The following is a 112,876-nucleotide window of genomic DNA, read 5'->3' as shown; positions in this document are numbered from 1 at the left end:
GACCGAAGAAACGGATATGTACTCAGCCAGACTGAACATATCTCCTCCCCCAACCCACCACGCAACCATTGGTTACAAGTTGGTGATAACCTCGCCTTTCCCCCACCCAGACCTGTCTCCCCGATGCCCAGTGAACCCGCGCTGCTACTACGTCACCACCGCCCTTTCATCGCGTTCTGGCTGGCGCGGATCTTCACCGCCAGCGGCTTCCAGATGCTCACCGTGGCCATAGGCTGGAACCTCTACCAACTGACCGGCAACGTGCTGGACCTGGGTTTGGTCGGCCTGGTGGAGTTCGTGCCGCGTGTACTGTTCATGCTGCACACCGGCCATGTGGCCGACCGCTATGAACGGCGCAAGGTCGCGGCCATCTGCCAGACCGTGCAGGCGTTGATCGCGCTGTCCCTGGCGATTGGCGGGCTGACCGGCAACGTCACCCGCGAGATGATTTTTATCCTGGCGTTCCTGCTGGGTGCGGCGCGTTCGTTTGAAATGCCCACCACCCAGGCCCTGCTGCCGAGCATCGTGCCCACCGCACTGTTTCCCCGCGCCGTGGCGTCGTCGCAGTCGGCACAGCAATTGGCCACCATCGTGGCGCCGGCGTTGGGCGGTTTGTTGTACGCCTTCGGCAGTGTCTGGGTATATGGCCCCACGGTGGTGCTGTACCTGATTGCCTGCGTGCTGACCCTGAACCTGCCTGCGCGCCAGACGCCGCTGAACAAGGCCAAGGCGACCATGGATTCGTTGCTGGCCGGGATTCGCTTTATCCGCAGCCGGCCGGACATCCTCGGGGCGATTTCCCTGGACTTGTTTGCCGTACTGCTGGGCGGCGCCACCGCGTTGCTGCCGGTGTTTGCCAAGGACATCCTGCTGACCGGGCCGTGGGGGCTCGGGCTGCTGCGTTCGGCGCCAGCAGTCGGGGCGTTGCTGATGTCGCTGTGGCTGGCAAGGTTTGCCGTGGACCGGCACGTCGGGCGGATCATGTTTACGGCGGTTGGGGTGTTTGGCGTAGCCACCATCGCATTCGGCCTGTCGACCTCATTCTGGTTCTCCCTGGCCGTGCTGGTGGTATTGGGCGCAGCGGACATGATCAGCATGGTGATCCGCGCCTCGTTCGTGCAACTGGAAACCCCGGATGAAATGCGCGGCCGGGTGAGCGCGGTCAACGGGCTGTTTATCGGCGCATCAAATCAGTTGGGCGAGTTTGAGTCCGGGATTACCGCTCACTGGTTCGGCACCGTACCCGCCGTGGTCATGGGCGGCATCGGCACGCTGGTGGTGACCGGGGTCTGGATCAAACTGTTCCCGACCCTGGCCAACCGCGACCGCATGCATGTGCCAGTGGAAGAACCCGCCAAGGTTTAGAACACCTTGTCGAGGGTGACGGGAAAGTCCCGCACCCGCTTGCCGGTGGCGTGATACACCGCGTTGGCCACCGCCGCCGCCACCCCGACAATCCCGATCTCGCCGACGCCCTTGGAACCCAGGGCGTTGACGATCTCGTCATGTTCTTCGACAAACAGCACGTCAATCTCGCCGATATCCGCGCTTACCGGAATGTGGTACTCGGCCAGGCTGTGGTTCATGTAGCGGCCCAATGCGTGATCGACCTGGGTCTCCTCATGCAACGCCATGCCGATGCCCCAAACCACACCACCGAGAATCTGGCTACGGGCCATCTTCGGATTAACCACCCGCCCGGCCGCAATCGCACTGACCACCCGGCTGACCTTGATCGTGCCCAGGTCCTCATCCACCCGCACTTCGACGAACACCGCCGAATGAGTGGCTGAGGCATAGCCTTCGCGCTGTTTGCCCGGCTCGCAATCTACCTGAACCTCCAGCGTCTGCTCGCCGCTGTCCTGCACCAGTTGCGCCAGGGAGATGCGCTGGTCACCGACATGCAACTGGCCGCTTTCAAACCGCGCTGATTCGGCATCTTTAAAGGCGGGGTAAGTCTTGCGCGCAATCTCCAGCAGCGTGGCATTTAACGCCTCACACGCCTGCTGCACCGCGCTGCCCACCGACGACACGGTAAACGAGCCACCCTGCAGCGGTGCGGTCGGCAGTGATGAATCCCCCAGCAGGAACGTCACGTCACCCACCGGAACACCACTGGCCTGGGCCGCAATCTGGGTCATGACCGTGTAAGTGCCGGTGCCGATATCAGTGGTGGCGCTGCTGACCGTGAGCTTGCCCAAGTGATCGATCCGCGCCTTGGCGCTGGCCTTCATTTGCAGCGCTTCCCACACGCCGCCGGCCATGCCCCAGCCGATCAGTTGGCGGCCATCACGCATGCTTCGCGGTTCCGGGTTGCGCTGGCTCCAGCCGAAACGCTCGGCCCCTTCGCTGTAACACTCACGCAAGGCTTTGCTGGACCAGGGCTTGTCTTCGTTCTGATTGCGCTCGGCATAGTTGATCAGCCGCAGTTGCACCGGGTCGATGCCCAGGGCGCAGGCCAGTTCGTCCATCGCGCACTCCAGGCCGATCACCCCGAGCGCCGCGCCGGGCGCGCGCATGTCCAACGGCGTGAACACATCCAGCGGCACCAGTTTGTAGGTCAGCAGCACGTTATCGCAGTGATAGAGCATGCCGCTCCACTCCACCACGTGCTCGCTGAAGTCCTCGAAGCGCGAGGTCTGGCCGATGGCGGTGTGGCCCAGTGCGAGCAAGCGACCATTGGCGGCCGCGCCCAGTTGCAGGCGCTGCAAAGTGCGCGGGCGATAGCCGAAGGTGAACATCTGCTGACGCGTGAGGGTGACGCGCACCGAACGCTTCAAGGCCAGCGATGCCATCACCGCCAGCGGCAACTGGTACTGCGGCCGCAAGCCTGAACCAAAGGCACCACCAACAAACGCAGCGAAGATTCGCACCTGGCTTTTATCCAGGCCGAAGACTTTCTGCACGTAAGCCTGGCAGTTCTGCGGGCCCTGGGTCTTGTCGTGGATATGCAGGGTGCCGTCGGGCTGATACAGCACGGTGCTGGCGTGGGGCTCCATCGGGTTGTGGTGTTCGATGGGCGTGCTGTAGTGCAGGTCCAGGCTCGTGGCGGCGCCGGTCCATTCGGCCTGGAAGTTGCCGCGTGGCTTGGGCGGAGTTTGCGGCGAAGGGTGCGCCTGGTCCTGCAAGGCCAGCAGGTCGGTCTCGGAAGGTTCGGCTGCGTATTCGATCTCAACCAAAGAGCCGGCGTGACGCGCCAGCTCCAGGTTATCGGCAATCACCAATGCCAACGGCTGGCCGCTATACAGCACGCGGTCGTTGTACAGCGGGCGAAATGGCGAGCCGTCGGCGGCATCGGCATCGGCGTAGCTGTCGTCGTAGCTGGCGAGTTTCGGGCGGTTGAGGTGATCAAGCACCATCACCACGCCCGGCAACGCCAGGGCTTTGGAAGCGTCAATGCGGATGACCCGGCCCTTGGCGATGTTGCTCGACACCACACTGCCGTGCAGCAGGCCGTCTTCGGGAAATTCCCCGGCATATCGCGCTTGCCCGGTTACCTTGAGCAGACCGTCGACCCGGTCCAACGGTTTGCCGATCGCGCTCATGATGTGGCTCCCGCAACAGCGGCATCGCTCAGGGCGCGAATGATTGCGCGGCGTGCCAGTTTGATCTTGAAGCCGTTGTGTTCCAAAGGCTCGGCGTCCTGCAGCAAGGCTTCGGCGGCGCTGCTAAAGGTTTCGCGGCTGACGGACTGGCCGATCAGCGCGGCTTCCACCGCGCGATCACGCCAGGGTTTGTGGGCGACGCCGCCCAGGGCCAGGCGTGCATCGACGATCACATCGCCTTCCAACGCCAACGCCGCCGCAACCGATACCAAGGCAAACGCATAGGAAGCCCGGTCACGGATTTTCAGGTAGTGGCTGTGAGCAGCCAGGTGGTCGGCAGGCAACTCGATAGCGGTGATCAACTCGTCATCGGCCAACTGGTTATCCCGCTGGGGCGCATCCCCCGGCAACCGATGAAAGTCGGCAAACTCGATCACCCGCGCACCGCCCCGGCCCTGCACATGCACCCGGGCATCCAGCGCGGCCAGGGCCACGCACATGTCCGAAGGATGGGTGGCCACGCACTGATCGCTGGCGCCGAGAATCGCGTGGATGCGATTCAAGCCGACCCGCGCTGGGCAACCGCTGCCGGGCTCGCGTTTGTTGCAGGGCACGGCGGCGTCATAGAAGTAATAGCAACGGGTGCGTTGCAACAGGTTGCCGCCGGTGCTGGCCATGTTGCGCAATTGCGGCGAGGCGCCGGCGAGAATGGCTTGGGACAGCAACGGGTAGCGTTGTTCGATCAGTGGGTGCCACGCGAGGTCGGCGTTGCTCACCAGGGCACCAATCATCAGGCCGCCTTCGTTGGTTTCTTCCACATCGCGAAGCGGCAGGCCGGTGATATCGATCAGGTGTTCGGGGCGGCTGATGTTTTCTTTCATCAGGTCCAGCAGGTTGGTGCCACCGGCGATAAACCGTGACGCCGGGCTGACCAGGTGCACCGCCTCCTGCACATCCACTGGTTTGCTGTAATGGAAGGGATTCATTGCTCACCTCCCTGCGCACGGCACGCCGGCAAGGCTTCTTCGATGGCATCGCGGATGTTGTTGTAGGCGCCGCAGCGGCACAGGTTGCCGCTCATCAGTTCCTGGATTTGCGCGGTATCGTGGGCGCGGCCTTCACGGGCCAGGCCCACCGCCGAGCAAATCTGCCCCGGCGTGCAGTAGCCGCACTGAAAGGCGTCGTGCTTGATAAAGGCCTTTTGCATCGGGTGCAGGTCTTCGCCCGAGGCCAGGCCTTCGATGGTGGTCAATTCGGCACCGTCGCACATCACCGCCAGGGTCAGGCAGGCGTTCACCCGCTTACCGTTGAGCAAAACGGTGCAGGCGCCGCACTGGCCGTGGTCGCAGCCCTTCTTGGTGCCGGTCAGGTCCAGTTGCTCGCGCAGCAGGTCCAGCAGGGTGGTCCAGGGCAATACATCCATTTGGATGTCCCGGCGATTGAGGGTCATGCGTATCGGATGGCTGACGAACGGCTTGGCCGCCGCGCCGGTGTGGGTCGCGCTCATAAACACCTCACGGATTGGTGTGCAATCGCGGCGTTCAGGAAAGTCGCCGTCTTAGCGGTCCGACTTCCGTGGGTTATGAGCGTTCAAGAGAATTGATGGGTGGCGATCAGCGAATGCTGAGGGTGGTGACCAACTGGTTGCGCGGCGGGTTGATCGAGGTGTTGCTGTACTGGAACGTGCCGCCGGCTTCGACATCCAGCTGGAACGTATAGATGTAGCCCATCAACGTGCCGGCGCCGCTGCATGCCTGGCTGATGGAACCCACCTGGCAGATGGCAGTGCTGGTGCCGGACACCGGCGCACCATCGAAGAACGCCTGGGAGCTGTTGCCCAGGCCGACTTCCATCACGTACACCAGCGTCTGCCCACGGTGCGTGCACATCTGGGTGCTGGCCGCCCGCTCAGGGATGGTTTCCGTGCAATTGGCCGACTGCACCTTGAACACCCGCACCTCGCTCAACGCCGGTGCAGGCGCGCCCCACGCCGGTGCTGCACCGAGCCACAGGCCGATACAACCGAACAGAGCTAGACTCCAGGCGCTGGCTTTTTTCATGCTGTCGATGACCCTGTAATAAACGTCGGCGCAGTATGCCTCAAGGCCATGATCAAGCCTATGCGCCACTGGCCCTCGGCTGCTGGTATGATGCGCCGCTTTTTCCGATCCTCTCTGGAACCACAGCCGCTTGGCGCAGTTTGTGCTTTGACTTAGAGGTCAACAAATAACGACGCAAAATAGCGTCACAGGGAGCAGGCATGCTGGAAAAGCTGTTTCAACTCAAGGCACACAACACGAATGTGCGCACCGAGATTCTCGCGGGCGTCACCACCTTCCTGGCCATGGCCTACATCCTGTTCGTAAACCCGAGCATCCTCGGCGAGACCGGCATGGACAAGGGCGCGGTCTTTGTCGCGACCTGCCTGGCAGCGGCCATCGGTTCCACCGTGATGGGCCTGATCGCCAACTACCCGATTGCCCTGGCACCGGGCATGGGCCTCAACGCGTTCTTCACCTACACCGTCGTCCTGCACATGGGCCATACCTGGCAAGTGGCGCTGGGTGCGGTGTTCATCTCGGCGGTGCTGTTCTTCCTGCTGTCGATCTTCCGCATCCGTGAATGGATCATCAACAGCATCCCGCTGCCCCTGCGTTCGGCGATCGCGGCGGGTATCGGCCTGTTCCTGGCGTTGATCGCCCTGCACAACGCCGGCATCGTGGTCAGCAACCCGGCCACCATGGTGGGCCTGGGCGACCTGAAACAACCGGCACCGATCCTCGCCACCCTCGGCTTCGCGCTGATCGTAGCGCTGGAAGCCCTGAAAGTACGCGGCGCGGTGTTGATCGGCATCCTGGTGGTGACCATCGCTTCCATCGTGCTGGGCTTTACGCCGTTCGGCGGCGTGATGTCGATGCCACCTTCGCTGGCCCCGACCTTCCTGCAACTGGACATCAAGGGCGCCCTGGACATCGGCCTGGTGAGCGTGATCTTCGCGTTCCTGTTCGTCGACCTGTTCGACAACTCCGGCACCCTGATCGGCGTGGCCAAGCGCGCGGGTCTCATGGGCAAGGACGGCCACATGCCGAAAATGGGCCGTGCGCTGATCGCTGACAGTACGGCGGCCATGGCCGGCTCGCTGCTGGGCACCTCGACCACCACCAGCTACATCGAATCGGCTGCGGGCGTGAGCGCCGGTGGCCGTACCGGTTTGACCGCCGTGGTGGTCGCGATCCTGTTCCTGCTGGCGTTGTTCTTCTCGCCACTGGCGGCCAGCGTTCCGGCCTTCGCCACCGCGCCGGCGCTGCTGTTCGTTGCCGTACTGATGACCTCGGGCCTGGCCGAAATCGACTGGGACGACATCACCGTCGCCGCGCCGGTGGTGATCACCGCCCTGGCGATGCCATTCACTTATTCCATCGCCAACGGCATCGCCTTCGGTTTCATCGCCTGGACCGCCATCAAGCTGCTTTCGGGCCGCTACCGTGAGCTGAACCCGGCGCTGGTGATCCTGTCGATTCTGTTTGTGATCAAGCTGGGCTGGTTCAACGCATGACTTTTGACGCCGCAAGCTACACCGTTCAACTGGAAGAAAAGGTCACGCGCTTGCGTGACCTGCTGGCGCCGTTCGATGCGCCAGAGCCTCAGGTTTTCGACTCGCCGTTGCAGAACTTTCGCCTGCGGGCGGAGTTCCGCCTGTGGCGCGAAGGGGGTCAGCGCCACTACGCGATGTTCTCCCAGGACGACAAGCGCACGCCGATCCTCATCGAAGCGTTCCCGATTGCCAGCCTGCGCATCAACCAGTTGATGCCGCAGCTCAAGGCCGCCTGGCAAGCCAGCGCCGCCCTGAGCCACAAGCTGTTCCAGGTGGAGTTCCTCACCACCCTGGCCGGCGACGCGATGATCACCCTGTGTTATCACCGCCCGCTGGACGAGCATTGGCATACGGCGGCGAACAAGCTGGCGGCGGAGCTGAACGTCAGCATCATCGGCCGCTCCAAGGGCAAACGCGATGTGATCGGCCGCGATTACGTGGTCGAGAAGCTCGACGTCGGCGGTCGCACCTTCAGCTATCGCCAGCCCGAAGGCGCATTCACCCAGCCCAACGGCACCGTGAACCAGAAGATGCTCAACTGGGCGTACGAAGCCCTGGGCGATCGCAGTGATGACTTGCTGGAACTGTATTGCGGCAACGGCAACTTCACCCTGCCCCTGGCCACCCGCGTGCGCAAAGTGCTGGCCACCGAAATCAGCAAGACCTCGGTGAATGCGGCCTTGAGCAACCTCGATGAAAACGCGGTGGATAACGTCACCCTGGTGCGCTTGTCTGCCGAAGAACTGACCGAAGCCTTGAACGAAGTGCGGCCGTTCCGACGCCTGCACGGCATCGACCTCAAGAGCTACGAATTTGGCAGCGTGTTCGTCGACCCGCCACGTGCCGGGATGGACCCGGACACCTGCGAATTGACCCGGCGCTTCGAGAACATCCTCTACATTTCCTGCAACCCGGAAACCTTGGCGGCAAACATTGCGCAACTGCATGACACGCACCGGATTACCCAGTGTGCGTTGTTTGACCAGTTCCCCTGGACGCACCACATGGAATCGGGTGTTCTGCTGACCCGGCGGTAAGTCCCCAGGACATCGACAATAGCCGATGTGGGCGCTGACCCGCTCTCACATCGGCTCCTCATGTATCAGTTGCATCACCGTCTTCCAGAACCTCCTTGCGTGGCCGGCCGCCCTTCTTGCCATTGGCTCGGGCAGCCGCGGACTTGGCTGCGCTGCTCTTGCGACCGTTGCTGGAGGCTACGAGGCTTGTAGCCAGGGCCATTAACGGCTGGCTTGTGGCGATAAGGCCCGTGACGGAAACATCCAGGTCCCGGGCCTCACAGCAAAGCGCCTTTCCGCCAAAACCGACCTCCAACTGCTGGAAGTCCTGCACGCTGAACCCTTCGAATTCCGGCAACCCCGCCACAGGCAACATGACGCGACTGCCGTCGCTGAAACCAATGGAGATGCAGTCATTTTCATAACGCACGTCGCTGGCGTTGGCGTACAGACGCTTTGACCTGCGTCCTCGGTCTATTGCCTTGTCGATATCGGCCTCGGTGATCGGTACATACGGTAAAACCTTGGCCTTTACGATTTTTTTCATAAATCGATCTCCACAAAACCCGGTGCCCTGACCAGATTCAAAATTGTTTTCTGCCCCACGACATCGTGCCGGGCACGTGCAATCACATAAACACCCCGCCGGATGATCAACCCAGGCAGCACTTCACCGGCTTCCCAATCCCAGGAATGGTTTTCCAGGCAGACCGTTTGCAATTTTTCCCACCAGATCCTTCGCGCCCGCGCCAGGTAATGCGGTTGCATCAGGGTGTGGCGAATCCCTTCAAGAACCGACATCGATGGCCGCCGCCGCTCGGGGTCTACATCCCACAACGCCACATGCCCATCCAGAAAACTGAAACGAAACCGCGCATCCCATTCCTTGCCAGCCACATGCACATGAGGCGGGCAATGCTCATCCCTGAGAAACACCGCAATTACATGTCCTTTGTAAGTGCCTACCTTCATCGTAACCCATCCGTTAGGTTATTTTCCGCCAGGTAACACTTTTCCTCATGCACCTGACAACCGGCTCCGCTACCTGGAGTTACCGCCACAGGCTAGTCGCAGGGCCCAGTTCGTCGAATACCGGGTTGTAACCGCTCATGGAAAGAGTGACCACCGCCCAGCAGGCAAGCCCCCCAGTTACACGCGCTTTCAATTGGCGTTCGATAATCGCCCGCTTCCCACCCCGACGATTGACCAAATTAACCATTCAGTACATTTTATAGGCATACATAAAAACAACAGTGGAGAACCCTGTATGCCGCCCATCGTGCTGGTGCTCAACGGCCCCAATCTCAACCTGCTCGGCACCCGCGAGCCGGCCACTTATGGCCATGAAACCCTGGCCGACGTCGCCGCCCTGTGTGGCCGCAGCGCCGAACAGCTGGGACTGAAAGTCGAATTCCGCCAGACCAACCACGAAGGCGAATTGCTGGACTGGATCCACGGCGCCCGCGCCCGTTGCGCCGGCATCGTGATCAACCCGGCGGCCTGGACCCACACCTCGGTGGCGATCCGCGACGCGCTGGTGGCCAGTGAAGTGCCGGTGATCGAAGTGCATTTGTCCAACGTGCATGCCCGGGAAGCCTTCCGTCATCACTCCTTTGTGTCACCGATTGCCAAGGCGGTGCTGGCCGGTTTTGGCAGCCATGGTTATCACCTGGCCCTCGAACATTTCAGCAAGACCTTGAAGGGATGAGCCCGGTGTCCAAACGTCGAATTCTCGCCGGCCTGATAGGCGCCGGCATCCAGGCTTCCCGTACGCCGGCCTTGCACGAGCGCGAAGGCGATGCACAGGGCCTGCGTTACCTGTATCGCCTGATCGACCTCGACCAGTTGCAGACAGATACCCGCGCCCTGCCCGACCTGTTGATGGCCGCCGAGCAGATGAACTTCACCGGCCTGAACATCACCTACCCGTGCAAGCAGGCGATCCTGCCGCTGCTGGACGAACTGTCGCCCGAAGCGCGGGGCATCGGCGCGGTGAATACCGTGGTGCTTTGCGACGGTAAACGCATCGGCCACAACACCGACTGCCTGGGCTTTGCCGAAGGCTTTCGCCGGGGCTTGAGTGATGTGGCTCGCAAGTTCGTGGTGCAAATGGGCGCGGGCGGTGCCGGCGCGGCAGTGGCCCATGCGCTGCTGGGCGAAGGCGTGGAACGCTTGAGCATTTTTGACGTGGACGCCGAGCGCGCCCGCAGCCTGGCGGATAACCTCAACCAGCATTTCGGTGCCGGTCGGGCCCAGGCCGGCAATGACCTGGAAAGCGCCATGGCCGAAGCCGACGGCCTGGTGAACACCACACCGATGGGCATGGCCAAGCTGCCGGGTATGCCCGTACCGCTGGACACCTTGCGCGCCGACTTGTGGGTAGCGGAGATCGTGTACTTCCCACTGGAAACCGAACTGCTGCGCAACGCCCGCGCCTTGGGTTGCCGCACCCTGGATGGCGGCAACATGGCCGTGTTTCAGGCGGTGAAGGCGTTTGAGTTGTTCAGTGGCGAAGTGGCGGATGCAGACCGCATGCTCGCGCACTTCCAGAGCATGACCACCCCACTGTAGAAACCGGATCAAAATGTGGGAGCTGGCTTGCCTGCGATGCAAGCACCGCGGTCCTTCAGACAAACCGAGTTGATCCTATCGCGGGCAAGCCCGGCTCCCACATTTGCTCGGTGTTGAACTCAGGCCTGCAGGTAGCGCAAAACCGACTCGCAGATCATCGCCCGATGCCGCTGCTTGACCGCCTCATCCGACAACTCGATCTGAAAGATCTCGCTGAAGGTGTGGCGGTTGGACACCCGGTAAAAGCTGAACGAGTTGATCAGCAAGTGCACGTCCAGCGGCTCCAGCCCTTCGCGGAACAGCCCCATCTCCGCCCCCCGGCGCAACGTAGTGCCGAGGGCTTGGAGGATGTTGCTGTTCATCGCCTTGATCGACGTCGACTGCTTTACGTACTCGGCGTTGTGAATGTTCTCGATGCTCACGATCCGCACAAAATCCACGTTCTGATCGTGGTGATCAAAGGTGAATTCCACCAGCCGGCGAATCGCTTCCCGGGGCTCCAGGGCCGTCAGGTTCATCCGGGTCTCGGTGTTGCGAATGTCGCCGTAGAGCTTCTCCAGCACCTCGACGTAGAGCTGCTCCTTGCTGCCGAAGTAGTAATAGATCATGCGCTTGGAGGTCTGGATACGCTCCGCGATCGCGTCCACCCGGGCGCCGGACAGGCCCTGCTGAACAAATTCGACGATGGCTTCCTGGAGAATGTTCTCGCGGGTCTTTTCCGGGTTGTTCTTGCGGCTCTTGCGCGGCGCAGTGGCCGCGGCGGGAAGCTCGGAAGTCAGGGTCATGGTGCGCTCACGGCCTTAGGTGCAGGCGGTGATTATGGGCCGCGCCGCACGCTGAAGGAAGCGCCGGCACCTTACAACCTGGCCTGGCGCACCGCACCGCTGCGGGACTTGGCCATGGCCGCCAGGCGCACCGCCACGTTGGCCGCACCGTAGCCGGTGTAACCGTTCTTGCGCTGGATGATCTCGAAGAAAAACCGCCCTTCGAACGGCTCGGTGTAGACGTGAAACAGCTCACCGCCCTGGGCATCGCGGTCGTACAGCACGTTGTAGTACGCCAACTGGCTAAGGAACTCGTCGTCGAAATCAAACCGCGCCGCCAGATCGTCGTAGTAGTTCAGCGGAATATCCAGCAGCGGCACACCGGCGTCCTTGGCCCGGCTGACCTCGGCGAAAATGTCCGCGCAGTCGAAGGCAATGTGGTGCACGCCCGAGCCACGATAGCTCGACAGGGCGTGGGAAATCGCGGTGTTGCGGTTCTCGGAAATATTCAGCGGCAGGCGAATCGAGCTGCAACGGCTGCGCAGTGCCCGGCTTTTCACCAGGCCATACGGGTCCGGCAGCACCACTTCGTCGTCGGCTTCGAAATCCAGCAGGCTTTTGTAGAACAGCACCCAGCTGTCGAGGCTGTCGGCGGGCAAGGCCATGGCCATGTGATCGATGCGCAACAGGCCGCCACTGGCAGCGTGCGCCGGTTGCAGGTTGAAATCGGTGTCGTAGAGGCCACCTTCGTTCTGATCGACAAGGTAGATCAGGCTGCCATCCGGTGCACGAACGGCCGCCAGCTCCAGCTCGTTGGGGCCGACCAGCCCGCGATACGGCTGGCCCTTGTAGGCCACTGCACGCTCCAGGGCTTTGGCGCTGTCCTTCACGCGGATCGCCGTGGCGCACAACGACGGGCCGTGGGCCTCGAAGAAGTTGTGGGCGAAGGAATAGGGTTCGCAGTTGAGGATCAGGTTGATATCGCCCTGGCGCAGCAGGCTGACACTCTTGGAGCGATGCTGCCCGGCCTTGACGAACCCCAGGCGCTCCAGCCATGAAGTGAGCTTGGCACCGAGGTTTTCATCCACGGCGAATTCCAGGAACTCAATGCCGTCGTATTCGCTGGCGGGCGGGGTTTCAAACAGAATCTCGGGGACAGGTTTGGCTTCCTCCGCCAACCGCTGGCGGGTCTTCTCTTCGAGGTACAGCAGCGAGCGCAGGCCGTCGGCGGCGTTGGCCCGGGTCGGCGCGGCGCGGAAGCCGTCGTTGAAGATTTCCAACGACAACGGCCCGGTGTAGCCGCTCTTGATGATGGGGGCGAGAAAGCCCGCCAGGTCGAACTCGCCCTGGCCCGGGAAGCAGCGGAAATGCCGGCTCCATTCCAGTACATCCATGGCCAGGATCGGCGCGTCAGCCATCTGCACAAAGAAAATCTTGTCGCCGGGAATCTCGGCAATGGCGCTCGGGTCGCCCTTGAGGGACAGGGTGTGGAAGCTGTCGAGCAACACGCCCAGGCTCGGGTGATCGATCTTGCGCACCAGGTTCCACACCTGTTGCCAGGTGTTGACGTGCCGGCCCCAGGCCAACGCTTCATAGCCAATGCGCAGGCCACGGCGGCCAGCGTGTTCGGCCAGCAGGCTCAGGTCATCCAGTAGAATGCTTTCATCGCCAACGGAATCGGCTGACGCGTTACTGCACACCAGCACCAGGTCGGTGCCCAACTCCTGCATCAAGTCGAACTTGCGCTCGGCTCGTTCGAGGTTGCGAGCCAGGCGATCGCGGCGGCAGCCTTCAAAATCCCGGAACGGCTGGAACAAGGTGATGGCAATGCCGAGGTCGGCGCACATTTGCCTGACTTCACGCGGGCTGCCGTCGTAATACAGCAGATCGTTTTCGAAGATTTCCACGCCATCAAACCCGGCAGCCGCGATGGCTTCGAGTTTTTCCGGCAAGGTTCCGCTCAAGGAAACGGTGGCGATGGAGCGTTGCATGGGGCGACTCCCGGCAGATGAAGCAGGTCTTATTTACGGCAAATTATTGGCCGCCAGGTTCATCACAGCAATTGAAATGTACGAACCAGTTAGTTTTATGGGCGATTATCGAACAGAATGGCAATCAGCGAATTGACGATTTTTTAGCCTCTGCGCACCATCGACAGCACATTGAGTCCCGCTCGGGTTGAGTGGCCTCGGTTAACCAAGACCCTGAACACACCATAAAAATTTCAAAAAAACGGGTACTTCCTCATGCCTTCGCAAAATCCCGCCGTGGCCGTGCGCCACAGCAATCCCCATAGCGGCATCGGCGACAAAATCCGTGGCGCCATGGCTGTCGGTAAAACCCGCTGGGGCATGCTGGCCCTGGTGTTTTTCGCCACCACCCTGAACTACATCGACCGCGCCGCCCTCGGCGTGATGCAACCGATCCTGGCCAAGGAAATGAGCTGGACGGCGATGGACTACGCCAACATCAACTTCTGGTTCCAGGTGGGTTACGCCATCGGCTTTGTGCTGCAAGGCCGGCTGATCGACCGGGTCGGCGTCAAGCGCGTGTTCTTCTGCGCGGTGCTGCTGTGGAGCCTGGCCACCGGCGCCCACGGCCTGGCCACCTCGGCGGTGGGCTTTATGGTCTGCCGGTTCATTCTCGGGCTGACCGAAGCTGCCAACTACCCGGCCTGCGTCAAGACCACCCGCCTGTGGTTCCCCGCTGGCGAGCGGGCAGTGGCCACCGGGATCTTCAATGCCGGCACCAACGTCGGCGCGATGATGACGCCGATGCTGCTGCCGCTGATCCTCCACGTATGGGGCTGGCAGGCCGCGTTCCTGTGCATGTCGGCACTGGGCGCGATCTGGCTGCTGTTCTGGGGCCTGAAGTACTACAACCCGGAAGACCATCCGAGCGTGAAGCAATCGGAACTGGACTACGTGCAGCAGGAAGTCGAGCCGGAACAACCCCGCGTGCCGTTCAGCCGAATCCTGCGGATGCGCGGCACCTGGGCCTTCGCCCTCGCCTACTCGATGACCGCACCGGTGTTCTGGTTCTACCTCTACTGGCTGCCGCCGTTCCTGAATCAGCAATACAACCTGGGCATCAACGTGACCCAGATGGGCATCCCGCTGATCATCATTTACCTGACGGCGGACTTCGGCAGCATTGGCGGCGGGATTCTATCTTCGTTCCTGATCGGCCGTGGGATGAATCCGATCAAGGCGCGGCTGTTGTCGATGCTGCTGTTCGCCTGCTGCATCGTCGGGGTGATCATGGCCGCCGGCTCCAGCCAATTGTGGGTCGCGGTGTTTGCCATCTCCCTGGCCATCGGCGCGCACCAGGCCTGGACGGCCAACATCTGGAGCCTGGTGATGGACTACACGCCCAAGCACATGATGAGTACGGTGTTTGGTTTTGGCGGCATGTGCGCGGCCATCGGCGGGATGTTCATGACCCAGATCGTCGGCCATATCCTGACCGTGACCAACAACAACTACACCGTGCTGTTCACCCTGATTCCGGCGGTGTACTTCATCGCGCTGATCTGGATGTACTTCATGGCGCCGCGCAAGATTCCGACCGTCGAGGTCTGAATTTCCTACCTGCGCCGCTGCTGCCAGGCAGCGGCCAACCCGCTCAGGCAAATCACCCCGATCCCGACCACGGTGGTCAGGTCCGGGGTGTGATTGAACACCAGCCAGCCCAACAACCCCGCAAACACGATCTGGCAATAGCCGAACGGCGCCAGCAAGGCCGGCGCCGCGAAGCGGAAGGCCTGGGTCAGCATCAAGTGTGCGGTCATCCCGCAACTGCCCAGCGCCAGCATCAACACCCCGTGCCACAGGCTCGGCACCTGCCAGAAGAACGGCACCAGCGCACTCATCACCAAGGTGTTGCACAGCCCGGCGAAGAAGTTGCTGGTGGTGGGCGTGTCGTACTTGCTGAGGATGCGGGTGAGCAGTTGGTAGAAACAGAAGAACAGCGCGGACGTCAGCGGCAACAACACCGCCGGGGTGAACAGCTCACCGCCGGGGTGCACAATGATCAACACCCCGATGAACCCGCAAATCACCGCCAGCCATTGGCCACGGGTCACGTGCTCACCCAGCAGCGGCACCGACAAGGCGGTGACCAGGATCGGCGCAAGAAAGTTGACCGCCGTGGCCTCGGCCAACGGGATAAAGTGCAGCGCCGCGGTGAAAAACAGGCTGGTGCCCAGCAGGCACAAGGCCCGTGCCACCTGCAGCAACGGTCGTTTACTGCGCAGCACCCGCAGCCCTGATTGCGGCAGGAAAATCCCGGCCATCAACAGCGTATGCACCAGGTAACGGGCCCACACCACCATCACGATCGGGTAGAACCCGGCCAGGTATTTGGACAGCGCGTCGTGGCTGGAAAACAGAAAAGTGGCCACCACAATCAGCAAAATGCCTTTGAGCGGGTGGTTGACGCCGGAAAGTGGGGTGCTGAGGGTCATTGCATTCTCTTGAGTGGCAGGCTGAAATGACCGCCGCATACCGCGGCATAATCTAGAACGGGTAAAGCGCCGCGCTCAAGAGCATAACCAAACACTGTTCGAACAGCGCACTAAATTGCGGTTTTCCAGTCCAACGCTTCACGCCGCCCCGCCCACTGCGCGTTTTTTAACCAAGGCCTTCGTACCATGAAAAAAACCCTGTTGATTCTTTCGACCCTGGCGCTGCTCAGCGCCTGCGACAAGCAAGCCGAGACCGCCAAGGCGCCGGCTCCGCCCTCCGTCCAAGCGACGCTGGTACCGGAAGTGCTGCCCACCGACAAATGGGTCGGCAAGTGGATTGGCGTCGAAGGCCTGAACCTGACCATCGCCAAGGATGACAGCATTGGTCGTGGCCACTATGTACTGACCATGAAATACGGCCTGGATGACGATGATTCCGGCACTTTCAAGGGCCAGGCATCCGAAGACGGCATCACCTTTGAACGCCCGGACGGCCCGCAGATCCTGAGCGCAGGCGACGGCGAAGCCACCGGCCTGAAATGGCTGGCCGACAAGAAGGACTGCCTGATCGTCGACACCGGCGAAGGGTATTGCCGCGACTGACACAAGCTTCATACAGGCCGGCCGACACAGCGTTTAGCATCGTCAGACAGCCGGACTGGCGCCAACCCTACACACCAACAACACTGAGCTGCAGAACCATCAAGAGGATTGCCACATGCTATGGAAAAAAGGCCGACGCAGCGACAACGTAGTGGACGCCCGCGATGACAGTGGCGGTGGTGGTGGCGGTGGCATGCGTTTTGGCGGCGGCAAGGGCCTGAGCCTGACGGCCATCGTGCTGATCGTCGGCATCGGCTGGCTGACCGGCCAGGACCCGATGCAGATCCTCGGGCAACTCAGCGGCCAGCTCACCGAGCAAGCGCCCTCCGTCAGCCCGCAAACCCGCCAGGCGCCACCGGCCAATGATGAACAGGCCGACTTCGTACGTGCCATCCTCGGCGACACCGAAGACACCTGGGCCCAGGTGTTCCAGGAAAACGGCCTGAGCTACAAGAACCCCAAATTGATCCTGTTCCGCGGTCGGGTGAACTCCGCCTGCGGTGGCGCCACGTCCGCCAGCGGGCCGTTCTATTGCCCGGCAGACCAACAGGTATACCTGGACCTGGATTTCTTCCGGGAAATGTCCCAACGCTTCAAGGCCGCCGGGGATTTCGCCCAGGCCTACGTGATCGCCCATGAAGTCGGACACCACGTTCAGACGCTGCTGGGCATCTCGGCGAAGATTCAGGCAGCCCGCCAGCAAGGCCGGCAGATGCAAGGCGACGGCGGCCTGTTGGTGCGCCAGGAACTGCAAGCCGACTGCTTCGCCGGGGTGTGGGCCAACCGCGCGCAAAAGCGCCTGAACTGGCTGGAGCCCGGCGACATTGAAGAAGCATTGAATGCGGCCAACGCCATCGGCGATGACCGCTTGCAGCAACAGGGCCAGGGCCGCGTAGTCCCTGACTCGTTTACCCACGGCACCTCGGCACAGCGGGTTCGCTGGTTCAAGACCGGCTTCGCCCAGGGCCAGATCACTCAATGCGACACCTTTACCGCCAAGAGCCTTTAAATGAATAAACGACTGGGTCTGCTGTTAGGTTTGTTGATCACCTGTTCCTCCCCCACCTGGGCCGCCGAGCATGGCGTCAAGGTGGTCAGCCCCGATCGTTTTCACCTGGATGCCGGCGACCTGAGCGTCGGCTTGAGCCAGGACTGGCGCCAGCCGCTGCCTCAAGTCAACCGCGCGCTGATCATCGTGCATGGCCGCCTGCGCAACGCCATGACCTACCTGGACAGCGGCGAAAAGGCCGCCAAAGACGCAGGACAAAACGCCAACACCCTGGTGATTGCGCCGCAGTTTCTCAACCAGACCGACATCAAGCGCAACCAGGTCGACAACCAGACCCTACGCTGGAACAGCAACGACTGGATGGCCGGCGAGCCGTCCACCGGCCCGGGCCAGATCAGCTCCTACGGCGCGCTGGACCAGATCATCAAGCACCTGGGCAACCGCAAGTTGTTTCCGAACCTGAAGGAAATCGTGGTGGCCGGCCATTCCGGCGGCGGTCAGGTGGTGCAGCGTTTTGCCCTGACCGGGCATGATCACCCGCTGCTGCAAACCGAAGGCATCAGCTTGCGCTACGTGGTGGCGAACCCGTCGTCCTACGCCTACTTCAGCCCGCAGCGTCCGGTGAAGTTCGATGTTTCCAGTTGCCCTGATTTCAATGACTGGAAATACGGCATGCAAAACCTGCCGGCCTACGCCAAGGGGCAAAGTGCCGAGCAGCTTGAGCAGGCGTATGTGTCGCGTAATGTCACTTACCTGCTGGGCCAGCAAGACACCGACCCGAATCACCCGGCCCTGGACAAGAGCTGCGGGGCTGAAACCCAGGGCGCGTATCGCTTGATTCGCGGGCACAACTACTTTGACTACCTCAAGCAGCGGCACCCGCAGTTGGGCCACAAGCTGGTGGAAGTGCCGGGGGTTGGGCATGACGGGGACAAGATGTTTACGTCGCCTGAAGGGCAGAAAGTACTGTTCCAATAACCACTGAAGAAACCGGATCAACAATGTGGGAGCTGGCTTGCCTGCGATGGCATCACCTGGGTGTTACTGATACACCGCGGTGTCTGCATCGCAGGCAAGCCAGCTCCCACATTTGATCTTCATTGCCTGGAGTCAGATCATCCGGCGCAATACCGCGCAATCTGCTGCATGCCAATCGGCCAGTTCCGGCCACGGGTTATCCGGCAAGTTAACCAACACCGTCCTGGTCCCCGCCGCCCGCCCACAATCCAGATCAAAGCGGTAATCACCGACCATCACCATCTCTTGCGGCGCCACTTCCCACGCTCGCGCCAGCTTCAGCAAACCACCCGGGTCAGGCTTGGGCGGCGCATCATCACGCCCCAACACGTCCTCGACCGCAAAGCAGTCCGACAGGCCGATCGCCTGCAACGTCACATGGGCCAGCTCCCGCGCATTGCGCGTCAGGATGCCCAGCCGATAACCGCGCCCGGCCAATTCCCGCACCAACTCCACCGCGCCCTTGGCCGCCACCGAACCCAGCGCCAACTCACGCTCATGCTCCAGCAACCATGCATGTTTGGCCGCGGCCTCATCGGCGGGCAATGCCGCCAGGTGCGTAAGAATGTCGTCAGTCGGCGGAATATCCAACGCCACCCGGATCGCCGCAAAGTCATGCACGGCCACCGTCAGGGTGCCATCCATGTCGAACACCCAATGCTTCACATCACTCAGGCTCATGCCCAATCCTTGCGATGACGAATCAAGCCTTCCTGGGTGACCGACGCCACCAACTGCCCCGCGCGGTTGTACACGCTGCCCCGGGAGAACCCACGGGAATTGCCGGCCCACGGGCTGTCCATGGCGTAGAGCAACCAGTCATCGGCACGCAGGTCGGCGTGGAACCACAGCGCGTGGTCGAGGCTGGCGACTTGCATGTCTTTCTGCCACACGGTCTTGCCATGGGGCAGCAGCGATGTGGTCAACAGGCCGAAATCCGAGGCGTACGCCAGCAGGTATTTGTGCAGCGCCGGCGAGTCGGCCAAGGCGCCATCCGCACGAAACCACACGTACTTGACCGGGTCGGACGGCTGCGGGTTATACGGATCTTTCTCGGTCACCGGCCGCACTTCGATCGGCTTGGGGCACAGCAGCTTTTCGCGCATGTGCTCAGGAATCAGGTGCGCGCGCTGTTGGGTCAGTTCCAGCTCCGAGGGCAGGTTTTCCGGGCCGACCACCACGGGCATGGTGGTCTGGTGCTCGAAGCCTGCTTCGTCGTACTGGAACGAAGCGCTGCAGGTGAAGATCGGGTTGCCCTTCTGGATCGCCGTCACCCGGCGCGTGCTGAAACTGCCGCCATCGCGTACCCGGTCGACCGAATACACCACCGGCAACGCCGCATCGCCCGGGCGCAGGAAGTAACCGTGCAACGAATGCACATGCCGCGCCTCTTCAACGGTCTGGCTGGCCGCCGACAGTGACTGGCCGAGCACTTGGCCGCCGAACAGCTGGCGAAAGCCCAGGTCCTGGCTGCGGCCGCGAAAGAGGTTTTCCTCGATCGGTTCCAGGGTCAGCAGGTCCACCAGATCTTCCAACACTTGGCTCATAGAGCATCTCCTACAACAATCTATTGGGCATTCCGGGCTGCTTATCCGTGCAGCGTGTCCAACCATTGGGCGCGGGTGATGCGATACAACACATGATGCCGCACCGGGTCATCCGCTGCGACCTTGGGGTGTTCAAAATCTGCCAGGGGATCGTAATGCATACCGATGGCCTGCATGACTTTTTGTGATGGCAGATTGGCTTCAGTGGTAAACGAAACGATCTCGTCCAGCTTCAGCCGGTCGAAACCACAGCGCAGGGCGGTCCAGGCGGCTTCGCTGGCGTAGCCCAGGCCCCAGTGTTCCTTGGCCAGGCGCCAGCCGATTTCCACCGCCGGGGTGAACGGCGCCTCGAAGCTGACATTCAACAGCCCGGTGAGGCCGATGAACTCGCCGCTGTCCTTGCGCTGCAATGCCCACAGGCCAAAACCGTACTCGGCGAAATGGCCGCGAATGCGCCCGATCAACGCGGCGCTTTCCAGACGGCTCAAGGTGGCCGGGAAATAGCGCATCACCTGCGGGTCGGCGCACATACGCGCAAACTCCGGCAAGTCGGCATCGCTCCATTGGCGCAGTACCAGACGTGCGCTTTCCAATTGCAGTATTGGCTCCATTGATCCCCCTCCCTTGCCATGTGCGTGAGTGTAACGCGCTGTTAAGATCCGTCGCTGGTTCCCGTCAGAAATCGCCATGCCTTTGCCACTGATCTACCACGACGACTACAGCCCCGAGTTCCCCGCGGACCACCGCTTCCCCATGGATAAATTCCGCCTGTTGCGTGACCATCTGGTGGAGAGCGGCCTGACCCGGGACAGCCAATTGCTGCGCCCGGAACTCTGCCCAGCCGAGATTCTGGCCCTGGCCCATGAACCTGGGTATATCGAACGCTACATGAGCGGCGAGTTGTCCCGCGAAGACCAGCGGCGCCTCGGCCTGCCCTGGAGCGAAGCCCTGGCCCGGCGCACCGTGCGCGCGGTGGGCGGCTCGTTGCTGGCGGCCGAGCAGGCCCTGGAGCACGGCCTGGCCTGCCACCTGGCCGGTGGCACTCACCACGCCCACTACGATTACCCGGCAGGGTTCTGCATCTTCAATGACCTGGCGGTTATCAGCCATTACCTGCTGGCCAGCGGCCGGGTCAACCGGGTGCTGATCTTCGACTGCGACGTGCACCAGGGCGACGGCACCGCGCGCATCCTCCACGACACCCCGGACGCGATCACCGTGTCCCTGCACTGCGAAAAGAACTTCCCCGCCCGCAAGGCTGAAAGCGACTGGGACATCCCGCTGCCGATGGGCATGGGCGACGCGGACTACCTTAAGGTGGTCGACGATGCCCTCAACTACCTGCTACCGCTGTATCAGCCCGACCTGGTGCTGTATGACGCCGGCGTAGATGTGCACAAGGACGACGCCCTCGGCTACCTCAAGCTGACAGACCAAGGCGTCGCCGCCCGCGATGAAAGCGTGATGCGCCACTGCCTGGGCCGCGATATCCCGGTGGTCGGCGTGATCGGCGGCGGCTACAGCAAAGACCGCCCTGCCCTGGCCCGTCGTCACGGGATCCTGCACCACAGTGCGCAGCGGGTCTGGACGTCATCAGGTTGTCATTGAGTTATGCGCGTTACCCACAATCGCTGTGGAACTGCCTGTGGATAACCTGAGTGAAAGCCTCTGTAGGCCATAAGTCGCCTGGCCTGCAGGACGCTGTACGTTTTTTGATCAGGCAGCACGGGCATCCTCGGGTAGAATGCTCGGCCTACTTTGCCGAACCGCAGTTATCCCCATGCCCCAGACTCAAACCCCACCTCAACACGTCATCATCATCGGCGGTGGCCCTGCCGGGCTGATGGCTGCCGAAGTGTTGAGCCAGGCCGGGGTCAGGGTCGACGTGTACGACGGTATGCCGTCGGTTGGCCGCAAGTTCCTGCTGGCGGGCGTGGGCGGCATGAACATCACCCATTCCGAAGCTTACCCGGCGTTTCTGTCGCGCTACGCCGAGCGGGCGCCGTTCATGGCGCCGTTGCTGCGTCAGTTCGGTGCCGAGGCGTTGTGCGAATGGATACATGGGCTGGGGATTGAAACCTTTGTCGGCAGTTCGGGCCGGGTGTTCCCTACCGACATGAAAGCCGCCCCGCTGCTGCGCGCCTGGCTCAAGCGCCTGCGGGACCAGGGCGTCGTTATCCACACCCGTCATCGCTGGCTGGGCTGGAATGCCGACGGCAGCCTGCTTATCCACAGCCCCGAGGGCGACAAACATGTGCGCGGTGATGCGGTGCTGCTGGCGTTGGGCGGCGGCAGCTGGTCGCGGCTGGGCTCGGATGGGGCATGGTTGAAACTGCTGGAAGACAAAGGCGTGCCTTACGCGGCGTTGCAACCGAGTAACTGTGGCTTCGAGGTGTCGGCCTGGAGCGAATTGATGGTCAGCAAATTCGCCGGGGCACCGTTGAAAAACGTCGCCATCGGGTTAGCGGACGATAAACCTCGGCTGGGTGAAGGTGTGGTCACCGCCACGGGCATCGAAGGCAGCCTGATCTATGCGTTGTCGGCGCCGATTCGTGAGGCGATCAACCGGGATGGATCGGCCACCGTGCATATCGACCTGTTGCCGGGCAAGCCACTGGACAAGGTGATTGCGGCGTTGAGCAAGCCACGTGGCTCACGCTCGATGAGCAAGCATTTGCACAGTCAGTTGGGATTGGATGGAGTGAAAGCGGCGCTGTTGCGCGAACTGTCACCGGCCGAGCACTTCAATGATCCGGCGCAGTTGGCAGCGGATATCAAGGCGCTGCCGCTGACGCTGGTGAAAACCCGGCCGATGGACGAAGCCATCAGTACCGCGGGCGGTGTGCCGTTTGAGGCGCTGGATGAACACTTGATGATCAAGCAATTGCCGGGTGTGTTTTGCGCAGGCGAGATGCTGGACTGGGAGGCGCCTACCGGCGGGTATTTGCTGACAGGCTGTTTCGCCAGCGGGCGAGTGGCGGGGCAAGGCATCTTGGCGACGCTGAAGGTTGCAGAGGGGCAGCCCCTTCACCAAGGGATGCACCCTCTCTGAGAGTTACAGCAGTTGTTTTCTCAGGCCACCGTGAACATACCGCTGATTGGCCTTCGGGCGCCCTTGCAGGTCAATCACCATCGTTCGCACACATTGCTGAAACGCCTGCAAAGCGTCGAGCACCTGGTCATCCACCGGAAGCCGCTGTACGCCACCCGGTGCGCAATGCTCGCCGGATGAATGACTGGTCTCCAGGGTCTCCAGCGCGAACTCATCAAACTCGTCACTTCCCGTCAAAGCACGTCCCTCCGGTTCTTCTGAAGTCTCCACACCCAACCCGTCAATTTTTCTTTAGACCCCACTTATGAACCCGGTAATTAACACCAAAAGAATCCTCCACCTCCTTGAGGCGTGGAGCCCCGGCCCCCAGTAACTTTTCCAAATCAACCAGGTATTTCTCCTGGGCGTTAAACAGTGCAAGACCACCGTCGTCATACCCGGCCTCGTCGGCATTTTTTTGGTACTCTTCTTTCAAGTTACGGTATTGCCGCTGAGCCGTCTCCAAGAGTTTATTAAGCGACTCGTCCAGGCCCTGTCTGGTTTCCGGAGACAAGTCGAAGTTGTTCTTCATATGCTCCACATACTCCTTGCCAGCCCGATAGGCCGGAAAAAGAGCACCCTCATTTACCAGCTCGCGCGCCTTGGCCAGCAAGTTGTTCGCGGTTTCTTTTATTTTGGCGTCGGCCTCCGCCTTGCTCTTCCTGGATTCGTTGACGCCAATGCCGGCCCCCGTAACGGCCAACCCACCTATTATCGCCACCGCGAACGGCACCAAAAAAGCAGCCATATGCACTCTCCACTTAAAGTCACTATTCATAAGTCAGTACGCTGACTTATGAATAGTGGCCCGTGGCGGCCTTCAGTTCCGGGCGCACACAACTTTCAGCCAGACAAAGTATGTCCGGGGGAGAACAAGGTATAACTCAGGAAGATACTCTACTATTAACCGCACACTATTCGATACATTCAAAATGAGCGGGAATGTCTCGCCCATCTTATTCGCCGGCCGTCTATTTTATAGACCCGAACACCTATTTTTTCTTGCGCGGCCCGGTGTTAAACGCAGGCACCTTGCGCACCGGTTTGATCGAAGGCTCCGCCACCGACACCTCACCACTTTCCACCCACTTGCCCAGGTTGCGCTTGCCGCCACCGGATGCCTTGGGTTTCTTCGGTTTTTTCGGCTTCTTCACCACCTGACCAGTGGCATCGGTATCCGGCACGCGATGTTCCGGTTCGAAGTCCTGCTCCATCTTGCGGGTCAATGTCTGACGGGTCAGCATCTCGATGGCCGACAGCATGTTCACTTCATCGGCACACACCAGGGAAATAGCCTCCCCGGTGTTGCCCGCACGGCCGGTACGGCCGATGCGGTGGATGTAATCCTCGGCCACGATCGGCAGGTCAAAGTTGACCACCAGCGGCAAGTCTTCGATGTCCAGGCCACGGGCCGCCACGTCGGTGGCCACCAGGATCTGCACGTCACTGCTTTTGAAGCGATCCAGCGCGCGCTGGCGAGTCGCTTGTGGCTTGTCGCCGTGAATCCCGTCGGCATTGATACCCAGGCCCTGGAGTTTTTCCACCAACGCATCCACGCCGTTGCGGGTCTTGGCGAACACCAGCACTTGCTTCCAGCGGCCCTTGCGCATCAAGTGCACAAACAGCTCCGCCTTGCGCTTCTTGTCCACTGGCACCACCCATTGCTTGACGGTGTTGGCAGCAACGTTGCGCGGGCTGACTTCGACGGTCAGCGGATCAATCAGCATCTGCCCGGCCAACTGGCGGATCTCGTCGGAGAAGGTCGCGGAGAACAGCAAGGTCTGGCGCTTTTTCGGCAGCATGCGGTAGATGTTCGCCAGTTCTTCAGAGAAGCCCAGGTCGAGCATGCGGTCGGCTTCATCCAGCACCAGGGTTTGCAACTGGTTGAGTTTCAGCGCGTTCTGGCGGAACAGGTCGATCAGGCGGCCAGGGGTGGCGACCAGCACATCCACGCCTTTGCGCAGCTTCATCATCTGCGGGTTGATGCTCACGCCGCCGTATACGGCGTACGTGGTCAGCGGCAGGTGTTGAGCGTACTCGGCGACGCTGGCGTGAACCTGTTCGGCCAATTCACGGGTCGGGCACAGGATCAGCGCGCGCACCGAGTTGGCGCTGACTTTCGGCCCTTCCATGGTCAGCAGTTGCAGCAGCGGCACGGCGAAACCGGCGGTCTTGCCGGTGCCGGTCTGGGCCGCAGCCATCAGGTCACGGCCGGCCAGCACCGCCGGAATGGCTTGCGCCTGCACCGGCGTCGGGGTCTGGTAGCCAAGCGTCTCAAGGGCGCGCAGCAAGGGTTCGATCAGGCCAAGTGTGGCGAAAGTCATGGAAATACCGTAGGAAAAAGTCAGCGCAAGGTCGCAATGCGCGGCAGTTTACCTTATTTCCGGTTTCGGCTTTCGCCACTGTGGCAGGCTGATCAGCAACACCGCGCTGATGATCACCAACATCGCCAGGGCTTCTTCCATGCCGATGGTCTCGCCGACAAACACTATCCCGAGCAACACCGCCACCGCCGGGTTGACGTAGGCATAGCTGGTGGCCGCCGCCGGGCGCACGTGCTTGAGCAGGTACATATAGGCATTGAAGGCGATGATCGAACCGAACACGGTCAAGTACGCCAGGGCCAGCCAGCCTTCCAGCGGCGGCATGGCTTGCAGGTGCTCACCGCTGACGGCACTCAGCACCAGCAGCACTACACCGGCAATCAGCATCTCCGCCGCACTGGCCATCGCGCCTTGCGGCAGCGGCAAATGCTTGCTCCACACCGACCCAAAGGCCCAGGCCGCCGCGGCAAAAATCAGCAAGGCCGCACCGGTGGGGCTCGATTGCAGGTTGGAGCCCATATTCAGCATGGCGATGCCGATAATCCCCAGCACCACCCCGGCCCATTCCAGACGGGTATTACGCGCGCCCCAGAAATAACCACAGAGCAAGGTAAACAACGGCACCGTCGCCACCGCCAACGCGGCAACCCCGGACGCCACGCCCGTATGCTCGGCCACACTGACCGCGCCGTTGCCGAAGGTCAGCAGCAAAATGCCGATCTTCGCGGCGGCCTTCCACTGCATCCAGGTCGGCGCCGGTGCCCCGCGCCAGCGCAGGAAGGCATACATCAGCGCACCCGCTGTCATAAAGCGAATCCCCGCCAGCAACAACGGCGGCCAGTACTCCACACCAATACGAATCACCAGGTAGGTAGACCCCCAGATCACATACAGCGCAAAAAAGGCGGCGATCAACGGTAAGGGAAAGCGACGTGGGCCAGGCATTGGGCAGCTCTGCGGCAGGACAAGGGAGCGTTATTTTAGAAATCCCCGGCCGTAAACATAAGTTACAAAACCTGTTTAAAGCGCCAGTACACTTTTCAAAACATGGTTATCAAGGCTATAAACCATGCTTTCGAAAGCCACCAGTTCCCGGAGCCTTATCATGGACAAATACGACCGCATGCTTCTCAGCGCCCTGCTGGAAGACGGCCGCGCGTCCTACGCGCAATTGGCGCGCACCGTAAACCTGTCAGCGCCCGCCGTGGCCGAGCGGGTGGCGAAACTGGAAGCCAGTGGTGTGATTACCGGGTATCAGGCCAAGGTCGACCTGTCGAAGGTAGGGTTACCGATCCAGTGTGTGATTGAGTTGCGGTTGACCAATCATGGGAGTCAGAAGGTGTACGACGCGCTGTCGGAAATTCCCGAGTTGACTGAGTGCCATCGGGTGACCGGGGATCCGTGCGTGATCATGCAGGCGGCGGTGGGCTCAATGCCGGAGCTGGAGAGCTTGATCAATCGGGTGGCGAAGTTTGGGTTCAGCAAGACCTCGATCATCTTGTCGAGCGCGATAGAGCGGCGGGTGCCGTTGGGGCAGTTGGAGGGGAATGGGAAGAGTGGCAACTGAACACGCCGCTCGACAGCTCGTTCCCATGCTCTGCGTGGGAACGCATCCGGTGACGCTCTGCGTCACGACTTGAAGAGCGGACGCAGAGCGTCCAGGGCGGCATTCCCACGCGGAGCGTGGGAACGATCGCCACGGGCACACTTTTTAGGGCCAGCAAGACGGATCCCTTTCATTTGCAGGACCTTTCCTAGAAAATCCAACCGCCTTGTTTCGGCCGGATCAGATAGCTAGTCTCGCTCGGTCATCGAACAATCGACGACCGGACGTGCAAGTCCGACTGGCAAGGATATACAGACGCCCTACTCCTCAACGTCCGACGTTATCTGTTATGGCGGCTGTGCGCGGGAGGTCCTCGGATCTGCCGGGTTTTCCTTTGCCCCGGTCTTGCACACCTGCGTACAGCTGCCACCTTCATTCGCGTGCAAGCGAACGGTGATAGCTTCTTACCTCAAAGGAGTTCCACCATGGTCAAAGTCACCCCCGATCCACCAGAGTTTTGCAGCGACAGCCCACTCACCCGCCGCGCCATCGATTACTACCTCAAAGCCTCCGCACCGGACGGCGCACCTTTCGTGCTCAACGACAACATGAGTTTCGAAGACGCCCTGGCACGGGCGGCCGATTTGCTGCATTGCGCCGTGGCAACCGCACAGATACCCGGCGAGCCCATGAACGGGCAGCAGCGGGCGGTGATGCATTTGGTGGAGATGGCGAAGGTGGTGGTGGATCGGTCGCTGGACTGCTTACAGCCTCGATAAATTGCGACTTCAGTGGCGAGGGAGCTTGCTCCCGCTGGAGTGCGAAGCGCTCCCAAAGCATGCGCAGCGTTGTATCTGATGTAACGCCGATGCAGGTTTTGGGGCTGCTGCGCAGCCCAACGGGAGCAAGCTCCCTCGCCACAGAAGCGCGTCATCAATTAGGAGCAGTGCCGGAATCAGAACCCGCGATGTTTCTTCAGGTGATCATTGATCTTCGCCGCCGGAACCTTCTGCAAGCTGCACAGCAATTCGTGGGACAGCTCCCGCAACCCGTGGGTGCGGCGCAGTTCCTGGGCCAGATGCGCGGTAAGGTTCGCCGCCATCTCCGCATCCGCCATCGCCCGGTGAGCCTTGCCGGTGTGGGGCAGTTGGGCAAATGAGGTCAGGGTGCCCAGCTTGTGGTTCGGTGCCGCCGGCATCAAGCGCCGCGCCAGCAACAATGAACAGGCAAACTTCTGCAAACGCGTACGCCGGATCAACCCCAGCTCGAAATCCCAGAACTTCTGGTCAAACGCGGCGTTGTGGGCCAGCAGCGGCGTGGTGCCGACAAACTCGTTCACCTCGTTCATCACCCGCTCCGCCGACGGCGCGGTGCGCAGCATGGCGTTGCTGATGCCGGTCAGTTGCTCGATAAACCCCGGCACGCGTACGCCGGCGTTCATCAGGCTCTGGTAGCGGTCCACGATCTGGCCCTGCTCCAGGATGACCACGGCGATTTCCGTGGCCCGGCAGCTGCTGCTCGGCTGGATGCCGGTGGTTTCAAAGTCGATGACCGCTATACGTTCCAAACCTGTTCCAACTCCGTCGAAAATCTATTTAAGCAGCAACGCGCCTTCGATCGGCACGTAGCGGCTGGCGGCGCGTATCAGTGAGTTGGCCGTCAGCCCCGGCACGCCGTAGGCCACAGCCTCGACGCCGTGCTTGTTGATGATGCGGTCCAGCAGCATGTCGAAATCACCGTCGCCGGAGGCCAGCACCACTTCGTCGACATGGGCGGCGGCGTCCATGATGTCGATGGTGATGCCCACGTCCCAGTCGCCCTTGGCCGAGCCGTCGCTGCGCTGGATATAAGGCTTGAGCTTCACGGTAAAACCGAGGTTGCGCAGGATTTGCTGGAACTGCTGCTGCTTGCTGTCGCCACGGTCGATGGCGTAGGCGTACGCCTCGACAATCTGCCCGCGCTGGCTGATGTCAGCCCACAGGGCGGCGTAGTTGAAGTGACAGCCGTACGCTTGGCGCACGGTGTAGTAGAGGTTTTGTACATCGGCGAACACGGCTATCTTTTTCACCGCAAATCCTCATGACACGCGCATGGACCTCGGACTCAAAGGCCCGGAAAGGTTGCCAGTATGCCAGCCACAAGGCAGTTTCCGAGAAAAATCAGCCCGGGGCGACGAAGCGCCCCGGTTGAGTGTGGGTCAAACGAAGGAATCGTCGTCGCCAAAGGAGGAGGAGTCGTCGGAATAGTCGTTGTCGGCAAAGCTGTCGGAGGCGTTATCACTGCCCCAGCTGTCGTTGCCGGCAAATTTCTGGTCGTCGTTGCCCCAGTTGCCGTTGTCGCTGGCCGGCGCCGGCTCTTCGCGGATGATTTCTTCCACCACTTGCGGCTGCTGCGAGTTGTGGTTGAACAGGCTGCTGATGCCTTCGGCCAGCATCACACCACCGGCCACGCCGGCTGCGGTTTTCAGTGCGCCGCCGAGGAAACCGCTGCCGATTGGCGCTGCGGGTGCCTGTTGTGGCTGCTGGTAATTCTGCTGTGGGGCGCCGTAGCTCTGCTGTGGCGCGGGTTGGCCACCAAACGACGGACGCGCCGGTTCACGCCAGCCACCCCCGGAAGATGCAGGCGCACTCTGGGCAGGCTGTGGGTCGCGGGAGCCACCACCAAAGATGCTCGACAGGAAACCGCCACTGCTCGGTGCAGGCTGCGCCGCCTGGGACCTGGCCTGTTGCAGTTCGTCCTGCAATTGCTGGATTTGTTGGGCCTGCTGCTTGTTCTGCGCATCAAGGCTCTTGATTGCATGCTCTTGCACCAGAATCGACTGGGTCATGTAGTACGCAGCGGCCGGTTGGCGAGTGACGTGCTCCTTGATCCGCGCTTCAGCCTGGGCGTCGCGGGGGGCTGAGTCCGTTTCGGCTTGCTGCAACCGTGAAAACAGTCCATCGATCAGGGTTTGCTCTTCGCTGTTCATGGCGACCTCGTTAGATTGCCGGTAGAAATCTTCGCCTTGCCCACTATGTGCAAGGTACAACCCAGTTATGGGGCTGTTACTGATTGTTTCAATGGTCTTTACGCAAGGTTTACGTTTGCTTGCATCTGCTCATGATCGGTTAAAGTAACGCCCTTGCTTTTCGGCCTGTGAAGACCCTGATGAATCCGTTAGACGTACTGCGCGACTCCTTCTTCTTTTTCAAGCGCAACCTGGGCGCCATCGTGCAGTTGTGCCTGCCATTGGTAATCCTTGAGGCGCTGCTGCAACAGGTGCTCGACCACACCCTCGGCCCTGATGCATTTCCCGGCTACAGCGTGATCGTCGGGCTGCTGGTGTATCCGCTGTACACCGGCGCACTGATCCTGTTCCTCGACGCCCGCACCCGGGGCGAATCGCCGCGTACCCTGGATGTGCTGGCCATGGCCTTGACCTTGTGGCCGCGCTTTGCCTTGCTGACGGCAGTCAGCACGCTGCTGATCCTGCTGGGTCTGTCTTTGTATTTCCTGCCGGGCTTGTGGCTGATGGTGGTGCTGGCCTTCGCCGAATACTTGCTGGTACTGCGGGGCATGTCGGCGCTGTCGGCCATGAAGGAAAGCCTGCGTCTGACCCGTGGGCATTTCTGGCGCATCCTGGTGTGCCTGCTGTGCGTGATGACGCCACTGTGGTTGCTCAAGGGCGCCAGCGTGGCGGTCTACCCGGACCCAAACCCGCTGCTGGGCCTGCTGATGGACAGCGCGCAAAGCTTCCTGCAACTGTTCACCAGCGTGGTGTTGTTCCGCCTGTTCATGTTGATTGGTGGCGACGCCGACGCGCGGTGATATGCTCCGGGCCTTGTCCTGCAACGCCATAAGCCGAGCCGATGACCCGATTACTGCGCATTACCCTGCTGGGCCTGCTGATCCTCGCGGCCCTGCTGACCGGCTTGATCTACAGCCTGACCTGGCGCCCTGCCGACAAGGAAACCCTGCCTATCCGCTGCGTCGCGCCCCGTGCGCCGACGCTGCTGCCGGGCCAGGCACTCAAGGTCATGACCTGGAACGTGCAGTACCTGGCGGGCAAGAACTACGTGTTCTGGTACGACACCCCGGACGGCAGCGGCCCGGACGACCGCCCCACCGTTGAAGACATGGCCGCCAGCCTCGACGAAGTGGCACGGGTGATCCGCGACGAACAGCCCGACATCCTGCTGTTACAGGAAGTCGACGAAGGCGCCAAGCCTTCCAGCTACCAGGACCAACTGGCCTTGCTCCAGGAGCGCCTGGCCGACCTCTATCCGTGCAGCGTCCAGGCATTCGACTGGAAAGCCGACTTCGTGCCCGACCTGCACATCTTCGGCAGCGTCGGCCGCAAGCTGGTGACCATGAGCCGCTACCAGATCGAACACGCCGAGCGCCTGCAATTGCCCGTGGCCCGCGCCAATCTGATCAGCCGTCAATTCCAGGCCAAACCCGCATTATTGCTGACCTACCTGCCGTTGAGCGACGGCGGCCAGTTGGCCGTGCTCAATACCCGCCTGGACGGCACGGCCCCCGGGCACAACGCGGTGCTGGAACAGGTGCAGGCGACCGTCAAGCTGGTGGATAAATTCGAAAGCCGTGGCACGCCATGGCTGATGGGCGGGGACTTCAACCTGTTGCCCCTGGGGCAGTTCCTGCGCCTGGATGCCGGTAAACGCGGGCAATATTCGCCGGACAGTGAGCTGCACCTGCTGTGGGAAAAGTACCCGATGGTCCCGAGCAACAGCCAATCCAGCGGCATTGATCGGGATAAATGGCTGACGTACTTCCCGAATGACCCGACCGTGGACGGGCCGGATCGTACGCTGGACTACCTGTTCTACAGTTCGCGCATCAAAAAGGTTGAAAGCCAGGTGCGGCAGAGCGATACGGTGCGTATCTCCAATCATCTGCCGGTGATTGCGCGGTTCCTGTTGCCGGCCGCGCAGTAAGCCACGCTGCAAAACCGTGTGGGAGCCGGTTTGCCTGCGATAGCATCACCGCGGTGCCACTGAAAAACCGAGTTGCCTGCATCGCAGGCAAGCCAGCTCCCACAGTTGATCTTCGGCGCGCTTACTTTCTTGGTTTGATCCGAGCAGTCGGTTCAGCAATCAACGGATCATCCGGCCAATAATGCTTCGGATACCGCCCCTTCAAATCCTTTTTCACCTCGGCATAAGTACTGCGCCAGAAGTTGGCCAGGTCCTGGGTTACCTGCACCGGGCGCCTTGCCGGTGACAGCAGGTGCAGCTTGACCACCTGCCGCCCGCCGGCGATCCGTGGCGTATCCGCCAGCCCGAACAACTCCTGCAAACGCACCGCCAGAATCGGCGGCTGCTCGCTGTAGTCCAGCCGCACCGACGAGCCCGACGGCACCTTCAGATGGTGCGGCGCCAACTCGTCCAACCGCGCAGGCAACGGCCACGGCAGCAGGTTATGCAGGAAACTGGAAATATCCAGAGTGGAAAAATGGCTCAGGCGCGACACTTTGCCCAGGTACGGCATCAACCAGTGTTCCAAGCTGGCGAGCAAGGCGCTGTCGCTGACATCTGGCCATTCACTGGCCTTGCCGGTATCCAGATCACGCAGCAGCATCACCCGCGCCTGCCACTGGCGCAGCTCCGGGGTCCAGGGCAGCAGTTCCAGGCCTTTGCGCCGCACCAGGTTGACCAGCGCCTGGCTGCGGGCGGATTCGTCGAGGCCGGTCAGCGGCTCGCGGCTGAGCACCAGTTCGCCGACCTTGCGCTGGCGTTCGGCCCGCAGCACGCCTTCGCGCTCATCCCAGTCAAGCTGGTCGACATTACGCACCTGCTCGGCCAACACCGAGTCAAACAGCGCCGGATCAAAATCCGCCGCGAGGTAAATCCGTTCTTCGCGCTGGCCCTGGCGGCTGCCCAGATCGGCGATCACCAGCCAGGGTTGTTTCATCAGGCTGTCGGCTTCGGCGAACAGCGCGGCACGGCCGTTGGCCAGGCGGTATTCGGCACCGCCCGCACGGCGTTGCTGAGCGACACGGTCCGGGTAGGCCAGCGCCAGCAACGCGCCGAGCCAGCGCGGATGATCGGGATCAGCGACCGGTTGCTCAGCCTTGCCTCTTAAATATCCACGGTATTGCCGGGCCAGTTGCTTGGCACGCTGCACGCCACCTTGGGTACCACGGGCCTTTTCTTCGCCAGATAACAACGCCAGGCGACTGTGCAAATCCGCACCGGCGCCGCGCAAGATATCGCGCTCTCCCAACAGTGCCGCCACGTCACAGGCCATGTTAGCCAGGCCCAAATCCTGACCTCGCAACAGCAAATGAGCGATACGCGGGTGCGCAGGTAACCCGGCCATTTTCTGGCCGTGGGGGGTCAGCTTGGCATCGCTCAATGCGCCCAATCGCTCAAGCAAATCCTGAGCCTGTGCATAAGCGGCGGTGGGCGGCACGTCGAGCCACACCAACTGAGTCGGCGCCACGCCCCAGCGGCCCAATTGCAGCGCCAGACCGGAAAGATCCGCCGAGAGAATTTCCGCGCTGGAATACGCCGCCAGCCCTTCATGTTGATCTTCGGACCACAACCGATAACACACCCCCGGCTCCAGTCGCCCTGCCCGGCCGGCACGCTGGGTGGCGCTGGCGCGGGAGATGCGCTGGGTGTCCAGGCGGGTCATGCCGCTGCCCGGGTCAAAACGCGGGACCCGCGCCAGCCCGGCATCGATCACCACCCGCACCCCGTTGATGGTCAGGCTGGTCTCGGCAATGTTGGTGGCCAGCACCACTTTGCGCTGGCCGGCGGGCGCCGGGTCGATGGCGGCGCGTTGGGCCGCCAGGTCCAGTTCGCCATGCAGCGGGCACAGCAGCACATCGGGGTTATCGCCGAGTGCATCAGCCAATTGCTGATTGACCCGACGAATCTCCGCCTGGCCCGGCAGGAACACCAGCACGCTGCCGGTCTCATCGTGCAGGGCCTCAAGGACGGTCTGCACCAGCCGCGGCTCGATAAATTCACCGGGCTGGAATGGCCGGCCCCAGCGCATCTGCACCGGGTACATGCGCCCTTCGCTGCGCAGGATCGGTGCGTCGTCCAGCAACCCGGCCAGGCGCTCGCCTTCCAGGGTGGCGGACATCAGCAGGATCTTCAGTGGCTGCTCGTCGCGAAACAGATCCCGGCCATTGAGGCTCAGGGCCAGCGCCAGGTCGGCGTCCAGGCTGCGCTCGTGGAATTCGTCAAAGATCAGCAAGCCAACACCGTCCAGTGCCGGGTCATCCTGCAAGCGGCGAGTGAGGATGCCTTCGGTGACCACTTCGATCCGCGTATTGGGGCCGACTTTACTGTCCAGGCGAATGCGGTAGCCGACGGTTTCGCCGACCTTTTCCCCCAGTTCACTGGCCAGCCTTTCTGCCGCTGCGCGGGCGGCTAGGCGGCGGGGTTCGAGCATCAAGATGGTTTGCCCGGCCAGCCAGGGTTCATTCAACAGCGCCAACGGCACCCGTGTGGTTTTACCGGCGCCGGGCGGTGCTTCGAGCACGGCTTCATGGCGCGTCGCCAAGGCGTCACGCAGGGCGGGTAAAACATCATCGATCGGCAACGAATTCATACTGGCTCCAAAGCAGAGCGGCGAGTATAACGGCGAACTGCCGGGTGTCGGTGGTGGTCTCAACGACACGGCCCTGTCCTGACTGGAATGCGGTCAAAGGTGGGAGCTGGCTTGCCTGCGATAGCGGTGTGTCAGCCAACACACCTGACACTGAACCACCGCCATCGCAGGCAAGCCAGCTCCCACATTTGATCATCGTCGCCTTGTAGACTGGCTTATAGTCACTTTCATTATGTTCAAGGAGAGTCCCATGCGTGTTGCTTCCCGTGTCATCGGCGGTGTTCTGGCCGTCACCCTGCTGAGCCAGTTGACGGCTTGCGGCTCGATTTTCTACCCCGACCGCCGTGGCCAGATCGACGGCAAGATCGACCCGGCGATTGCCGTGCTCGATGCGGTCGGCCTGCTGTTCTACGTGATCCCGGGCCTGATCGCCTTTGGTGTCGACTTTGCCACCGGCGCGATTTACTTCGAGCCTGGCAAGACCGCCCAGGTGGCCCCGGAAAAGCTCCAGCAAGCCATCGGCGCCGACGGCAAGGTCGACAACGCCAAACTGCAAACCATCATTCAGAAAGAAACCGGCCATAACCTGCCGCTGGACGACCCACGCATGATCCAGTTCAAGGGCAGCGTGCAACAGCTCGCCACCCTGGGCCTGCAACCTGCCGCTTAAGGACTGACTGACCCCATGACCACCAGTCCCGAACACGCCCGGCTGTTGCGCCTGGCCACCCGCGCTTCTGTCGGCGTGGCCTGTGTGCTGATTGTGACCAAGGCCATCGCCTGGTGGCTCAGCGGCTCGGTGAGCATGCTCGCCGGGCTGACCGACTCGCTGCTCGACGGCATCACCTCGCTGCTCAACTTGCTGGCCGTGCACTACGCGTTACGCCCGGCCGATGACGATCACCGGTATGGCCACGGCAAAGCGGAGTCCCTGGCGGGGATGGCCCAGGCACTGTTTATCGCCGGCAGTGCGGTGTTGATCGCGTTCCAGGCGTTCCAGCGTTTGCAGCATCCGGAACCTGTGGGCGCGCCGTGGCTGAGCATCGGCGTGATCATTCTGTCCCTGGCGCTGACCGCGGCGCTGCTGATCCTGCAACACCGGGTGATCCGCGAAACCGGCTCCAACGCCATCCGTGCCGACTCGCTGCATTACCGCTCAGACATGATGCTCAACGGCAGTATCCTGGTGGCGCTGGTGATGGCGGCATTCGGTTTTCACCAGGTGGACGCCTGGTTCGGCCTGGGCATCGCGGCCTACATCTTGTGGAGCGCCATCCAGATCGCCCGGGAAAGTTTTTCGGTGTTGATGGACGAGGAACTGCCGCCGGATGTCAGCCAGCACATGCTGGAGCTGGCGTGCAATGTGCCCGGCGTACTGGGCGCCCATGACTTGCGCACACGGATTTCCGGCAACCACTGGTTTGTGCAGCTGCACCTGGAGTTACCGGGGGAATTGAGTCTGTCCGTGGCACACGGCATCAGCGACCAGGCCGCCGATGCCATCCACAAAGCCTACCCGCGAGCCGAAGTGCTGGTGCACGCCGACCCGCAGGAAGTGGTCAAGGGCGAGAAGCCCTAGTACTGCACCTGATACCCGCGACTGCTCAGGCAGTTGCCCTGGGCCTGGCGGTAGGTTTGCACCACCGCCGGGTCTGGCGCGTAGGTGACGGTTCTCGGGTCAAAACCACTTTGTTGCACGGCCCAGCGATAGCAGTCGTAACCATCCTGCTGGACTTGCGCCGGTGACTGGCCGTTGGCCGGGTAAGCCACCACGTCATACCCATTGCCCTGGGGCACTGGCTGCGGCGCTGGCGCGGCAGGCGGAGGCTCGACCACCACGTACTGCTGAGTGCTTTCTTCGTAGGTGTAATAGGCTCCGGCGGCGAGGAAAAACAGCGCACTGCCTACCCATACTTCCCGCGCGTAGTCCGGCAGGTATTGCACGCGGATCCCGTAAGGCGGCGCCACTACGACATAACGCGGGCCTTGTGGGCGATACCAGTAGCCACCCGAGAAGAAGTAGTCCTGGCCACGGTACGGAACGCGGTAGTTGCGGTCAGGGAAGCGGTCGACGATATAACCCGGACGGTATTGCGGGCCGGGGCCCCAGCCATTGCCGTGCCCGTCGGGGCGACCTGGCCAGCGGTGATCGTTGGGATGGTTATTGCCACCGCCATTGAAGCCGGGCCGGCCGGGGCCACCCTGGCCACCATTGCCGGCCTGCCAGTGCTGATTGCCATCGTTGCGACGCGGAATGTCCTGATAGTTGCCGGGACGTGGTTCCTGGGTCTGGCGCACGGAATCCGGTCGCCCCTGGATCGGCAGGTTATTCGCCGGCTGAGGCGCAGGGTGCGGGGGTTGCTGCTGGTTGCCTTGCGGGCGACCTTGCCACTGGCCACCCCCATTAGGCCGCTCAAAATGCTCATTCTGCGGCCGTGGCTGATTATTTTCGAAATGCGGGTTCTGCGGGCGCGGCTGATTGTTTTCGGGACGCGGGGCTTCGGGACGCGGTTGATTATTTTGCGGTCGAGGCTGGTTGTTCTGCGGCCGAGGCTGATTATTGCCTGGATGCCCTTCCGGGCCTTTTTCATGCTGGCCACCGCCTTCAGGGCGTGGCTGTTCGTCGGCCATCACTTGCGCACCAACGGTTACCATCAGCAAACCAACACCTGCCAAACGCCAGATGCGCTTCATGCTATTCCTCACTGCGGATTAGGGCCTACACGTAAGACTGGAAAACCGGGGCCCGGTTCTGCGACAGGTTATCAGTCACGAGAACTATTTTCGCAGGCAATAAAAAGGGGCGACCCGTCGGTCGCCCCTTGAGAACTTCGTCCTGGCTCAACGCTTTTGACGTTGGCTCACCTCACGCCGTCTTGTGGACAGTGTGCAGCCCGGGGGCCGGGGCAACCCTGTGGGGTTGGCGGCCGCAGCCGGCGGTATGAGCGGGCTGCAGTGGACTGTATGTCCGGGCGGTGATTCTGTTGATAACTTTACGCCCCAGGCCCGGACAGATGATTGCGAAGATTGCGTCAATAAACAGTGCTTGCGCAATTTTTAACCCTGGATAGATAATTCGCCGCAATAGTTACGACAAAGGCCAGCCCCATGAGCAAACTTGACCGATACGACCTGAGTATTTTGGCGGAATTGCAGCGCGACGCGAGGATCTCCAACCAGGAGTTGGCCGAGCGGATCGGCCTGTCGCCTTCGCCGTGCTCACGCCGGGTCAAGCAATTGGAAGACGACGGCTACATCGCCCGCCAGGTCGCCTTGCTCGACCGCAAGATGCTCGGCCTGAGTCTCACGGCCTACGTACTGATCGGCATGGACCGACATACACCCGAGCGTTTCGAGAACTTCGAAGCGGCCATCCGCACCTTGCCGCAAGTGCTGGAGTGCAGCCTCGTGACCGGTATGGACGCCGACTATCAACTGAAGGTGGTGGTGCCAGACATGGATCACTACCAGAAACTGCTGCTGGGGCACCTGACCCGCATCGAAGGCGTCACCAGCGTGCGCTCAAGCTTTGTGCTGAACCAGGTACTCAACAGCACCGAGTTGCCGCTGACCCATTTGCGCACTTAAGACCAGCGCCGAACAAATGTGGGAGCGGGCTTGCTCGCGAATGCGGTGTGCCAGGCGCCGAATGTGCTGACTGATCCACCGCATTCGCGAGCAAGCCCGCTCCCACATTTCGACTGTGTTTCAGCAGAGTGATAAGTCTGCGGCAGACCGACGCAGGTCAATAATGAGCTGATGATGCTGGCGTATACTTCCCGCCCTGCCCCAGCCGGAAACCACCCAATGAACTCGATTGATCCCGCCGTGTTTGAAGAATGGATGATGACCGGCCTGGTCAGCATCCTGATCATTTTCATGGGCTTTATCGTCTGGGACCTGGCGAAGAAATCCAAGGCCGGGCGCTTTGGCTCGATGATCCTGTTCTTCGTGCTGGGCCTGGGCGTCGCCGCGTTCATCATCAAGAGCGTGGTGATCGGCCTGATCGAGTCCGGCGCCTTATAAGCGCGCCGGCACTTCCTTCCATTGGCCTTGATCCAGGCCGTCGATCGACCAGTCACCAATGCGCACCCGCACCAGCCGCAACGTCGGCAAGCCTACGGCGGCCGTCATGCGCCGCACCTGGCGGTTACGCCCTTCACGAATCACCAACTCCAGCCAATAGGTCGGCACGCTTTTGCGAAACCGCACCGGCGGGTTGCGCGGCCATAATTGTGGCTCGTCCAGTTGTCGGGCTTCGGCGGGCAGGGTCATGCCGTCGTTGAGTTCCACGCCGTCGCGCAGGCGTTGCAGCTGTTCCTCGGTCGGCTCGCCTTCCACCTGCACCCAATAGGTTTTCGCCAGCTTGTGCTTGGGGTCCGCGATGCGCGCCTGCAACTGCCCGTCATTGGTCAGCAGCAACAGGCCTTCACTGTCACGGTCCAGGCGTCCGGCCGGGTAAATACCGGGGATGTCGATGAAATCCTTGAGGGTCGCCCGCCCGCCTTCGTCACTGAACTGGGTCAGCACATCGAAGGGTTTATTGAACAGGATCAACTTGGGCTCGGCCGGTGGCGCCTTGGCGACACGACGCGGGGCTGACGAGGTTTGCGGACTTTTCACACCAGGGCGGCGGGAAACGGGACGGGCAGGACGGGACATGGCAAAGGAACATCTAACGGTCAGGACCGACAATGCTAGTGGCCTGACCGTTAAATAACCATCCCAACCGTTTAGCGGAACGGCGGCTCGTCGAAGCTGCGCAGTTTGCGCGAGTGCAACGAATTGAGTTCGGTGCGCAACAGATCCACCGCCTCGATGCCGATCTTCAAGTGCTGGCTGACCGCACGCTCATAGAACGCGTTGGCCGAACCCGGCAGCTTGATCTCACTGTGCAGCGGTTTGTCCGACACACACAACAACGTGCCGTAAGGCACCCGCAGGCGGTAGCCCTGGGCAGCGATGGTGCCGCTTTCCATGTCCACGGCCACGGCGCGGGACAGGTTGATCAGCGGACGCTCCTGGGCCCAACGCAGCTCCCAGTTGCGGTCGTCGTAGGTCAACACGGTGCCGGTGCGCAGGCGCTTTTTCAGCTCTTCGCCTTTCTCGCCGGTGACGTTGGCTGCCGCTTGCTGCAAGGCCATCTGCACTTCGGCCAGGGCCGGGATCGGGATATTCGGCGGCACGACCCGGTCGAGAATCCCGTCGCGACGCATGTAGGCGTGAGCCAGCACGTAGTCGCCGATGGTCTGGGATTGGCGCAAGCCGCCGCAGTGACCAATCATCAGCCAGCAATGCGGACGCAACACGGCCAGGTGGTCGGTGATGTTCTTGGCATTGGACGGGCCGACGCCGATGTTCACCAGGGTGACACCGTGGCCATCGCTGGCCTGCAAGTGGTAGGCCGGCATCTGGTAGCGGTGCCAGACCACGCCCGCGGCGATAGCAGACGCTTCGCCGTGGTCCATGCTCTTGTCGATGATCACGTTGCCCGGCAGCACCATGCGGATAAAGCGCGGGTCGCTGCGCAGCTGCTCCAGGCCATGCACGATGAACTGGTCAACGTAGCGGTGGTAGTTGGTCAGCAAAATCCACGGCTGCACATGGCGCCAGTCGCTGCCGGTGTAATGCACAAGGCGACGCAGGGAGAAATCGACACGGGCGGCATCGAACAGCGCCAATGGCAGCGGATCGGTGTTTTCCCAGTCGTACAGGCCGTCGGCGATACCATCGGTGGCGGCAGACAGGTCGGTACTCGGGAACACCCGCGCCAGCGTGGCGGCGGTGACACCAGAACCGGCGAGTTCGTCGCCCTGCTCCACCACGTACGGGTAGGGAATGTTCTGCTGGCTGACGCCCACTTCCACCGTCACGGTGAAGTCATGCATCAACGGCACCAGTTGCTCCAGCAGGTATTTGCGGAAGGCTGACGGATGGGTGACGGTGACGCTGTAGGTCCCCGGCAACTGGACCTTGGCATACGCCCGGGTGGTCTGTGGGACTTCGCCCTGCACCAGATAGGTCAGACGAAGTTCCGGGTAGCGAAACATCGCACGTTGTTCGGCGTCGGGCTCGACGCGGTCTTTGAGGTAGCGCTTGAGGGCTTGATTGAGCGCGCCAGTGGCCCGCTCATGGAGAGCCGCCAGCCGATCCACGGCTTCTTCGGCGGTTTGAACGACAACAAAAGCTTCGGTCACGGTAAGCATCCTGTGTTCTGACTTGCAGGCCTTCATCTTGCCTGTATCCCTGGCGCACTGGAACACCGGAATTGGAATGCGATCAATAATGTGGGGGCGGCGGTGCGACGATTCGACTTGCTCGCGAAGGCGGTAGATCAGTCAGCACATGTATTGGCTGATCCACCGCCTTCGCGAGCAAGCCCGCTCCCACATTTTGACCGTGTTTGTTCAGGAAAAAGGAGGTGTCGAGCGCGCGACAATCGCTTCCACATTCACACCGCGCGGCAAGGTGCCATAGACCCGGCCCGACGACTCACCCAGTCGGCTGGCGATAAAACCATCACTCACACTGGCATTACCCGCCTCCAGCAACAACTTGGCCTGCAACGCCACGGCAATGTCCTCGGTCAGTTGCCGGGCACGGTACTGGATGTCCTGGGTGTCCATAAAGGCCGACTTCAACTGCTCGATGTGCCACGCCAGGTGCTTGTGACCGTGGCCATCCCCCAGCTCGACAAACAGCGCCTCCAACACGCCGGGCTCTTTCGACAAGGCCCGCAGCACATCCAGGCACTGCACATTGCCGGAACCTTCCCACGTCGAGTTGACCGGCGCCTCACGGTACAAGCGCGGCAGGATGCTGTCCTCCACATACCCGGCCCCGCCCATGCACTCGGCGGCTTCGTTGATCATCGCGGGCGCGCGCTTGCAGATCCAATACTTGCCCACCGCCGTTACCAGACGGGCGAATTTGGCTTCCTGTTCGTTATCCAGATGGTCCAGCGCGCGGCCCATGCGCATGCTCAAGGCCAGGGACGCCTCGCTTTCCAGGGCCAGGTCGGCCAGCACGTTTTGCATCAGCGGTTGCTCACTGAGCACCCGGCCGCCCACCAGGCGGTGGGCACAATGATGGCTGGCCTGGGTCAGTGCCTGGCGCATCAAGGCGCTGGAGCCGACCATGCAATCGAAACGGGTCATGGCCACCATTTCGATAATGGTCGGTACGCCGCGCCCTTCTTCGCCGATCATCCAGGCCAGCGCTCCGCGAAACTCCACTTCGCTGGAAGCGTTGGAGCAGTTGCCGAGTTTGTTTTTCAGGCGCTGGATGTAGAACTCGTTGCGGGTGTCATCCGGGCGGTGCCGGGGCAGCAGGAAACAGGTCAGGCCCTTGTCGGTCTGGGCCAGGGTCAGGAAGCCATCGCACATCGGCGCCGAGCAGAACCACTTGTGTCCCACCAACTCATACGCCTGGCCGGGGCCACCCGCGCCTACCGGGTAAGCGCGGGTGGTGTTGGCGCGCACGTCGGTGCCGCCCTGTTTCTCGGTCATGGCCATGCCAATGGTGGCGCCGGCCTTGTGGGCAATGCCAACGTTGCGCGGGTCGTATTCGGTGGCGAGGATTTTCGGCAGCCAGGTTTCAGCCAGGTCCGGCTGCAAGCGCAGGGCCGGGACGCAGGCGAAGGTCATGGTCAGCGGGCAGCCGGTGCCGGCTTCGGCCTGGCTGTGCAGGTAAGTCATGGACGCGCGGGCCACATGGGCGCCGGATTGTGGGTGGGCCCACGGCAACGACGGCAGGCCATGCTCGACGGCGGTGCGCATCAGTTCGTGGTAGGCCGGATGAAATTCAACCAGGTCGATACGATGACCAAAACGGTCATGGCTGTTGAACACCGGCTTGTTCTGGTTGGCCAGGAAACCGGCCTCCATCAGCGGCCCACCCGCCAAGGCACCGTAGGTATCGATACGCTGCTCGGCCCAGCCGGCACCAAAGCGCCGGGACCATTCTTGCAGGGGTAGATCGATACGGTACAGGTTGGTGCCGTCCAGGGACGGTGGCTGGTTGGTGACGTCGTGGGTTTCGGCGAACGGGTGCAGGTTCATGGCAGCCTCCTCGAAAAAGTTGGCCTGCTGATTCAAAGGCCTGTTTCTGAGTTAAGCACCACCACACCAGAAAGAAAAAGGGGATAAATGCCTAAATATCGGCACTTTCGCCCTTTTCCGTTGACAGCAACCGAATATGCAACATCGCCTGCAAGGCATCAAATCGCACCGGTTTTGCCAATCGATCCGTCACGCCCACACCGTGGCAATCGTCTCGCTCGGGGCTTTGCGCCGAGCTGCTCAGGGCAATCACCGGCAGCTCTCCACAACCCGGCAATGCACGAATCTGGCAGCACAGCGAAAACCCGCCCTCCGGTACATCCAGCAGCACCGCATCGAAGGTGTCACGTTGCAACAGCGCCAGGGCCGCTGGCCCGTTGTCGACGGTTTTCACGCGGTAACCGAGCTTGAGCAACATGCCGCGCACCACCAATTGCGCCACACCATTGTCGTCTACCAGCAACACCGCGCACTCCTGCGGTGTGCGTTGTGCCTGGGGTGCTCGCCGCACGGGCGCGGGCTCGGGCGGGAGCGGGCTGACCGCAAGCTCCAGCTGGAAGCGACTGCCGCGGCGAGGCTCGGAATTATGGGTGAGGCGCCCACCGAGCAATTCGATCAATTGCCGGCAGATCGCCAGGCCGATGCCCATGCCGCCGTAGCGACGGGTGGTCGAGCCATCCAGTTGGAAGAAACGCTGGTACAGGGTCGCCTCATCGAGGTAAGCGAACCCGATGCCGGTGTCGGTGACGATAAAGGTCAGGCGCAACGTCCCGTCGGCCTGTGGCACGCCGACTACCCGCACCCGCACCGCCCCTTCGTGGGTGAACTTGAAGGCGTTGTCCAGCAGGCAATCCAGGCATTGCGCCAGCTTGCCGGGGTCGCCGCTGACTCGGTCCGGCAACTCATCCGCCAGATCGATGGAAAACTCCAGGCCCTTGCTCTGGGCGCTGGCCGCGAACTGCTGGCGCAAGGTGTCGAGCAACCCACGCAGGCTGAACACCTGGGGCTGCGGGCTGAGGCGCCCGGCCTGCAATTCGGTGAGGGTGAGGATGCCGTTGACCATGCGCATCATCTCGCGGGCCGAGCCTGCGGCGGTTTGATGGTACTGGGCGAGGTCGCCTTGCAGCGGCTCGGTCTGCATCAACTCCAGGGAGCCGATCACGCCGTTCATCGGAGTGCGCAATTCGTGGGTCAAGGTGGCGAGGAATTCGTCCTTGAGCTGGTTGCTGCGGGCCAGTTGCGTGTTGAGCACCTCGAGCTTCTGGCTGGCATCAAACAGGATTTGCGCCTGTTGCTCGCGCATCGAATTGATCCGGTCGGCCAGGGCCAGGGACAGCAAGGCCACTTCCAGTGCCGAGCCGATCTGGCTGGCGTACATCGTGAGGAACACATTGGGCAGGTAGCCCAGGACCATCATGGTATTGACCACACCGCCCAAAAGGAACGCGGTCCAGGCGATGATGAAATAGCGCGCCATCCGCTGGCCGCAATACCAGGCCTTGATGGCTGCCACAAAGATGGTCACGGTGAACACCAGCGCCAACCCGGTGGCCAGGCGCAACGCCAGGGCATAACTGGTGAACAGCGCCAGCACCATCACTCCCGCACCGCAGACCGCCAGCGCCACCAGCAGCCGGTTGATCCAGCGGCTATAAAGCGCGGTGTGCAGGAAGCTGCGGGCAAACAAGCTGCCGAACAGCGCCGCCGAACCGATCAGGAACGGCACCGCCGCATTCGCCCACCATGGGTTGTTGGGCCAGAAGTACTGCACGGCCACGCCGTTGACCGACAGCTGATACAGGCCGAACGAGGCGATATAAAGGATGTAATAGAGATAGCTGGTGTCGCGCACGCTCAGGTAGATGAACAGGTTGTAGATCAGCATGCCGAGCAACACGCCGTAGATCACACCCAGCACGTACAGGCGCAATGGCTGTTCTTCGAGGTACGCGGTGGTGGACCAGAGGGTCAGCGGTGCCTGGATAGAGCCCTGGCTTTGCAGGCGCAGGTACAGGGTTTCCTGCTGGCCAGGTACGAAGTCGAGCTTGAACAGGTAGTTGCTCTGGCGGATTTCGCGGCTGGAAAACGGCAGGATGCTGCCGGTGCGCGACACCAGTCGATAGTTGCCGACGCTGTCAGGCTCGTACAGCTCCAGTTGGTTCAGCGGCGGGTAAGCCAGTTCCAGCAGCCAGCGGCGCGGGGCATCCGGGCGCTGTGCACGGTAATGCAAGTCGACCTTGAGCCAGAACACCGAGCGCGAATAGCCGGCATTCAATGTGGCTTTGTCGTGGGTCTTGAAACGACTGGCGAGGACCGGCGAGCTGATATCGCCAATGGTCAGGGCGCCACTGGGGTCCTCAAGGACTTGCATCACTTGGCCCAGGGGCAACCGCGTGGTGGACTCGTTGAACTCGACTGCGCCGGCCAGCATCGGCAGTCCGCTCAACAGTAACATCAGCAAATAGCGCATAGAGCCCCAGCGTGACCTGTCCGGTTATGTCAAAAGCCTCCATTCCTTTTGAGCAGACGTATACCGGCGATACAGTTATTGGTTTTAATCCACTCTAGCATAGCCATTACAGGCCAAAAGACACCATTGAAATAATTTTTTGAAAGGCTCTAGAGCGGGCATTACAGAGCATTTGACCTGCTTTCGACGATGATAGCAAACAGCCATTTCACCCGGGTCATCCGTTAAAAATTCAACCATCGCCCGACAGCCACCCAAAAAGCGTTTGGTGGTAAGCTCGCGCACCATGAATATCTACAGCTCTCGCCCCGTTGTCCTCTGTCTCTCCGGCCATGATCCCAGTGGTGGCGCCGGCTTGCAGGCAGATATCGAAGCCCTGCTCGCCCAGGGTTGCCATGCGGCCCCGGCCGTCACCGCGCTGACCGTGCAGAACACCGTCAACGTCAGCGATTTCCGCGTGCTGGACCGCGAGTGGGTGCTGGCCCAGGCCAACGCCGTGCTCGGCGATTCCGAAGTGGCGGCCGTCAAACTGGGCATGCTCGGTTCCCTGGAAATGGTCGACACCGTGGTCGAGCTGCTCAAGGCGCACCCGCATTTGCCAGTGGTCTGCGACCCCGTGCTGCGCGCCGGCGGCGGCGGCAGCCTGGGCAAGGACGAAGTTGGCTACGCCATGCGCGAGCGGCTGTTGCCGCTGTCGCTGATTGCCACGCCGAACCTGCCCGAAGCCCGCATCCTCGCCGAACTGCCCGAAGGCTCGGCGGACGAGTGCGCCGCGAAACTGCTGCCTTTCATCAAGCACCTGCTGATCACCGGCGGCCATGGCGACGAGCACGAAGTGCACAACCGTCTCTACAGCCGCGACGGCACGCACCAGACCTTTACCTGCCAGCGCCTGCCCGGCAGTTATCACGGTTCCGGCTGCACCCTGGCCAGCGCGCTGGCGGGTCGCTTGGCACAAGGCGAAGGGTTGGTCAGCGCGGTGCAATCGGCCCTCAACTACACTTGGCGCACCCTGCGTGACGCTGAACAACTCGGCCAGGGGCAATTCGTGCCTCGTCGTCTGCCGTTGGATTTCTGCTCGTAACACCAAGAGGCCTGCCCGATGAAACTACGTGGCCTTTATGCCATTACCGACAGCCAACTGTTGGCCGGCAAGTTCCTGGCCTACGTCGAAGCGGCGTTGGACGGTGGCGTGACCCTGCTGCAATACCGCGATAAAAGCAGCGACGACGCGCGCCGCCTGCGGGAAGCCGAAAAACTGCGGGAGCTGTGCTCGCGCTACAAGACGCAACTGATCATCAACGATGACGCCGAACTGGCCGCGCGCCTCGGCGTCGGCGTGCACCTGGGCCAGACCGACGGCCCGCTGACCCCGGCCCGTGCGCTGCTGGGCTCCAAGGCGATCATCGGCTCCACCTGCCACAGCCAGATCGAACTGGCCGAGCAGGCTGCCAAGGAGGGCGCCAGTTACGTCGCCTTCGGCCGTTTCTTCAACTCCAACACCAAGCCCGGCGCGCCGGCTGCCACCGTTGAACTGCTGGCCCAGGCCCGCGCGCGGTTGCACCTGCCGATCTGCGTGATCGGCGGCATCACCCTGGAAAACGCCGAGCCATTGGTAGCCCACGGTGCCGATCTGCTGGCGGTAGTCCACGGCCTGTTTGGTGCCGACAGCACCCAGGAAGTCACACGCCGCGCCCGCGCCTTCAACGAATTGCTCAAGCCTCAATAATCGATTTCAGAGAGCCCGATCATGTCCCGTTCCGAAACCCTGTTTGCCAATGCCCAGAAACACATCCCCGGCGGTGTGAACTCCCCCGTGCGAGCGTTCAAGAGCGTTGGCGGCACCCCGCTGTTCTTCAAACATGCCGAAGGCGCCTACGTCACCGACGAAGATGACAAGCGCTACGTCGACTACGTGGGTTCGTGGGGCCCGATGATCCTCGGCCACAGCCATCCGGACGTACTGGACGCAGTACGCCAGCAACTGCAGCACGGCTTGTCCTATGGCGCACCGACCGCCATGGAAACCGAGATGGCCGACCTGGTGTGCTCCATCGTGCCGTCCATGGAGATGGTGCGGATGGTCAGCTCCGGCACCGAAGCCACCATGAGTGCGATTCGCCTGGCCCGTGGGTTTACCGGCCGCGACAGCATCATCAAGTTCGAAGGCTGCTACCACGGCCACTCCGACAGCCTGCTGGTCAAGGCCGGTTCCGGCGCGCTGACCCAGGGCGTACCGAGCTCCGCCGGTGTACCGGCCGCGTTTGCCAAACACACCCTGACCCTGCCGTTCAACGACATCGCTGCCGTCGAGCAGATGCTCAGCGAAGTCGGCCAGGAAGTGGCGTGCATCATCGTCGAGCCAGTGGCCGGCAACATGAACTGCGTACCGCCGGCCCCGGGTTTCCTGGAAGGCCTGCGGGAACAGTGCGACAAACATGGCGTGGTACTGATTTTCGATGAAGTGATGACCGGCTTCCGCGTTGCCCTCGGCGGCGCCCAGGCTTACTACGGCGTCACGCCGGACCTGAGTACCTTCGGCAAGATCATCGGCGGCGGCATGCCGGTGGGCTGCTTCGGCGGCAAGCGCGAAATCATGCAACACATCGCGCCGCTGGGCCCGGTGTACCAGGCAGGCACCCTGTCGGGTAACCCGCTGGCCATGGCCGCCGGCCTGACCACCCTGCGCCTGATCAGCCGCCCGGGCTTCCACGCCGAGCTGACCGACTACACCACGCGCCTGCTGGACGGCCTGCAACAGCGCGCCGATGCCGCCGGCATTCCGTTCGTGACCACCCAGGCGGGCGGCATGTTCGGCCTGTACTTCAGCGGCGCCGACGACATCGTCACCTTCGACGATGTGATGGGCAGCGATGCCGACCTGTTCAAGCGCTTCTTCCACCTGATGCTGGAAGGGGGCGTGTACCTGGCACCGAGCGCCTTTGAGGCCGGCTTCACCTCGATCGCCCATGGCGATGCAGAGCTGAAACTGACCCTCGATGCTGCCGAACGCGCCTTCGCCGCCTTGAAATAAGCGGATCAAAAATCAGGCGCCGCCCCTGGCGGCGTCAGATTTGCTACTTTGCTTACAGACATTTCCGTCTTTTTTCGAGAATTCACCTGCAATCCGGCAGATAACTTGCCCACGCAGCAGAAAAACGAGTAAAGACTTTGTAAGCAGAGGCCTGCTTATTTCATAATGCGCGCTTATTGGATCCCCCCGTGGGTCCCGCGCCCCGTCAGAGGTAAGTCGATTCCCATGAAACGCACCGGCCGCACCCTGGTTCTGGGCTGCCTGTTGCTCCTTCAGCCGCTGCTGGCGTATGCCCAGGCAGGCGGCAACTCGTTGTTAATCCCAGCGATGGGTCGTTGCACCCTCAATAGCCAGCCGGAAAGCCAGGCCGAAGCCCTGAGCGCGTGCCAGAAACAGGCCGATGGTGGGGATGCGCAGGCGCAATACGAGTTGGGCGAGTACTTCTACAACAGTAAAAACCCCGCACGCGACCTCAACAAGGCCTTGAGCTACTTCGAGAAAGCCTCGTTGCAGGGCCACGCCCAGGCGCAATTCCAGCTGGGCACCATGTTTTTCCACGGCGAAGGCGTACCGGCCAATAACGTCCAGGCGTACATCGTGCTGAAAATGGCGGCGGTGAACGGTGCCGAAGATGCGCTGGACACGGCCGACGAAGTGGCCGAACACATGCAGCGCGACGAACTGGAAGTGGCTACCCAAGTGCTGGGACAGATTTTCCGCAACTACCTGCAGGAACTGCAGAGCGCAGATGGCAGCTCGCCCTTTTCGCCGCTGCCAGATCCTTCAAGGTGATAACAGATAGCCCTGTCGATGTGCCTTCGGGCCCGCTACATGGGCAATCGTCATACCGGCACTGGCCATTCGCCGCACTGATCGAACATACAAAAGCCCTTCTCGGGTGCAAGCAACCGGTGTCACCCGATCAGTGATCGGATCGATAACTTCGGCGAGGATTTGCCCGGCCGCCAGGTAATCCCCCACCTTCACGCAAAACACAATCAAGCCTCCCACTGGGCTCACCACCGGTTCTACTCCCGCCAACGGCGTTGGCGCATTCAGTAATGGCGGTAACGGCGGCGCCTGGCCGTCAATGGCTCCCCGCTGAATCAAGTAGTCGATCAACGCCTGGCAATCCTGACGCGCCAGTCCGTGATCCACATCGGCAACACCCCGCAACTCTACAGTCACAGCAAACCCCGGTGCCGAAAAGCGCCCGGGAAAGCGCGCCTGCATGTGCGCCCAGAACAACGTAAAACACTCATCGAACGATTGCCCGCCGGCCTCTTTGGCCAAAAAACACGCCCTGGCTCCCAGGTAACGGGCCAAAGGCTCCACGTGCAACCAGAAATCCGGCGACAGATACAAATGCTGCACGGCCTCGAAATCGCAATGAAGGTCCAGCACGATGTCGGCATCGCAGGCCAGCGTTTGCAGGGTCAAGCGCATGGATTGCAACTGTGTCGCCGGCTCCTGGCTGGCCAGTGTTTGCAGCAAGACGCCACGGATCAGTTGCAGATTGGCGCCCGGTTCATCCGCCAACAGGGCTTCGACGCGATCGCCGACCTGCTGGCTGACGTCGAGGAAGAAACGATTGAAGTTTTCCCGACTGTCGTTATCGAAGCGCCCCTGGGGCACATCCATCAACACTTGCTCCAACCCCAGCGGATTGGCCACCGGCACCACCACAACCGACCAACGCATCAACCCTGCCGCCTCCAGGTGCGCCAGCCGCTGCTTCAGATGCCATAAGACCAGCATGCCCGGCAGTTCATCGGCGTGCAGGGACGCCTGGATATAAACCTTGCCGGCTGCATTGGCCGGGCCGTAATGAAAACTGCGAATCTGTCGCGTCGTACCCGGTACGACCTCCAACAACTCATGCACGTGGGTCTGCATTTCGATCTCCTATCGGGCCGCATCCAGAAAACGCAGCCAGCGCCGTTCAGCCAGGCGAAACAAACCTACCAAGGCAAAGGTAATGCACAGGTAAAGGGCTGCTGCGAAGCCGAATGATTCAAAGGTCAGAAAGGTTGCGGCGTTGGCATCCCGTGCCACTTTCAGGATATCCGGCACCGTGGCGGTGAACGCCAACGTGGTGGAATGCAACATGAAAATCACCTCATTGCTGTAGTAGGGCAATGAGCGGCGCAATGCGGATGGCATGATCAGGTGGACATACAGCTTCCAGCCGTCGAACCCCAGGGATCGGGCGGCTTCGACTTCACCACGAGGCATCGCCCGAATGGCGCCCGCGAGAATTTCCGTGGTGTAGGCGCCGGTATTCAGGGCAAATGCCAACAGCGTACAGTTCAGCGCCTCACGGAAAAACGCATCCAGCAAGGGCTGTTCACGCACGGCGGCAATGCTGTAGATCCCGGTATAAAAGATCAGCAACTGGATATACAGCGGCGTGCCGCGGAACAGGTAGGTGAAGCCTTGCACCGGCCAACGCAGCCAGCACCTGGATGACACCCTGGCGATGGACAAGGGCAGTGCCAGCAGTAGGCCAAGACAAAGGGAGGCACTGGTCAGCCATAGGGTCATGGCCAGGCCGGTAAGTTGTTGACCGTCGGAATAGATGAACGGCCGCCAGTATTCCTGGATCAACTCGATCATGGTGATGACTCCTGCGCACCGACGCCGTAACGACGCGCCAGCCAGCGCAAGGCAAGGTTTGAAACGCTGCTGAGCAACAGGTAGATCAATGCGGCCATCAGCAAAAAGGCCAATAGCTGCTGGCTACTTTTGCCCGCTACCTGGGCGACCTTGACCAAATCCGCCAAGCCAATGATCGACACCAGCGCAGTCGCCTTGAGCAAAACCATCCAGTTATTGCCCAGCCCCGGAAGGGCGAATCGCATCATTTGCGGGAATATCACGTGCACAAAGCCCTGACTGAAGGTCATGCCCAAGGCCTTGGCCGCCTGGAACTGGCCGCGAGGTACAGCCAGCAGGGCACCACGAAAGGTTTCGGTGAAGTAGGCGCCGTAGATAAATCCCAAGGTGAGTACGCCTGCGCTGAATGGGTCGATTTCGATGTAGGCCATGCCCAGTTCCTGCGTCAGACGACTCAAACCGGTTTGCACCCCATAAAAAATCAACAGCATCAACAGCAGGTCGGGCACCCCGCGAATCAGGGTGGTGTAGAGCTGTGCGCAAAGGCGCCAGGCCCTGACCCTGGACAGCTTGGCACCTGCACCGAGCAGGCCGAACGCCAGCCCCAGCAGCAGTGACAGTAGGGCCAACTGCAGCGTGACCCAGACACCGCGCAACAGCAGTGGCGCAAAACTGTCCAGGGTCGAGGCGAATTGAGTGAAGGTGGACAACATGTGTGCGCTCTCGCTCGCCATGGAAGGACGGTCATTGACCGCTGAACATGTTCACACCCGGAAAGTACTGGTCTTGCAGCCGAGCGTAGGTACCATCGGCGTGCAGTGCCGCCAGGCCCTTATCCAGCAGGGCTTTCAGGGCATGATTGCCCTTGGCGATGCCGATGGAGCTTTTGGAGGGCATCAATTCACTTTCGATCGGCGGCCCGAGGACGAACCCCGCCCCCTGGGCTGTGCGCATAAATCCGCTTTGCGCTTGCTGTGCATCCTGCAATGAGGCTTGCAGCCGCCCTGCCACGAGATCGGCATACACCTGTTCCTGATCGGCATAAGCCACGATCTTTATGCCCTGCCCGGCAAGCACGTGGCGGGCATAGACTTCCTGGGTGCTGCCCTGCAAATAGCCAACAGCCATACCCTTGGTCAACTCAGCGCCGGGACGGAACACCATGGCGGTGGGACTGGAAAACACCTCCGAGGAGAAATCAATCACCTTTTCTCGTGCAGCAGTGACTGTCACTGAGGCAAGGATGGCGTCGATCTTGCCGGCATTCAGACTGGGAATCAGCCCGTCAAAATCACTTTCAACCCATTGGCAGCGAACACTCAACTGAGTGCAGAGGGCGTTACCGATATCAACTTCGAAACCCGTTAACGTGCCTTGTTTGTCTTTATAGGCAAAAGGCGCGTAATTGGGATCAGCACCAAAACGAATGACGGCATAGTCATTGGCAAACAGTGGCGTGTTTAATAAAAGAACAGCAAATAACATCAGGATTATTTTTTTCATTATTGTATTCCTCGTTATTAAATAAACAGCGGGACTGATTACACCTCGATAAACGGAATCTCTCGCCGGACCAATAAAGAATCAACGGGCGCATCAAACTCCCGTGCCATTCGGTGCCCCGAATACACCGCAGCGGCAATCGTGCCGGGCGCCACGCAATCGCCGATCAACGTCAGCGTGCCGATGCCGGCCGCGCGCACCTGTTCGGGTGCGCTATTCAACGCCTGATACAACGCCTGCTCGGGTTCGCGGGAGGTGACCAACAGCAAGGAAGCGGCGGGAATGAAGCGTGCCCGCTCGGTGTAGACGCACCCTGCGACAAGGCCTTCAGGCATACACCGGACCAACGTATGAGACGGGACGATCGTGACGTTCAGCTCCAGCAGGCGGCGCTGGATGCGGTGTTGCTCAAGGGTGTTATGGGTCCAGGCCGCCACATCCGCCGCCGGGGTGACGAATATCACTTGCACGCCCCGCGCCACCAGCTGTTCAGCCAATACGCTGCCCATGTAATAGTGATCGTCATCGAACAGCAGCACCGGTGAAGCCGGCAGGACACCGGCCATCAGATCATCCGGCGTGATGACGGGCAGGCTTTCCAGGCCCGGTAACGGTTGACGCAAGGCTCGTCCCAACCCGTCCCGCCGCCAGCGGGAGCCGGTGGCGATAAATACATGCTCTGCGGCGAAGTCCAGGATGTCCTGGGCCTGCAATCGACTCTCCCGATAAATCTCAACCGACGCCAGGCGACTCAAGGCGTCCAGCCGATAGTCGATTACCCGCCCCCAACTCGCCAACCCGGGAAGCCGGGACTCCAGCGCCACCCGTCCGCCAAGGGTGCGCAAGCTATCGACCAGCGCCACCTCCATGCCCCGAACGCCCAGCATCCGCGCGCACTCCAGCCCTGCGGGCCCTGCGCCGACCACCAGCGCCCGCCCAGGTTGACGCGCACGATTGACCGACTCGGGGTGCCAACCGCGCCGCCACTCCTCGCCCATGGTCGGATTTTGCGTGCAGCGCAACGGCGTGCTCGTGTGGTCGCCACTGACACAGACATTGCAGCCAATGCACTCACGAATCTCATCCGCTCGACCCTCTTCAATCTTCTTCGGCAAGAAAGGGTCAGCAATCGAAGGGCGGGCCGCGCCAATCAAGTCCAGGACGCCACGGCGGACCAGCGAGACCATGGTGTCTGGCGAGGTGAACCGCCCGACGCCCACCACCGGCTTGCTGATCAGAGCCTTCAGCCCCAATAGGAAGGTCTCTTGATAACCTTCCGAGGCAAAGCGCGCCGTTACACTGTCGTTGGACCAATCGGCGACGTTGACGTCCCACAAATCCGGCAAGTCCGCCAGCATCGAGAATATTTCAGCGCCCTCTCCATCGCGAGACAGGCCGTCGACCCTCTGCTCGTCTACCGCCAGGCGTACCGCCACGGCGCACCGATCACCCACCGCATCGCGGGTGTCTTCAATCAATTCGCGCAACAGCCGCACGCGGTTTTCCAGCACACCGCCGTACTCATCAGTACGGCGGTTGTTGCGTGGCGCAAGGAAATGGAACGGCACGCTGAGGTCATGCCCGGCATAGACATAGATGATGTCAAATCCCGCTTCCCGCGCCCGCAGTGCGGCGGCCCGGTGCATGGCGCGCAGTTGCTGGATATCGGCACGGCTCATGGCCCGGGCCTGTACCGGGTCATAACCACGCACCGGCGTATTGGAGGGCGCCCAGGGAATCTCACGGCTGTAGCGGTTGGGTGCCGAGTAACCATTGAATGCCAACTCTACGCCGGCCAGTGACCCGTGCTGGTGGACGGCCTCACACATTCGCGCGAGCGCCGGGATGTCGCGTTCATCCCACAAGCGCGCCTCTATGTAGGGAGAGAACTCGCTCAACGGGCTGATCTCACATTCTTCAGTGCAGACGACGCCCCACCCACCTTCGGCTTTTATCCCGCGCATACGTGCCATGGCGGAAGGATGCACATGGCCCATGCCATTGCAGTGGGGAACTTGATAAAAGCGGTTACGGGTGCGAACCGGGCCTATTTGTACCGGCTCAAACAGAATGTCATAACGAGGATCGCGCACAGGGCTACTCCCGAACAGATAAGTCCGTTGATGACTGCGTCATAAAAAAATCGGTGTTAACTAACGCCAGGCGATAGAACGCTAATGCCCTTGTAGTTCAGGACAGAGCCTTTTTGATGACGAGTTAATTAACGAAGCGGAACTGACGTCCCATTGAAACAGGCTTTTTATTATTGATGTATTCATGGCGCCCTCTCTGCATAAACAAAATCTGCTGTTTTTCAAACAGAATGTCCATGCATGAAGGGAAAGAATCGGAAACGCCCTACAAAATAGTTGAGGGTTACTTCTCAGGCATCGGCATCGGAAACGGCATGACATTGCTCATGCCCCGGGCCTCGCTGATTTTCGGCGTGCCCAGGCGTTCGACTTCATCGATGCGCACAATCGAATGCATCGGCACAAAACTGCGCACCACGCCTTCGAACTGAGCCTTGAGTTTTTCCTCGCCCGGGTCGACGACCAGCTGTGTGCGCTCGCCAAAGACGAACTCTTCCACTTCCAGGAAGCCCCACAGATCACTTTGATAGATCTGCTTGGCGTACATTTCGAACACCTGGCCCTGGTTAAGGAAAATCACCTTGTAGATTGGAGCTTCACGTTTGGTCATGGTGGGCGGGTAACACATCGGGGATTTAAAAGAGGGCGCGAACTATAGCATGGCGTCCGATGCACAGTGCTAGGAACCTATCGGCATGCCCCCTATAATGCGCGGTTCTTTACCACCAGTTGACGATCCCCATGGCCAAGAAGCTTTACATCGAAACCCACGGTTGCCAGATGAACGAGTACGACAGCTCGCGCATGGTCGATCTGCTGGGTGAACATCAGGCCCTGGAAGTCACCGCCCGCGCTGAAGACGCCGACGTGATCCTGCTCAATACCTGCTCGATCCGCGAGCGGGCCCAGGACCGGGTCTACTCGCAGCTGGGCCGCTGGCGCGAACTGAAACTGGCCAACCCGGACATGGTGATCGCCGTCGGCGGTTGCGTGGCCAGCCAGGAAGGCGCCGCCATTCGCGACCGCGCACCGTACGTCGACGTGGTGTTCGGCCCGCAAACCTTGCACCGCCTGCCGGAAATGATCGACGCCGCGCGCATCACCAAGCTGCCGCAAGTCGACGTCTCGTTCCCGGAAATCGAAAAATTCGACCACCTGCCCGAGCCGCGCATCGATGGCCCGAGCGCCTATGTGTCGGTCATGGAAGGTTGCAGCAAGTACTGCACCTTCTGCGTGGTGCCCTACACCCGCGGCGAAGAAGTCAGCCGCCCGTTCGACGACGTACTGGCAGAGATCATTCACCTGGCCGAGAACGGCGTGCGTGAAGTGACCCTGCTGGGGCAGAACGTCAACGGTTATCGCGGCCAGACCCATGACGGGCGCCTGGCGGACCTCGCGGAGTTGATCCGCGTAGTCGCCGCCGTCGATGGGATCGAGCGGATTCGCTACACCACCTCGCACCCGCTGGAATTCTCCGACAGCCTGATCCAGGCCCACGCCGAAGTGCCGGAACTGGTCAAACACCTGCACTTGCCGGTGCAATCGGGCTCGGACCGCATCCTCTCGGCGATGAAACGCAACCACACCGCCCTGGAATACAAATCCAAGCTGCGCAAATTGCGTGCGGCGGTACCGGGAATCTGCATCAGCTCGGACTTTATCGTCGGCTTCCCGGGTGAAACCGAGAAAGATTTCCAGCAGACCATGAAGCTGATCGAAGACGTTGGTTTCGACTTCTCCTACTCCTTCGTCTACAGCCAGCGCCCGGGCACTCCGGCGGCGGATTTGGTGGACGAGACTCCGGAAGCGGTGAAGAAAGAGCGTTTGAACGCGCTGCAGCATCGCCTCAACCAGCAAGGCTTCGAGATCAGCCGACAGATGGTGGGCTCGACCCAGCGTATCCTGGTGACCGACTACTCGAAAAAAGACCCTGGCGAATTGCAGGGCCGGACCGAGAACAACCGGATCGTCAACTTCCGCTGCGATAATCCGACGCTGATCGGGCAGTTCGCCGACGTGCACATCGACGCGGCACAACCGCACTCGCTGCGCGGTTCGCTGATTAACTGAGACCCCGGTTTTCCAGGCAAATGAAGATCAAATGTGGGAGCTGGCTTGCCTGCGATAGCGATATAACAGGCAGCCTCTCTTTTGGACGTGCCGGCCTCATCGCAGGCAAGCCAGCTCCCACACTGCATCGCCTTTGTTCTTGAGAGCGGGCCCGGGCTATATAAGTGCTTTCGTACCCGCGCCACTGGCGTTATCCTTGATTTCATCCTAATTGCCCCAGGGCGGCTAAAAACGACCTTGAACGCACCCATAGAACCACATCGTTTCCTCCTCGAGCCCTTTGAGGCTCGCCGTTTCGCCAATCTGTGCGGACAGTTCGACGAGCACCTGCGCCTGATCGAACAACGCCTGAGCATCGAGATCCGCAACCGCGGCAATCAATTCGAGCTTATTGGTGAACCCCAACACACCACCTCGGCAGAAAACCTTCTGCGCCGCCTCTACCGGGAAACCAAAGGTAGCGAGCTGTCGCCGGAAACGGTGCACCTGTACCTGCAGGAATCCGCCGTGGAAGACCTGGCCAATAACCCGGTAGCCGAAGCCAGCGTTGCGTTGCGCACCAAGAAAGGCATGATTCGCCCTCGCGGCTTGAATCAGCAGCGCTACGTCAAAGAGATCCTGGGTAACGACATCAACTTCGGCATCGGCCCGGCCGGTACCGGCAAGACCTACCTGGCCGTGGCCTGTGCGGTCGACGCCCTCGAGCGTGAGCAGGTGCGACGCATCCTGCTGGTGCGCCCGGCGGTGGAAGCCGGCGAGAAACTGGGCTTTTTGCCCGGCGACCTGGCCCAGAAAATCGACCCGTACCTGCGCCCGCTCTACGACGCGCTCTACGAGATGCTCGGCTTCGAATACGTGGCCAAGCTGATCGAGCGCCAGGTGATCGAGATCGCCCCGCTGGCCTACATGCGCGGTCGGACGCTGAACAACAGCTTCATCATCCTCGACGAAAGCCAGAACACCACCGTCGAGCAGATGAAAATGTTCCTGACCCGGATCGGCTTCGGCTCAACGGCCGTGATCACCGGCGACGTCACCCAGGTCGACCTGCCCAAAGGCACCAAGTCGGGCCTGGCCCAGGTGATCGACGTGCTCAAGGACGTGCCGGGGATCAGCTTCACCCACTTCATGCCCAAAGACGTGGTCCGTCACCCGCTGGTGCAGCGCATTGTCGAAGCCTACGAGCGCTTCGAACACCGCGATGACCAACCGGCCAAGGACACTCGCCGCGATGCTTGAGCTTGACCTGCAGCTGGCCACCGAAGCGCCCGCCCCCAGCGAAGAACAGTTCCGCCAATGGTGCGCCCTGGCCCTGCGCCAGCGCACCGCCGACTCGGAACTGACCATTCGCCTGGTGGACGAGCCCGAAGGCCGTGAACTGAATCACACCTGGCGACAAAAAGACTACGCGACCAACGTGCTGTCCTTTCCCGCTGACGTCCCCGACGAGTTGCTGGATATCCCATTGCTGGGCGACCTGGTGATCTGCGTCGAAGTGGTCGAGCGTGAGGCGAAGGAACAGGGCAAGGAACTTGAGGCCCATTGGGCCCATCTAGTCATCCACGGCTGCTTGCATCTCTTGGGTTACGACCATATAGACGATGACGAAGCCGAAGAAATGGAAGCACTGGAACGAACGTTGCTTGCAGAATTGGGCCATCGTGACCCATATGCAGATGACGAAATAGAAACTACACCTAACTGACACAACAAAGGATTTAGAGTAATCGCTATGAGCGAAGACCGATCGAGCAACGGGCAAAAGTCATGGCTGGGGAAACTCACCCAGGCCTTTGCCCACGAGCCGAAAAACCGCCAGGAGCTGCTGGAGCTGCTGCGCGAGGCACATCAGAACAAATTGCTGGACAGCGAAGCGCTGGCCATCGTCGAAGGCGCCATCCAGGTCGCTGACTTGCAAGTGCGGGACATCATGGTTCCGCGCTCGCAGATGGTCAGCATCAAGGCGACCCAGACCCCACGGGAATTCCTCCCGGCCGTTATCGATTCGGCGCACTCGCGCTACCCAGTGATCGGCGAAAGCCATGACGACGTCATGGGTGTCCTGTTGGCCAAGGACCTGCTGCCGCTGATCCTCAAGGAGAACGGCGACAGCTTCAACATCAAGGACCTGCTGCGGCCTGCCACCTTCGTCCCCGAATCCAAGCGCCTGAATGTGCTGCTGCGCGAATTTCGTGCGAACCACAATCACATGGCCATCGTGATTGACGAATACGGCGGTGTGGCCGGCCTCGTGACCATCGAAGACGTGCTGGAACAGATCGTCGGCGACATCGAAGACGAACACGATGTGGAAGAAGACAGCTACATCAAGCCGCTGCCCAGCGGTGACTTCCTGGTCAAGGCCCTGACGCCGATCGAGAACTTCAACGAGTTCTTCGACAGCGAATTCTCCGACGATGAATTCGATACCGTTGGCGGCCTGGTGATGAGTGCGTTCGGACACCTGCCAAAACGTAACGAGACCACCGAGATCGGTGCTTACCGCTTCCGCATCCTGAATGCTGATAGCCGTAGGATCCATCTGATTCGCCTGACACCTATTGCCCGCTAAGGACTGACATGCGCCGTATGATTGCACCCGGCTGGCCCGGTAACCTGCTGGCCGTGGTGGCCGGCGCCATCACCACCCTGGCGCTGGCGCCGTTCGACCTCTGGCCGTTTGCGCTGGTGGCGGCCGGGTTCTTTTATGCGGGATTGCGTGAACTGACACCACGCCAGGCCTTGTGGCGTGGCTGGTGTTTCGGTTTCGGCCTGTTTGGCGCCGGTACCAGCTGGATCTACTACAGCATTCACCACTTCGGCGGCGCTTCGGTGCTGCTGGCGGGCATGCTGATGTTGGCGTTTACCGCAGCCATTGCCTGGTTCTTTGCCCTGCCGGCCTGGCTGTGGGCGCGCTGGCTGCGCCGCAACGAAGCGCCACTGGCGGATGCCCTGGCCTTCGCGGCACTGTGGGTTGGCCAGGAAGCGTTTCGCGGCTGGTTCCTCACGGGCTTTCCGTGGCTTTATTCCGGTTATAGCCAGCTCGACGGCCCCCTCACCGGCCTCGCGCCCCTGGGTGGCATGTGGCTGATTTCCTTTGCCCTGGCGCTGACTGCCGCATTGATCTTCAACCTGCCACGTTTGCTGGCAGGCAAGCGCAACCTGTTCATCGGTGCCGGCCTGCTGCTGTTGGTGGCGCCATGGGCCATCGGCCTTGCACTCAAGCATCACGCCTGGACCACCCCGGCTGGCGCGCCGCTGACGGTGGCGGCCGTCCAGGGCAACGTCGAGCAAAGCATGAAGTGGGACCCCGAGCAGCTCAATGCCCAGCTCGCGCTATACCGTGACATGAGCTTCAGTTCCAAGCCTGTTGACCTGCTGGTATGGCCGGAAACCGCCGTGCCGGTGCTCAAGGAGTCTGTTGAAGGCTACCTGGGCATGATGGGCAAGTTCGCTGCCGACCGGCACACCGCGCTGATCACCGGCGTGCCGATTCGCCAGGAAGTGCACCACCACAAGCGCTTCTTCAACGGCATCACCGTGGTGGGTGAAGGCGACGGTACCTACCTGAAGCAGAAGCTGGTGCCGTTTGGCGAGTACGTGCCACTGCAGGACATGCTACGCGGCTTGATCGCGTTCTTTGACCTGCCGATGTCGGACTTCGCCCGTGGGCCGTCCGACCAGGCACTGCTGCAAGCCAAGGGCTATCAGATTGCGCCCTTCATTTGCTACGAAGTGGTGTACCCGGAGTTCGCCGCCGGCCTGTCGGCCCGCAGCGACTTGTTACTGACCATCAGCAACGACACCTGGTTCGGCCGCTCCATCGGCCCGCTGCAACATTTGCAGATGGCCCAGATGCGCGCCCTGGAAGCCGGTCGCTGGATGATCCGCGCCACCAACAACGGCGTCACTGGCCTGATCAACCCGTACGGGCAGATCACCGTGCAGATCCCGCAGTTTGAACGCGGGATTCTCTACGGTGAAGTGGTGCCGATGCATAACCTCACGCCGTATCTGGAATGGCGCTCGTGGCCGTTGATCATCCTGTGCCTTGGCCTGTTTGGCTGGGCGCTGTTGGCGGGCCGGATGTCGAAAACGGTTTAACAGAAATACTCGGATAAATGTGGGAGCTGGCTTGCCTGCGATAGCATCACCTCGGTGTAACTGACACACCGAGGTGCCTGCATCGCGGGCAAGCCCGGCTCCCACAGAAGCCCGCTCCCACATTTGCCCGGCGGTGTTACCTGTAAAACATCCGATAACCCACCTGCCCCACCGCTTCATTGAGCAACTGCCCGCTCTGCCAGACCGACTTGAATTCCGGCATCCAGCCACCCAATGGCCGGGCATTGTCCAGGCCCAGGAATCCCACCGGCGCCGGAACCACCGTAAACCCGGCCTTTTCGAAGCTCCAGCGCGAACGCGGCATGTGCCAGGCCTGGGTTACGACGACCACACGCTTGATCCCCTGGGGCAGCAGAATCTCAGCACTCATCTGAGCGTTTTCCCACGTGGTACGGCTGCGTTCTTCCTTCCAGCGTACGCTCACGCCAAAGTCATCCTGCATCGACACCGCCATCAGCTCCGCCTCGCTCGGTGGGGTGCCGTAGTGCAAGCCACCGCTGGTCAGCACCGGCAAACCCGAAGCCTTGGCCAAGCGGGCCGCATAGCGCTGGCGCTCAAGACCGATACCCGTCGGCTGATCGGAACCCCACGCCGGATCCCCGCGTTCACGCCCGGAGCCCAACACCACAATGGCATCAGCCCGCTGCGCCAGGGTTGCCCATTCGTCTCGGGCCAAAGGCGGCTCGGTCTCCAGGGCCTTGGCCCCCCACTGCACCGCCACCGGCAGGCTCATCAACCACATCCCGCCGAACCCCAGGGCAAAGCACACCGCCGCCAGTCGCGGCCGGCTGCGACGAAACCACCAGGCAAGGGCCAGCAACAGCAACAGAATGCCGGGCGGCAACAGCAATTGTTTAATGAAATAACGAATAGGCATCGGGCATCTCCAAAGATGCCCGAAGCCTAAGGTGTAACGAGGTTTAGCGACAATCTTTACAAGAACAAACGTTGAGAAGGCTACAGATCACTAACGCGGTACTTCACTTGAAACGCACGGACCGGAGTTTTTCCGGGCCGCGACCGGCCGACAGATCCTTGAGCCATACCACCTTGGCCGAGCGCGAAACCTCCTGGGCTGGCGGGGAGGCCATGACCTGGGGCGCGCGATGCTCATTTAACTCCAGATACACCTTGATCACGTCCAGCTCTGCCTGGCTCAAGCCACGCAGTTCCAACTCCAGAGGCCGTTCATCACACAATCGGCCTGCGGTTTTTGCTGCATCCAGTGCTCGACCCAAACGGTCGATCAGTCCTTCGTACACCTGCGGTTTCGTTAAAGTTCTCTGCAAATCAACCATCCCTCACCTCATTGAAGATAAGACTCACTCCCCAATAAACAGCGTAGTCCTGCTGGCCCCGCCTGCCTGACGCCGCGACCAACGGCCTCGGCCGCGCAATCAGGGTTTCCCTCGATAGAGTGGGGTCATGTATGCTACGGCGCTTCCTGTAACTCCACTTCCCGCAGGGTTTGGGCACGGACGCGCCGCTTTTTGGTGTCGATCAACCTGAACGTTGCACCGAAGAGGATTAGGCCACCCCTATTCAGTTCAAAAGTAGCCATGCACGAACAATATCAGCCCCGTGAAATAGAAAATGCCGCCCAGTCGTTCTGGGATGAGCAAAAGTCCTTTGAAGTCAGTGAACAGCCAGGCAAGGAGACTTTCTATTGCCTATCGATGTTCCCTTACCCCAGCGGCAAGCTACACATGGGGCATGTGCGCAACTACACCATCGGCGACGTCATTTCCCGCTACCAGCGCATGCTGGGCAAGAACGTCCTGCAACCCATGGGTTGGGACGCCTTCGGCATGCCGGCGGAAAACGCCGCGATGAAGAACAACGTAGCGCCCGCCAAGTGGACCTACGAAAACATCGCCTACATGAAGACCCAACTGCGCAGCCTGGGCCTGGCGGTGGACTGGTCCCGCGAGGTGACCACCTGCAAGCCTGACTACTACCGCTGGGAACAATGGCTGTTCACTCGCCTGTTCGAAAAAGGCGTGATCTACAAGAAGAGCGGCACCGTGAACTGGGACCCGGTGGACCAGACCGTGCTGGCCAACGAACAAGTGATCGACGGCCGCGGCTGGCGTTCGGGCGCGCTGATCGAAAAGCGCGAAATCCCGATGTACTACTTCAAGATCACCGCGTACGCGGATGAACTCTTGTCGAGCCTCGACGATTTGCCGGGCTGGCCCGAGCAGGTCAAGACCATGCAACGCAACTGGATCGGCAAGTCCAAGGGCATGGAAGTGCAGTTCCCCTACAACGTCGACTCCATCGGCGCCGAAGGCGTACTGAAAGTCTTCACCACCCGTCCGGACACCTTGATGGGCGCGACCTACGTCGCCGTGGCCGCTGAGCACCCGCTGGCCACCCAGGCTGCGCAGAACAACCCTGAGCTGCAGGCGTTCATCGCCGAATGCAAAGGCGGCAGCGTGGCCGAAGCCGACGTCGCCACCCAGGAGAAAAAAGGCCTGCCGACCGGGCTGTTCGTCGAGCACCCGCTGACCGGCGCGAAGCTGCCGGTGTGGGTCGCCAACTACGTGTTGATGCACTACGGCGATGGCGCGGTAATGGCCGTGCCAGCCCACGACGAGCGCGATTTCGAATTCGCCGTCAAATACAGCCTGCCGATCAAGTCGGTCGTGCGCACCAGTTCGGGCGACACCAACCCGGCCCCGTGGCAAGACGCCTACGGCGAGCATGGCACCCTGATCAACTCCGGCGAGTTCGATGGCCTGGATTTCGAAGGCGCCTTCGACGCTATCGAAGTCGCGCTGATCAAGAAAAACCTCGGTGCCTCGCGCACCCAGTTCCGCCTGCGTGACTGGGGCATCAGCCGCCAGCGCTACTGGGGCTGCCCGATCCCGATCATCCACTGCGAAACCTGCGGTGACGTGCCGGTGCCGGAAGACCAACTGCCCGTCGTGTTGCCGGAAGATGTAGTGCCGGACGGCGCCGGTTCGCCCTTGGCGCGCATGCCCGAATTCTACGAGTGTACCTGCCCGAAATGCGGCGCCCCAGCCAAGCGTGAAACCGACACCATGGACACCTTCGTGGAGTCCTCGTGGTACTACGCCCGCTACGCCTCGCCACACTATGAAGGCGGCCTGGTGGAAAAATCCGCGGCCGACCACTGGTTGCCGGTAGACCAGTACATCGGCGGCATCGAACACGCCATCCTTCACCTGCTGTACGCGCGCTTCTTCCACAAGCTGATGCGTGACGAAGGCCTGGTGAGCTCCGACGAGCCGTTCAAGAACCTGCTGACCCAAGGCATGGTGATTGCCGAGACTTACTACCGTCGCGAAGCCAATGGCGCCTACACCTGGTTCAACCCGGCGGACGTCGAGTTGGTGCGTGACAGCAAGGCCAAGGTGATCAGTGCCAAGTTGATTTCCGACGGCCTGCCGGTGGAAATCGGCGGCACCGAGAAGATGGCCAAGTCGAAGAACAACGGCGTCGACCCACAGTCGATGATCGACCAGTTCGGCGCAGATACCTGCCGCCTGTTCATGATGTTTGCCTCGCCGCCTGACATGAGCGCCGAATGGTCCGACTCCGGCGTAGAGGGTTCGCACCGTTTCCTCAAGCGCGTCTGGCGCCTGGCGCACGCCCATGTCAGCCAGGGCTTGCCGGGCAAACTGGACGTTGCAGCCTTGAGCGATGAACAAAAAGCCATTCGCCGCAGCACCCACCTGGCCATCAAGCACGCCAGCCAGGACGTGGGCCAGCACCACAAATTCAACACCGCCATCGCCCAGGTGATGACGCTGATGAACGTGCTGGAAAAAGCACCGCAGGCCACCGAACAGGACCGCGCGCTGGTGCAGGAAGGCCTGGAAACGGTCACCCTGTTGCTGGCACCGATCACGCCACACATCAGCCACGACCTGTGGAGCCGTTTGGGTCACAGCGGTGCAGTCATCGATGCCGGCTGGCCGGTACAGGATGACAGCGCCCTGGTTCAGGACACGCTGCAACTGGTGATTCAGGTCAACGGCAAGCTGCGTGGCCAGATCGACATGCCCGCCAGCGCCAGCCGTGAAGAAGTCGAAGCCGCCGCCCGTACCAATGAGAACGTGCTGCGCTTCACCGAAGGCCTGACGATCCGCAAAGTGATCGTGGTGCCCGGCAAACTGGTCAATATCGTCGCTAGCTAATCGGATCGGGCGCCAAGGGCATAACCCTGGCGCCGAACAAAACCTCCAGGGCCTCGATAAGGCCCACATGGTTTCAAGGGGAGCATCAAAATGATCAAACGCAATCTGCTGGTTATGGGCCTTGCCGTGCTGCTGAGCGCTTGCGGCTTCCAGCTGCGCGGCACCGGCCACACCGAACTGGCGATCAAGGAACTGGACGTCACCGCCCGTAACTCCTACGGCGAGACCGTGCAACAGCTGCGCCAGGTCCTGGAAAGCAGCGGTGTCAAAGTCTATTCAGGCGCGGCTTACAAACTGAACCTGCTGGATGAGAAAGAAGAGCAGCGCAACCTCAGCTACGCCAGTGCCGGGCGTGCTTCGGACATCGAGCTGAGCACCACGCTCTTCTTCGAAATCCAGGGCCACGACCACCTGCCGTTGATGGGCGACAAGATCCAGGTACAGAAAGTCGTGAGTCACGACGGCAACAACCTGGTGGGCTCGGACTCCGAAACCATCCAGGTGCGCAAGGAAATGCGTCGTGAGCTGGTACAGCGCATGCTTCTGCGCCTGCAACTGATCACCCCGGAAAAACTGGATCAACTGCAGCAAACGGCAGATAACAAGGCCAAGGCCGATGCCGATGCGCTGAAAGCGGCGCAAGAGTATGAAAACAGCCAGCCGAAACAATCGCCTGTCGAAGTCCCAGCTGAGTAAGCCAGACGGGGCGCCCCTGGCGCCCCGTTCGCCCTGCCTATGAAACTTGCCCCCGCCCAACTCGCCAAGCACCTGCAAGGCAGCCTCGCGCCCGTCTACATCGTCAGCGGAGATGACCCTTTGCTCTGCCAGGAGGCTGCGGACGCGATCCGCACGGCCGCCCGTCAACAGGGCTTCGATGAACGCCAGGTGTTCAGCGCCGACGCCAGTTTCGACTGGGGGACGCTGCTGCAAGCCGGGGCGAGCATGTCGCTGTTTGCCGAAAAACGCCTGCTGGAACTGCGTCTGCCTTCGGGCAAGCCCGGCGACAAAGGTGCGGCGGCATTGATGGAATACTGCGGGCGCCCTGCCGAAGACACATTGCTGCTGATCAGCCTGCCCAAGCTGGATGGCAGCGCGCAGAAAACCAAGTGGGGCAAGGCGCTGGTAGAAGGCGGCCAGACCCAGTTCATACAGATCTGGCCGGTGGACAGCAGTCAGCTGCCGCAGTGGATCCGTCAGCGCCTGTCGCAATCCGGGCTGAGTGCCAGCCAGGACGCCGTAGAGCTGATCGCGGCGCGGGTGGAAGGCAACCTGCTGGCCGCCGCCCAGGAAATCGAAAAGCTCAAGCTGATGGCTGAAGGCGGCCAGATCACCGTCGAAACCGTACAAGGCGCCGTGGCTGACAGCGCGCGCTTTGACGTATTTGGCCTGGTGGACGCAATCCTCAACGGCGAACCCGCCCACGCCCTGCGCATGCTCGAAGGGCTGCGCGGCGAAGGCGTCGAGCCACCGGTGATTCTCTGGGCCCTGGCCCGGGAATTACGCCTGCTGGCCAATATTGCCCTGCAATACAGCCAGGGTATCCCGTTGGACAAGGCCTTCAGCCAGGCGCGGCCACCCGTATGGGACAAACGCAAACCGCTGATCAGCAAAGCCCTGCAACGACACTCGGCGCAACGCTGGGCGCAATTGCTGCTGGAAGCCCAGCGCATTGACGCGCAGATCAAGGGCCAGGCGGCGGGATCGCCCTGGATGAGCTTGAGTCGTTTGTCACTTTTGATGTCAGGACAGCGCTTGGCGTTGCCTGCTGAATAGTCCTACGTATCGCTGGGCTGGACAGAATCCAAACTTCGGCCGATGATTCGCACCGCATCATCAACCCGCCAAAGAGTACTGATCATGAGCAAAAAGCCATCCAAGCATGGCCCCAACAAGGCCAAATCCATCATTGCCCAGCCGTTGTTCCGCAGTCGCCAGGAACGAGCCGGCAAAGGCAAAGGCAGCTACCGCCGCGAAGCCTTCCAGTCTAATAGCTGGGAGGCTTCTTACTTTCTGGCTGCCTGAAGGCAAGCGCCCCTCTGGCATGATAAGGTCTGTACCTGATTCGTATTCCCTGGACCTGTGCATGCCCTCTAGTCTTTCCCGTCGTTGGCACCTTCGCCAACTGATCGCTGCCTCCAGCCTCATTCTGTTAGTCGCCTGCGCGGAAAAACCCACCGCCGCCGATGCCCAACCCCTGCCCCCGCTCCAGACTGCACCGGTAGCTGCGCCTGCCGTCGTTGCGCCACTGGCGGTGGACAACCTTGATATCCAGCCGACCCAGACCTTTGCCGAATGGCAGGCAGGCTTTCGCGTGGAAGCCCTGAAGGCCGGTATCACGCCCCAGGTTTTCGACACAGCCTTTGCCAATGTCGTCCCCGATATGGCGGTGATCCGTGCCGACCGCAGCCAGCCGGAGTTCTCGCGCCCGGTGTGGGAATACCTCGATGGCGCCCTGTCGCCGCTGCGCGTGCGCAATGGCCAGTCGCTGCTGGTGAAATACGCTGACACTCTGCAACGCATAGAGGACCGTTATGGCGTCGACCGCCAGGCACTGGTCTCGGTGTGGGGCATGGAAAGTAACTTCGGCCAGTTCCAGGGCAACAACTCGGTGATTCGCTCCCTGGCGACCCTGGCATATGAAGGCCGTCGCCCGGCATTCGCCCAGGCCCAATTGCTGGCGGCGCTGCAAATCATCCAGCACGGCGATATCTCTGCTGACCAGATGAAAGGTTCCTGGGCCGGGGCCATGGGCCAGACCCAGTTCATCCCGACCACCTACAACACCCACGCCGTGGACTTCGACGGTGACGGTCGCCGGGATATCTGGAACAGCCCGGCCGACGCCCTCGCTTCCACCGCGCACTACCTGCAAAGCTCCGGCTGGCAAAAAGGCCAACCCTGGGGTTTTGAGGTGCAGCAACTGCCGTTGAACTTCGACTACGCCCTGGCCGATGGCAGCGTGCGTAAAACCGTAGGCGAATGGTTGAAACTGGGAATCCAGGTGCCGCCTGGCGCCAGTGTGCCGGCCAACGTGGACCAGCTTTCCGCGGCCCTGCTGCTGCCCGCTGGCTATCGTGGCCCGGCGTTCCTGGTGCTGGATAACTTCCGCGCGATCCTCAAGTACAACAACTCGTCGTCCTATGCATTGGCGGTTGGTTTGTTGTCGGAACGGTTCGGCGGTGGTGGCTTGATTCGTGGGAACTGGCCAAAAGATGAGCTGCCATTGACCCGCTCACAGCGGATTGATTTGCAGACGGTGCTCAGCGCCCATGGTTACGATGCGGGCAACCCGGACGGGATCATCGGCGCCAACACCCGCAAGGCGATTCGTGCGGCACAGCAGTCCCTGGGCTGGCCGGCGGATGGGTATCCGACGGTGAAGTTGCTGGAGTCACTGCAAAGCCGATAGATCGGCGTATGGCTGCTACCGCATTCGCGAGCAAGCCCGCTCCCACATTTTGACCGTGTACCTCCTGAAGTAATGCGATCGAAATGTGGGAGCGGGCTTGCTCGCGAAGAGGCCTTTAGCAGCAGTACAAGGGTCAAGCCTTAAACACCACATCCTGCTCCAACACCAACCGCCTCTCCCCCGCATCCAGCCGCACCCTCGCGCCCATCGGCAAGGTCAGGTTCGGGTTGCAGTGCCCACTGCGCCAGCCGGACAGTACCGGAATGCACAACGGCTCGAAGGTCTGTTTCAGCAGTCGTTCAAGCGCAGCACTATCAACGCCCGCCACATCCCCCACCACCACACCCGCCACCTGAGCCAGCTTGCCGGCCAGGCGCAAATGGGTGAGCAACCGATCAATGCGGTACAACGGCTCGTTAACATCTTCGATAAACAGAATGATGCCCTCGGCGTCAATCTCATACGCCGTGCCCATCACCGCTGCGATCATCGATAGATTGCCGCCCAGCAGACGCCCACAGGCGATGCCTGGCTCGACGGTGGTCAGTGGGTAGGCCACCGGGTGAGTCAGCTGGCTACCGGCTTTCACTTGCCCCCGCAGCATGCTGAACAGCGACGACTCGGTAGGCTGTTGCTTTTCGCCTAACAGGTCAGCGTTGTACATCGGCCCGTGAAAGGTGACGAAACCGGCATAGCGGTTGATCGCCAGGTGTAAGGCGGTGATATCGCTGTAGCCTACGAATGGCTTGGGGTTGGCCCGCAGCAGGTCAAAGTCCAGGCGGTCCAGCAGGCGTGGGGTGCCGTAGCCGCCGCGCAGGCAGAAAATCGCGTCGATGGTCGAGTCGGCGAACGCCGCGTGCAGGTCATTCAGGCGTACGTCATCACTGCCGGCGAGATAGCCATCACGCTGGCTCACGCCCGGAAAGATCCGCAGTGTGTAGCCCCGGGCGCGCATCCATTGCATGGCCTTGTCGATATCCAGCTCGGCCGGCCCGGCAGGGGCAATCAGCCCGATCACGCCTTCGGCGCGCAGCGCAGGTACCGCACAAGTGGTCAATTGAGTCGTCATCCATGGTTCTCCTCGTGTGGATTGCCCAAGGCACTCTAAACAGCAATGGTTGCAAACAGAAGAGGAAGAGTCAGTAGCAAATGTGGGAGCGGGCTTGGGTGGGAGCAGGCTTGCTCGCGAAAGCGCTCAGTCAGTCACCGGATAGGTCACTGATCCAACGCATTCGCGAGCAAGCCCGCTCCCACCCAAGCCCGCTCCCACAAGGGTCCTGCAGTGTCCGGCGTTCCGCGTATCAGGACACCAGGCTGGCCTTGACCAGTTTCGCCTGCTCGTCGGCGTGGTACGAGGAACGTACCAGCGGGCCGGAAGCGACGTTCTTGAAGCCCATCTTGTAGCCTTCTTCGGCAAACCAGGCGAAGACGTCCGGGTGCACGAAGCGCTGTACTGGCAAGTGGCTGCGGGACGGTTGCAGGTACTGGCCGAGGGTCAGCATGTCGATGTCGTGTTCGCGCATGCGCTTCATGACTTCGATCACTTCTTCGTCGGTTTCCCCCAGGCCCAGCATCAGGCCGGATTTGGTCGGAATGTGCGGCATCATCTGCTTGAATTTCTGCAGCAGGGTCAGCGACCACTGGTAGTCCGAACCCGGACGCGCGGCCTTGTACAGGCGCGGCACGGTTTCCAGGTTGTGGTTGAACACATCCGGCGGCTCGGCGGCGGTGATTTCCAGCGCCACGTCCATACGGCCGCGGTAGTCCGGCACCAGGGTCTCGAGCATCACGTTCGGCGACAGCTTGCGGATCTCGCGGATGCAGTCGGCAAAGTGCTGGGCACCGCCGTCGCGCAGGTCGTCACGGTCTACCGAGGTGATCACGACGTACTTGAGTTTCAGGTCGGCGATGGCGATGGCCAGGCTTTCCGGCTCGTTGACGTCCAGCGGCTTCGGCCGGCCGTGGCCAACGTCGCAGAACGGGCAACGACGGGTGCAGATGTCACCCATGATCATGAAGGTGGCGGTGCCGCCGGAGAAGCACTCGCCCAGGTTCGGGCAAGACGCCTCTTCGCAGACGCTGTGCAGCTTGTGTTTGCGCAGCAGGGCCTTGATGCGGTCGACTTCCGGCGAAACCGGGATGCGCACGCGAATCCAGTCAGGCTTTTTCGGCAGTTCGGTGGTCGGAATGATCTTCACCGGGATGCGTGCAACCTTCTCGGCGCCGCGCAGCTTGACGCCGGCTTCTACCTTGGCACGCGGGGCCGGACGCTCGGTAACATCCAGCGTCGGGATCATGGTTTGCACTGCATCAGTAGTCATAATCAGTCGATTCCGCCCGTTAGGGTCGTCTGCTCAGCATAGTCGAGGTGTTTGACGAGCTGCGCGCGCAGCCGGGCACTTACCTCGGCAAATTCTAGTGGTGTTGCGTGATCGCTCAACTGGGTCATCGCCAAACCGGCGTAACCGCAGGGATTGATCCGTCGAAACGGCGCCAGGTCCATGTCCACGTTCAAGGCCAGGCCGTGAAAGGAACAGCCGTGGCGAATCCGCAGGCCCAGGGAGGCGATTTTCGCGCCCTCTACGTAAACCCCCGGAGCATCCGGCTTGGCCGCTGCGGTCACACCGTAGCTGGCCAGCAGCTCGATCAGGCATGACTCCATGCGACTGACCAGCTCACGTACGCCAAAACCCAGCCTGCGCACGTCCAGCAACAGATAAGCCACCAATTGGCCTGGGCCATGGTAAGTCACCTGCCCGCCGCGGTCGACCTGCACCACCGGGATTTCTCCCGGCAGCAGCAAATGCTCGGCCTTGCCGGCCTGGCCCTGGGTGAAAACCGGCGGGTGTTCCACCAGCCAGATTTCATCCGGGGCTTCGGTGCCGCGCTCGTTGGTGAACCGCTGCATGGCGTGCCACACCGGTTCGTATGCCATTTGGCCGAGCTCGCGAAAGCCCAGGGTCTGTGACATCACAACACCATGTGCACGAAGCCGGTGGCCCGCAGTTCGCTGTTGATGTTGTAGAGCTGGTCCTGGTCAGTCGCAACGATGTGCAACTGAATGGTGGTGTACTTGCCGTTGGTGCTTTGACGCTCATCCACACGGTCATGGTTGATCGTTGCGTGTTTCTTGACGATCTCGATGATCTTGTCTTTGTTGCCCACACCCGTATCGCTGATCACCTTGACGGGATAGTCCACGTTTGGGAATTCGATCTTTGGCGCCTTTACTTCGGTATCGGTCATGGCGTAACGGCCTCGTAAGCGTAAGCCGTGGCGACGGGCATGACCCCGCGCCGGATCAGCGCGGGGTCATGCAGGTGCACACTATCAGTTGAACAAGCTGTAGAAGAATAGACGGATGCTATCCCACACGCGTCGGAAGATACCACCTTCGTCGACGGCGTCCAGAGCGATCAGGTCGGCGCTGTGCACCACCTTGTCGTCCAGCTTCACTTCGACCTTACCGATAACATCGCCCTTGGCGATCGGTGCGACCAGTTGCGGGTTCATGGTCATGCTGGCTACCAGCTTCTTGAGCTGGCCTTTAGGCATGGTCAAGGTCAGGTCTTCAGCCAGGCCGGCCTTGACTTGATGGGTCGCGCCTTTCCACACAGGGGCTTGAGCCAGCTCGGTGCCTTTCTGGTAGAAAGTCTGGGTTTCGAAGAAACGGAAGCCATAGGTCAGCAGCTTCTGCGTCTCGGCCGCACGGGCCTGCTCGCTGTTGGTACCGAATACCACGGCAATCAGGCGCTGGCCATCACGCACAGCGGACGACACCATGCAGTAGCCCGCTTCGTCGGTGTGACCGGTTTTCAGACCATCGACGGTCTTGTCACGCCACAGCAACAGGTTGCGGTTAGGTTGCTTGATGTTGTTCCAGAAGAACTCTTTCTGGGAGTAGATCGCGTAGTGCACCGGGTCGACACGAATGATCGCGCGCGCCAGGATCGCCATGTCGTGAGCCGACGAGTAGTGCTCCGGGTTCGGCAGGCCGGTCGGGTTCATGAAGTGGCTGTTGGTCATGCCCAGGTCGGCCACGGTTTTGTTCATCATGTCGGCGAACGCGTCTTCGCTGCCGGCGATGTGCTCGGCCAAGGCCACGCTGGCATCGTTACCGGACTGGATGATGATGCCGTGCAGCAGGTCGCTGACCGTCACCTGCGAACCGACCTTGATGAACATCCGCGAACCGCCGGTGCGCCAGGCGTTTTCGCTGACGGTCACCGGATCGTTTTCACCGATCTGGCCGCGACGGATTTCCAGGGTCGCGATATAGGCAGTCATCAGCTTGGTCAGGCTGGCTGGGGGCAGGCGCTGGTCACCGTTGTTCTCCACCAGCACGTTGCCGCTGGCGGCGTCCATCAGGACCCAGGCCTTGGCAGCCAGTTGCGGGGAAGCTGGCACCATTTCAACCGCCCAGGCGGCCGGGGTGATGATCAGCGAAAGAAGCAGGCACGTGCGTTTGGCTAAGGTGGTGATGTTCATCCGTCTCTCGAAATTGCTTATGGAAACTTGCCCTCGCGGGCAAAACTATTCAGACAGCCCGTCGCCAGACTGTCGCGTGTTCGGTTGTACGCCCACCCCTTGCCCCTGGGTTTTTATTGTTCAACGAGCCAACAACCAAGGCTCAAACCCGCATGCGAGCCTGAGCCATCAATCCTTTGTACTGCTTATTCGGCGGTGACCACGCTGGGTTGCCCCAGGTTGGCCATGCGCACGCTGTTCTGCACGTGTGCCACTTCGCTCGGCGAGCCGATCGGCCCCATGCGCACACGGTGCAAGGTTTGCTGGTTACGCACAATAGAGCTGATAAACACCGGCGCACTGACCATTCCGCTGAGCTTGGACCTTAACAGCTCTGCCGCGTCAGGGTTGGCGAAAGCACCCACTTGCAGGTACTGGCCGCCCACAGCAGAGGCTCCCGGCGCTGCATGGGGGATGACGACCGTGTCCGGGGCGTGCTGCGCCGGTGGCGGTGTCCACTGCTCGATCTTGCCGGCCGAGGCGGTGACTTGTGGTTGCGGGGTTTGCGGCTCGTTGAGCATCAACGGCGCCGGCTTGCCACGCTGGGCCCAGTACTGGGCCGGGTCGATACCTTCAACCTTCACCCGCGCCGTGCCGATCTCGGCATAGCCGAGCTTCTTCGCGGCGGCGTAGGACAAGTCGATGATCCGGTCCGAATAGAACGGCCCACGGTCATTGACCCGCAGGATTACCGAGCGGTTGTTGTCCAGGTTGGTCACGCGGACATAGCTGGGCAGCGGCAGGGTCTTGTGCGCCGCGCTCATGCCGTACAGGTCATACACTTCGCCGTTGGCGGTGTTCTGGCCATGGAATTTGGTCCCGTACCAGGACGCCGTACCCGATTGCACGTAGGTCTTGGAGTCTTGCAGCGGGAAGTAGTTTTTGCCCAGCACGGTATAAGGGTTGGCTTTGTAAGGACCGGTGTGCAGGGTCGGCGTGGCATCCGGGATCTTCGACACATCCACATCCCACCACGGCGCGCCGTCTTTGTGGGCGCGGTTGATATCCAGCCCCGGTTGGGAGCGGATGGCCGTGCCACCGGACTTTTGCACCGGTGCACGGCTGGTGGAGCAACTGACCACCAATAACGACAATGCGGCGTAAGCCACCAGCTTCAGGGGTTTGTACATCGGTGATACCGGCATTACTTGACGCCCCGTGCTTGGACCAGCATGTCTGACAGCTGATGCACGGCCATGGCGTACATCACACTGCGGTTATAACGCGTGATTGCGTAGAAATTCTTCAGGCCCATCCAATATTCCGGGCCATTTTCGCCTTCGAGGCGGAACGCCGTCACCGGCAGATCATCGCGTGGCGCATTCTGACTCGACCAGCCCAGCGCCCGCAACTCCCCCACTGTCTTGACGGGCTCGATACCCTGGGTCAGGCCTTCGTCGGCGCGGTCACCGGTCACATCGGCACGAATCACCACCGGCTCGCCGGCTACCCAACCGTGACGCTTGAAGTAGCTGGCGACGCTGCCGATGGCGTCATCGGGGTTGCTCCAGATATTGATATGGCCGTCGCCGTCGAAATCCACGGCGTAGGCGCGAAAGCTGCTCGGCATGAACTGCGGCAAGCCCATGGCCCCGGCGTAGGAGCCCTTGAGCGTCAACGGGTCGACCTGCTCTTCACGGGCCAACAACAGGAACTCGCGCAGCTCTTTGCGGAAGAATTCGGCGCGCGGCGGGTAATCAAAGCCCAGGGTCGACAAGGCGTCGATCACCCGGTAGCTGCCGGTGTTGCGACCGTAGAAGGTTTCGATGCCGATGATGGCCACGATCACTTGGGCCGGCACCCCGTATTCCTGCTCGGCGCGGGCCAGCACGGCTTCGTGCTGGCGCCAGAAGTCCACACCACGCGCCACACGGGCGTCGGTCAGGAACATCGGGCGATATTCCTTCCACTGCTTCACGCGCTCGGCGGGCCGGGAGATGGCGTCGAGGATTGCCTGCTTGCGCTGGGCCTCGCGGAACACGCCCATCAGCTGTTCACCGGCGAAACCATAGTCACGGGTCATCTCACCGACAAATTCGGCGACCTGGGGCGAGCCGTCGTAGTCGCCGGCCTGCGCTTCCTGCACAGCGGCCCCCAGCAGGCCCAACAGGCCCATCCAGGACACGTGCCGAGCAGCCCAGCCGCGCATTACTTGCATTGACATCTTCACCTTATTCAAACCTGTGCGATCCACTTACGATGGGTATGGATCGACATCAAAACCCCAAACGCTGACATCAATGTCACCAGCGAAGTTCCGCCGTAGCTAATGAACGGCAACGGCACCCCAACCACCGGCAACAGGCCACTGACCATACCGATGTTGACGAAAACGTAAACAAAAAACGTCATGGTGAGGCTGCCGGCGAGCAATTTGCCGAACAGCGTCTGCGCCTGGGCAGTAATCACCAGGCCGCGACCGATCAGCAGCAAGTAAATCAGCAACAGTGCGCAGATGCCCACCAGGCCGAACTCCTCGCCCATCACCGCGATAATAAAGTCGGTGTGGCTTTCCGGCAAAAAGTCCAGGTGCGACTGGGTGCCCAGCAGCCAGCCCTTGCCGAATACGCCACCGGAACCGATGGCGGCCTTGGACTGGATGATGTTCCAGCCGGTGCCCAGCGGATCGCTCTCCGGATCGAGGAACGTGAGGATTCGCTGCTTCTGATAGTCGTGCATGAAGAAGAACCACATGGCCACGGCCACCGGCACGGCGGCGGCCAGCACGCTGAGGATCCAGCGCCAGCGCAGGCCACCCATGAACAGCACGAACGCGCCGCCCGCGAGGATCAGCAGCGAGGTGCCAAGGTCGGGCTGGCGCACGATCAGGATAAACGGCACCCCGATCAATATCAGGCTGATGCCCACGTGCTTGAGCTGCGGCGGCAATGTGCGTTTTGACAGGTACCAGGCGATGGTCGCCGGCATCAGGATCTTCATGAATTCCGACGGCTGGAAGCGAATCACCCCCGGGATGTTGATCCAGCGGGTGGCCCCCATGGCGTTGTGCCCCATGACATCCACCACCACCAGCAGCAACACCCCGGCGACGTAACCCAGCGGCACCCAGCGCGCCATGAAGCGCGGCTCCAGCTGAGCGATCACCACCATCGACAACAGGCCCAGGCCAAACGAAGACGCCTGCTTGATCAGCAGGTCCCAGTTTTTGCCACTGGCCGAATACAACACAAACAGGCTGCCGGCCGCCAGGGTCAGCAGCAGGATCAGCAACGGGCCATCAATGTGCATGCGCTGCAGCAAGGTGGCGCGACGGCGCATCACATCCTCGCTGGAGAGGATGCGGTCAAAATTACTCTTCACGGGCCGTAGCCTCCACGCTGGATGGGGTGCCGCCATATTCGGGCTTGAGCTTGCCGTCTTCGGTCAACAGCCAGGCATCCATGACTTGACGCACCACGGGCGCTGCCACGCCGGAACCGGATTCACCGTTCTCGACCATCACCGCCACGACGATCTTCGGGTTGTCGGCCGGGGCAAAACCGACGAACAAGGCGTGGTCACGGTGGCGCTCCTGAACCTTGGAGCGGTCGTACTTCTCGCCCTGCTTGATCGCGACCACCTGGGCCGTACCACTCTTGCCGGCAATCCGGTATTGCGCGCCGACCGCCGCTTTACGCGCGGTACCCCGGGCGCCGTGCATCACTTGCTGCATGCCGTGGTTGACCTTGATCCAGTCGGACGGGTCGCGCAGCACAATGTCGGGAATCGGGTTTTCATCCACCGGGCGTTCGCCCTCGATGGTCTTGGCCAGGTGCGGACGGTTCCATACACCCTTGTTGGCCACCAGCGCAGTGGCCTGGGCCAGTTGCAGTGGCGTGGCCTGCATATAGCCCTGGCCGATCCCCAGAATCAGGGTTTCACCCGGGAACCACGCCTGACGACGGGTTGCTCGCTTCCACTCGCGGGACGGCATCAGGCCCGGGGATTCTTCGAACATGTCCAGGGAGACTTTCTGACCGAGGCCGAATTTACCCATGTACTCCGACAGCCGATCAATCCCCAGCTTGTGGGCCAGGTCGTAGAAGTAGGTGTCGTTGGACCGCATGATCGCCGTGTCCAGGTCCACATAGCCGTCGCCGGTACGGTTCCAGTTACGGTATTTGTGATCGTAGTTGGGCAGCATGTAGTAGCCGGGGTCAAACACGCGGCTCGACGCCGTGACCACACCCGAGTCCAGGCCGGCAATGGCCACCGCCGGCTTGATGGTCGAGCCTGGTGGATACAGGCCGCGCAGCACGCGGTTGAACAGCGGCCGGTCAATGGAATCCCGCAGCTCGGCGTAGGCCTTGAAGCTGATCCCGGTGACAAACAGGTTCGGGTCAAAACTGGGCTGACTGACCATCGCCAGCACTTCGCCCGTGCTCGGGTCCAGCGCCACCACGGCACCCCGACGCCCGCCCAGGGCCATCTCCGCCGCTTCCTGCAACTTGATGTCCAGGCTCAGCACGATGTCCTTGCCGGGCACCGGGTCGGTGCGCTTGAGCACCCGCAGCACGCGGCCACGGGCGTTGGTCTCGACTTCCTCGTAACCCACCTGGCCGTGCAGTTCCGGCTCGTAGAAACGCTCGATGCCGGTCTTGCCGATATGGTGGGTGCCGCTGTAGTTGACCGGGTCGAGGGTCTTGAGCTCTTTCTCGTTGATTCGGCCCATGTAGCCGACCGAATGCGCGAAGTGCGCCCCTTGCGGGTAATGGCGCACCAATTGCGCCACCACTTCCACACCCGGCAGCCGGAACTGGTTCACCGCGATCCGGGCGATCTGCTCTTCGGTCAGCTCGAACAGGATCGGCACCGGCTCAAACGGCCGGCGCCCCTGCTTCATGCGTTTCTCGAAGATCACCCGGTCTTCCGGTGTCAGTTGCAGCACCTCGACGATCACATCGAGGATCTGCTGCCAATCGCCGGAACGTTCGCGGGTCATGCTCAGGCTGAAGCTGGGCCGGTTATCCGCGACCACCACGCCATTGCGGTCGAAAATCAGCCCACGGGTCGGCGGAATCGGCTGCACGTGCACCCGGTTGTTTTCCGACAGTGTGGAGTGATAGTCGTACTGGATCACCTGCAGGAAATACAGGCGGGCAATCAGCACCCCCAGCAACGTCACCACCAAAATCGCGCCAAACACCACCCGCGCGCGTACAAGACGTGCGTCTTTCTCGTGGTCCTTGATGCGGATCGGCTGGGTCATCAGGCAGGGCGCAGATTATTTGTGGTAAGGGTGCCCGGACAGAACTGTCCAGGCGCGATACAGCTGTTCACCGATCAGAATTCTTACCAACGGGTGCGGCAGTGTCAGGGGCGACAGCGACCAGCGCTGGTCCGCCCGCGCGCACACTTCCGGCGCCAGCCCCTCGGGGCCGCCGACCATGAAGTTGACCGTGCGCGAATCCAGGCGCCAGCGATCCAGCTCCACCGCCAACTGCTCGGTGCTCCAGGGCTTGCCGTGCACTTCGAGGGTCACGATCCGCTCGTTGGGCCCGACCTTGGCCAGCATGGCTTCGCCTTCCTGACGGATAAAGCGGGCCACGTCGGCATTCTTGCCCCGGGTGTTGAGCGGTATTTCCACCAGTTCCAGCGCCAATTCGGATGGCAGGCGCTTGGCATATTCATGCCAGCCTTCTTCCACCCACTTGGGCATGCGTGAACCGACAGCGATCAGACGCAGGCGCACAGCCGTTCCTTATTCCTGGTCTTTGTTGAGCTTGTCGAAGTGCGCGTGGCCGACTTCAGGGCTGTGGTGCTTGCCATCCGCGGCACGGCTCTGCTCGGCGCCTTTCCACAGACGCTCCAGGTCGTAGAACTGACGGGCGTTGCTGGTCATCATGTGAACGATCACGTCGTCCATGTCCAACAGTACCCAGTCGCTGTCGCCCTTGCCTTCTTCACCCAATGGCTTGACGCCCTGGGCTTTGACCGCTTCGCGAACCTTGTCCAGCATCGCGCCGATCTGGCGGTTGGAGGTACCGGTGGCGATGATCATGAAGTCGGTGATGCTCTGCTTGTCGCGCACGTCCAGGACTTGAATGTCCTGGGCCTTCACGTCTTCCAGGGCAGCCACGGCAACCTTGACCAGCTCTTCGCCGGCCAGCTCAGGGCCGGTGTGGGCTTCTACTGGCAGAGGAGCGCTCTTGAACGTGCCTTTGCGCTTAACTTTGCTTACGTCTTTGTTCGTCATATAAAACTCGTTTTGCTCGTATGTTCGGGCGCTCGCTGCACGACTGTTCGTGCGTTCAAGCGCGCCTTTTCAGTTCGACGCACGGTAAAGCCCGTGCGCATCGATGTAGGCCAGGACCGCGTCAGGCACCAGGAAACGTACCGACTTCCCGCTGGCCAGCAGTTGACGGATCTGGGTGGCAGACACCGCAAGCGGGGTTTGCCAGACGAATGCAATATTCCCGCTCGGCCCGGTCAGGGCCAAAGGGTCACTTACCGACCGCGCTGCCAGCAGGTTGCGCAAGGCATCCGGCGATTCGGCGTCGGCATCCGGGCGTTGCAGCACCAGGATGTGGCAATGCTGGAGCAACTCTTCCCAGCGGTGCCAAGTGGGCAGGCCGCAAAACGCGTCCCAGCCCAAAAGTAGAAATAACTGGTCATCCGCGGCCAACTCGGCCCGCATCAGTTCCAGGGTGTCGACAGTGTAGGACGGTTTGTCGCGCTTGAGTTCGCGGTCGTCCACCACCAGCGGTGCAATGCCGGCCACCGCCAGGCGAACCATCTCCAGGCGCTGCTGCGCAGACACCTGCGGCGTGTCGCGATGGGGCGGCCGGGCGTTCGGTGCCAGGCGCAGCTCATCCAGCCCGAGGGCGTCCGCGACTTCCAGTGCACTGCGCAAATGGCCGATGTGCACGGGGTCGAAGGTGCCGCCGAGCAGCCCGATGCGTTTACCCATCAAGTGCGCACATGACCGTCACCGAACACCACGTACTTCTCGCTGGTCAGCCCTTCCAGGCCAACCGGGCCGCGTGCGTGGAGCTTGTCGGTGGAGATACCGATCTCCGCCCCCAGGCCATACTCGAAGCCGTCGGCGAAGCGCGTCGAAGCGTTGACCATCACCGAAGCGGAATCCACTTCGTTGAGGAAACGCCGGGCGTCGCTGAAATGCTCGGTGACAATGGCGTCGGTGTGCTTGGAGCCGTATTGGTTGATGTGTTCGATGGCCTGGTCCAGGTCGTCGACGATGCGGATCGACAGGATCGGCGCCGTGTATTCGGTGTACCAGTCTTGCTCGGTGGCTTCGATCACGTCGCTGCCGAGGATCGCCCGGGTACGTTCGCAGCCACGCAGTTCAACGCCCTTGTCGCGGTAGATGGCAGCCAGCGGCGGCAGCACGCGATCGGCAATGCCGGCGTGCACCAACAGGGTTTCCATGGTGTTGCACGGGGCGTAGCGATGGGTCTTGGCGTTGTCGGCAATGCGGATCGCCTTGTCGAGGTCGGCGGCGATGTCGATGAACACGTGGCAGACGCCGTCCAGGTGCTTGATAACCGGCACCTTGGCATCACGGCTCACACGCTCGATCAGGCTCTTGCCACCGCGCGGCACGATCACGTCGACGAATTCAGGCATGGTGATCAGCGCGCCAACGGCGGCGCGGTCGGTAGTCTCGACCACTTGCACCACTTCGGCCGGCAGCTCGGCCACGGCCAGGCCCTGCTGAATGCACGCGGCGATGGCACGGTTGGAATGGATGGCCTCGGAGCCGCCCCGCAGGATGGTGGCATTGCCGGACTTGAGGCACAGGCTCGCGGCGTCGATGGTCACGTTCGGGCGCGACTCATAGATGATGCCGATCACGCCCAGGGGCACGCGCATCTTGCCCACCTGGATACCCGAGGGCAGGTAGCGCATGTCGCGGATTTCACCGATGGGGTCAGGCAGCTTGGCCACCTGACGCAAACCTTCGATCATGTCGTCGATGCGCGCCGGCGTCAGCGCCAGGCGATCCAGCAAGGCAGGCTCCAGACCATTGGCCCGGCCGTTGGCCAGGTCTTGCTCGTTGGCAGCGGTCAGCTCGGAGCGCGAGGCATCCAGAGCGTCGGCGGCCGCCAGCAAGGCGCGGTTCTTCTGCGCCGTGCTCGCACGGGCGATCAACCGCGAAGCCTGACGGGCAGCGCGACCCAGGCGGGTCATGTAGTCAAGAACGGACTCAGTCATGGTCTGGTGGGGTCTTGGCAAAGAGGAAAGCGGCAGATTATAGCTGTGACGCCGTCCTACGGACAGCGGTGAGGGGCGGATGGTCGAAATGAACTGCAAAAACCCGACGTTCAGCGGGAATTAAGGCTGGAGTTGTTATCATCCTGTCACATTTAGCCGTATTACCTTTGATCGCCATGTCCAGTTTTTCGCCACTGATCCGCGCCAACGCCTTGCCCGACGGCTTTTTCGACCGTGACGCGCAACTGCTCGCGCGCGAATTGCTGGGAAAAGTCATTCGCCATCGTGTCGGCGATTTGTGGCTGTCGGCGCGCATTATCGAAACCGAAGCCTATTACCTCGCCGAAAAAGGCAGCCACGCGTCCCTCGGCTACACAGAAAAGCGTAAGGCTTTGTTTCTGGATGGCGGCCACATCTATATGTACTACGCCCGTGGCGGTGACTCGCTGAACTTCAGCGCCCACGGCCCGGGCAATGCGGTGCTGATCAAATCGGCCTATCCGTGGGTCGACGAAGTCTCCGGCCCGGCCAGCCTGGCGCAGATGCTGTTGAACAACCCGGATGCCAGCGGCAAGCCGCGCCCCTCGCAAAAGCTGTGTGCCGGCCAGACCTTGCTGTGCAAGGCGCTGGGTTTGAAAGTGCCGATGTGGGATGCCAAGCGCTTTGACCAGGAGCGGCTCTACGTGGAAGACGTGGGGCTGGCGCCGGCGCAAATCATCCAGACCACCCGGCTGGGCATCCCCGGCGGGCGTGATGAACACCTGATGTACCGCTTCGTCGATGCCGGTTATGCGCCGTATTGCACACGGAACCCGCTGCGCCGGGGCCAGGTCGAAGGCCGCGACTATTTTTTGATTTGAAACACACTAGCCCCCTGTAGGAGCGAGCTTGCTCGCGAAGCACCCGAGAGCGCCGCGCTAAACCAGATAGCCCGCGTCAGCGTTAACGACCTTCGCGAGCAAGCTCGCTCTACAGAGGGGGTAATATTCACAAAGGGAGTTTGATTGTATGGGCCCATGGCTCGATGGCATTACCGGCTGGCTGACACTGAACCCGCAATGGCTGGCCGTGGCGGTGTTTATCGTGGCGTGCGTGGAGTGCCTGGCCATTGCCGGCCTGATCGTACCGGGCACGGTATTGCTGTTTGCCATCGCCGCCCTGGCCGGCAGCGGCGCACTGTCCCTGGGAGAAACCCTGTTGCTGGGCTTCCTCGGCGGCGTGCTGGGCGATGTTGTTTCCTACTTCCTCGGTCGCCATTTCCACCAGAACATCCGGCGCCTGCCCGGCCTGCGGCATCACCCCGAATGGATGAGCGGCGCCGAGGCTTACTTCCAGAAGTACGGCATCGCCAGCTTGTTGGTAGGACGCTTCATTGGCCCGCTGCGGCCGATGTTGCCGATGGTTGCGGGCATGTGCGACATGCCCTTCCCACGTTTTGCTGCCGTGAGCCTGCTGGCCGGCGCGGGATGGTCGGTGGCGTATCTGCTGCCGGGCTGGGCCACCGGCGCGGCCTTCCGCCTGCCATTGCCCGAAGGTTTCTGGCCGGAGGCCGGGATTGTCGCCGCGTGCCTGGCGGTGCTGATCGGCGTGAGCCTCAACAGCAGCCTGCGCGGCCACCGGCGCGCCACCCTGTGGATTGGCTGCATGGGCGGCACATTGCTGCTCGCGCTGTTTATCGGCTATCCCTACCTCAACGACTTTGACCAGGGCTTGATGGCACTGGTGCAGGAACACCGCGGCCCGGCAATCGATCGGGCAATGGTGATGGTGACCCAGCTCGGCGAGTTCAAGAAGATGTTTGTGGCCAGCGCCGTGTTGACCGGCCTGTTGGTAGTGGCGCGGCAATGGCGCCAGGCAATCTTTGTCGGCGCCACCCTGCTGGGCGCGGCACTGATCAATACCGGGACCAAGCTGTTTTTTGCGCGGATGCGCCCTGAAGTACTGACCGACCCGCTCACCAGCTTCAGCATGCCCAGCGGCCATGCGTCCGGCTCGTTTGCATTCTTCCTGGCCTTGGCGGTGCTTGCCGGTCGCGGTCAACCGACACGACTGCGCCTGACCTGGCTGGTGCTTGGCTGCATTCCCGCCGCCACCATCGCGATTTCCCGGGTGTACCTGGGCGCGCACTGGCCGACGGACATCCTCGCCGGCACCCTGCTGGCAATGACGGTGTGCGCCTTCAGCCTGACGTTAAGCCAGCACCGCAGCCTGTTGCCACCGATGCCGCCTAAAGTCTGGTGGCTGATCCTGCCGGTGTGTGGCGCGGTGCTCGCGTTCATTGCGTTTACCGGCACTTCCCACGCACTGCTGAGGTACGCCTACTAGGCAGGCCCCAGCCAATCCAGGGGTGCAGCGCGGCGTTCGACGCTGCGCTCGCGCCGCTCCAGAAGCATTTCGTCAGCAATCTCCGCGGCGCGTTCAGCGATGTACTCCGCACCGCGACCGTCGTTCATATGAAGAATTTGCGTGGTGATGGCCATAAAAAACGCGTCCCACACGACTTGCTCCGATTGCGAAAGCCGAATCATCCTTTTCCCCTGATCATCATTACGTGATTGCCAACTATTTCAGGCAACGGGATCAGGACAACCACGGAAAATCTGAAGACGGGGAAGGACAAGTCCGAGTGACACTCGCGGGTCAGGTGAACAACTCGCCCTGCAACTCATCCAGCAGCAACTGGATCGCGTCCAGGCGCTGTTGCGGGTCATCGAGTTGCAACAGGTCGATCTTGTCGGCCTCGGTAAACGGCAGCAGATAGGCCAATTGATTGCCCAAGGCTTGCTGGCCGTCGGCGTGGGTGCCCATATCCAGGGACGCCACCATCGGATGCTCGGCCAGGGCATGGAGCAACGCCAACAAGTCGGCGTCTTCCTCTTCCAGGGGTTGCTCGGGCTGCTCGTCCAGCCATTGCACCTCGGCCACCAGCAGTTGGTCCTTCTGCACACCGGCATCACGCACGCGGAAACGCCGGCCACCCTCGACCCGAATCCCCAGCAGGCCATTGTCCTGCTGCTTGAAGTCGCGGATCAGCGCCTCGCAACCAATCAACGCATAGCCATCCGGCGCCAGCCCCACTTCCTTGCCGTCGAGGATGCACACCACGCCAAAGCTTTCGCCCTTTTTCATGCAGCGGCTGATCATGTCCAGGTAACGCGCCTCGAACAATTGCAGGTCGAGGGTGCACCCGGGAAACAGCACGGTATTGAGTGGGAAAAGCGCCAGACTCATAAAGGTTTCCTTAAACCCGACTTAAATAACCAGCGACACGGCCAACGGCAGGAAGACCGCCGTGGCCACGCCCATCAGACTCATGGCCAGCGCCGCAAAGGCGCCGGTTTCTTCGCTTTCCTGCAAGGCCACCGAGGTACCCACGGCGTGGGCGGTCATGCCCAACGCCATGCCGCGCGCCTCGGGGCTGTGCACGCCCAGGCGCGATAAATACGCCGGGCCGATCATCGCGCCGATCACCCCGGTGATCAGCACAAACACCGCCGCCAATGCCGCCACGCCGCCGATCTGCTCGGCCACCAGCATCGCAATCGGCGAGGTCACGGACTTGGGCGCCAGGGTCATCAGCATCATGTGCTCAGCGCCAAACCACCAGCCCAACAGCACGCACAGGCCGGTCGCCAATACGCCTCCCACCACCAGCGTAGTAAAAATTGGCCAGAACAATTGGCGAATCCGTCGCAGATTCAGGTAAAGCGGCACCGCCAGGGCCACCGTCGCCGGGCCCAGCAGGATGCTCATGATCTCGGTGCTCTTGCGGTACTCGACGTAGGTCAAGCCGCAACTGAGCAACACGCCGATCACCAGCAGCATCGACACCAGCACCGGCTGCAGGAAAATCCAGCGGGTTTTCTCGAAGCCGGCCAGCACCAGCTGATAGGCGCCGAGGGTGATACCGATGCCGAACAGCGGGTGATGAATGACCGCCGTCCACGCGCCGTGCCAGTCGAAGATCATTGATCCTTCTCCTTGCGCTTGACCATCTGCTGCATCAGCACGCCGACAAAGCCCATGGCGATCACCAGCGACAACACCAACGCGCCGACGATGGCCCAGAAGTCGGCGACGATGTCCTTGGCATACACCATCACGCCGACCGCAGGTGGCACCAGCAGCAACGGCAAATAACGCAGCAGACTGCTGGCCGCCAGGCTCAAGGGCTCACCGACTTCGCCGCGCCACACCAGGAAGGCCAGCATCAGCAGCAGTCCGATAATCGGCCCCGGCAACACCGGGACAAACAAATGATTGATCGCCGTGCCGAGCAATTGAAACAGCACCAGCCATGTCAGACCGCGTAACAGCATCCGTTCTTCTCCCCCAAAAGCGTGTCGGCATTATAAGCACGCTGCCTCTATGGAACGGCATTCGCCAAAAGCATGGTGGGTTGACCGGGCCAAGTGCCCATGATGATCTACATTGGTTCTCTGGACCTGTCCAAAAATACAAAACGATGAAGCCAACCGAGCAAAGAAGGAGAGTCGCAATGCCCTCAGTACCCGTAGAGCAACTCAAGGATTATGTCGGCAAGGAACTGGGACGTTCCGCATGGCTCACCATCGACCAGGAGCGCATCAACCTGTTCGCGGAGGCCACCGGCGATTTTCAGTTCATCCACGTCGACCCGGTGAAAGCCGCCAAGACGCCGTTTGGCAGCACCATCGCCCACGGTTTCCTGTCACTGTCGCTGATACCCAAGCTGATCGAAGACATCCTGATCATGCCCGAAGGCCTGAAAATGGCCGTCAACTATGGCCTGGACAGCGTGCGCTTCATCCAGCCGGTGAAGGTCGACTCCAAAGTGCGCCTGGCCGTGACCCTCACCGACGCCATCGAGAAAAAACCCGGGCAATGGCTGCTTAAGGCCACCTGCACCCTGGAAATCGATGGCCAGGAGAAACCGGCGTATATAGCCGAGTCGTTGTCACTCTGCTTCGTCTGAGCCTGGCCGTGGTGAGCCCGCCTGCTCACCACAATTCATGTAAATTTATGTATAGATCTCGCAGCTGCGGCATACTCGGCGCTCAATTATCCGGATCCCGCTATGCGCCCACTCGCTCCCCTTGCTCTTGTCCTGTTGCTCTCCGCGTGCGGCGACGGCGAATCGCTGTTGCCGCCCGATGCGCGGCTGCCCGATGGCGGTCGTTACCGTGGCGATGTGGTCAATGGCTTGCTGCAAGGCCAGGGCCGAGTGGACTACCCCAACGGCAGCTGGTACGCCGGCCAGTTCGATAAAGGCCAGTGGCACGGCCAGGGTGAGTGGCATGGCAGCAATGGCGAAGTCTATAAAGGCCAGTTCCAGCAAGGCCTGTTCGACGGCCAGGGCAGCCTGACCACGGCGGCTAACAGCTACGTCGGCGGGTTCAAACAAGGCAAACGCAACGGCGAAGGCACCCTCAAAGAAGGGCAGATGACCTATCGCGGCGAATTCAAGGACGACCAGTATTCCGGTCTCGGCCGTCTCGAACTGGCCGACGGCAGCCAGTACCAGGGCCAGTTCGCCCACGGCAAGCCCAACGGCGAAGGCCAGCGCAACGACGACAGCGGCAACCAGTTCAGCGGCCACTTCGTCGATGGCCAGTTGGAGGGCAACGGCACCTTCAACAGCGCCGACGGCGACATGTACATCGGCCACTTCAAACAGAACCAGCTCAACGGCAAGGGCCGTTATGAAAACGCCGACGGCGACGTGTGGATCGGCGAATTCAAGGAAGGCGCCCTCAGCGGCAAGGGCGAACTGATCGGCGTCGACGGCAGCCACTACGTCGGCCAATTCGTTGACTGGCGCTTCACAGGCACAGGCCGCCTGAACCTCACCGACGGCAGCTTCTATATTGGCGGCTTCGACAGCGACAGCTATCAAGGGCGCGGCACCCTGGTGCTCGCCGATGGCACCGTGCAGGCTGGCACCTGGGTCAACGGCATGCGGGTGCGCGACGCCGATGGCAAATTATTGCCTGACCCATTGGAGATCGGCCTGTTTGCCCAGGGCCGCTTACTGGATGAGGCCCTCGCCGCCGTGCCCCCGTCCAAATCGGGCGTGGAGCTGTACAGCCTGGTGGTGGCCGGCGACGGTAAACAAAGTGTGTTCCTGCGTGAAGCCGACTACGTCAGCAACATGCTCGCCACCCGCTTCGGCGCCTATGGCCAGATCCGCCTGGTGAACCATCGCGACCATATCGCCGACCGCCCGATGGCCACTCGTGAAAGCCTGCGCCGCGCGGTGCAGACCCTGGCCGAACGCAGTGGCCCGCAAGACCTGGTATTCATCTACCTCACCAGCCACGGCACCCACGAACACGAACTGGTGCTCGACCAGCCGCGCATGGAGCTGGCCGACCTGCCAGCCGATGAACTGGCCGCCGTGCTGGCACCGCTGAAAAACCGCGACAAGATCATCGTGATTTCGGCCTGCTACTCCGGCGGGTTCATCCCGGCCCTGAAAGACGAACATACCCTGATCATGACCGCCTCACGGGCCGACCGCGTGTCGTTCGGCTGCTCTGAAGAGGCCGACTTCACCTACTTCGGCGACGCCCTCTTCGCCCAGGCCTTCAACCAGACCGACGATTTGCAGCAAGCCTTCAAGCTGGCGCAGACCCACGTGGCCGAACGCGAGCAGGCGGACAACTTCGAAGCCTCCGAACCGCAGATCTGGGCCCCCAAAGGCGTGATCGCCCACTGGCAATTATTACGCAAACAGCAGGCACGAAAGGCGCTCGAAAGCGTCTCAATGAATAGCAAGGAAGCCAAGAGCAACTAAGCTGAATCTGTATAAAGGGGGAAACACCATGTACCTGACGCCTCAGCACATTTTGCTCGCCGGAGCCACCGGCCTGACCGGGGAGCACCTGCTGGACCGCCTGCTCAACGAGCCGACCGTGACCCGGGTGCTGGCGCCCAGCCGCAAGCCGCTGGCCGAGCATCCACACCTGGAAAACCCGGTGGGCGACCCGGCGGTATTCCTGCCGCAGTTGAGCGGCCAGGTGGACATCGCCTTCTGCTGCCTGGGCACCACCATCAAACAGGCCGGGTCCGAAGCAGCCTTCCGCGCCGTCGACCTGGACATGGTCGTGGCCTTTGCCAAGCGCGCCCGGGAAATGGGGGCGCGGCACCTGATCGTGATCAGCGCAATTGGTGCCGACCCGAAATCCTCGATTTTCTACAACCGGGTCAAGGGCGAGATGGAACAGGCGCTGAAGGCTCAGGATTGGCCGCAGTTGACCATCGTGCGGCCTTCGCTGCTGCTGGGTGAGCGGTTGGAGCCACGCCTGGCCGAGCAACTGGCCGGGCCATTGTCGCGGCTGATTCCGGGTAAGTACCACGGCATTGAAGTGTGTGAACTGGCGCGGGCAATGTGGCGGCTGGCGCTGGAAGAGCAGAATGGGGTGCGGGTTGTGGAGTCGGATGAGCTGCGCAAGCTCGGCAAGTAATTTTGCAGTGAGGCGACGGGCCTCATCGCGGGCAAGCCCGACTCCCACATTGACCGCGCTGTCATGGCGAACACAGTCTCATGTGGGAGCTGGCTTGCCTGCGATGAGGCCGGCATAGGCGCCGACCCTTTCAGCCCCTAGAGCCCACCCGTCGCGTTAAACCCAACCCCCAACACCGTCAGCACCGACAGCGGCAACAGCAGCGTGTCGAGCAGCGCGCTGGCCGGCAGGTCCACATGGGGATAGCTCGGCGCCTCGGCCCCAAAGCGATCCATCGCGCAACACCCCCCCTGAATGGCATACATATCCAGGCGCGTCCCGGCATACACCACCGGCGCCCCGGGTTGCGCCGCATCCAACGTACGCGCCGTCGCGCACCCCGTCAGTTGCAGCGCCAGCAAGGTCATCAGGAGTTTATTCATCACTGCTCAAATGGTGCTCGCCCCAGCGCGGCAGCATGTCCTGGGGAATGTTCAGCAGGTTGAGAATCCGCGCCACCACAAAGTCCACCAGGTCATCGATGGTCTGCGGCTGGTGATAGAAGCCCGGCGACGCCGGCAAGATGGTCACGCCCATGTTCGACAGTTTGAGCATATGCTCCAGGTGGATGCTCGAATACGGCGCCTCGCGCGGCACCAGTATCAACTGGCGACGCTCCTTCAAGGTCACGTCCGCCGCGCGCTCGATCAGGTTGTTGCAGGCCCCCGTGGCAATCGCCGACAGGGTCCCGGTGGAACACGGCACCACCACCATCGCGGCGGGGGCGCCAGAGCCCGAAGCCACCGGCGACATCCAGTCTTCCTTGCCATAGACCTTGATCTGCCCCGCCGCCGCACCGGTGTACTCGGTGAGGAAGGCCTGCATCATCTGCACCTTGGGCGGCAACGCCACATCGGTCTCGGTGGCCAGCACCAGTTGCGCGGCCTTGGAGATCAGGAAGTGCACCTCGCGGTCTTCGCGCACCAGGCAGTCCAGCAGGCGCAAGCCATAGGGCGCGCCAGACGCGCCGGTCATCGCCAGGGTGACGCGTTCCGGGCCGCTCACTTGAGGGCCTCGGCGAGTTTGCCGTGCAGGCCGCCGAAGCCGCCGTTGCTCATGATCACTACATGAGTGCCGGGCTTGGCCTGGTGTTTCACGTGTTCGATGATGCCGTCCAGAGAGTCGCAGCAAATCGACGGTACGGTGCACCGCGCGGCAATGGCGGGCAGGTCCCAACCAAGGTTGGCCGGTGCATACCAGACCACCTGGTCGGCATCGTTGACGCTTTCCGGCAAACCATCACGGTGGGCGCCCAGCTTCATGGAGTTGGAGCGTGGCTCGATAATCGCGATTACCTGGGCGTCACCCACGCGCTTGCGCAGGCCATCCAGTGTGGTGGCGATGGCCGTCGGGTGGTGGGCAAAGTCGTCGTAGATGGTAATCCCATTCACTTCGGCGACCTTTTCCATACGGCGCTTGACGCTTTTGAATGCGCTCAAGGCCGCGATGCCCATGGATGGCACCACCCCGACATGCCGCGCAGCCGCCAGGGTGACCAAGGCGTTGGCGACGTTGTGCTGGCCCGTCATGTCCCAATCGACGATGCCTTGGGCGACACCTTCGAACAGCACTTCAAATTTTGAACCGTCTTCACTCAGCAGTCTGACCTGCCATTGGCCGCCCGCGCCGGTGGTTTGTACCGGGGTCCAGCAGCCCATCTCGATGACTCGCTGCAGGGCTGGCTCGGTGGTGGGATGAATCACCAGGCCTTCGCTTGGGATTGTGCGCACCAAGTGATGGAACTGCCGCTCGATGGCCGCCAGATCAGGGAAGATGTCCGCGTGATCGAACTCCAGGTTGTTCAGGATCGCCGTACGCGGGCGGTAGTGAACGAACTTGGAGCGCTTATCGAAGAACGCGCTGTCGTATTCATCGGCTTCGATGACAAAAAACGGGGTGTCTCCGAGGCGCGCCGACACCGAGAAATTCTGCGGCACGCCACCAATCAGGAAGCCCGGGCTCATGCCCGCATGCTCCAGCACCCAGGCCAGCATGCTGCTGGTGGTGGTCTTGCCATGGGTACCGGCAACCGCAAGTACCCAACGGCCTTGCAACACATGGTCGGCCAGCCATTGCGGGCCAGACACGTACGGCAAACCTTTATTCAGTACATATTCGACTGCCGGGTTACCGCGCACCATGGCATTGCCGATCACGACGAGGTCCGGGACCGGGTCGAATTGCGCCGGGTCATAACCTTGGGTCAGCTCAATGCCCTGGGCCTGCAGTTGCGTGCTCATGGGTGGGTAAACATTGGCATCGGAGCCAGTAACATGATGGCCCAGTTCTTTGGCGAGCACCGCCATCGAGCCCATGAACGTGCCGCAAATACCGAGAATGTGAATGTGCATAGTCGACCTCGTAAAACATCGAGGCAGGTTAGCGCAGGGAAGGGAAAATCGCACTCTTTAGCTGTAGCACGCAGGCCTTGCGGGCTGACCGCCATTGCTTGTCAGAGCGTAGGGGAATATTCAATGAGTCCGGTGCCACAGGATGCATCCATGGCATCGGACCCATCGCCAGTTTGACTGAGCATCATCCGTGACTCGAAAGTTTACGCGGGGTTATGTCACACGACGTTTGTTTCGGCAGACTCCGCCGGTAACTCCAGCGTTTTCACGTGCAACAACTTCCCAATAAACTTGTTTAATGCGTCGTATTTTTTATCAATAACATCCAGACGGCCTTTGTCATCGGTGCCGTCTGTGGGAGTGGCCATATAAGGCCGGAATACCATGTCGTTTTCGTCCGCCAGTTTTTTAAGCTGTTCCTCGGCAGTTTTATACAAGTTTTCAAGCGTTTCCAGACGTTCGCTTGGTGTACGCGACGAGGAGTCGCTCATTTGAAGTGCCGGCACATCCTTTCCTTGACGAATTGCCAAAACATTGTTGGCAATGACTTCCATGCGCAACTCGGCTAAGCCAAAACGCGCGGTCGTGGTCCCCGTGTCGGAGCCCTGCCCGGCAACGACCGATGTGGTCCCGTCGGTTTGAGCGGCAGGCACCTGCGTGCCTGGGGCCGGCTGGTGAGCCGCAGGGAGCAGCGGCGTATTGTTTGTAAACTGCGCCTTGATTTTCTCGCCAGACCAAACCAGGCCTGCGTAGGTAGCAATGCTGAAGGGAGCACTGACCAGACCGGTGACACCCGCACCGATAAAGGCGTCGCGGGTTACCGTCGCCGGGCCGGGCTCAGTCTTGAACACACCGGCTTTGACCAGGCGATCAGCAACCATCAGGTTTTGAGTCACCTGTTCCATGCTTTTCGGTTCTGCGCTGACCTGAGGCTTGAACGGCCTAGTAGCCCCTTGGCTCATCAATTTTTGTTGTGTCAGCGTTTGAAAGGTATTGGTTTTCTCGGATTTGGATTGGGTTGGTTTTTTTTCTGTGCCCGGATTTTTCCCTAACCCGGATTTGTTTTGGGGGGTTTTGGTCACATGGGGGCTGCCCTGGCTGCCGGTACGTACCAGCGGAGGATTTGCACCGCCAGTGCGCGCGCCCGCTCCTGCATATGTTACTGGAGGTATATTGACCGAACCCGAAGCGGGCCTAGTTTTAAAAGTCATGACTATTATCTCACTCGTTTTTACTATTTACGCATAATCGCTATTAGCGAGTTATCGGAACATCCGACAACCACCAAGTTAGTAACTAAACAGACAATTAACGTTCCAGAAGACCGGCACCGACACGCGCAAATAAATGACAAAACATTAATACGGTGCGACACTAATTATTTAACGCACTGTCGCCCACAACACAGTTTTATCATTCACAGCCGAAACAAGTAACGCCATCATTACACCTGACGCGCTATTCCATACTTACGTAACTTTCTATAAAGCGTATTTCTGCTGACCCCAAGCACCGTCGCCACGTGCGTCATATGCCAGCGTTGCTGCGCCAATGTCGCCAGCAATGCCTGGCGCTCGGCAGCATCCAGCAATGAATTTGCCGGTTCGCTCACCGCCACCGGCACGGCTTGCACGGCACGAATCTGCGCAGGCAGGTCATCAAGCCTCACCCGCCCGTCCTCACACAGCGCGGCGAGGGTGCGCAACACCGTGCGCAACTGTCGCACGTTGCCCGGCCACGCGAACGCCAACAGGGCCTGGCGGGCCTCGCCGTCAAGCTGCACCGCCTGATCTCCCGCTTCTTCGGCCAGCAGGAAGTCCAGCAGTTGCAACTTGTCACTGCGCTCGCGCAACGGCGGCAAGGCCACCTCCAGACCATTGAGCCGGTAATACAGGTCTTCACGAAAACTACCGTCCTGCACCCGATCAAGCAGATTACGGTGGGTAGCGCTGATAATTCTGACGTCCACCGCTTGCGGTTCACCGCCGATGGGCACCACCAAGCGGTCTTCAAGCACCCTTAATAGTCGGGTTTGCAAGGCAAGCGGCATATCGCCGATTTCATCCAGAAACAACGTTCCACCATCCGCCTGCTGCAGCTTGCCGCGCATGCCTTCCTTGCGGGCGCCGGTAAAACTGCCGCCGCGATAACCGAACAGCTCGCTTTCGATGAGGCTTTCCGGGATCGCGGCGCAGTTGAGGGCCACAAAGGCTTTATCTGCGCGCAGGCTGGCATGGTGCACGGCCTTGGCAAATGCCTCTTTGCCAGACCCGGTTTCCCCCTGGATCAGCAAAGGCACATCCCGTTCAAACACCCGCAAGGCTCTGCGGAAATCGTTTTGCAGCGCCGCGTCTCCAAGGCAAATGCCCGGCAATCGCGACCGCTCCGGCAGGGCATGGGCCACCGGCACCGGTACGCTGCGTGGCTGGCCGCGCAACACCGCAAACAAGCCACGGCCGTCGCGGGTACGCAGGGGCCAACTGGCGCTGGCGTTCGCGCTGGCACGCCCGAGCAACTCATCGAGCGAACAATCGAAAAACGCCTCGACCGGCTGCCCCAACAACCCGCTTCGGATTTGCCCGAGCAGGTTCAACGCACTCTGGTTAACCGCGCAAATACGCCCCTCACCATCGAACGCCAGCAACCCTTCGCTGAACAGGCCCACGGACTCCGCCTGCAAATGAAAGCGCAGCAACCAGTGATGCTCAAAATGGCGCAGGAAGTAACAGCTCTCGATCATCTTCGCCGAAAGATTGACCAGCGCCATGGTGTGGAACTGGCTCTGGCGCGACACCGCTTCCCGGGCCGAAGACACATCCAGCACCGCCAGCAGCTCGCCATGGGGGTCGAACACCGGGCTGGCCGAGCAGGTCAGGCCGGTATGCCGGCCACGGAAGTGTTCATCGCGATGAATCGTCAGGGACTGGCGCTCCACCAGGCAGGTGCCGATGCCATTGGTGCCTTCACAGGCCTCGCTCCAGTCGGCGCCAAGCCACAGCCCGGCACGCTCGAAAATCTTGCGCTCGCTGGGGGCGGTGACGCAGTTGAGGATCACCCCACGGGCGTCGGTCAGCAGTACCGCGTGCCCAGCGCCGGAGAGCTGTTGGTGCAGGCTGTTCATTTCGCTGCCGGCAATGCTCAACACTTGTTGCAGGCGCTCGCGGCTTTCCAGCAGGCGGCCATGTTCAAGCACGGTGGGCGCGATGGTCAGCGCGGGGTCGAGGTGATAGTCCTCCAGGCAACGCAGCCAGGAGCGGGCGATGGACGGATCGCTGCCGGGGCCGTGCAACGGGTCCTGGCCACGGGTGACCGTCAGGACTTGCTGGGCATGGCGACTGAAATGATCGTTTTGCATGTTCTTATTATTCTCCCTGCGTGAACTACCGCGCGCGAGTGCCCAGCATCCTCCAGCCTCCCGACCATTGCAATCCCGGGCAGACCCACCGGTCACAGGCTGTACCGCTTGTGGCACAAACTGTCACCCAGGCTGTACCAAGCTTGCCACAGCTACGGTTTGCAACAACCTCTAAACCCTTGATTTACGGGCGCTACGAGGCACTGGCCCGACCTTTGCTCTACGCTTTAACAAGCACAACCGTGCGTCCTCCAATAAACACAAAAAAGCCAGGAGATACCCACCATGCGTTACGCACACCCCGGTACTGAAGGCGCTATCGTTTCGTTCAAGGCCAAGTACGGCAACTACATCGGCGGTGAATTTGTCGCGCCGGTCGATGGCAACTATTTCACCAACACCTCGCCGGTCAACGGCAAGCCCATCGCCGAATTCCCGCGCTCCACGGCCAAAGATATCGACAAGGCCCTGGACGCCGCCCACGCCGCCGCTGACGCCTGGGGCAAGACCTCGGCCCAGGACCGCTCGCTGGTGCTGCTGAAAATCGCCGACCGCATCGAACAGAACCTCGAACTGCTGGCCATCACCGAAACCTGGGACAACGGCAAGGCCGTGCGCGAAACCCTGAACGCCGACATCCCGCTGGCCGCTGACCACTTCCGCTACTTCGCCGGTTGCATCCGCGCCCAGGAAGGCAGCAGCGCCGAAATCAACGAACACACTGCCGCCTATCACTTCCACGAGCCGCTGGGGGTGGTCGGCCAGATCATCCCGTGGAACTTCCCGCTGCTGATGGCCGCCTGGAAACTCGCGCCGGCCCTGGCCGCCGGTAACTGCGTGGTGCTCAAGCCTGCCGAGCAAACCCCGCTGGGCATCAACGTGCTGATGGAACTGATCGGCGACCTGCTGCCGCCGGGCGTACTGAACGTGGTGCACGGCTACGGCAAAGAAGCCGGCGAAGCCCTGGCCACCAGCAAGCGCATCGCCAAGATCGCCTTCACCGGCTCCACGCCAGTGGGCTCGCACATCATGCATGCGGCCGCCGAGAACATCATTCCGTCCACCGTCGAGCTGGGCGGCAAGTCGCCGAACATCTTCTTCGCCGACATCATGAAAGCCGAACCGCAATTCATCGAGAAAGCCGCCGAAGGTTTGGTGCTGGCGTTCTTCAACCAGGGCGAAGTGTGCACCTGCCCTTCCCGCGCACTGGTGGAAGAGTCGATCTACGACGATTTCATGAAAGTGGTGATGAAGAAGGTCGAGTCGATCAAACGTGGCGACCCGCTGGACACCGACACCATGGTCGGCGCCCAGGCGTCCGAGCAGCAGTTCGACAAGATTTTGTCCTACCTCGAAATCGCCAAGGGCGAAGGCGCCGAGTTGCTGACCGGCGGCAAAGTCGAGAAGTTGACTGGCGATCTGGCCACCGGCTATTACATCCAGCCCACCCTGCTCAAAGGCACCAACAAGATGCGGGTGTTCCAGGAAGAAATCTTTGGCCCGGTGGTGAGCATCACCACGTTCAAGGATGAAGCCGAAGCCCTGGCGATCGCCAACGACACCGAGTTCGGCCTGGGTGCCGGCCTGTGGACCCGCGACATCAACCGCGCGTACCGCATGGGCCGGGCGATCAAGGCCGGGCGTGTGTGGACCAACTGCTATCACCTGTACCCGGCGCATGCCGCGTTCGGCGGTTACAAGAAATCCGGTGTGGGCCGTGAGACTCACAAGATGATGCTTGATCACTATCAGCAGACCAAAAACCTGCTGGTGAGCTACGACATCAACCCGCTGGGCTTCTTCTAACTCACAACCCGCTCCCACATTTGAAATGCGATAAAAATGTGGGAGCGGGCTTGCTCGCGAATGCGGTGTATCAGTTACTGAGTTTTCAACTGACCCACCGCATTCGCGAGCAAGCCCGCTCCCACACTTGATCTTCACAAGACCTTGCTACTCATTCGGCTTACTTAAGTAAGCCGGGATAAAACAATAAGAAAGGGATTCCATCATGCCCAGCGAACCGAATGGCGCTCCGGCGTCCGGGTCTTCCGTCGACTTCGAAAAAGTCGGCACCGAATACTTCCAACAACGGGAACTGAAAAAAGGCGCTGCCGGCTGGGTGCTTCTGGTCGGTCTCGGGGTTGCCTACGTGATCTCCGGCGACTACGCCGGCTGGAACTTCGGCCTGGCCCAAGGTGGCTGGGGCGGCATGTTCCTCGCCACACTGCTGATGGCCACCATGTACCTGTGCATGTGTTTCTCCCTGGCCGAACTGTCTTCCATGATTCCTACCGCCGGCGGCGGCTACGGCTTTGCCCGCAGCGCGTTCGGCCCCTGGGGTGGGTTCCTCACCGGCACCGCGATCCTGATCGAATACGCCATCGCCCCCGCCGCCATCGCGGTGTTTATCGGCGCCTATTGCGAATCGCTGTTCGGCATTGGCGGCTGGATGATCTACCTGGCGTTCTACATCATCTTTATTGGCATCCACATCTTCGGGGTGGGTGAAGCGCTGAAGCTGATGTTTGTGATTACCGCCGTCGCCGCGATTGCCCTGGGTGTATTCCTGGTGTCGATGGTGCCGCACTTCAGTGTCGCCAACCTGCTGGATATTCCAGTGACCGAGGCCAAGGGCGCCAGTAGCTTCCTGCCGTTCGGCTATGTGGGCGTGTGGGCGGCGATTCCCTATGCCATCTGGTTTTTCCTGGCGGTCGAAGGCGTGCCCCTGGCCGCCGAAGAAACCAAAAACCCCAAACGCGACCTGCCCCGCGGCCTGATCGGCGCCATAGTGGTGCTGACCAGCTTCGCCCTGCTGATTCTGGTGATCGCCCCGGGCGGTGCCGGTGCCTATGCGCTGATGGCGTCGGGCAATCCGCTGGTGGAAGCGTTGTCCAAAGCCTATGGCGGTTCCACCTGGATGGGCCACTTCGTCAATCTGGTGGGCCTGGCCGGGCTGATCGCGAGTTTCTTCTCGATCATCTACGCCTACTCCCGGCAGATCTTCGCCCTGTCCCGCGCCGGCTACCTCCCGCGCAAGCTGTCGCAGACCAATAAAAGCAAGGCGCCGGTCCTGGCCCTGGTGATCCCCGGCATCATCGGGTTTGGCCTGTCGCTGACCGGCCAGGGTGATTTGCTGATCCTGGTGGCCGTGTTCGGCGCGACCATTTCCTACGTGCTGATGATGGCCGCGCACATCACCTTGCGCATCCGCCGCCCCAAAATGGATCGCCCTTACCGCACACCGGGCGGCATCTTCACCTCGGGCGTCGCCCTGGTACTGGCCTGCATCGCTGTTGTGGCGGGCTTTCTGGTGGATCCGCGCGTGGTCATTGGCGCCGCGGTCATCTATGGAGTATTAATTGCTTACTTTGCTTTCTACAGTCGGCATCACTTGGTAGCAGGCACGCCGGAAGAAGAGTTTGCGGCGATCCAGGCCGCAGAGGCCGCCTTGCACTAAACGCCGTAAACCTCGGTGCGGGGGCTTTACTCACATTCTGCCCGCACCGACAAGGAGACTCTGTATGGCAAGCTTTTCCCACGCGGTAGGCGCATTGACCTACCGCTTCGACAGCCTCAAGGACGTGATGGCCAAGGCCAGCCCGGCGCGCTCCGGGGACTTCCTCGCCGGTGTGGCCGCGCAGAACGACGGTGAGCGGGTGGCCGCGCAAATGGCCCTGGCCAATATTCCGTTGAAGCACTTTCTTGAAGAAGTGTTGATCCCGTACGAAAGCGACGAGGTCACCCGGCTGATTATCGACACTCATGATAAACAGGCGTTTTCCGTGGTCAGCCACCTGACCGTCGGGGGTTTACGGGATTGGCTGCTCAGCGACGCGGCCGACGAACAAAGCCTGCGCGCCCTGGCACCCGGGCTGACACCGGAAATGGCCGCCGCCGTGTCGAAGATCATGCGTGTGCAGGACCTGGTACTGGTGGCGCAGAAGATCCGCGTCGTCACACAGTTTCGCGGCACGATGGGGCTGCGCGGGCGCCTGTCCACCCGCCTGCAACCCAACCACCCTACCGATGAACCGGCGGGCATCGCCGCCAGCATTCTCGACGGACTGCTCTACGGCAACGGCGACGCGATGATCGGCATCAACCCGGCCACCGACAGCATCGCCTCGATCTGCGCCATGCTGGAAATGCTCGACGCGATCATCCAGCGCTACGAGATTCCGACCCAGGCCTGCGTGCTGACCCACGTCACCACCTCCATCGAAGCCATCAACCGTGGCGTACCGCTGGACCTGGTGTTCCAGTCAATCGCCGGCACCGAAGCGGCCAACGCCAGTTTCGGCATCAGCCTGAGCCTGTTGCAGGAAGGCTACGACGCCGGCCTGAGCCTGAATCGCGGTACCCTCGGGCAAAACCTGATGTACTTCGAAACCGGCCAAGGCAGCGCCTTGTCGGCCAACGCGCACTTTGGTGTCGACCAGCAAACCTGCGAAACCCGCGCCTATGCAGTGGCCCGGCACTTCAAACCGTTTTTGGTGAACACCGTGGTCGGTTTTATCGGCCCCGAGTACCTGTACAACGGCAAGCAGATCATCCGCGCCGGCCTCGAAGACCACTTCTGCGGCAAGCTGCTGGGCGTGCCGATGGGGTGCGACATCTGCTACACCAACCACGCCGAAGCCGACCAGGACGACATGGACACCCTGCTCACCCTGCTGGGCGTGGCCGGGATCAATTTCATCATGGGCATCCCGGGCTCCGACGACATCATGCTCAACTACCAAACCACCTCGTTCCACGACGCGCTCTACGCCCGGCAAACATTGGGTTTAAAGCCGGCGCCGGAGTTTGAACAGTGGCTGGCAAAAATGGGCATCTTCACGCAAGCCGACGGCAAGGTGCACTTCGGCAACAGCCTGCCACCGGCATTCCGCCACGCCTTGGCGCAATTGGGATGAAGAAGGAACCGCCTGTGCACATCGACACCCCGGAAAACAACGTGGACAACCCGTGGCTTGAGTTGCGGCGCCTGACCCCGGCGCGGATTGCCCTGGGCCGTACCGGCACCAGCATGCCTACTGGCGCGCAACTGGATTTCCAGTTCGCCCACGCCCAGGCGCGGGACGCCGTACACCTGCCGTTTGATCATGTAGGACTCAGCAGCCAACTGGCCGAACGTGGCCGCGACAGCCTGCTGTTGCACAGCGCCGCCGTCGACCGTCACAGCTACCTGCAACGCCCGGACCTTGGGCGGCGCCTCAGTGATGAATCGGCCCAGGTCCTGCGGGACTACGCCGCAGCCAACCCGGGCGGCGTGGACCTGGCGGTGGTGGTGGCCGATGGCTTGTCGGCGCTGGCGGTGCATAAACATACGTTGCCGTTTCTTACACGCATGGAGGAACAAACCCACGCGGAAGGTTGGTCGCTGTCGCCGGTGATTCTGGTGGAACAGGGCCGCGTGGCCGTGGCGGATGAAGTCGGCCAGCTGCTGGGGGCGAAGATGGTGGTGATCCTGATCGGCGAGCGGCCGGGGCTCAGTTCGCCGGACAGCCTGGGCCTGTATTTCACCTACAACCCCAAGGTCGGCCTCACCGATGCGTACCGTAACTGCATCTCCAATGTGCGCCAGGAAGGCTTGAGCTACGGCATGGCCGCTCACCGCTTGCTTTACTTGATGCGCGAGGCCTGTCGTCGGCAGTTGTCGGGGGTCAACCTCAAGGATGAAGCCCAGGTACAAACCCTCGAGTCGGATGATCCCGACCTGATGAAAGGCAACTTCCTGCTCAGCCCGCCGAAGGACTGATCCCAGCACGATTGCGCTTTTTCTCCGCTTTAGGCAGCATCGAAACACGGCCGCGTGTGTGGTCATCCCCCATTTGGAAGTTGAGGCCTGGCATGCGGATAACTCAAGCGACCCTGGAACACCTGGACCTGTTAACCCCGCTTTTCGTCAAATACCGCGAGTTCTACGGCGCGCTGCCCTTCCCTGATTCGAGCCGCGCCTTCCTGGAAAAACGCCTGCGCCGCAAGGAATCCGTGATCTATCTGGCGCTGGCCGACGATGACGACAAGAAGCTGCTCGGTTTCTGCCAGCTGTATCCGAGCTACTCCTCTCTATCGTTGAAACGCGTATGGATCCTCAACGACATCTACGTGGCCGAAGACGCGCGCCGACAGTTGGTGGCCGACAACCTGATGCGCACTGCGAAGAAGATGGCCAAGGAAACCCATGCCGTGCGCTTGCGTGTCTCCACCAGCAGCGACAACCAGGTGGCGCAGAAAACCTACGAGTCCATTGGTTTTCGGGAAGACACCGAGTTCAAAAACTACGTGCTGCCCATCAGCGATGACTGACATCTATTAACCAAACCTCATGCATCGGTTGTGGGAGCCCCCTCCCACACTGACTCTGTGTCTACAATAAGATCGATGTCGCGACATCCCCCGCTACAAAACCAACACGCTTTTCACGACTCTATCCGTATAATGCGGACCTTTCAGGGTCGTAAGAAACAAGACACAACCTTGTAGCCCTTATTACCCGAAGCCTCCGCACAGGCCCGCTGAGCCAGGCCATTCACACAGGTGCCATCCATGGATTTCAACCCGCTCGACCTTATCCTGCATCTCGACGTGTACCTCGACATGCTGGTGAGAAACTACGGAGTGTGGATCTACGCCATTCTGTTCCTGGTTATCTTTTGCGAAACAGGCCTGGTGGTCATGCCCTTCCTGCCGGGCGATTCCTTACTGTTCATCGCCGGTGCTGTTGCAGCGGGCGGCGGCATGGACCCGATATTGCTGGGCGGCCTGCTGATGCTCGCGGCCATCCTGGGTGACAGTACCAACTACGTGATCGGACGAACGGCCGGGGAACGCTTGTTCAGCAACCCCAACTCGAAGATCTTCCGCCGCGACTACCTGCAAAAAACCCACGACTTCTACGACAAGCACGGCGGCAAAACCGTGACCCTGGCGCGCTTCCTGCCGATCCTGCGCACGTTTGCACCGTTCGTCGCCGGTATCGCAAAAATGCCTTACCCGCGCTTCTTCGGTTTCAGCGTGTTCGGCACCGTCCTCTGGGTCGGCGGCCTGGTAACCCTGGGCTACTTCTTCGGCAACGTGCCGTTCATCAAGAAAAACCTGTCGCTGCTGGTGGTCTTCATCATCCTGCTGTCGCTGGTACCGATGATCATCGGCGTGTTCCGCAGCCGCTTTGGCCGCAATTCCACCGAAGCCAAGCCGCAGTAACCTGCGATGTGGTCCCTCAGCGCCTGGCGTCGCCGGCGCCTGCTGGCCAAGCACCCGATTGCCGATGAAACGTGGCAGCGGGTGCGCCATCACCTGACCTTCCTCGACGGCATCACTGCCGAGCAGGACCAGTGGCTGCGGGAAGCCTGCGTGGTGTTCCTCGCCGAAAAACACCTCACCGCCCTGCCCGGCGTCGAACTGCACCAGGAACAACGCCTGCTGCTCGCCGCCCAGGCACAACTGCCGCTGATGAACCTTGGCGACCTCGACTGGTACCAGGGTTTCCACGAGATCGTGCTGTACCCCGACGACTTCCTCAGCCCCCAGCGCCATCGGGACGCCAGCGGCGTGGAACACGAGTGGGACGGCGAGCACAGCGGCGAAGCCTGGCAGCAAGGCCCGGTGATCCTCGCCTGGCCCGGCGTGCTGGCCAGCGGCAACTGGGAAGGCTACAACCTGGTGATCCACGAACTGGCCCACAAGCTGGACATGCTCAACGGCGACGCCAACGGCCTGCCGCCGTTGCACCACGACATGCGCGTGCAGGAATGGGCCAGCGTCATGCAAAGCGCCTTCGATGACCTCAACCGCCAGCTCGACCGCAATCCAGACGCCGAGACTGCCATCGACCCCTACGCCGCGGAAAACCCGGCCGAGTTCTTTGCCGTCACCAGCGAATATTTCTTCAGTGCCCCGGATTTACTGGTCAGCACTTATCCACAGGTGTACGAACAACTGAGCCACTTCTACCGCCAGGATCCCCTGGCGCGCCTGCACCAACTGCAGGCCGCCGACGTGCGGTATCAGACTGAACGCCAAGCGCCGTACGACGTCTGACGCATGGCATCGGCGTCAGAATATGCCTATAATCGCCGCCACTTTTAGGCCAATCCGGCCATGTTCCATGGCCAACTACGGGGGCAACGCCCAATGAGCTACAGCAAGATTCCGGCTGGCAAAGACCTGCCGAACGACATCTACGTCGCCATCGAGATTCCGGCCAACCACGCGCCGATCAAATACGAAATCGACAAAGACAGCGACTGCCTGTTCGTTGACCGTTTCATGGCCACCCCGATGTTCTATCCGGCCAACTACGGTTTCATCCCCAACACCCTGGCAGACGACGGTGACCCCCTCGACGTGCTGGTCGTGACCCCTTACCCGGTGACTCCAGGCTCGGTGATCCGCGCACGCCCGGTCGGCATCCTGAACATGACTGACGACGGCGGCGGCGATGCCAAAGTTATCGCAGTACCACACGACAAGCTGTCCCAGCTGTATGTCGACGTGAAGGAATACACCGATCTGCCGCCACTGCTGCTGGAACAGATCAAACACTTCTTCGAGAACTACAAAGACCTCGAAAAAGGCAAATGGGTGAAGATCGACGGTTGGGGCAACGCAGACGCCGCCCGCGCCGAGATCATGAAGTCGGTCGCTGCCTACAAAGGCTGATACCGCTACTCGCTCTAAAAAAGCCCCGATTAATCGGGGCTTTTTTTGTGGGAAAAATATAAACATACGAGCACTTTAATAAACATATTCACAACAATTGTTTAACTAGCTTAGTTAATCCGTAGAACATTCCCTCATTAAGGAAACACCTACATACGGCGACTCAACGCATGGTTTATTTGATCTATTTTTACGACCAGTAAACTCTGCGTTTATGAATACATCAGGTGATCGCTTAAGAGCGCTATTACGGGAAGTTCATCTTTCCGCTTCCGACTTCGCCAAGAACCGCGATGTTACGCCTCAACACGTAAACAACTGGTTCAAACGCGGCGTCCCCATGGGCCGACTCAACGAGATCGCAGAACTGCTGTGCGTCACCAGCCGTTGGCTGCGTACCGGCGAAGGCCCCAAACATCCACCCGTGAACTACCAACTGGACGGCCCCGATGCAGACCACTCCCACCGTATCGCCAGGGAAAGCACTGGCAACTACATCACCCACCCGGTCTCCGGCCCGGTAAAAATCGACGTGGAGATTCCCCTCCACCCCACCTTCACCTCAACCGAAAGCATCCGCCTCTCCCTGCACGCCCTTGAAAGCATCGGCGTAAGCCCGGAGCGGGCACTCGGTGCCTACATGGTTGGCAACAGCATGATCGACATCATCCAGGACGGAAGTACCCTCGCCATCGATTGTGGCCGCAAACAGATCATCGACGGCGAAATCTACGCGGTAGAGCACGATGGAATGCTAAGGATCAAATACCTCTACAACCGCCCCGGAGGCGGCCTGCGGATGCGCAGCCACAACAGCGCCGAGCATCCGGACGAGTTTTTGACCTACGAACAGCGGCACGAGCAGAACTTTGAGATTCTGGGCTGGGTGTTCTGGTGGGCGACACTGAATAACCGCCGCCCGCCGGTGCCGCTGGATGAGCATTTATTGGGCTACGAAGGCTCTAAATCGGATCTGGAGCTGGGAAATTGAAGTGAATGTGGGTATTATCCGCCGCACATTTGGTAGGGGGTTGGCGTAAAGCCGGTCCGCCCTGCCTGGCGATGCGGAGGAGTTCCCGCTGATGCCCCTTATCACTCAGGCGCGAGTCTGGGTGAACGATTTGAAGGCTGGTGAGGTTTACCAAAAATAAGCTGAACCCGTCCCCGAGAAGCCGGCCACAAGCCGGCTTTTTAATGCCTGGAAGAAAGTCGGGGCGCTAAGTCACCTCACCTCGGCTGCAAACAATCCAACGCCCGATCCACGACCACTTTCGACATCTCCACCAAATGCATCACCGCCCGCTGCGCGCTGTTCAGCGGCTCGGTCGACGCCTGGGCGGTCGCCACGGCGCAATGCAGCAACTCGGCAGCATGGGCCAGAGCATCTTCGAAACTCAGTTCGTCATCTACGGTAAACGGGTTGGGTGAAGGCGGTACTTCAGGTGCTTTGAGGTAGTGATCGATAGCGCGCCGAGTGGCGTCATTGTCGCTGAGTAAGGCTTTACGGAACGTGGGTGGATCGGGGGTAACTTTGACCATGGTAGAACTCCAATCAAACATTTGGAGCCACCACACCTCGCGACTAAACGAAGGCGGCAGCTGTACGCAGGTTAGTCGACCGGTCGATTGGAAACCCGGCGCGCCCGAAGGCGCCCTGCGCACAGCCACCATAAAAGTGCAGGCGAAAAACGGCCTGACTCATGAACTGATCGTGCGCCAATCGAATCCGGGCGACTAAACCCGATCACTGAATAAGCAGTGACGGAACGCAGACTAGTCGCGGGATTTTGCTGGCGCAAGCGCTTGGAATTCTCTAGGAAACGTCCTGCAAATGAAAGGGATCAGTCTTCCTGGCCATTCCCAATCACGGCATCTTCTTGACTCTCCCCCTAAGGTCACACCTCACCCTGAAACCCCAACTTTCAGGACCCCACCGCCATGAGCCAACGCATCCTGGTCATCCTCGGCCACCCTTCCCGCACCAGCTTCTGCTCTGCCCTCACCGACACCTACATCACCAGCGCCAAAGCCGCAGGCCACGAAGTACGCGTCCTGCGCCTGGGCGACCTGGCTTTCGATCCCATCCTCCACAACGGCTACAACCAAACCCAGCCCCTGGAACCCGACCTGCTCAACGCTCAAGCCGACATCCTGTGGGCCAATCACCTGACGTTTGTTTTCCCCATCTGGTGGGGTGGCATTCCGGCATTGATGAAGGGTTTTATCGATCGGATTTTCCTGTCTGGTTTCGCCTTCAAATACCGCAAAGGCAAGGCCTTCCCCGACAAACTCCTGAAGGGCCGAACCGCGCATTTGCTGGTGACCCTGGACACACCGCCGTGGTATTACAGGTGGTTCTACCGCATGCCCGCGCTGCATCAGATGCGCAAGACGACGCTGGCGTTTTGTGGCATCCAGCCGATCAAGACATTGCAGTTCGGGCCGGTGTTGGGCTCTACGCCAGCACAGCGGGAACAGTGGCTGAAACGGGTCGGCGCACTCTTTGGGAAAAGGACTTTTCATGTACATCGGCAAAGCCGCGCAGTTGTCGGGCACCACGATCAAGGCGATTCGTCACTATGAGGCCATCGGCCTGTTGCCGCCGCCGCAGCGGGAAGGTCGTTATCGCATTTATTCCCCGCAGAGCGTCGAGCTGCTGAGTTTTATCAAGTGCGCCCAGCAGTTGGGTTTCAAGCTCAAGGAGTTGCAGGTGATTCTGCGCGGGTACCAGGGTGATGAGCTGCCCTGGCAGCGGGCTAATCGGGCCATTGCAGAGAAGAAGCAACAGTTGGTCTGTCAGATCGAGGTCTTGCAGCGCGTGCATGCAGGCCTGGTTGCGTTTGAAGAGAGTCGCGAGGGTGTATCAGATTTTTGTCTGCCGGCTGATGACGGCCCGCCATAAGGCAAGCCGCCGGGTATTACATGAGCGTGATGTCTCAACCCACGACCGTAAACTCAGCTTCGATCACCTCTCCCATCGCTCGCCATGCGTGAAACCGCTGACGCTGTTCTTTACGTTGAGCCACGTCGCGTTTTACGCCCTCTACCGTTGCTGTCAGCTCGACAAAGTCTGCAAAGAAAGTTTCGGTGAATTTCGGGCTGTTGATCAGCGCCAGTAATTCACTGCGCTGGGTCTCGAAGTTCTTCACCATCTGGTCGAGTGCTTCGCGAAAGGCCCGTTCGCGCTTGGCTTGTTCCCAGGTATCCCAGGCTTCCATCGCGAGGCCAACCACCGCCAGTGCACCGTTGAGGCCTTTGGCAAGGTTGACGGCGCCCCACGGTTTGAATTTGAGCATTTTGCCCAAGTCCAGGCCGACGATTTTGGCGGCACTGACAAGACCGTCCCGGGTGGCGAGGATGGTGCCATTATTGATCAGGTTACTTTTGAGTACGTAGTCCAAACCTTGCTTGCCAAAGACTTTGACCGCGCTGTTGAAGTGATTGACCTCGGCGTCAAAGCCTACTTTCATCTTGCTGACTTCAAGCGTCACGGCCCGTAGTTGACGCTCAAATTCGTTTTGCAGGCGAGTGGTCACCATGACGCCTTCACTGCCGACTTCACGCTCGAAAAAGTCAGTGAACGTTTCCTGACTGAGACCCTTGGCCTGCAGGATCAGGTCGGCGAAATACTCACCCACGAACTGACGCAGGTTACCGCGCACGTCACCAATCTGCGCCTCGGTAGAGGTCAATTGTTTTTCCAGGCGCAGGCTCATGGTGATCAGCTTATCCACCTCCTCACCGATCTTTTCATCGTTCTGGACCGCGACGGGCAGTTGCTTGTCGAGTACGTCCCGAATGACGCTGTTCTTGGCCTCTTCTACGATTGCGATCGCACCGCCGTTGTCCTTGATCTTGCGCAACGTCGCGTCTTGCAGTGTGCCAATGTGGGAAAGAACCTTGAACTCATCCAGGTTGTCCAGCCAGTACTCGGTGCCTCGGTCAAAGGGGTTGGCGGCCACCGCAATGATTGCCAGGGCATCGGCCTCGCTTGGGGTGAGGCTGATCAAGTCGCGTAGCCGCTCGGTGACATTGCGTTGCTTGATCTTGAGGTTGCTCTGGTACTCCGCTTCATCCTCCACATCCACCACTTCATCAAACCGACTGAGTACAAAAACCGTACGCGGCAACAGGTTCAAGGTTCGGAACAACCACGTCAGGTCTTCCTTGTGGCTTTCCTTGATCGGGTTGGTGGAGTTCATCACGTACAGCACCAGGTGCGCTTCGCTGACGTACTTTTTGGTGATGTCTTTGTACTTTTCGATAGAGTCGGTTTCAGCGTTGAACTGCTCTTTAAAACCGAATAAACCTGGGGTATCGATCAACACAAATTCTGAACTGACGTCATAGACTTTGACTTCGTTGGACGACTCCTGATGGCTGATATTCATGCTGGACTTATCCAGCTTCTCCATCCAGGCCGCGGCAATGGACGTCTTGCCTTCGGAAAAACCACCCACCAGGGCGATTTTCAGTTTATCGCCGGCAACGCCCTCGATAGCAGTTTGCAACTTGGCCTTGAGGTTCTGATCAATCTGTACCCCAACGCTTTCGCCCTGCTGGAGAAAAGCCTGGAGTTTCTCGAGAATTGCCAGCGCCCGAGTCTGCTGCGCCTTGAATGCACCTAGTGTCTTTTCCATTATTTGGCACCTGCTAATTCGATTTTGGTGGACAGTTTGTTCAGCTCAGCGATGGACTTGACCAGCGTATTGTTGATTTCACTGACTTGGCGCACCGGCTCGGCCAGGGCGTCCTTGAGGCCTTCGACTTTCTTTTCCAGTTCAGGAAAGGCATCGGCCAGGCTATCGCGCATGGACTGGCGCAGTTGCGCAGTGATCTTGTCGAGGTTCTCGTCAACCGACTTACGATGCTGAGCCATTTTGTAATCGCTGCTGAAAAAGCCGATGACTGCCTTGCCCGCGCCGAACAGCACCCCGGCGATACCCAATGCCAGGATCACCCAGCCTGCCGGATTCCAGAACAACAGCGCTCCGCTGCCCAGCGTGATCAGCAAGTTCTTGACTTTGAGGCCATTGTCGATGTCGATCTTCAAGTCAAACTTGGTGTCCATCCGGCCGACTCGCACCTTTGCGTAAGCTTCCAGCAACTCACTGGCATACTGTTGGAAGCGCTCGATGACGTCGGCGATATCCGCCTGGAAGCGTTGCAGCTCAGCCTCCATTTTCTTCGGCAACTGCGCTTCAAGAGTGGCTTGGCCTTCCTGTATCAGGGTTTCGAACGCTGCCTTGAAGCTGTCATTGCTGATGTCACGTTCAATACGTTCGTAAATATGACGCCGAACCGTATTTTTAAACGTGTTGATCGCTTGCTCACCCTGAGTTTCCAGGCGGGTTTTCAAGCCTTTGAGGCTGATGTCCAACTGGTCGCAAGACCCCTTCACATCCTCTTTCAAACGATCCCGCAGGGGCATGAATGATTGGAGGCGCAGCGTGTCGAACTCGTCCTTGGCATTCATGACCACCTGATTGGCCTTATTGAAGTTTGAGCGCCGGATCTTGTGTTTGTAATCGCTTACCAAGTCACCCGTCAGGACCTGATGGAACTGCTGGATATTGGTTTTATGCAGCACCTCATCCATCGTGAAGTTAGCGAGAAACTTGGCCTTGTTCTTGGCATGAGGAGAACCGGGCGGCAGGCAATCGGCAACGGCCAGGAAGGCAGGCTGTGCGCTCAGGGGAATAACCTTTTGGTAGTTATCACCCAGTTGCTCGCTCATTTTTCTGTTCAGGTCGTCCAGGCTGGCCAATTCGTCTGCACTTACCAAATCGCCTCTTAGCATCATCGGGTTAGTCACACGCTTATTGAACAACGTCCAGACTTCAGTTTGTGCCCCCAAATGCTCTTTGATTTTTTCCAGGGTTCCCTTGTTGGCACCCTCGCCCTTCTGTGGCGCTGCGGCTTTGCCTGTTACATAAAAAACCGCGTGGGCCTTGCGTACCGCCGACCAAATACTGTCGATGACCTTAGCTTCCTTGCCTTCAATACCTGGCACATCAAGCAAGACGAATTGTTGCCCCCCGGAGCGAAACTCGTAACCCTGGGTATCGAGGGTGAAATCAGAACTGCCATTGCCGATGATCCCACCGTCGGCGAAGGCATCCAGCTGGTTCAGTTGCTGCTCAAGGCGCGTGCGCTCAAGCTCGGCCTCACCTTTTTGTTGCTGGGCTTCGCGTTGCTGTTTCTTGAGGTGCTCAACCGCGGCGATACCTTCAGCTTCTGCAGCATCAAGGGCCAATGCGCTGCGCGCCTGTTGATGCTCTTCCGGCAGCTTGCGAAACATGCTCAGCAGTTTCTGCCAAAGTGAAGCGCTTGCTTTCTTGTCTGCCACCTGCTGCTGCAGGCGAGAGACTTCATCCACAAGTACGCCACGGCGATCATCGTGAAAGCGCACCAGTTCAGCGAGTTTGGACTCCAGATCAGCCAGCAACAGTTCACTGTCCTGGCTCGACTTCAGTAAGGCTGCGAAGTTTTCTTCAGTCAAACCGGCCTTCACCTGCAGGGCTTTATATTGCTCCTGGGTTTCAACTTTGCTGCGCTCTTTAAGCATTATCCGCAGCGTTTCAATGATCGTGGACTTTCCGGCATTGGTTTCACCATAGAAAGCGATGGTGAACTTGTCCCACTCGGCGCTCCCTTCCAGCGCAGCAATGTGTTGATTGATTTCTGCCTGAAATTGCCCCAGCACTTCACGAGTTTGGCTCTGCGCCTTGGACACTTGTTCATCTGTCGACGATGCTCCGAGTTTTTTTAAAATCTCATCGACTTCACGAGCCACGCTCGAATAAATGTGCTTCGGGGATTCCAAATCAATACTCATCAGAGCTCTCATCGTTTTATTGAAAGAATGTCGAATCTCGCGGCAGTAACCCGCTAATGATCAATGACGTGATCACAGGATTACCGCCTTGCCGTCTGGCGAACAGGGCAACGGAGGAATAAGTCCAAAGGGTAGGGAGACACGAGAAACTCCTTCTTCCGTCATCACGCTGTTTTCAGAATCCATCCAAGCGTCGAGGTGCGAAAACCCGGTCCAGCGCCTTGTAAAAACACTGAGCAGCGCAGGCGCACGCGAATTTCGCCGAGGGATGCTACTTGAAGAGGTGGCGATTAGCCATCCGACTAAGGCATGCCCCTCACTCAAGGGCCACTTACTCCGTCGGGGTAGAGACCATCGTCAACTCTGCCACCCGCGCCCTTTCCGCCCGCAACGCCCGCTTCAACTCACGATTCTCCATCTCCCGGATCTTCGCCCAGCGTGTCGCGGTGCGACAGCCCATCACAAACTTCCAGATCTCCCGCAGCCGCAGATACTGCATCAACAGCACCAGCAGAATCACACCGATCAACACCAACGCACCTGTCGAAATCAACTCCGACATACCCATGTCCTTTTTCCTTTTTTTAGCTCCGAGCAATCTCGAAGACAGCCACACGATATGTAGCCTTTAATTACAGGTCCATACTGTGGACAGATACAGGTAAAGTAATGGCACACATGGGAGGGGTCATGAAACGCAAGCAATCCATTGAGCAAGTACGTTGGGACCTGGCACTTCGCTATCGCTTGATCGAGACAGTCGCCTGGTGGGAAGGGCGCCTGACCACGGGGCACTTGATCCAGAGCTTCGGCATCAGCCGGCAGCAGGCGTCGAAGGACATCAACACGTACATCAACGAGCATGCGCCCCGAAACTTGACATATGACAAGCAGCTCAAGGGCTATGTCCCGAGCAAACTGTTCAAGCCAAGGTTCATCGACGACAGCGCCAGCGCCTATTTGCACCTGCTCTACCAGAACAATGAACGAGCGCCGCACATTGAAGGGCTGGCGCTGGCCTATGCCCATACCAAGGTGCTGGAGGTGCCCGACCGCACCATTCGCCCGCAAATTTTGCGTCCGCTGCTCAAGGCTTGCCGCGAAGGGCTACGCCTGGAAACCGAGTACGTTTCCCTGGCCAACCCGGAGCCGGAGATTCGCCTGATTGCACCTCATACCTTGGTGTACACCGGCATGCGCTGGCATGTACGGGCCTACTGCGAGAAGAACCGCAAGTACCGCGACTTTGTGCTCAGCCGCCTGAGGGGTGAACCGGAGTTGCTGGATAAGTCAGAAAACCTGATCGGCGAGGATACGGTGTGGGAAACCGCAGTGGACCTGGTGATTGCACCGGATCAGCGATTGTCACCGACCCAGCGGGCGATCATCGAGACGGACTTCGGCATGGTCGACGGGCAGTTGGTAATCCCGAGTCGCCAGGCGCTGGTGAAATATGTCCTGCAGCGTTATCAGATCGATCCGAAGAACCTGGACCCTAAACCCGAAGCCCAACAGATCGTGGTGAAGAACCTGCAAGAGCTGAAACCGTGGCTCTACGATTGATCGCCACGGGTTCCTTCCCAGCGCAATGCTGGGGGGGGGGGAATCGCTGCAGTCAATGAGCTGAATCGCCGTTTTACGTAGTGCCGGGCAGTAGCTCGTCACGGAAAAAATCTTCCTCCTCGTAAGCCCAATCTGATTTTCCGGACCACTCGTCCAGGCCCCATTTTGCTGTTGCAGACTCCGACGCCTCCCCTTTGCAGAGACGTCATGGATGACTGCTTCTTCGTCCCACATTGCCCATATCGAACACGAACTGGATGCCTTTCATCAGAGCCTGGCGGTGTATCGCCAGCAGGTGGGCGCCTGGTATTCGCAAGCGCTGGATAAGGTCAGCCATGCAGCGGATTTGCCGTCGTTGCTGGGAATGGACCGGATCATTCGGGTGGGAGATTCGAGCAAGTCGGTGAGCGTGACCGATGACCACTTCTCGACAGTGGTGCGCTGTGAGGCCAGTGGCGTACTGGAGATCGAGAGCAAGTTCGAGTCGGTGTATGACGTGCCGCTGGGAGGCATCCCGGTTGAGGTGATTGGGCTGGACGACGGCAGTTCAACCGTCGTCATGCTCGATGAACAGGGGAAAGGCTTTCACCATTGTGTGGCCGGCCAGCGTTACCGGATACGGGTGCAAGGCGGTGTTTCGGACGAGCAGGTCGAGGCGCTGTTTTCGTCTTACGACGGTTTGACCGCGGACCTGGAAAGCTGGCTTCGCAAGCAATGGGGTGGTTTCCGGCCGCACTGGGAAAGGTCCACTTCAAGCGCGATTGGCAATGGCGTGCTGGCGGGAAGTTGGGCGGCGATCACCGGGGTGTGGGACGCCATCAAGCAGGTGCAGGAGATTTTCAAGGACCCCGGCAAGCTGTTTGAAAGCCTGGGGGCGACAGCCAGCGAATTGATGGAGCTGGCTCGCACTGCGCCAAAGGTCATGGAACAGGCAATGCTGCTGGCCAGCGATGAGGCGGCGCTGTACCTGATGTTGCGCACAGCGATGATCTGGCTGTCGGCGTTGCCCCCCAGTGAAGTTGCCGGGAGTACCGCCGAGGCGCTGGCCGGTTTTGTGGTGTCGTTGCTGATCGACTTGTTGGTGGCAGCTTTGCTGACGGTTGTTTTGCCGGCGGCGGGCATCGCGTATCTGAGTTCGCGTGCACTCAGGTATGGCGCTCGGATTGTTGAGGCAGCCATTGAGTTTGTGAAGGGTATTTTCGGCGTTCTCCAGAGCTTTATGGCGGCAGTGAATCGCTATAAGGCCGTAGCGGTTCGGGGCGCTGTGGAGGGGTTGAAAAAAGGTGGGGTGCAGATGCGCTGGGGGCCGCGTCAGAACACGGCGGTTCGACAGGGAGCGTATGTGGATGATGCCCCGGCTTCGGCGAAAAACCCCAATGGGGATGCGTCGGCTTGTGCAGTAGATACCTGTAAAAACGGCTGCCCGGTGTCGATGGTTACAGGTGAGGAACTGCTGACCCTCACCGATGGCTCGTTGGAGGGTGTGCTGCCATTTGCCTGGACGCGGTTGTATCGCAGCAGTGCCGTGGAAGTGGATTGCGGGTTGGGGTTTGGCTGGAGTCATTCATTGGCCCAGCGCTTGGTGGTGAGCGGTGAATCGGTGGTTTGGACCGACCACGAGAACCGCAGCACTACCTTTCCCCTGCCCTCTGCTGCACGGCCGGCCATCACCAATAGCCTGGCAGAAGCGGCGATTTATCTGGGCTCG

General features: G+C 60.9%; 111 protein-coding genes. 52 read left to right on the top strand and 59 right to left on the bottom strand.

Going from position 1 to position 112,876, the window contains the following annotated elements; all coding sequences use genetic code 11:
* Nucleotides 1-123 precede the first annotated feature (123 nt).
* Nucleotides 124-1,365 carry an MFS transporter gene (locus LIY45_RS21485; protein WP_063026986.1) on the top strand — a complete coding sequence of 414 codons (1,242 nt, stop codon included), beginning with the start codon at nt 124-126 and terminating at the stop codon, nt 1,363-1,365.
* On the opposite strand, the gene LIY45_RS21480 is transcribed toward LIY45_RS21485, so the two are convergent.
* The 4 genes from LIY45_RS21480 to LIY45_RS21465 all read right to left on the bottom strand — a co-directional run bounded on the left by LIY45_RS21480 (nt 1,362) and on the right by LIY45_RS21465 (nt 5,605).
* Nucleotides 1,362-3,545, bottom strand: coding sequence for a xanthine dehydrogenase family protein molybdopterin-binding subunit (locus LIY45_RS21480; protein ID WP_226477520.1), 2,184 nt, complete (start codon nt 3,543-3,545; stop codon nt 1,362-1,364). The two genes, LIY45_RS21485 and LIY45_RS21480, sit on opposite strands and share 4 nt — an antisense overlap.
* Entirely contained in the window at nt 3,542-4,531 is a 990-nt protein-coding gene (locus LIY45_RS21475) for a xanthine dehydrogenase family protein subunit M (RefSeq protein ID WP_226477519.1), read from the bottom strand. The genes LIY45_RS21480 and LIY45_RS21475 overlap by 4 nt, the downstream gene beginning before the upstream one ends.
* The gene (locus LIY45_RS21470) at nt 4,528-5,052 is read right to left on the bottom strand and encodes a (2Fe-2S)-binding protein (protein WP_017477849.1); all 525 of its coding nucleotides are present in this window, start codon (nt 5,050-5,052) and stop codon (nt 4,528-4,530) included. The genes LIY45_RS21475 and LIY45_RS21470 overlap by 4 nt, the downstream gene beginning before the upstream one ends.
* 106 nt (nt 5,053-5,158) lie before the next feature.
* Nucleotides 5,159-5,605: a DUF4879 domain-containing protein gene (locus LIY45_RS21465; RefSeq protein WP_017477850.1), complete on the bottom strand. Its 447-nt coding sequence runs from the start codon at nt 5,603-5,605 to the stop codon at nt 5,159-5,161.
* Between the two features lie 200 nt (nt 5,606-5,805).
* Between LIY45_RS21465 and LIY45_RS21460 the strand changes: the two genes are divergently transcribed.
* Together LIY45_RS21460 and trmA are read left to right on the top strand one after the other, a co-directional pair.
* Nucleotides 5,806-7,101: an NCS2 family permease gene (locus LIY45_RS21460; protein ID WP_003215557.1), complete on the top strand. Its 1,296-nt coding sequence runs from the start codon at nt 5,806-5,808 to the stop codon at nt 7,099-7,101.
* On the top strand, nt 7,098-8,177 hold the full coding sequence (gene trmA / locus LIY45_RS21455) for a tRNA (uridine(54)-C5)-methyltransferase TrmA (protein ID WP_226477518.1): 1,080 nt from the start codon (nt 7,098-7,100) through the stop codon (nt 8,175-8,177). Before LIY45_RS21460 ends, trmA begins: the two co-directional genes overlap by 4 nt.
* Before the next feature lie 58 nt (nt 8,178-8,235).
* Here the strand turns inward: trmA and LIY45_RS21450 are convergent, their stop codons facing one another.
* Nucleotides 8,236-8,703 carry a DUF2442 domain-containing protein gene (locus LIY45_RS21450; RefSeq protein ID WP_226477517.1) on the bottom strand — a complete coding sequence of 156 codons (468 nt, stop codon included), beginning with the start codon at nt 8,701-8,703 and terminating at the stop codon, nt 8,236-8,238.
* Nucleotides 8,700-9,128, bottom strand: coding sequence for a DUF4160 domain-containing protein (locus LIY45_RS21445; RefSeq protein ID WP_226477516.1), 429 nt, complete (start codon nt 9,126-9,128; stop codon nt 8,700-8,702). Before LIY45_RS21445 ends, LIY45_RS21450 begins: the two co-directional genes overlap by 4 nt.
* Before the next feature lie 295 nt (nt 9,129-9,423).
* Here LIY45_RS21445 and aroQ point away from each other — a divergent pair, with 295 nt between their 5' ends.
* Together aroQ and LIY45_RS21435 are read left to right on the top strand one after the other, a co-directional pair.
* Nucleotides 9,424-9,864 carry a type II 3-dehydroquinate dehydratase gene (aroQ, locus tag LIY45_RS21440; protein WP_017477859.1) on the top strand — a complete coding sequence of 147 codons (441 nt, stop codon included), beginning with the start codon at nt 9,424-9,426 and terminating at the stop codon, nt 9,862-9,864.
* The gene (locus LIY45_RS21435) at nt 9,861-10,727 is read left to right on the top strand and encodes a shikimate dehydrogenase (protein ID WP_226477515.1); all 867 of its coding nucleotides are present in this window, start codon (nt 9,861-9,863) and stop codon (nt 10,725-10,727) included. The genes aroQ and LIY45_RS21435 overlap by 4 nt, the downstream gene beginning before the upstream one ends.
* A 119-nt stretch (nt 10,728-10,846) precedes the next feature.
* Here LIY45_RS21435 and LIY45_RS21430 read toward each other — a convergent pair whose 3' ends face one another.
* Nucleotides 10,847-11,512: a TetR/AcrR family transcriptional regulator gene (locus LIY45_RS21430; RefSeq protein WP_017477861.1), complete on the bottom strand. Its 666-nt coding sequence runs from the start codon at nt 11,510-11,512 to the stop codon at nt 10,847-10,849.
* A gap of 71 nt (nt 11,513-11,583) precedes the next feature.
* Nucleotides 11,584-13,482 carry a 3-dehydroshikimate dehydratase QuiC gene (quiC, locus tag LIY45_RS21425; RefSeq protein ID WP_226477514.1) on the bottom strand — a complete coding sequence of 633 codons (1,899 nt, stop codon included), beginning with the start codon at nt 13,480-13,482 and terminating at the stop codon, nt 11,584-11,586.
* Here quiC and LIY45_RS21420 point away from each other — a divergent pair.
* Together LIY45_RS21420 and LIY45_RS21415 are read left to right on the top strand one after the other, a co-directional pair.
* Nucleotides 13,481-13,618: a hypothetical protein gene (locus LIY45_RS21420; RefSeq protein WP_157721300.1), complete on the top strand. Its 138-nt coding sequence runs from the start codon at nt 13,481-13,483 to the stop codon at nt 13,616-13,618. The two genes, quiC and LIY45_RS21420, sit on opposite strands and share 2 nt — an antisense overlap.
* Before the next feature lie 119 nt (nt 13,619-13,737).
* Nucleotides 13,738-15,072 carry an MFS transporter gene (locus LIY45_RS21415; RefSeq protein WP_226477513.1) on the top strand — a complete coding sequence of 445 codons (1,335 nt, stop codon included), beginning with the start codon at nt 13,738-13,740 and terminating at the stop codon, nt 15,070-15,072.
* Nucleotides 15,073-15,077: 5 nt separating this feature from the next.
* Here LIY45_RS21415 and LIY45_RS21410 read toward each other — a convergent pair whose 3' ends face one another.
* Nucleotides 15,078-15,956, bottom strand: coding sequence for a DMT family transporter (locus tag LIY45_RS21410; RefSeq protein WP_017477864.1), 879 nt, complete (start codon nt 15,954-15,956; stop codon nt 15,078-15,080).
* Between the two features lie 186 nt (nt 15,957-16,142).
* On the opposite strand from LIY45_RS21410, the gene LIY45_RS21405 reads away from it, so the two are divergent.
* The 3 genes from LIY45_RS21405 to LIY45_RS21395 all read left to right on the top strand — a co-directional run bounded on the left by LIY45_RS21405 (nt 16,143) and on the right by LIY45_RS21395 (nt 18,546).
* Nucleotides 16,143-16,559 (top strand): hypothetical protein, encoded by a 417-nt coding sequence (locus tag LIY45_RS21405; RefSeq protein ID WP_017477865.1) that lies wholly within the window; start codon nt 16,143-16,145, stop codon nt 16,557-16,559.
* Between the two features lie 115 nt (nt 16,560-16,674).
* A complete protein-coding gene (locus LIY45_RS21400; RefSeq protein ID WP_017477866.1) occupies nt 16,675-17,568 on the top strand; it encodes a neutral zinc metallopeptidase in 894 nt (297 codons plus the stop codon).
* Nucleotides 17,569-18,546 carry an alpha/beta hydrolase gene (locus tag LIY45_RS21395; protein WP_226477512.1) on the top strand — a complete coding sequence of 326 codons (978 nt, stop codon included), beginning with the start codon at nt 17,569-17,571 and terminating at the stop codon, nt 18,544-18,546. It abuts the gene before it with no gap.
* Nucleotides 18,547-18,678: 132 nt separating this feature from the next.
* Here LIY45_RS21395 and LIY45_RS21390 read toward each other — a convergent pair whose 3' ends face one another.
* The 3 genes from LIY45_RS21390 to LIY45_RS21380 are packed head-to-tail and all read right to left on the bottom strand — an operon-like array spanning nt 18,679 to nt 20,743.
* Nucleotides 18,679-19,266 (bottom strand): HAD family hydrolase, encoded by a 588-nt coding sequence (locus tag LIY45_RS21390; RefSeq protein WP_226477511.1) that lies wholly within the window; start codon nt 19,264-19,266, stop codon nt 18,679-18,681.
* Nucleotides 19,263-20,132, bottom strand: coding sequence for an acyl-CoA thioesterase II (gene tesB / locus LIY45_RS21385; protein WP_017477869.1), 870 nt, complete (start codon nt 20,130-20,132; stop codon nt 19,263-19,265). The genes LIY45_RS21390 and tesB overlap by 4 nt, the downstream gene beginning before the upstream one ends.
* 41 nt (nt 20,133-20,173) lie before the next feature.
* Nucleotides 20,174-20,743: a GNAT family N-acetyltransferase gene (locus tag LIY45_RS21380; protein ID WP_017477870.1), complete on the bottom strand. Its 570-nt coding sequence runs from the start codon at nt 20,741-20,743 to the stop codon at nt 20,174-20,176.
* Nucleotides 20,744-20,819: 76 nt separating this feature from the next.
* Between LIY45_RS21380 and LIY45_RS21375 the strand changes: the two genes are divergently transcribed.
* Nucleotides 20,820-21,740 carry a histone deacetylase gene (locus LIY45_RS21375; RefSeq protein WP_017477871.1) on the top strand — a complete coding sequence of 307 codons (921 nt, stop codon included), beginning with the start codon at nt 20,820-20,822 and terminating at the stop codon, nt 21,738-21,740.
* Between the two features lie 172 nt (nt 21,741-21,912).
* Nucleotides 21,913-23,184 (top strand): TIGR03862 family flavoprotein, encoded by a 1,272-nt coding sequence (locus LIY45_RS21370; protein WP_226477510.1) that lies wholly within the window; start codon nt 21,913-21,915, stop codon nt 23,182-23,184.
* A 3-nt stretch (nt 23,185-23,187) separates the two neighbouring features.
* Here LIY45_RS21370 and LIY45_RS21365 read toward each other — a convergent pair whose 3' ends face one another.
* The 4 genes from LIY45_RS21365 to yedA form a co-directional block, all read right to left on the bottom strand.
* Entirely contained in the window at nt 23,188-23,421 is a 234-nt protein-coding gene (locus LIY45_RS21365) for a hypothetical protein (protein WP_226477509.1), read from the bottom strand.
* A 43-nt stretch (nt 23,422-23,464) separates the two neighbouring features.
* Nucleotides 23,465-23,971, bottom strand: a complete 507-nt coding sequence (locus LIY45_RS21360; protein WP_226477508.1) for a hypothetical protein — start codon at nt 23,969-23,971, stop codon at nt 23,465-23,467.
* 244 nt (nt 23,972-24,215) lie between these two features.
* A complete protein-coding gene (locus tag LIY45_RS21355) occupies nt 24,216-25,547 on the bottom strand; it encodes a DEAD/DEAH box helicase (RefSeq protein WP_017477873.1) in 1,332 nt (443 codons plus the stop codon).
* Between the two features lie 48 nt (nt 25,548-25,595).
* Entirely contained in the window at nt 25,596-26,492 is an 897-nt protein-coding gene (yedA, locus tag LIY45_RS21350; RefSeq protein ID WP_226477507.1) for a drug/metabolite exporter YedA, read from the bottom strand.
* Nucleotides 26,493-26,652: 160 nt separating this feature from the next.
* Between yedA and LIY45_RS21345 the strand changes: the two genes are divergently transcribed.
* Nucleotides 26,653-27,114 (top strand): Lrp/AsnC family transcriptional regulator, encoded by a 462-nt coding sequence (locus tag LIY45_RS21345; RefSeq protein WP_017477875.1) that lies wholly within the window; start codon nt 26,653-26,655, stop codon nt 27,112-27,114.
* 464 nt (nt 27,115-27,578) lie between these two features.
* Complete coding sequence (locus LIY45_RS21340) at nt 27,579-27,872, top strand: DUF3077 domain-containing protein (RefSeq protein ID WP_017477876.1); 294 nt, start codon at nt 27,579-27,581, stop codon at nt 27,870-27,872.
* Nucleotides 27,873-28,048: 176 nt separating this feature from the next.
* On the opposite strand, the gene LIY45_RS21335 is transcribed toward LIY45_RS21340, so the two are convergent.
* The 3 genes from LIY45_RS21335 to LIY45_RS21325 all read right to left on the bottom strand — a co-directional run bounded on the left by LIY45_RS21335 (nt 28,049) and on the right by LIY45_RS21325 (nt 30,061).
* Nucleotides 28,049-28,660, bottom strand: a complete 612-nt coding sequence (locus LIY45_RS21335) for a 3'-5' exonuclease (RefSeq protein WP_017476222.1) — start codon at nt 28,658-28,660, stop codon at nt 28,049-28,051.
* 24 nt (nt 28,661-28,684) lie between these two features.
* Nucleotides 28,685-29,161, bottom strand: a complete 477-nt coding sequence (locus LIY45_RS21330; RefSeq protein ID WP_017476223.1) for an NYN domain-containing protein — start codon at nt 29,159-29,161, stop codon at nt 28,685-28,687.
* 129 nt (nt 29,162-29,290) lie between these two features.
* Nucleotides 29,291-30,061, bottom strand: coding sequence for a DUF2076 domain-containing protein (locus LIY45_RS21325; RefSeq protein ID WP_226477506.1), 771 nt, complete (start codon nt 30,059-30,061; stop codon nt 29,291-29,293).
* A 179-nt stretch (nt 30,062-30,240) separates the two neighbouring features.
* Between LIY45_RS21325 and LIY45_RS21320 the strand changes: the two genes are divergently transcribed.
* Both LIY45_RS21320 and LIY45_RS21315 read left to right on the top strand, forming a co-directional pair.
* Nucleotides 30,241-30,900: a YciC family protein gene (locus LIY45_RS21320; protein WP_177026239.1), complete on the top strand. Its 660-nt coding sequence runs from the start codon at nt 30,241-30,243 to the stop codon at nt 30,898-30,900.
* Nucleotides 30,901-30,941: 41 nt separating this feature from the next.
* Entirely contained in the window at nt 30,942-32,030 is a 1,089-nt protein-coding gene (locus tag LIY45_RS21315; RefSeq protein ID WP_226477505.1) for an endonuclease/exonuclease/phosphatase family protein, read from the top strand.
* A gap of 121 nt (nt 32,031-32,151) precedes the next feature.
* On the opposite strand, the gene hrpB is transcribed toward LIY45_RS21315, so the two are convergent.
* Nucleotides 32,152-34,659 (bottom strand): ATP-dependent helicase HrpB, encoded by a 2,508-nt coding sequence (gene hrpB, locus LIY45_RS21310; protein ID WP_226477504.1) that lies wholly within the window; start codon nt 34,657-34,659, stop codon nt 32,152-32,154.
* Nucleotides 34,660-34,909: 250 nt separating this feature from the next.
* Here hrpB and LIY45_RS21305 point away from each other — a divergent pair, with 250 nt between their 5' ends.
* Complete coding sequence (locus LIY45_RS21305) at nt 34,910-35,329, top strand: hypothetical protein (protein ID WP_017476229.1); 420 nt, start codon at nt 34,910-34,912, stop codon at nt 35,327-35,329.
* Nucleotides 35,330-35,344: 15 nt separating this feature from the next.
* Nucleotides 35,345-36,238, top strand: coding sequence for a cation diffusion facilitator family transporter (locus LIY45_RS21300; protein ID WP_017476230.1), 894 nt, complete (start codon nt 35,345-35,347; stop codon nt 36,236-36,238).
* Here LIY45_RS21300 and LIY45_RS21295 read toward each other — a convergent pair.
* Nucleotides 36,235-37,353 carry a DUF6515 family protein gene (locus LIY45_RS21295; protein WP_226477503.1) on the bottom strand — a complete coding sequence of 373 codons (1,119 nt, stop codon included), beginning with the start codon at nt 37,351-37,353 and terminating at the stop codon, nt 36,235-36,237. The two genes, LIY45_RS21300 and LIY45_RS21295, sit on opposite strands and share 4 nt — an antisense overlap.
* Nucleotides 37,354-37,767: 414 nt before the next feature.
* Between LIY45_RS21295 and LIY45_RS21290 the strand changes: the two genes are divergently transcribed.
* Both LIY45_RS21290 and LIY45_RS21285 read left to right on the top strand, forming a co-directional pair.
* Nucleotides 37,768-38,247 carry an Lrp/AsnC family transcriptional regulator gene (locus LIY45_RS21290; protein WP_003194418.1) on the top strand — a complete coding sequence of 160 codons (480 nt, stop codon included), beginning with the start codon at nt 37,768-37,770 and terminating at the stop codon, nt 38,245-38,247.
* 228 nt (nt 38,248-38,475) lie between these two features.
* Nucleotides 38,476-38,685 carry a DUF2788 domain-containing protein gene (locus tag LIY45_RS21285; protein WP_026077819.1) on the top strand — a complete coding sequence of 70 codons (210 nt, stop codon included), beginning with the start codon at nt 38,476-38,478 and terminating at the stop codon, nt 38,683-38,685.
* Here LIY45_RS21285 and LIY45_RS21280 read toward each other — a convergent pair.
* From LIY45_RS21280 to LIY45_RS21265, 4 genes are all read right to left on the bottom strand, one after another.
* Complete coding sequence (locus tag LIY45_RS21280; protein ID WP_026077820.1) at nt 38,680-39,321, bottom strand: pseudouridine synthase; 642 nt, start codon at nt 39,319-39,321, stop codon at nt 38,680-38,682. The two genes, LIY45_RS21285 and LIY45_RS21280, sit on opposite strands and share 6 nt — an antisense overlap.
* 71 nt (nt 39,322-39,392) lie before the next feature.
* A complete protein-coding gene (amn, locus tag LIY45_RS21275) occupies nt 39,393-40,892 on the bottom strand; it encodes an AMP nucleosidase (RefSeq protein WP_172834544.1) in 1,500 nt (499 codons plus the stop codon).
* Nucleotides 40,893-41,066: 174 nt separating this feature from the next.
* Entirely contained in the window at nt 41,067-42,719 is a 1,653-nt protein-coding gene (locus LIY45_RS21270; RefSeq protein WP_226477502.1) for an acyl-CoA dehydrogenase family protein, read from the bottom strand.
* 91 nt (nt 42,720-42,810) lie between these two features.
* Nucleotides 42,811-45,189, bottom strand: coding sequence for a hybrid sensor histidine kinase/response regulator (locus LIY45_RS21265; protein WP_226477501.1), 2,379 nt, complete (start codon nt 45,187-45,189; stop codon nt 42,811-42,813).
* A gap of 286 nt (nt 45,190-45,475) precedes the next feature.
* Between LIY45_RS21265 and LIY45_RS21260 the strand changes: the two genes are divergently transcribed.
* The 4 genes from LIY45_RS21260 (at nt 45,476) to LIY45_RS21245 (ending at nt 49,015) form a co-directional block, all read left to right on the top strand.
* Nucleotides 45,476-46,273, top strand: a complete 798-nt coding sequence (locus tag LIY45_RS21260) for a hydroxymethylpyrimidine/phosphomethylpyrimidine kinase (RefSeq protein ID WP_026077821.1) — start codon at nt 45,476-45,478, stop codon at nt 46,271-46,273.
* 18 nt (nt 46,274-46,291) lie between these two features.
* Nucleotides 46,292-46,918, top strand: coding sequence for a thiamine phosphate synthase (gene thiE / locus LIY45_RS21255; protein WP_226477500.1), 627 nt, complete (start codon nt 46,292-46,294; stop codon nt 46,916-46,918).
* A 21-nt stretch (nt 46,919-46,939) separates the two neighbouring features.
* Nucleotides 46,940-48,223 (top strand): glutamate-1-semialdehyde 2,1-aminomutase, encoded by a 1,284-nt coding sequence (hemL, locus tag LIY45_RS21250; RefSeq protein WP_063026923.1) that lies wholly within the window; start codon nt 46,940-46,942, stop codon nt 48,221-48,223.
* 225 nt (nt 48,224-48,448) lie between these two features.
* Nucleotides 48,449-49,015: a tetratricopeptide repeat protein gene (locus tag LIY45_RS21245; RefSeq protein ID WP_226477499.1), complete on the top strand. Its 567-nt coding sequence runs from the start codon at nt 48,449-48,451 to the stop codon at nt 49,013-49,015.
* Here the strand turns inward: LIY45_RS21245 and LIY45_RS21240 are convergent.
* The 6 genes from LIY45_RS21240 to LIY45_RS21215 all read right to left on the bottom strand — a co-directional run bounded on the left by LIY45_RS21240 (nt 49,007) and on the right by LIY45_RS21215 (nt 55,045).
* The gene (locus LIY45_RS21240; RefSeq protein ID WP_226477498.1) at nt 49,007-50,119 is read right to left on the bottom strand and encodes a succinylglutamate desuccinylase/aspartoacylase family protein; all 1,113 of its coding nucleotides are present in this window, start codon (nt 50,117-50,119) and stop codon (nt 49,007-49,009) included. The genes LIY45_RS21245 and LIY45_RS21240 overlap by 9 nt on opposite strands.
* A 9-nt stretch (nt 50,120-50,128) precedes the next feature.
* Nucleotides 50,129-50,839, bottom strand: a complete 711-nt coding sequence (locus LIY45_RS21235) for an ABC transporter permease (RefSeq protein WP_226477497.1) — start codon at nt 50,837-50,839, stop codon at nt 50,129-50,131.
* Nucleotides 50,836-51,552 carry an ABC transporter permease subunit gene (locus tag LIY45_RS21230; protein WP_226477496.1) on the bottom strand — a complete coding sequence of 239 codons (717 nt, stop codon included), beginning with the start codon at nt 51,550-51,552 and terminating at the stop codon, nt 50,836-50,838. Before LIY45_RS21230 ends, LIY45_RS21235 begins: the two co-directional genes overlap by 4 nt.
* A 31-nt stretch (nt 51,553-51,583) precedes the next feature.
* The gene (locus tag LIY45_RS21225; protein ID WP_226477495.1) at nt 51,584-52,342 is read right to left on the bottom strand and encodes a transporter substrate-binding domain-containing protein; all 759 of its coding nucleotides are present in this window, start codon (nt 52,340-52,342) and stop codon (nt 51,584-51,586) included.
* A gap of 38 nt (nt 52,343-52,380) precedes the next feature.
* Nucleotides 52,381-54,435 (bottom strand): FAD-dependent oxidoreductase, encoded by a 2,055-nt coding sequence (locus tag LIY45_RS21220; RefSeq protein ID WP_226477494.1) that lies wholly within the window; start codon nt 54,433-54,435, stop codon nt 52,381-52,383.
* A gap of 283 nt (nt 54,436-54,718) precedes the next feature.
* Nucleotides 54,719-55,045, bottom strand: coding sequence for a DUF1820 family protein (locus LIY45_RS21215; RefSeq protein WP_003215457.1), 327 nt, complete (start codon nt 55,043-55,045; stop codon nt 54,719-54,721).
* Nucleotides 55,046-55,176: 131 nt separating this feature from the next.
* Here LIY45_RS21215 and miaB point away from each other — a divergent pair, with 131 nt between their 5' ends.
* The 5 genes from miaB to lnt all read left to right on the top strand — a co-directional run bounded on the left by miaB (nt 55,177) and on the right by lnt (nt 60,609).
* The gene (gene miaB / locus LIY45_RS21210; protein WP_226477493.1) at nt 55,177-56,505 is read left to right on the top strand and encodes a tRNA (N6-isopentenyl adenosine(37)-C2)-methylthiotransferase MiaB; all 1,329 of its coding nucleotides are present in this window, start codon (nt 55,177-55,179) and stop codon (nt 56,503-56,505) included.
* Between the two features lie 237 nt (nt 56,506-56,742).
* A complete protein-coding gene (locus tag LIY45_RS21205; protein WP_003215453.1) occupies nt 56,743-57,744 on the top strand; it encodes a PhoH family protein in 1,002 nt (333 codons plus the stop codon).
* On the top strand, nt 57,737-58,210 hold the full coding sequence (gene ybeY, locus LIY45_RS21200; protein WP_017476241.1) for an rRNA maturation RNase YbeY: 474 nt from the start codon (nt 57,737-57,739) through the stop codon (nt 58,208-58,210). Before LIY45_RS21205 ends, ybeY begins: the two co-directional genes overlap by 8 nt.
* Nucleotides 58,211-58,237: 27 nt before the next feature.
* Entirely contained in the window at nt 58,238-59,077 is an 840-nt protein-coding gene (locus LIY45_RS21195) for an HlyC/CorC family transporter (RefSeq protein ID WP_003215451.1), read from the top strand.
* 8 nt (nt 59,078-59,085) lie between these two features.
* Entirely contained in the window at nt 59,086-60,609 is a 1,524-nt protein-coding gene (gene lnt / locus LIY45_RS21190) for an apolipoprotein N-acyltransferase (protein ID WP_226477492.1), read from the top strand.
* A 136-nt stretch (nt 60,610-60,745) separates the two neighbouring features.
* Here lnt and LIY45_RS21185 read toward each other — a convergent pair whose 3' ends face one another.
* On the bottom strand, nt 60,746-61,507 hold the full coding sequence (locus LIY45_RS21185) for a YdcF family protein (protein WP_017476243.1): 762 nt from the start codon (nt 61,505-61,507) through the stop codon (nt 60,746-60,748).
* 103 nt (nt 61,508-61,610) lie between these two features.
* Entirely contained in the window at nt 61,611-61,928 is a 318-nt protein-coding gene (locus LIY45_RS21180) for a hypothetical protein (RefSeq protein ID WP_226477491.1), read from the bottom strand.
* Nucleotides 61,929-62,189: 261 nt separating this feature from the next.
* Here LIY45_RS21180 and leuS point away from each other — a divergent pair, with 261 nt between their 5' ends.
* The 5 genes from leuS to LIY45_RS21155 all read left to right on the top strand — a co-directional run bounded on the left by leuS (nt 62,190) and on the right by LIY45_RS21155 (nt 68,205).
* Entirely contained in the window at nt 62,190-64,796 is a 2,607-nt protein-coding gene (gene leuS / locus LIY45_RS21175) for a leucine--tRNA ligase (protein WP_226477490.1), read from the top strand.
* Nucleotides 64,797-64,886: 90 nt separating this feature from the next.
* Complete coding sequence (gene lptE, locus LIY45_RS21170) at nt 64,887-65,492, top strand: LPS assembly lipoprotein LptE (RefSeq protein WP_010174793.1); 606 nt, start codon at nt 64,887-64,889, stop codon at nt 65,490-65,492.
* 39 nt (nt 65,493-65,531) lie between these two features.
* Nucleotides 65,532-66,569: a DNA polymerase III subunit delta gene (gene holA / locus LIY45_RS21165; protein ID WP_226477489.1), complete on the top strand. Its 1,038-nt coding sequence runs from the start codon at nt 65,532-65,534 to the stop codon at nt 66,567-66,569.
* A gap of 84 nt (nt 66,570-66,653) precedes the next feature.
* The gene (arfA, locus tag LIY45_RS21160) at nt 66,654-66,818 is read left to right on the top strand and encodes an alternative ribosome rescue factor ArfA (RefSeq protein ID WP_003176285.1); all 165 of its coding nucleotides are present in this window, start codon (nt 66,654-66,656) and stop codon (nt 66,816-66,818) included.
* Between the two features lie 61 nt (nt 66,819-66,879).
* Complete coding sequence (locus LIY45_RS21155) at nt 66,880-68,205, top strand: lytic murein transglycosylase (protein ID WP_226477488.1); 1,326 nt, start codon at nt 66,880-66,882, stop codon at nt 68,203-68,205.
* A 133-nt stretch (nt 68,206-68,338) separates the two neighbouring features.
* Here the strand turns inward: LIY45_RS21155 and LIY45_RS21150 are convergent, their stop codons facing one another.
* The 13 genes from LIY45_RS21150 to LIY45_RS21090 form a co-directional block, all read right to left on the bottom strand.
* Nucleotides 68,339-69,274, bottom strand: coding sequence for an LD-carboxypeptidase (locus LIY45_RS21150; RefSeq protein ID WP_226477487.1), 936 nt, complete (start codon nt 69,272-69,274; stop codon nt 68,339-68,341).
* Between the two features lie 232 nt (nt 69,275-69,506).
* Nucleotides 69,507-70,502, bottom strand: a complete 996-nt coding sequence (gene lipA, locus LIY45_RS21145) for a lipoyl synthase (RefSeq protein WP_017476250.1) — start codon at nt 70,500-70,502, stop codon at nt 69,507-69,509.
* 26 nt (nt 70,503-70,528) lie between these two features.
* Complete coding sequence (gene lipB / locus LIY45_RS21140; RefSeq protein ID WP_017476251.1) at nt 70,529-71,176, bottom strand: lipoyl(octanoyl) transferase LipB; 648 nt, start codon at nt 71,174-71,176, stop codon at nt 70,529-70,531.
* Nucleotides 71,176-71,451 (bottom strand): DUF493 domain-containing protein, encoded by a 276-nt coding sequence (locus tag LIY45_RS21135; RefSeq protein ID WP_003215438.1) that lies wholly within the window; start codon nt 71,449-71,451, stop codon nt 71,176-71,178. The genes lipB and LIY45_RS21135 overlap by 1 nt, the downstream gene beginning before the upstream one ends.
* Nucleotides 71,452-71,535: 84 nt before the next feature.
* Nucleotides 71,536-72,693 (bottom strand): D-alanyl-D-alanine carboxypeptidase family protein, encoded by a 1,158-nt coding sequence (locus LIY45_RS21130; protein WP_017476252.1) that lies wholly within the window; start codon nt 72,691-72,693, stop codon nt 71,536-71,538.
* Nucleotides 72,694-72,878: 185 nt separating this feature from the next.
* Nucleotides 72,879-73,877 carry a septal ring lytic transglycosylase RlpA family protein gene (locus LIY45_RS21125; protein ID WP_226477486.1) on the bottom strand — a complete coding sequence of 333 codons (999 nt, stop codon included), beginning with the start codon at nt 73,875-73,877 and terminating at the stop codon, nt 72,879-72,881.
* Nucleotides 73,877-74,890 (bottom strand): lytic murein transglycosylase B, encoded by a 1,014-nt coding sequence (gene mltB, locus LIY45_RS21120; protein WP_226477485.1) that lies wholly within the window; start codon nt 74,888-74,890, stop codon nt 73,877-73,879. The genes LIY45_RS21125 and mltB overlap by 1 nt, the downstream gene beginning before the upstream one ends.
* 17 nt (nt 74,891-74,907) lie before the next feature.
* Nucleotides 74,908-76,011 carry a rod shape-determining protein RodA gene (gene rodA, locus LIY45_RS21115; protein WP_050543221.1) on the bottom strand — a complete coding sequence of 368 codons (1,104 nt, stop codon included), beginning with the start codon at nt 76,009-76,011 and terminating at the stop codon, nt 74,908-74,910.
* Nucleotides 76,012-76,042: 31 nt separating this feature from the next.
* Complete coding sequence (mrdA, locus tag LIY45_RS21110) at nt 76,043-77,941, bottom strand: penicillin-binding protein 2 (protein WP_017476255.1); 1,899 nt, start codon at nt 77,939-77,941, stop codon at nt 76,043-76,045.
* 15 nt (nt 77,942-77,956) lie between these two features.
* Entirely contained in the window at nt 77,957-78,424 is a 468-nt protein-coding gene (gene rlmH / locus LIY45_RS21105; protein WP_003185785.1) for a 23S rRNA (pseudouridine(1915)-N(3))-methyltransferase RlmH, read from the bottom strand.
* Nucleotides 78,425-78,433: 9 nt separating this feature from the next.
* Entirely contained in the window at nt 78,434-78,928 is a 495-nt protein-coding gene (rsfS, locus tag LIY45_RS21100) for a ribosome silencing factor (protein WP_003215432.1), read from the bottom strand.
* Between the two features lie 69 nt (nt 78,929-78,997).
* Entirely contained in the window at nt 78,998-79,642 is a 645-nt protein-coding gene (gene nadD / locus LIY45_RS21095) for a nicotinate-nucleotide adenylyltransferase (protein ID WP_003215431.1), read from the bottom strand.
* Nucleotides 79,642-80,907, bottom strand: coding sequence for a glutamate-5-semialdehyde dehydrogenase (locus tag LIY45_RS21090; protein WP_226477484.1), 1,266 nt, complete (start codon nt 80,905-80,907; stop codon nt 79,642-79,644). Before LIY45_RS21090 ends, nadD begins: the two co-directional genes overlap by 1 nt.
* Nucleotides 80,908-81,083: 176 nt before the next feature.
* On the opposite strand from LIY45_RS21090, the gene LIY45_RS21085 reads away from it, so the two are divergent.
* Together LIY45_RS21085 and LIY45_RS21080 are read left to right on the top strand one after the other, a co-directional pair.
* Complete coding sequence (locus LIY45_RS21085; RefSeq protein WP_226477483.1) at nt 81,084-81,767, top strand: DNA-3-methyladenine glycosylase; 684 nt, start codon at nt 81,084-81,086, stop codon at nt 81,765-81,767.
* 148 nt (nt 81,768-81,915) lie between these two features.
* Nucleotides 81,916-83,232, top strand: coding sequence for a bifunctional DedA family/phosphatase PAP2 family protein (locus tag LIY45_RS21080; RefSeq protein ID WP_226477482.1), 1,317 nt, complete (start codon nt 81,916-81,918; stop codon nt 83,230-83,232).
* Here LIY45_RS21080 and LIY45_RS21075 read toward each other — a convergent pair.
* The 4 genes from LIY45_RS21075 to LIY45_RS21060 all read right to left on the bottom strand — a co-directional run bounded on the left by LIY45_RS21075 (nt 83,229) and on the right by LIY45_RS21060 (nt 85,226).
* Entirely contained in the window at nt 83,229-83,435 is a 207-nt protein-coding gene (locus tag LIY45_RS21075) for a hypothetical protein (RefSeq protein ID WP_226477481.1), read from the bottom strand. The genes LIY45_RS21080 and LIY45_RS21075 overlap by 4 nt on opposite strands.
* Before the next feature lie 112 nt (nt 83,436-83,547).
* Nucleotides 83,548-84,138: an LON peptidase substrate-binding domain-containing protein gene (locus LIY45_RS21070; protein ID WP_226477480.1), complete on the bottom strand. Its 591-nt coding sequence runs from the start codon at nt 84,136-84,138 to the stop codon at nt 83,548-83,550.
* Between the two features lie 21 nt (nt 84,139-84,159).
* Nucleotides 84,160-84,876, bottom strand: coding sequence for an LrgB family protein (locus tag LIY45_RS21065; protein ID WP_226477479.1), 717 nt, complete (start codon nt 84,874-84,876; stop codon nt 84,160-84,162).
* Nucleotides 84,873-85,226 (bottom strand): CidA/LrgA family protein, encoded by a 354-nt coding sequence (locus LIY45_RS21060; RefSeq protein ID WP_226477478.1) that lies wholly within the window; start codon nt 85,224-85,226, stop codon nt 84,873-84,875. The genes LIY45_RS21065 and LIY45_RS21060 overlap by 4 nt, the downstream gene beginning before the upstream one ends.
* Before the next feature lie 179 nt (nt 85,227-85,405).
* Between LIY45_RS21060 and LIY45_RS21055 the strand changes: the two genes are divergently transcribed.
* The 3 genes from LIY45_RS21055 to LIY45_RS21045 all read left to right on the top strand — a co-directional run bounded on the left by LIY45_RS21055 (nt 85,406) and on the right by LIY45_RS21045 (nt 88,352).
* Nucleotides 85,406-85,861, top strand: a complete 456-nt coding sequence (locus LIY45_RS21055) for a MaoC family dehydratase (RefSeq protein WP_226477477.1) — start codon at nt 85,406-85,408, stop codon at nt 85,859-85,861.
* A gap of 102 nt (nt 85,862-85,963) precedes the next feature.
* Entirely contained in the window at nt 85,964-87,682 is a 1,719-nt protein-coding gene (locus LIY45_RS21050; protein WP_226477476.1) for a C13 family peptidase, read from the top strand.
* A gap of 28 nt (nt 87,683-87,710) precedes the next feature.
* Nucleotides 87,711-88,352, top strand: a complete 642-nt coding sequence (locus LIY45_RS21045) for an oxidoreductase (RefSeq protein WP_017476264.1) — start codon at nt 87,711-87,713, stop codon at nt 88,350-88,352.
* 137 nt (nt 88,353-88,489) lie between these two features.
* On the opposite strand, the gene LIY45_RS21040 is transcribed toward LIY45_RS21045, so the two are convergent.
* The 5 genes from LIY45_RS21040 to LIY45_RS21020 form a co-directional block, all read right to left on the bottom strand.
* Nucleotides 88,490-88,774, bottom strand: a complete 285-nt coding sequence (locus tag LIY45_RS21040; protein WP_063026896.1) for a YceK/YidQ family lipoprotein — start codon at nt 88,772-88,774, stop codon at nt 88,490-88,492.
* Entirely contained in the window at nt 88,767-89,396 is a 630-nt protein-coding gene (ubiX, locus tag LIY45_RS21035; RefSeq protein WP_003219402.1) for a flavin prenyltransferase UbiX, read from the bottom strand. The genes LIY45_RS21040 and ubiX overlap by 8 nt, the downstream gene beginning before the upstream one ends.
* Nucleotides 89,393-90,742: a UDP-N-acetylmuramate:L-alanyl-gamma-D-glutamyl-meso-diaminopimelate ligase gene (gene mpl, locus LIY45_RS21030; protein WP_226477475.1), complete on the bottom strand. Its 1,350-nt coding sequence runs from the start codon at nt 90,740-90,742 to the stop codon at nt 89,393-89,395. Before mpl ends, ubiX begins: the two co-directional genes overlap by 4 nt.
* A gap of 218 nt (nt 90,743-90,960) precedes the next feature.
* Complete coding sequence (locus tag LIY45_RS21025; protein ID WP_226477474.1) at nt 90,961-91,953, bottom strand: hypothetical protein; 993 nt, start codon at nt 91,951-91,953, stop codon at nt 90,961-90,963.
* 233 nt (nt 91,954-92,186) lie between these two features.
* Nucleotides 92,187-94,097 (bottom strand): sigma-54-dependent Fis family transcriptional regulator, encoded by a 1,911-nt coding sequence (locus LIY45_RS21020; protein WP_226477473.1) that lies wholly within the window; start codon nt 94,095-94,097, stop codon nt 92,187-92,189.
* A 285-nt stretch (nt 94,098-94,382) separates the two neighbouring features.
* Here LIY45_RS21020 and LIY45_RS21015 point away from each other — a divergent pair, with 285 nt between their 5' ends.
* From LIY45_RS21015 to LIY45_RS20975, 9 genes are all read left to right on the top strand, one after another.
* A complete protein-coding gene (locus LIY45_RS21015; RefSeq protein WP_003219398.1) occupies nt 94,383-95,903 on the top strand; it encodes an aldehyde dehydrogenase family protein in 1,521 nt (506 codons plus the stop codon).
* A gap of 205 nt (nt 95,904-96,108) precedes the next feature.
* Nucleotides 96,109-97,557, top strand: coding sequence for an ethanolamine permease (gene eat, locus LIY45_RS21010; protein WP_017476269.1), 1,449 nt, complete (start codon nt 96,109-96,111; stop codon nt 97,555-97,557).
* 64 nt (nt 97,558-97,621) lie between these two features.
* Nucleotides 97,622-99,016 carry an ethanolamine ammonia-lyase subunit EutB gene (locus tag LIY45_RS21005; protein ID WP_226477472.1) on the top strand — a complete coding sequence of 465 codons (1,395 nt, stop codon included), beginning with the start codon at nt 97,622-97,624 and terminating at the stop codon, nt 99,014-99,016.
* Nucleotides 99,013-99,861: an ethanolamine ammonia-lyase subunit EutC gene (eutC, locus tag LIY45_RS21000; RefSeq protein WP_226477471.1), complete on the top strand. Its 849-nt coding sequence runs from the start codon at nt 99,013-99,015 to the stop codon at nt 99,859-99,861. The genes LIY45_RS21005 and eutC overlap by 4 nt, the downstream gene beginning before the upstream one ends.
* A 92-nt stretch (nt 99,862-99,953) precedes the next feature.
* A complete protein-coding gene (locus LIY45_RS20995) occupies nt 99,954-100,412 on the top strand; it encodes a GNAT family N-acetyltransferase (protein ID WP_017476271.1) in 459 nt (152 codons plus the stop codon).
* A gap of 240 nt (nt 100,413-100,652) precedes the next feature.
* Nucleotides 100,653-101,309 carry a DedA family protein gene (locus LIY45_RS20990; protein WP_008436520.1) on the top strand — a complete coding sequence of 219 codons (657 nt, stop codon included), beginning with the start codon at nt 100,653-100,655 and terminating at the stop codon, nt 101,307-101,309.
* Nucleotides 101,310-101,315: 6 nt separating this feature from the next.
* Complete coding sequence (locus LIY45_RS20985) at nt 101,316-102,146, top strand: zinc-dependent peptidase (protein WP_226477470.1); 831 nt, start codon at nt 101,316-101,318, stop codon at nt 102,144-102,146.
* Nucleotides 102,147-102,239: 93 nt separating this feature from the next.
* Nucleotides 102,240-102,767 carry an inorganic diphosphatase gene (gene ppa, locus LIY45_RS20980; protein WP_003176323.1) on the top strand — a complete coding sequence of 176 codons (528 nt, stop codon included), beginning with the start codon at nt 102,240-102,242 and terminating at the stop codon, nt 102,765-102,767.
* A gap of 214 nt (nt 102,768-102,981) precedes the next feature.
* Nucleotides 102,982-103,758 (top strand): XRE family transcriptional regulator, encoded by a 777-nt coding sequence (locus LIY45_RS20975; RefSeq protein WP_226477469.1) that lies wholly within the window; start codon nt 102,982-102,984, stop codon nt 103,756-103,758.
* A gap of 236 nt (nt 103,759-103,994) precedes the next feature.
* Here the strand turns inward: LIY45_RS20975 and LIY45_RS20970 are convergent, their stop codons facing one another.
* Nucleotides 103,995-104,306 (bottom strand): DUF3077 domain-containing protein, encoded by a 312-nt coding sequence (locus LIY45_RS20970; protein WP_226477468.1) that lies wholly within the window; start codon nt 104,304-104,306, stop codon nt 103,995-103,997.
* Nucleotides 104,307-104,705: 399 nt separating this feature from the next.
* On the opposite strand from LIY45_RS20970, the gene LIY45_RS20965 reads away from it, so the two are divergent.
* Entirely contained in the window at nt 104,706-105,350 is a 645-nt protein-coding gene (locus LIY45_RS20965) for an NAD(P)H-dependent oxidoreductase (RefSeq protein WP_226477467.1), read from the top strand.
* The gene (locus LIY45_RS20960; RefSeq protein ID WP_226477466.1) at nt 105,289-105,669 is read left to right on the top strand and encodes a MerR family transcriptional regulator; all 381 of its coding nucleotides are present in this window, start codon (nt 105,289-105,291) and stop codon (nt 105,667-105,669) included. The genes LIY45_RS20965 and LIY45_RS20960 overlap by 62 nt, the downstream gene beginning before the upstream one ends.
* A gap of 34 nt (nt 105,670-105,703) precedes the next feature.
* On the opposite strand, the gene LIY45_RS20955 is transcribed toward LIY45_RS20960, so the two are convergent.
* From LIY45_RS20955 to LIY45_RS20945, 3 genes are all read right to left on the bottom strand, one after another.
* Nucleotides 105,704-107,407: a LeoA/HP0731 family dynamin-like GTPase gene (locus LIY45_RS20955; protein ID WP_226477465.1), complete on the bottom strand. Its 1,704-nt coding sequence runs from the start codon at nt 107,405-107,407 to the stop codon at nt 105,704-105,706.
* Complete coding sequence (locus LIY45_RS20950; RefSeq protein ID WP_226477464.1) at nt 107,407-109,605, bottom strand: hypothetical protein; 2,199 nt, start codon at nt 109,603-109,605, stop codon at nt 107,407-107,409. Before LIY45_RS20950 ends, LIY45_RS20955 begins: the two co-directional genes overlap by 1 nt.
* 331 nt (nt 109,606-109,936) lie before the next feature.
* Nucleotides 109,937-110,173, bottom strand: coding sequence for a hypothetical protein (locus LIY45_RS20945; protein ID WP_010174719.1), 237 nt, complete (start codon nt 110,171-110,173; stop codon nt 109,937-109,939).
* Between the two features lie 122 nt (nt 110,174-110,295).
* Between LIY45_RS20945 and LIY45_RS20940 the strand changes: the two genes are divergently transcribed.
* A complete protein-coding gene (locus LIY45_RS20940) occupies nt 110,296-111,168 on the top strand; it encodes a WYL domain-containing protein (RefSeq protein ID WP_102369981.1) in 873 nt (290 codons plus the stop codon).
* Nucleotides 111,169-111,379: 211 nt separating this feature from the next.
* The coding region (locus LIY45_RS20935) for a DUF6531 domain-containing protein (protein WP_226477463.1) at nt 111,380-112,876 on the top strand (1,497 nt) is incomplete at its 3' end.

The sequence above is a fragment of the Pseudomonas sp. MWU16-30323 genome (assembly GCF_020515595.1).
GTDB lineage: Bacteria > Pseudomonadota > Gammaproteobacteria > Pseudomonadales > Pseudomonadaceae > Aquipseudomonas > Aquipseudomonas yamanorum.
This window is presented reverse-complemented; position numbering and strand designations above follow the sequence as displayed.

Coding starts and splice junctions, on each gene's coding strand:
- LIY45_RS21485 (WP_063026986.1), top strand. CDS start 124: ATGCCCAGTGAACCCGCGCTGCTACTACGTCACCACCGCCCTTTCATC.
- LIY45_RS21480 (WP_226477520.1), bottom strand. CDS start 3,545: ATGAGCGCGATCGGCAAACCGTTGGACCGGGTCGACGGTCTGCTCAAG.
- LIY45_RS21475 (WP_226477519.1), bottom strand. CDS start 4,531: ATGAATCCCTTCCATTACAGCAAACCAGTGGATGTGCAGGAGGCGGTG.
- LIY45_RS21470 (WP_017477849.1), bottom strand. CDS start 5,052: ATGAGCGCGACCCACACCGGCGCGGCGGCCAAGCCGTTCGTCAGCCAT.
- LIY45_RS21465 (WP_017477850.1), bottom strand. CDS start 5,605: ATGAAAAAAGCCAGCGCCTGGAGTCTAGCTCTGTTCGGTTGTATCGGC.
- LIY45_RS21460 (WP_003215557.1), top strand. CDS start 5,806: ATGCTGGAAAAGCTGTTTCAACTCAAGGCACACAACACGAATGTGCGC.
- trmA (WP_226477518.1), top strand. CDS start 7,098: ATGACTTTTGACGCCGCAAGCTACACCGTTCAACTGGAAGAAAAGGTC.
- LIY45_RS21450 (WP_226477517.1), bottom strand. CDS start 8,703: ATGAAAAAAATCGTAAAGGCCAAGGTTTTACCGTATGTACCGATCACC.
- LIY45_RS21445 (WP_226477516.1), bottom strand. CDS start 9,128: ATGAAGGTAGGCACTTACAAAGGACATGTAATTGCGGTGTTTCTCAGG.
- aroQ (WP_017477859.1), top strand. CDS start 9,424: ATGCCGCCCATCGTGCTGGTGCTCAACGGCCCCAATCTCAACCTGCTC.
- LIY45_RS21435 (WP_226477515.1), top strand. CDS start 9,861: ATGAGCCCGGTGTCCAAACGTCGAATTCTCGCCGGCCTGATAGGCGCC.
- LIY45_RS21430 (WP_017477861.1), bottom strand. CDS start 11,512: ATGACCCTGACTTCCGAGCTTCCCGCCGCGGCCACTGCGCCGCGCAAG.
- LIY45_RS21420 (WP_157721300.1), top strand. CDS start 13,481: ATGGGGCGACTCCCGGCAGATGAAGCAGGTCTTATTTACGGCAAATTA.
- quiC (WP_226477514.1), bottom strand. CDS start 13,482: ATGCAACGCTCCATCGCCACCGTTTCCTTGAGCGGAACCTTGCCGGAA.
- LIY45_RS21415 (WP_226477513.1), top strand. CDS start 13,738: ATGCCTTCGCAAAATCCCGCCGTGGCCGTGCGCCACAGCAATCCCCAT.
- LIY45_RS21410 (WP_017477864.1), bottom strand. CDS start 15,956: ATGACCCTCAGCACCCCACTTTCCGGCGTCAACCACCCGCTCAAAGGC.
- LIY45_RS21405 (WP_017477865.1), top strand. CDS start 16,143: ATGAAAAAAACCCTGTTGATTCTTTCGACCCTGGCGCTGCTCAGCGCC.
- LIY45_RS21400 (WP_017477866.1), top strand. CDS start 16,675: ATGCTATGGAAAAAAGGCCGACGCAGCGACAACGTAGTGGACGCCCGC.
- LIY45_RS21395 (WP_226477512.1), top strand. CDS start 17,569: ATGAATAAACGACTGGGTCTGCTGTTAGGTTTGTTGATCACCTGTTCC.
- LIY45_RS21390 (WP_226477511.1), bottom strand. CDS start 19,266: ATGAGCCTGAGTGATGTGAAGCATTGGGTGTTCGACATGGATGGCACC.
- tesB (WP_017477869.1), bottom strand. CDS start 20,132: ATGAGCCAAGTGTTGGAAGATCTGGTGGACCTGCTGACCCTGGAACCG.
- LIY45_RS21380 (WP_017477870.1), bottom strand. CDS start 20,743: ATGGAGCCAATACTGCAATTGGAAAGCGCACGTCTGGTACTGCGCCAA.
- LIY45_RS21375 (WP_017477871.1), top strand. CDS start 20,820: ATGCCTTTGCCACTGATCTACCACGACGACTACAGCCCCGAGTTCCCC.
- LIY45_RS21370 (WP_226477510.1), top strand. CDS start 21,913: ATGCCCCAGACTCAAACCCCACCTCAACACGTCATCATCATCGGCGGT.
- LIY45_RS21360 (WP_226477508.1), bottom strand. CDS start 23,971: ATGGCTGCTTTTTTGGTGCCGTTCGCGGTGGCGATAATAGGTGGGTTG.
- LIY45_RS21355 (WP_017477873.1), bottom strand. CDS start 25,547: ATGACTTTCGCCACACTTGGCCTGATCGAACCCTTGCTGCGCGCCCTT.
- yedA (WP_226477507.1), bottom strand. CDS start 26,492: ATGCCTGGCCCACGTCGCTTTCCCTTACCGTTGATCGCCGCCTTTTTT.
- LIY45_RS21345 (WP_017477875.1), top strand. CDS start 26,653: ATGGACAAATACGACCGCATGCTTCTCAGCGCCCTGCTGGAAGACGGC.
- LIY45_RS21340 (WP_017477876.1), top strand. CDS start 27,579: ATGGTCAAAGTCACCCCCGATCCACCAGAGTTTTGCAGCGACAGCCCA.
- LIY45_RS21325 (WP_226477506.1), bottom strand. CDS start 30,061: ATGAACAGCGAAGAGCAAACCCTGATCGATGGACTGTTTTCACGGTTG.
- LIY45_RS21320 (WP_177026239.1), top strand. CDS start 30,241: ATGAATCCGTTAGACGTACTGCGCGACTCCTTCTTCTTTTTCAAGCGC.
- LIY45_RS21315 (WP_226477505.1), top strand. CDS start 30,942: ATGACCCGATTACTGCGCATTACCCTGCTGGGCCTGCTGATCCTCGCG.
- hrpB (WP_226477504.1), bottom strand. CDS start 34,659: ATGAATTCGTTGCCGATCGATGATGTTTTACCCGCCCTGCGTGACGCC.
- LIY45_RS21305 (WP_017476229.1), top strand. CDS start 34,910: ATGCGTGTTGCTTCCCGTGTCATCGGCGGTGTTCTGGCCGTCACCCTG.
- LIY45_RS21300 (WP_017476230.1), top strand. CDS start 35,345: ATGACCACCAGTCCCGAACACGCCCGGCTGTTGCGCCTGGCCACCCGC.
- LIY45_RS21295 (WP_226477503.1), bottom strand. CDS start 37,353: ATGAAGCGCATCTGGCGTTTGGCAGGTGTTGGTTTGCTGATGGTAACC.
- LIY45_RS21290 (WP_003194418.1), top strand. CDS start 37,768: ATGAGCAAACTTGACCGATACGACCTGAGTATTTTGGCGGAATTGCAG.
- LIY45_RS21280 (WP_026077820.1), bottom strand. CDS start 39,321: ATGTCCCGTCCTGCCCGTCCCGTTTCCCGCCGCCCTGGTGTGAAAAGT.
- amn (WP_172834544.1), bottom strand. CDS start 40,892: ATGAAGGCCTGCAAGTCAGAACACAGGATGCTTACCGTGACCGAAGCT.
- LIY45_RS21270 (WP_226477502.1), bottom strand. CDS start 42,719: ATGAACCTGCACCCGTTCGCCGAAACCCACGACGTCACCAACCAGCCA.
- LIY45_RS21265 (WP_226477501.1), bottom strand. CDS start 45,189: ATGCGCTATTTGCTGATGTTACTGTTGAGCGGACTGCCGATGCTGGCC.
- LIY45_RS21260 (WP_026077821.1), top strand. CDS start 45,476: ATGAATATCTACAGCTCTCGCCCCGTTGTCCTCTGTCTCTCCGGCCAT.
- thiE (WP_226477500.1), top strand. CDS start 46,292: ATGAAACTACGTGGCCTTTATGCCATTACCGACAGCCAACTGTTGGCC.
- hemL (WP_063026923.1), top strand. CDS start 46,940: ATGTCCCGTTCCGAAACCCTGTTTGCCAATGCCCAGAAACACATCCCC.
- LIY45_RS21245 (WP_226477499.1), top strand. CDS start 48,449: ATGAAACGCACCGGCCGCACCCTGGTTCTGGGCTGCCTGTTGCTCCTT.
- LIY45_RS21240 (WP_226477498.1), bottom strand. CDS start 50,119: ATGCAGACCCACGTGCATGAGTTGTTGGAGGTCGTACCGGGTACGACG.
- LIY45_RS21235 (WP_226477497.1), bottom strand. CDS start 50,839: ATGATCGAGTTGATCCAGGAATACTGGCGGCCGTTCATCTATTCCGAC.
- LIY45_RS21230 (WP_226477496.1), bottom strand. CDS start 51,552: ATGTTGTCCACCTTCACTCAATTCGCCTCGACCCTGGACAGTTTTGCG.
- LIY45_RS21225 (WP_226477495.1), bottom strand. CDS start 52,342: ATGAAAAAAATAATCCTGATGTTATTTGCTGTTCTTTTATTAAACACG.
- LIY45_RS21215 (WP_003215457.1), bottom strand. CDS start 55,045: ATGACCAAACGTGAAGCTCCAATCTACAAGGTGATTTTCCTTAACCAG.
- miaB (WP_226477493.1), top strand. CDS start 55,177: ATGGCCAAGAAGCTTTACATCGAAACCCACGGTTGCCAGATGAACGAG.
- ybeY (WP_017476241.1), top strand. CDS start 57,737: ATGCTTGAGCTTGACCTGCAGCTGGCCACCGAAGCGCCCGCCCCCAGC.
- LIY45_RS21195 (WP_003215451.1), top strand. CDS start 58,238: ATGAGCGAAGACCGATCGAGCAACGGGCAAAAGTCATGGCTGGGGAAA.
- lnt (WP_226477492.1), top strand. CDS start 59,086: ATGCGCCGTATGATTGCACCCGGCTGGCCCGGTAACCTGCTGGCCGTG.
- LIY45_RS21185 (WP_017476243.1), bottom strand. CDS start 61,507: ATGCCTATTCGTTATTTCATTAAACAATTGCTGTTGCCGCCCGGCATT.
- LIY45_RS21180 (WP_226477491.1), bottom strand. CDS start 61,928: ATGGTTGATTTGCAGAGAACTTTAACGAAACCGCAGGTGTACGAAGGA.
- leuS (WP_226477490.1), top strand. CDS start 62,190: ATGCACGAACAATATCAGCCCCGTGAAATAGAAAATGCCGCCCAGTCG.
- lptE (WP_010174793.1), top strand. CDS start 64,887: ATGATCAAACGCAATCTGCTGGTTATGGGCCTTGCCGTGCTGCTGAGC.
- holA (WP_226477489.1), top strand. CDS start 65,532: ATGAAACTTGCCCCCGCCCAACTCGCCAAGCACCTGCAAGGCAGCCTC.
- arfA (WP_003176285.1), top strand. CDS start 66,654: ATGAGCAAAAAGCCATCCAAGCATGGCCCCAACAAGGCCAAATCCATC.
- LIY45_RS21155 (WP_226477488.1), top strand. CDS start 66,880: ATGCCCTCTAGTCTTTCCCGTCGTTGGCACCTTCGCCAACTGATCGCT.
- LIY45_RS21150 (WP_226477487.1), bottom strand. CDS start 69,274: ATGACGACTCAATTGACCACTTGTGCGGTACCTGCGCTGCGCGCCGAA.
- lipA (WP_017476250.1), bottom strand. CDS start 70,502: ATGATCCCGACGCTGGATGTTACCGAGCGTCCGGCCCCGCGTGCCAAG.
- lipB (WP_017476251.1), bottom strand. CDS start 71,176: ATGTCACAGACCCTGGGCTTTCGCGAGCTCGGCCAAATGGCATACGAA.
- LIY45_RS21135 (WP_003215438.1), bottom strand. CDS start 71,451: ATGACCGATACCGAAGTAAAGGCGCCAAAGATCGAATTCCCAAACGTG.
- LIY45_RS21130 (WP_017476252.1), bottom strand. CDS start 72,693: ATGAACATCACCACCTTAGCCAAACGCACGTGCCTGCTTCTTTCGCTG.
- LIY45_RS21125 (WP_226477486.1), bottom strand. CDS start 73,877: ATGCCGGTATCACCGATGTACAAACCCCTGAAGCTGGTGGCTTACGCC.
- mltB (WP_226477485.1), bottom strand. CDS start 74,890: ATGCAAGTAATGCGCGGCTGGGCTGCTCGGCACGTGTCCTGGATGGGC.
- rodA (WP_050543221.1), bottom strand. CDS start 76,011: ATGCGCCGTCGCGCCACCTTGCTGCAGCGCATGCACATTGATGGCCCG.
- mrdA (WP_017476255.1), bottom strand. CDS start 77,941: ATGACCCAGCCGATCCGCATCAAGGACCACGAGAAAGACGCACGTCTT.
- rsfS (WP_003215432.1), bottom strand. CDS start 78,928: ATGACGAACAAAGACGTAAGCAAAGTTAAGCGCAAAGGCACGTTCAAG.
- nadD (WP_003215431.1), bottom strand. CDS start 79,642: ATGGGTAAACGCATCGGGCTGCTCGGCGGCACCTTCGACCCCGTGCAC.
- LIY45_RS21090 (WP_226477484.1), bottom strand. CDS start 80,907: ATGACTGAGTCCGTTCTTGACTACATGACCCGCCTGGGTCGCGCTGCC.
- LIY45_RS21085 (WP_226477483.1), top strand. CDS start 81,084: ATGTCCAGTTTTTCGCCACTGATCCGCGCCAACGCCTTGCCCGACGGC.
- LIY45_RS21080 (WP_226477482.1), top strand. CDS start 81,916: ATGGGCCCATGGCTCGATGGCATTACCGGCTGGCTGACACTGAACCCG.
- LIY45_RS21075 (WP_226477481.1), bottom strand. CDS start 83,435: ATGATTCGGCTTTCGCAATCGGAGCAAGTCGTGTGGGACGCGTTTTTT.
- LIY45_RS21070 (WP_226477480.1), bottom strand. CDS start 84,138: ATGAGTCTGGCGCTTTTCCCACTCAATACCGTGCTGTTTCCCGGGTGC.
- LIY45_RS21065 (WP_226477479.1), bottom strand. CDS start 84,876: ATGATCTTCGACTGGCACGGCGCGTGGACGGCGGTCATTCATCACCCG.
- LIY45_RS21060 (WP_226477478.1), bottom strand. CDS start 85,226: ATGCTGTTACGCGGTCTGACATGGCTGGTGCTGTTTCAATTGCTCGGC.
- LIY45_RS21055 (WP_226477477.1), top strand. CDS start 85,406: ATGCCCTCAGTACCCGTAGAGCAACTCAAGGATTATGTCGGCAAGGAA.
- LIY45_RS21050 (WP_226477476.1), top strand. CDS start 85,964: ATGCGCCCACTCGCTCCCCTTGCTCTTGTCCTGTTGCTCTCCGCGTGC.
- LIY45_RS21045 (WP_017476264.1), top strand. CDS start 87,711: ATGTACCTGACGCCTCAGCACATTTTGCTCGCCGGAGCCACCGGCCTG.
- LIY45_RS21040 (WP_063026896.1), bottom strand. CDS start 88,774: ATGAATAAACTCCTGATGACCTTGCTGGCGCTGCAACTGACGGGGTGC.
- mpl (WP_226477475.1), bottom strand. CDS start 90,742: ATGCACATTCACATTCTCGGTATTTGCGGCACGTTCATGGGCTCGATG.
- LIY45_RS21025 (WP_226477474.1), bottom strand. CDS start 91,953: ATGACTTTTAAAACTAGGCCCGCTTCGGGTTCGGTCAATATACCTCCA.
- LIY45_RS21020 (WP_226477473.1), bottom strand. CDS start 94,097: ATGCAAAACGATCATTTCAGTCGCCATGCCCAGCAAGTCCTGACGGTC.
- LIY45_RS21015 (WP_003219398.1), top strand. CDS start 94,383: ATGCGTTACGCACACCCCGGTACTGAAGGCGCTATCGTTTCGTTCAAG.
- eat (WP_017476269.1), top strand. CDS start 96,109: ATGCCCAGCGAACCGAATGGCGCTCCGGCGTCCGGGTCTTCCGTCGAC.
- LIY45_RS21005 (WP_226477472.1), top strand. CDS start 97,622: ATGGCAAGCTTTTCCCACGCGGTAGGCGCATTGACCTACCGCTTCGAC.
- eutC (WP_226477471.1), top strand. CDS start 99,013: ATGAAGAAGGAACCGCCTGTGCACATCGACACCCCGGAAAACAACGTG.
- LIY45_RS20995 (WP_017476271.1), top strand. CDS start 99,954: ATGCGGATAACTCAAGCGACCCTGGAACACCTGGACCTGTTAACCCCG.
- LIY45_RS20990 (WP_008436520.1), top strand. CDS start 100,653: ATGGATTTCAACCCGCTCGACCTTATCCTGCATCTCGACGTGTACCTC.
- LIY45_RS20985 (WP_226477470.1), top strand. CDS start 101,316: ATGTGGTCCCTCAGCGCCTGGCGTCGCCGGCGCCTGCTGGCCAAGCAC.
- ppa (WP_003176323.1), top strand. CDS start 102,240: ATGAGCTACAGCAAGATTCCGGCTGGCAAAGACCTGCCGAACGACATC.
- LIY45_RS20975 (WP_226477469.1), top strand. CDS start 102,982: ATGAATACATCAGGTGATCGCTTAAGAGCGCTATTACGGGAAGTTCAT.
- LIY45_RS20970 (WP_226477468.1), bottom strand. CDS start 104,306: ATGGTCAAAGTTACCCCCGATCCACCCACGTTCCGTAAAGCCTTACTC.
- LIY45_RS20965 (WP_226477467.1), top strand. CDS start 104,706: ATGAGCCAACGCATCCTGGTCATCCTCGGCCACCCTTCCCGCACCAGC.
- LIY45_RS20960 (WP_226477466.1), top strand. CDS start 105,289: ATGTACATCGGCAAAGCCGCGCAGTTGTCGGGCACCACGATCAAGGCG.
- LIY45_RS20955 (WP_226477465.1), bottom strand. CDS start 107,407: ATGGAAAAGACACTAGGTGCATTCAAGGCGCAGCAGACTCGGGCGCTG.
- LIY45_RS20950 (WP_226477464.1), bottom strand. CDS start 109,605: ATGAGTATTGATTTGGAATCCCCGAAGCACATTTATTCGAGCGTGGCT.
- LIY45_RS20945 (WP_010174719.1), bottom strand. CDS start 110,173: ATGGGTATGTCGGAGTTGATTTCGACAGGTGCGTTGGTGTTGATCGGT.
- LIY45_RS20940 (WP_102369981.1), top strand. CDS start 110,296: ATGAAACGCAAGCAATCCATTGAGCAAGTACGTTGGGACCTGGCACTT.